The 113694-nt window shown below is 67.9% G+C and carries 97 protein-coding genes, 1 tRNA gene and 3 pseudogenes (2 of these 101 only partly in view); 45 read left to right on the top strand and 56 right to left on the bottom strand.

Annotated elements, in window-relative coordinates:
* Positions 1-304: the 5' portion of a TetR/AcrR family transcriptional regulator gene (locus tag ABSH63_RS07495; RefSeq protein ID WP_352888697.1), read on the bottom strand. 299 nt of this gene lie to the left of the window's left edge; 304 of the gene's 603 nt are visible here — the first part of the coding sequence; its start codon is at positions 302-304; the stop codon falls past the left edge of the window.
* A gap of 206 nt (positions 305-510) precedes the next feature.
* Entirely contained in the window at positions 511-1719 is a 1209-nt protein-coding gene (locus ABSH63_RS07490) for a hypothetical protein (RefSeq protein ID WP_352888695.1), read from the bottom strand.
* Positions 1720-2011: 292 nt separating this feature from the next.
* Here ABSH63_RS07490 and ABSH63_RS07485 point away from each other — a divergent pair, with 292 nt between their 5' ends.
* Genes ABSH63_RS07485 through ABSH63_RS07475 form a run of 3 tightly spaced genes read left to right on the top strand, consistent with a single transcriptional unit; the run spans position 2012 to position 4288 of the window.
* Entirely contained in the window at positions 2012-2200 is a 189-nt protein-coding gene (locus ABSH63_RS07485) for a hypothetical protein (protein WP_352888694.1), read from the top strand.
* A 4-nt stretch (positions 2201-2204) separates the two neighbouring features.
* The gene (locus ABSH63_RS07480; RefSeq protein WP_352888693.1) at positions 2205-3116 is read left to right on the top strand and encodes an alpha/beta fold hydrolase; all 912 of its coding nucleotides are present in this window, start codon (positions 2205-2207) and stop codon (positions 3114-3116) included.
* Complete coding sequence (locus ABSH63_RS07475; RefSeq protein ID WP_352888692.1) at positions 3113-4288, top strand: MFS transporter; 1176 nt, start codon at positions 3113-3115, stop codon at positions 4286-4288. Before ABSH63_RS07480 ends, ABSH63_RS07475 begins: the two co-directional genes overlap by 4 nt.
* A gap of 49 nt (positions 4289-4337) precedes the next feature.
* On the opposite strand, the gene ABSH63_RS07470 is transcribed toward ABSH63_RS07475, so the two are convergent.
* The 4 genes from ABSH63_RS07470 to ABSH63_RS07455 form a co-directional block, all read right to left on the bottom strand.
* Positions 4338-4673, bottom strand: a complete 336-nt coding sequence (locus tag ABSH63_RS07470; protein ID WP_352888690.1) for a hypothetical protein — start codon at positions 4671-4673, stop codon at positions 4338-4340.
* Positions 4674-4747: 74 nt separating this feature from the next.
* Positions 4748-5011, bottom strand: a complete 264-nt coding sequence (locus ABSH63_RS07465) for a DUF4404 family protein (protein ID WP_352888688.1) — start codon at positions 5009-5011, stop codon at positions 4748-4750.
* 86 nt (positions 5012-5097) lie between these two features.
* A complete protein-coding gene (locus ABSH63_RS07460) occupies positions 5098-5916 on the bottom strand; it encodes a dienelactone hydrolase family protein (protein WP_352888687.1) in 819 nt (272 codons plus the stop codon).
* A gap of 62 nt (positions 5917-5978) precedes the next feature.
* Positions 5979-6770: an acyl-CoA thioesterase gene (locus ABSH63_RS07455; RefSeq protein ID WP_352888686.1), complete on the bottom strand. Its 792-nt coding sequence runs from the start codon at positions 6768-6770 to the stop codon at positions 5979-5981.
* Positions 6771-6943: 173 nt separating this feature from the next.
* On the opposite strand from ABSH63_RS07455, the gene ABSH63_RS07450 reads away from it, so the two are divergent.
* The 3 genes from ABSH63_RS07450 to ABSH63_RS07440 all read left to right on the top strand — a co-directional run bounded on the left by ABSH63_RS07450 (position 6944) and on the right by ABSH63_RS07440 (position 11467).
* On the top strand, positions 6944-10132 hold the full coding sequence (locus tag ABSH63_RS07450) for a TonB-dependent receptor plug domain-containing protein (RefSeq protein WP_352888685.1): 3189 nt from the start codon (positions 6944-6946) through the stop codon (positions 10130-10132).
* An 85-nt stretch (positions 10133-10217) separates the two neighbouring features.
* Positions 10218-11177, top strand: a complete 960-nt coding sequence (locus tag ABSH63_RS07445; protein ID WP_352888684.1) for a beta-ketoacyl-ACP synthase III — start codon at positions 10218-10220, stop codon at positions 11175-11177.
* A 32-nt stretch (positions 11178-11209) separates the two neighbouring features.
* Positions 11210-11467, top strand: coding sequence for a hypothetical protein (locus ABSH63_RS07440; protein ID WP_352888682.1), 258 nt, complete (start codon positions 11210-11212; stop codon positions 11465-11467).
* Here ABSH63_RS07440 and ABSH63_RS07435 read toward each other — a convergent pair.
* The gene (locus ABSH63_RS07435) at positions 11464-12588 is read right to left on the bottom strand and encodes a peptidogalycan biosysnthesis protein (RefSeq protein ID WP_352888681.1); all 1125 of its coding nucleotides are present in this window, start codon (positions 12586-12588) and stop codon (positions 11464-11466) included. The genes ABSH63_RS07440 and ABSH63_RS07435 overlap by 4 nt on opposite strands.
* Positions 12589-12629: 41 nt before the next feature.
* Between ABSH63_RS07435 and ABSH63_RS07430 the strand changes: the two genes are divergently transcribed.
* The 4 genes from ABSH63_RS07430 to ABSH63_RS07415 all read left to right on the top strand — a co-directional run bounded on the left by ABSH63_RS07430 (position 12630) and on the right by ABSH63_RS07415 (position 16271).
* Positions 12630-13670, top strand: a complete 1041-nt coding sequence (locus ABSH63_RS07430) for a hypothetical protein (protein ID WP_352888680.1) — start codon at positions 12630-12632, stop codon at positions 13668-13670.
* A 54-nt stretch (positions 13671-13724) separates the two neighbouring features.
* Positions 13725-15068: an NfeD family protein gene (locus ABSH63_RS07425; RefSeq protein WP_352888679.1), complete on the top strand. Its 1344-nt coding sequence runs from the start codon at positions 13725-13727 to the stop codon at positions 15066-15068.
* Between the two features lie 22 nt (positions 15069-15090).
* Positions 15091-15843, top strand: coding sequence for a slipin family protein (locus tag ABSH63_RS07420; protein ID WP_352888678.1), 753 nt, complete (start codon positions 15091-15093; stop codon positions 15841-15843).
* A 215-nt stretch (positions 15844-16058) separates the two neighbouring features.
* Positions 16059-16271: a cold-shock protein gene (locus tag ABSH63_RS07415; RefSeq protein WP_352888676.1), complete on the top strand. Its 213-nt coding sequence runs from the start codon at positions 16059-16061 to the stop codon at positions 16269-16271.
* A 176-nt stretch (positions 16272-16447) separates the two neighbouring features.
* Here the strand turns inward: ABSH63_RS07415 and ABSH63_RS07410 are convergent, their stop codons facing one another.
* Positions 16448-17815: a cytochrome P450 gene (locus ABSH63_RS07410; protein ID WP_352888675.1), complete on the bottom strand. Its 1368-nt coding sequence runs from the start codon at positions 17813-17815 to the stop codon at positions 16448-16450.
* A 218-nt stretch (positions 17816-18033) separates the two neighbouring features.
* On the opposite strand from ABSH63_RS07410, the gene ABSH63_RS07405 reads away from it, so the two are divergent.
* A complete protein-coding gene (locus ABSH63_RS07405) occupies positions 18034-18888 on the top strand; it encodes a DUF3014 domain-containing protein (protein ID WP_352888673.1) in 855 nt (284 codons plus the stop codon).
* On the opposite strand, the gene ABSH63_RS07400 is transcribed toward ABSH63_RS07405, so the two are convergent.
* Positions 18875-19735, bottom strand: coding sequence for a hypothetical protein (locus ABSH63_RS07400; protein ID WP_352888671.1), 861 nt, complete (start codon positions 19733-19735; stop codon positions 18875-18877). The genes ABSH63_RS07405 and ABSH63_RS07400 overlap by 14 nt on opposite strands.
* A 41-nt stretch (positions 19736-19776) precedes the next feature.
* Between ABSH63_RS07400 and bcsD the strand changes: the two genes are divergently transcribed.
* From bcsD to ABSH63_RS07360, 8 genes are all read left to right on the top strand, one after another.
* Positions 19777-20280: a cellulose biosynthesis protein BcsD gene (gene bcsD, locus ABSH63_RS07395; protein WP_352888669.1), complete on the top strand. Its 504-nt coding sequence runs from the start codon at positions 19777-19779 to the stop codon at positions 20278-20280.
* A gap of 15 nt (positions 20281-20295) precedes the next feature.
* On the top strand, positions 20296-20778 hold the full coding sequence (locus ABSH63_RS07390; RefSeq protein WP_352888668.1) for a hypothetical protein: 483 nt from the start codon (positions 20296-20298) through the stop codon (positions 20776-20778).
* Positions 20779-20783: 5 nt separating this feature from the next.
* On the top strand, positions 20784-22946 hold the full coding sequence (gene bcsA / locus ABSH63_RS07385; RefSeq protein ID WP_352888666.1) for a UDP-forming cellulose synthase catalytic subunit: 2163 nt from the start codon (positions 20784-20786) through the stop codon (positions 22944-22946).
* 97 nt (positions 22947-23043) lie between these two features.
* Entirely contained in the window at positions 23044-25197 is a 2154-nt protein-coding gene (locus ABSH63_RS07380; protein WP_352888665.1) for a cellulose biosynthesis cyclic di-GMP-binding regulatory protein BcsB, read from the top strand.
* A gap of 6 nt (positions 25198-25203) precedes the next feature.
* The gene (gene bcsZ / locus ABSH63_RS07375; RefSeq protein ID WP_352888664.1) at positions 25204-26313 is read left to right on the top strand and encodes a cellulose synthase complex periplasmic endoglucanase BcsZ; all 1110 of its coding nucleotides are present in this window, start codon (positions 25204-25206) and stop codon (positions 26311-26313) included.
* On the top strand, positions 26301-30308 hold the full coding sequence (locus tag ABSH63_RS07370; protein ID WP_352888663.1) for a cellulose biosynthesis protein BcsC: 4008 nt from the start codon (positions 26301-26303) through the stop codon (positions 30306-30308). Before bcsZ ends, ABSH63_RS07370 begins: the two co-directional genes overlap by 13 nt.
* Positions 30305-30703 (top strand): hypothetical protein, encoded by a 399-nt coding sequence (locus ABSH63_RS07365; RefSeq protein WP_352888661.1) that lies wholly within the window; start codon positions 30305-30307, stop codon positions 30701-30703. The genes ABSH63_RS07370 and ABSH63_RS07365 overlap by 4 nt, the downstream gene beginning before the upstream one ends.
* 110 nt (positions 30704-30813) lie before the next feature.
* Complete coding sequence (locus tag ABSH63_RS07360; RefSeq protein WP_352888660.1) at positions 30814-31335, top strand: CC0125/CC1285 family lipoprotein; 522 nt, start codon at positions 30814-30816, stop codon at positions 31333-31335.
* On the opposite strand, the gene ABSH63_RS07355 is transcribed toward ABSH63_RS07360, so the two are convergent.
* The 5 genes from ABSH63_RS07355 to ABSH63_RS07335 all read right to left on the bottom strand — a co-directional run bounded on the left by ABSH63_RS07355 (position 31332) and on the right by ABSH63_RS07335 (position 37223).
* Positions 31332-31874, bottom strand: a complete 543-nt coding sequence (locus ABSH63_RS07355; RefSeq protein WP_352888659.1) for a nuclear transport factor 2 family protein — start codon at positions 31872-31874, stop codon at positions 31332-31334. The two genes, ABSH63_RS07360 and ABSH63_RS07355, sit on opposite strands and share 4 nt — an antisense overlap.
* 29 nt (positions 31875-31903) lie before the next feature.
* Positions 31904-32902, bottom strand: coding sequence for a ThuA domain-containing protein (locus ABSH63_RS07350; RefSeq protein ID WP_352888657.1), 999 nt, complete (start codon positions 32900-32902; stop codon positions 31904-31906).
* A 15-nt stretch (positions 32903-32917) separates the two neighbouring features.
* On the bottom strand, positions 32918-34624 hold the full coding sequence (locus tag ABSH63_RS07345) for a GMC family oxidoreductase (RefSeq protein WP_352888656.1): 1707 nt from the start codon (positions 34622-34624) through the stop codon (positions 32918-32920).
* A complete protein-coding gene (locus ABSH63_RS07340) occupies positions 34617-35684 on the bottom strand; it encodes a gluconate 2-dehydrogenase subunit 3 family protein (RefSeq protein ID WP_352888655.1) in 1068 nt (355 codons plus the stop codon). The genes ABSH63_RS07345 and ABSH63_RS07340 overlap by 8 nt, the downstream gene beginning before the upstream one ends.
* A 162-nt stretch (positions 35685-35846) precedes the next feature.
* Positions 35847-37223 carry a WS/DGAT/MGAT family O-acyltransferase gene (locus tag ABSH63_RS07335; protein WP_352888744.1) on the bottom strand — a complete coding sequence of 459 codons (1377 nt, stop codon included), beginning with the start codon at positions 37221-37223 and terminating at the stop codon, positions 35847-35849.
* A 145-nt stretch (positions 37224-37368) separates the two neighbouring features.
* On the opposite strand from ABSH63_RS07335, the gene ABSH63_RS07330 reads away from it, so the two are divergent.
* Together ABSH63_RS07330 and ABSH63_RS07325 are read left to right on the top strand one after the other, a co-directional pair.
* Positions 37369-39678, top strand: coding sequence for a Tex family protein (locus tag ABSH63_RS07330; RefSeq protein WP_352888654.1), 2310 nt, complete (start codon positions 37369-37371; stop codon positions 39676-39678).
* 12 nt (positions 39679-39690) lie between these two features.
* Entirely contained in the window at positions 39691-40137 is a 447-nt protein-coding gene (locus ABSH63_RS07325; RefSeq protein WP_352888652.1) for an HIT family protein, read from the top strand.
* A 4-nt stretch (positions 40138-40141) separates the two neighbouring features.
* Here the strand turns inward: ABSH63_RS07325 and ABSH63_RS07320 are convergent, their stop codons facing one another.
* Together ABSH63_RS07320 and ABSH63_RS07315 are read right to left on the bottom strand one after the other, a co-directional pair.
* Complete coding sequence (locus tag ABSH63_RS07320; protein WP_352888650.1) at positions 40142-41761, bottom strand: hypothetical protein; 1620 nt, start codon at positions 41759-41761, stop codon at positions 40142-40144.
* A 98-nt stretch (positions 41762-41859) separates the two neighbouring features.
* A complete protein-coding gene (locus tag ABSH63_RS07315) occupies positions 41860-42453 on the bottom strand; it encodes a DUF2946 family protein (protein ID WP_352888649.1) in 594 nt (197 codons plus the stop codon).
* A gap of 175 nt (positions 42454-42628) precedes the next feature.
* On the opposite strand from ABSH63_RS07315, the gene ABSH63_RS07310 reads away from it, so the two are divergent.
* Entirely contained in the window at positions 42629-42934 is a 306-nt protein-coding gene (locus tag ABSH63_RS07310; protein ID WP_352888648.1) for a hypothetical protein, read from the top strand.
* A 77-nt stretch (positions 42935-43011) separates the two neighbouring features.
* Here the strand turns inward: ABSH63_RS07310 and ABSH63_RS07305 are convergent, their stop codons facing one another.
* The 4 genes from ABSH63_RS07305 to ABSH63_RS07290 form a co-directional block, all read right to left on the bottom strand.
* Entirely contained in the window at positions 43012-43224 is a 213-nt protein-coding gene (locus tag ABSH63_RS07305; RefSeq protein WP_434223256.1) for a hypothetical protein, read from the bottom strand.
* 18 nt (positions 43225-43242) lie between these two features.
* A complete protein-coding gene (locus ABSH63_RS07300; protein WP_352888646.1) occupies positions 43243-43380 on the bottom strand; it encodes a hypothetical protein in 138 nt (45 codons plus the stop codon).
* A gap of 28 nt (positions 43381-43408) precedes the next feature.
* Positions 43409-43876: a hypothetical protein gene (locus ABSH63_RS07295; RefSeq protein ID WP_352888645.1), complete on the bottom strand. Its 468-nt coding sequence runs from the start codon at positions 43874-43876 to the stop codon at positions 43409-43411.
* A 173-nt stretch (positions 43877-44049) separates the two neighbouring features.
* Positions 44050-45192: a ribonucleotide-diphosphate reductase subunit beta gene (locus tag ABSH63_RS07290; protein WP_434223258.1), complete on the bottom strand. Its 1143-nt coding sequence runs from the start codon at positions 45190-45192 to the stop codon at positions 44050-44052.
* A gap of 558 nt (positions 45193-45750) precedes the next feature.
* Here ABSH63_RS07290 and leuS point away from each other — a divergent pair.
* The 4 genes from leuS to ABSH63_RS07270 all read left to right on the top strand — a co-directional run bounded on the left by leuS (position 45751) and on the right by ABSH63_RS07270 (position 50005).
* Entirely contained in the window at positions 45751-48348 is a 2598-nt protein-coding gene (leuS, locus tag ABSH63_RS07285; protein WP_352888644.1) for a leucine--tRNA ligase, read from the top strand.
* Between the two features lie 11 nt (positions 48349-48359).
* Positions 48360-48890, top strand: a complete 531-nt coding sequence (locus ABSH63_RS07280; RefSeq protein ID WP_352888643.1) for an LPS-assembly lipoprotein LptE — start codon at positions 48360-48362, stop codon at positions 48888-48890.
* A gap of 87 nt (positions 48891-48977) precedes the next feature.
* A complete protein-coding gene (locus tag ABSH63_RS07275) occupies positions 48978-49682 on the top strand; it encodes a DUF481 domain-containing protein (protein WP_352888642.1) in 705 nt (234 codons plus the stop codon).
* Complete coding sequence (locus ABSH63_RS07270; protein ID WP_352888641.1) at positions 49679-50005, top strand: (2Fe-2S) ferredoxin domain-containing protein; 327 nt, start codon at positions 49679-49681, stop codon at positions 50003-50005. Before ABSH63_RS07275 ends, ABSH63_RS07270 begins: the two co-directional genes overlap by 4 nt.
* Before the next feature lie 17 nt (positions 50006-50022).
* Here ABSH63_RS07270 and mltF read toward each other — a convergent pair whose 3' ends face one another.
* On the bottom strand, positions 50023-51516 hold the full coding sequence (gene mltF, locus ABSH63_RS07265) for a membrane-bound lytic murein transglycosylase MltF (protein WP_352888639.1): 1494 nt from the start codon (positions 51514-51516) through the stop codon (positions 50023-50025).
* Positions 51517-51675: 159 nt separating this feature from the next.
* Between mltF and ABSH63_RS07260 the strand changes: the two genes are divergently transcribed.
* A tRNA-Ser gene (locus tag ABSH63_RS07260) sits at positions 51676-51765 on the top strand.
* Between the two features lie 440 nt (positions 51766-52205).
* On the opposite strand, the gene ABSH63_RS07255 is transcribed toward ABSH63_RS07260, so the two are convergent.
* On the bottom strand, positions 52206-55136 hold the full coding sequence (locus ABSH63_RS07255; RefSeq protein WP_352888638.1) for a ribonucleoside-diphosphate reductase subunit alpha: 2931 nt from the start codon (positions 55134-55136) through the stop codon (positions 52206-52208).
* A gap of 415 nt (positions 55137-55551) precedes the next feature.
* Between ABSH63_RS07255 and ABSH63_RS07250 the strand changes: the two genes are divergently transcribed.
* On the top strand, positions 55552-57660 hold the full coding sequence (locus tag ABSH63_RS07250; RefSeq protein WP_352888636.1) for a site-specific recombinase: 2109 nt from the start codon (positions 55552-55554) through the stop codon (positions 57658-57660).
* Between the two features lie 62 nt (positions 57661-57722).
* On the opposite strand, the gene ABSH63_RS07245 is transcribed toward ABSH63_RS07250, so the two are convergent.
* From ABSH63_RS07245 to ABSH63_RS07225, 5 genes are all read right to left on the bottom strand, one after another.
* A complete protein-coding gene (locus tag ABSH63_RS07245) occupies positions 57723-58685 on the bottom strand; it encodes a 2-oxoadipate dioxygenase/decarboxylase family protein (protein WP_352888634.1) in 963 nt (320 codons plus the stop codon).
* Between the two features lie 110 nt (positions 58686-58795).
* Positions 58796-59986, bottom strand: a complete 1191-nt coding sequence (locus ABSH63_RS07240) for an ABC transporter permease (RefSeq protein WP_352888633.1) — start codon at positions 59984-59986, stop codon at positions 58796-58798.
* 11 nt (positions 59987-59997) lie between these two features.
* Positions 59998-61158 (bottom strand): ABC transporter permease, encoded by a 1161-nt coding sequence (locus tag ABSH63_RS07235; protein WP_352888631.1) that lies wholly within the window; start codon positions 61156-61158, stop codon positions 59998-60000.
* A complete protein-coding gene (locus ABSH63_RS07230; RefSeq protein ID WP_352888630.1) occupies positions 61155-61847 on the bottom strand; it encodes an ABC transporter ATP-binding protein in 693 nt (230 codons plus the stop codon). Before ABSH63_RS07230 ends, ABSH63_RS07235 begins: the two co-directional genes overlap by 4 nt.
* A gap of 88 nt (positions 61848-61935) precedes the next feature.
* Entirely contained in the window at positions 61936-63168 is a 1233-nt protein-coding gene (locus ABSH63_RS07225) for an efflux RND transporter periplasmic adaptor subunit (protein ID WP_352888629.1), read from the bottom strand.
* 208 nt (positions 63169-63376) lie between these two features.
* Between ABSH63_RS07225 and ABSH63_RS07220 the strand changes: the two genes are divergently transcribed.
* The 5 genes from ABSH63_RS07220 to ABSH63_RS07200 all read left to right on the top strand — a co-directional run bounded on the left by ABSH63_RS07220 (position 63377) and on the right by ABSH63_RS07200 (position 71977).
* Positions 63377-64063 carry an SDR family NAD(P)-dependent oxidoreductase gene (locus ABSH63_RS07220; protein WP_352888627.1) on the top strand — a complete coding sequence of 229 codons (687 nt, stop codon included), beginning with the start codon at positions 63377-63379 and terminating at the stop codon, positions 64061-64063.
* Between the two features lie 90 nt (positions 64064-64153).
* Positions 64154-65704 (top strand): glycerol-3-phosphate dehydrogenase/oxidase, encoded by a 1551-nt coding sequence (locus ABSH63_RS07215; RefSeq protein ID WP_352888625.1) that lies wholly within the window; start codon positions 64154-64156, stop codon positions 65702-65704.
* A gap of 193 nt (positions 65705-65897) precedes the next feature.
* The gene (locus ABSH63_RS07210) at positions 65898-68150 is read left to right on the top strand and encodes an alpha/beta hydrolase (protein ID WP_352888624.1); all 2253 of its coding nucleotides are present in this window, start codon (positions 65898-65900) and stop codon (positions 68148-68150) included.
* 13 nt (positions 68151-68163) lie between these two features.
* Positions 68164-69990 (top strand): DUF1302 domain-containing protein, encoded by a 1827-nt coding sequence (locus ABSH63_RS07205; protein WP_352888623.1) that lies wholly within the window; start codon positions 68164-68166, stop codon positions 69988-69990.
* 142 nt (positions 69991-70132) lie between these two features.
* Positions 70133-71977: a DUF885 domain-containing protein gene (locus ABSH63_RS07200; RefSeq protein WP_352888622.1), complete on the top strand. Its 1845-nt coding sequence runs from the start codon at positions 70133-70135 to the stop codon at positions 71975-71977.
* Between the two features lie 35 nt (positions 71978-72012).
* Here ABSH63_RS07200 and ABSH63_RS07195 read toward each other — a convergent pair whose 3' ends face one another.
* On the bottom strand, positions 72013-73140 hold the full coding sequence (locus tag ABSH63_RS07195; protein WP_352888620.1) for a PQQ-dependent sugar dehydrogenase: 1128 nt from the start codon (positions 73138-73140) through the stop codon (positions 72013-72015).
* Positions 73141-73213: 73 nt separating this feature from the next.
* Here ABSH63_RS07195 and ABSH63_RS07190 point away from each other — a divergent pair, with 73 nt between their 5' ends.
* From ABSH63_RS07190 to ABSH63_RS07170, 5 genes and pseudogenes are all read left to right on the top strand, one after another.
* Entirely contained in the window at positions 73214-73669 is a 456-nt protein-coding gene (locus ABSH63_RS07190; RefSeq protein ID WP_352888619.1) for a hypothetical protein, read from the top strand.
* A gap of 84 nt (positions 73670-73753) precedes the next feature.
* Complete coding sequence (locus ABSH63_RS07185; protein WP_352888618.1) at positions 73754-74029, top strand: hypothetical protein; 276 nt, start codon at positions 73754-73756, stop codon at positions 74027-74029.
* Positions 74030-74083: 54 nt separating this feature from the next.
* Positions 74084-74542: pseudogene (locus ABSH63_RS07180) on the top strand (metallophosphoesterase); the annotation flags it as partial.
* A 115-nt stretch (positions 74543-74657) separates the two neighbouring features.
* The gene (locus tag ABSH63_RS07175) at positions 74658-75116 is read left to right on the top strand and encodes a metallophosphoesterase family protein (protein WP_352888749.1); all 459 of its coding nucleotides are present in this window, start codon (positions 74658-74660) and stop codon (positions 75114-75116) included.
* A gap of 24 nt (positions 75117-75140) precedes the next feature.
* Positions 75141-76109 (top strand): glycerophosphodiester phosphodiesterase, encoded by a 969-nt coding sequence (locus ABSH63_RS07170; protein WP_352888616.1) that lies wholly within the window; start codon positions 75141-75143, stop codon positions 76107-76109.
* On the opposite strand, the gene ABSH63_RS07165 is transcribed toward ABSH63_RS07170, so the two are convergent.
* The 9 genes from ABSH63_RS07165 to ABSH63_RS07125 all read right to left on the bottom strand — a co-directional run bounded on the left by ABSH63_RS07165 (position 76110) and on the right by ABSH63_RS07125 (position 87325).
* On the bottom strand, positions 76110-78182 hold the full coding sequence (locus tag ABSH63_RS07165; RefSeq protein WP_352888615.1) for a TonB-dependent siderophore receptor: 2073 nt from the start codon (positions 78180-78182) through the stop codon (positions 76110-76112). It abuts the gene before it with no gap.
* Positions 78183-78199: 17 nt separating this feature from the next.
* The gene (locus tag ABSH63_RS07160; RefSeq protein WP_352888614.1) at positions 78200-80398 is read right to left on the bottom strand and encodes a TonB-dependent receptor; all 2199 of its coding nucleotides are present in this window, start codon (positions 80396-80398) and stop codon (positions 78200-78202) included.
* Positions 80399-80516: 118 nt separating this feature from the next.
* A complete protein-coding gene (locus tag ABSH63_RS07155; protein ID WP_352888613.1) occupies positions 80517-80807 on the bottom strand; it encodes a hypothetical protein in 291 nt (96 codons plus the stop codon).
* Complete coding sequence (locus ABSH63_RS07150; RefSeq protein WP_352888612.1) at positions 80804-82408, bottom strand: PepSY-associated TM helix domain-containing protein; 1605 nt, start codon at positions 82406-82408, stop codon at positions 80804-80806. Before ABSH63_RS07150 ends, ABSH63_RS07155 begins: the two co-directional genes overlap by 4 nt.
* Entirely contained in the window at positions 82405-82773 is a 369-nt protein-coding gene (locus tag ABSH63_RS07145; RefSeq protein ID WP_352888611.1) for a hypothetical protein, read from the bottom strand. The genes ABSH63_RS07150 and ABSH63_RS07145 overlap by 4 nt, the downstream gene beginning before the upstream one ends.
* Before the next feature lie 37 nt (positions 82774-82810).
* Positions 82811-83263, bottom strand: a complete 453-nt coding sequence (locus ABSH63_RS07140) for a TonB-dependent receptor domain-containing protein (protein ID WP_352888610.1) — start codon at positions 83261-83263, stop codon at positions 82811-82813.
* 246 nt (positions 83264-83509) lie between these two features.
* Complete coding sequence (locus ABSH63_RS07135; RefSeq protein ID WP_352888608.1) at positions 83510-84175, bottom strand: SanA/YdcF family protein; 666 nt, start codon at positions 84173-84175, stop codon at positions 83510-83512.
* A 43-nt stretch (positions 84176-84218) separates the two neighbouring features.
* A complete protein-coding gene (locus ABSH63_RS07130) occupies positions 84219-85997 on the bottom strand; it encodes a metallophosphoesterase family protein (RefSeq protein ID WP_352888607.1) in 1779 nt (592 codons plus the stop codon).
* A 149-nt stretch (positions 85998-86146) separates the two neighbouring features.
* On the bottom strand, positions 86147-87325 hold the full coding sequence (locus ABSH63_RS07125) for a vWA domain-containing protein (protein WP_352888606.1): 1179 nt from the start codon (positions 87323-87325) through the stop codon (positions 86147-86149).
* Between the two features lie 145 nt (positions 87326-87470).
* On the opposite strand from ABSH63_RS07125, the gene ABSH63_RS07120 reads away from it, so the two are divergent.
* Positions 87471-88538 (top strand): porin, encoded by a 1068-nt coding sequence (locus tag ABSH63_RS07120; protein WP_352888605.1) that lies wholly within the window; start codon positions 87471-87473, stop codon positions 88536-88538.
* Positions 88539-88598: 60 nt separating this feature from the next.
* Positions 88599-89237 carry a DNA-3-methyladenine glycosylase family protein gene (locus ABSH63_RS07115; protein WP_352888604.1) on the top strand — a complete coding sequence of 213 codons (639 nt, stop codon included), beginning with the start codon at positions 88599-88601 and terminating at the stop codon, positions 89235-89237.
* A gap of 177 nt (positions 89238-89414) precedes the next feature.
* On the opposite strand, the gene ABSH63_RS07110 is transcribed toward ABSH63_RS07115, so the two are convergent.
* The 3 genes from ABSH63_RS07110 to pilB form a co-directional block, all read right to left on the bottom strand.
* Complete coding sequence (locus tag ABSH63_RS07110) at positions 89415-90260, bottom strand: prepilin peptidase (protein WP_352888603.1); 846 nt, start codon at positions 90258-90260, stop codon at positions 89415-89417.
* A 196-nt stretch (positions 90261-90456) separates the two neighbouring features.
* Complete coding sequence (locus ABSH63_RS07105) at positions 90457-91686, bottom strand: type II secretion system F family protein (protein WP_352888602.1); 1230 nt, start codon at positions 91684-91686, stop codon at positions 90457-90459.
* A gap of 104 nt (positions 91687-91790) precedes the next feature.
* Positions 91791-93524, bottom strand: a complete 1734-nt coding sequence (pilB, locus tag ABSH63_RS07100; protein WP_352888601.1) for a type IV-A pilus assembly ATPase PilB — start codon at positions 93522-93524, stop codon at positions 91791-91793.
* 167 nt (positions 93525-93691) lie between these two features.
* Between pilB and ABSH63_RS07095 the strand changes: the two genes are divergently transcribed.
* From ABSH63_RS07095 to ABSH63_RS07080, 4 genes are read left to right on the top strand one after another with little or no spacing between them, the layout of a single operon-like run.
* Positions 93692-94552 carry a glycosyltransferase family 2 protein gene (locus ABSH63_RS07095; RefSeq protein WP_352888600.1) on the top strand — a complete coding sequence of 287 codons (861 nt, stop codon included), beginning with the start codon at positions 93692-93694 and terminating at the stop codon, positions 94550-94552.
* 2 nt (positions 94553-94554) lie between these two features.
* Positions 94555-95277, top strand: a complete 723-nt coding sequence (locus ABSH63_RS07090) for a class I SAM-dependent methyltransferase (protein ID WP_352888599.1) — start codon at positions 94555-94557, stop codon at positions 95275-95277.
* On the top strand, positions 95274-96425 hold the full coding sequence (locus ABSH63_RS07085) for a glycosyltransferase (protein WP_352888598.1): 1152 nt from the start codon (positions 95274-95276) through the stop codon (positions 96423-96425). Before ABSH63_RS07090 ends, ABSH63_RS07085 begins: the two co-directional genes overlap by 4 nt.
* Positions 96426-96444: 19 nt before the next feature.
* Complete coding sequence (locus ABSH63_RS07080) at positions 96445-97305, top strand: GNAT family N-acetyltransferase (protein WP_352888597.1); 861 nt, start codon at positions 96445-96447, stop codon at positions 97303-97305.
* On the opposite strand, the gene ABSH63_RS07075 is transcribed toward ABSH63_RS07080, so the two are convergent.
* The 12 genes and pseudogenes from ABSH63_RS07075 to ABSH63_RS07020 form a co-directional block, all read right to left on the bottom strand.
* Positions 97263-98366, bottom strand: a complete 1104-nt coding sequence (locus ABSH63_RS07075; protein ID WP_352888595.1) for an NAD(P)-binding domain-containing protein — start codon at positions 98364-98366, stop codon at positions 97263-97265. The genes ABSH63_RS07080 and ABSH63_RS07075 overlap by 43 nt on opposite strands.
* Positions 98363-99106, bottom strand: a complete 744-nt coding sequence (locus ABSH63_RS07070) for a class I SAM-dependent methyltransferase (RefSeq protein ID WP_352888593.1) — start codon at positions 99104-99106, stop codon at positions 98363-98365. Before ABSH63_RS07070 ends, ABSH63_RS07075 begins: the two co-directional genes overlap by 4 nt.
* Before the next feature lie 9 nt (positions 99107-99115).
* On the bottom strand, positions 99116-100033 hold the full coding sequence (locus tag ABSH63_RS07065; protein ID WP_352888592.1) for a hypothetical protein: 918 nt from the start codon (positions 100031-100033) through the stop codon (positions 99116-99118).
* 34 nt (positions 100034-100067) lie between these two features.
* Entirely contained in the window at positions 100068-101243 is a 1176-nt protein-coding gene (locus ABSH63_RS07060) for a DegT/DnrJ/EryC1/StrS family aminotransferase (protein ID WP_352888591.1), read from the bottom strand.
* 98 nt (positions 101244-101341) lie between these two features.
* The gene (locus ABSH63_RS07055) at positions 101342-103231 is read right to left on the bottom strand and encodes a hypothetical protein (RefSeq protein ID WP_352888590.1); all 1890 of its coding nucleotides are present in this window, start codon (positions 103229-103231) and stop codon (positions 101342-101344) included.
* A 130-nt stretch (positions 103232-103361) separates the two neighbouring features.
* The gene (locus ABSH63_RS07050; protein WP_352888588.1) at positions 103362-103826 is read right to left on the bottom strand and encodes a pilin; all 465 of its coding nucleotides are present in this window, start codon (positions 103824-103826) and stop codon (positions 103362-103364) included.
* Between the two features lie 234 nt (positions 103827-104060).
* The gene (locus tag ABSH63_RS07045) at positions 104061-104483 is read right to left on the bottom strand and encodes a pilin (RefSeq protein WP_352888742.1); all 423 of its coding nucleotides are present in this window, start codon (positions 104481-104483) and stop codon (positions 104061-104063) included.
* 209 nt (positions 104484-104692) lie between these two features.
* Positions 104693-106015: a nucleotide sugar dehydrogenase gene (locus ABSH63_RS07040; RefSeq protein WP_352888587.1), complete on the bottom strand. Its 1323-nt coding sequence runs from the start codon at positions 106013-106015 to the stop codon at positions 104693-104695.
* An 82-nt stretch (positions 106016-106097) separates the two neighbouring features.
* On the bottom strand, positions 106098-106325 hold the full coding sequence (locus tag ABSH63_RS07035; RefSeq protein WP_352888741.1) for a DUF2470 domain-containing protein: 228 nt from the start codon (positions 106323-106325) through the stop codon (positions 106098-106100).
* Between the two features lie 57 nt (positions 106326-106382).
* Positions 106383-106775, bottom strand: a pseudogene (locus ABSH63_RS07030) (HugZ family pyridoxamine 5'-phosphate oxidase); the annotation flags it as partial.
* Between the two features lie 29 nt (positions 106776-106804).
* Entirely contained in the window at positions 106805-107116 is a 312-nt protein-coding gene (locus tag ABSH63_RS07025; RefSeq protein WP_352888740.1) for an HmuY family protein, read from the bottom strand.
* Positions 107117-107405: 289 nt separating this feature from the next.
* A pseudogene (locus ABSH63_RS07020) lies at positions 107406-108035 on the bottom strand (TonB-dependent receptor plug domain-containing protein); the annotation flags it as partial.
* Between the two features lie 338 nt (positions 108036-108373).
* Between ABSH63_RS07020 and msrA the strand changes: the two are divergent.
* Positions 108374-109000 carry a peptide-methionine (S)-S-oxide reductase MsrA gene (msrA, locus tag ABSH63_RS07015; protein ID WP_352888585.1) on the top strand — a complete coding sequence of 209 codons (627 nt, stop codon included), beginning with the start codon at positions 108374-108376 and terminating at the stop codon, positions 108998-109000.
* A 77-nt stretch (positions 109001-109077) separates the two neighbouring features.
* Here the strand turns inward: msrA and modC are convergent, their stop codons facing one another.
* From modC to ABSH63_RS06995, 4 genes are all read right to left on the bottom strand, one after another.
* Positions 109078-110154, bottom strand: coding sequence for a molybdenum ABC transporter ATP-binding protein (gene modC / locus ABSH63_RS07010; protein ID WP_352888584.1), 1077 nt, complete (start codon positions 110152-110154; stop codon positions 109078-109080).
* Positions 110154-110828, bottom strand: a complete 675-nt coding sequence (gene modB, locus ABSH63_RS07005; RefSeq protein WP_352888583.1) for a molybdate ABC transporter permease subunit — start codon at positions 110826-110828, stop codon at positions 110154-110156. The genes modC and modB overlap by 1 nt, the downstream gene beginning before the upstream one ends.
* 3 nt (positions 110829-110831) lie before the next feature.
* Positions 110832-111605 (bottom strand): molybdate ABC transporter substrate-binding protein, encoded by a 774-nt coding sequence (gene modA / locus ABSH63_RS07000; RefSeq protein ID WP_352888582.1) that lies wholly within the window; start codon positions 111603-111605, stop codon positions 110832-110834.
* 71 nt (positions 111606-111676) lie between these two features.
* Positions 111677-113694: the 3' portion of a neutral/alkaline non-lysosomal ceramidase N-terminal domain-containing protein gene (locus ABSH63_RS06995; protein WP_352888581.1), read on the bottom strand. The gene runs 364 nt beyond the window's last position; only the last 2018 of its 2382 coding nucleotides appear in the window; the start codon falls outside the window, past its right edge — the gene reads right to left on this strand; the stop codon is at positions 111677-111679.

The following is a 113694-nucleotide window of genomic DNA, read 5'->3' as shown; positions in this document are numbered from 1 at the left end:
GGCGTTGTGCGAATTCGATGTAGGCGGCCGCCAGCGCGCGCAGACGCGCGAGCGGTTCGACGATGGTTTCGGCGCGGTCGCGCAGGTGGCCGTAGATCGCATCGGTGGTGCGCTCGTTGATGATCGCGAGCAGATCGTCCTGGTTCTCGAAGATCAGATAGAGCTGGCCGACGGTGTAGCCGATCGCGTCGGCGACCTTGCGCATCGACAGCCCGCCGAAGCCCTCGCGCACGAGAATCAGTTCGGCCGCGGCGATCGCCATGTCGCGCTGCTGTTCACGGGAATGCTGGTTGCGACGCCCCATGGACGGATTCTAGCGCCCGGATGAACATTGTCCATTTGTTCTCGGGCGCCCCGCTGCGGCGGTCGTGGCCTGCGTTTGCCGTGATCCCGACCCGCAGTTGCGCCCGGTGTCGAGGACGCGGCCGCGCGCGTGGCGAATGGGCCAGCGCGCGATGCCGCGAGCTGGCCCGACGCCGCGGACCGCGTGGTGATCGCAGGCAACGCCGATCAACCGCCGTCGCCGCAGAGCACCGACAGCAGCGGCAGCCCGGCGAACGGGCAGTCACCGCCGCCGGCGCCACCGCCGATGCCACCGGCCAGCGTGCCGAGCACGCTCTGGACGATGCCGAGCACCGGCCCCAGCGGATTGCCGCCGCCGCCACCGCCGATGCCGGCGAGGGCCTCGCTGAGCGGGGCGAGCAGTGCCGGCAGCAACTCGTTCTCGATCGGATCGAGCACCGGGTCGAGCGCACCACCGAGCGTATTGGCGAGCACCGGCGTGCTGACCGTGCCGACGAGCTGACCCAGCAGCGCCGCGAGCTGTGCGGCACCGCTTTCGATCGGGCCACTGATCAGGCCATGCTGACCTGCCTGCGCCTCGAAGGCGCGCACCGGCACGACCTCTGTGAGCAGATTCACCAGTGTGTGCTCCAGCAGCACCTGTACGCCGGCGCCGGTCGCGGGGCCGTCGTAGGCGAGCGCGGCATCGAGCAAGGCACTGGTGTCGTCGAGCGCCATCGACAGCGTCGTCAGCGCGGCGCCGGCAATCGGCGTCTCGTAGGCCTCGGCCGGAACCTGGGCGAGGCCGTTCTGCAGCGCGAGCTTGAGCTGTGCGACGAGCGCGGCGACGCTTGACAACTGCAGGTCCTCGCCGGCGTTGCCGCTGCCATTGACCAGCGACGCGATCTGTGCAAGCACCGGTCCGAGCGCAGCGCCCAGCGGCGCCAGCGGTGTGCCCTCTAGCGGATTCACGCCGGAGTCGATGCGCTCGAGCGCAAGAATGTCGGCGGTGCAGCCCTCGCCAAGCCCGGCCAGCGATTCGAGCAACTGCGTCAGGTTTGCCGCCAGCGAACCCAGCGCGGCGGTCAGCGCGGCCGGATTCGGATCGAGCGGCGTGCCACCGCCGCTGAGCAACGTGGCCTGCAGTTGCGCCAGCACGGTGTCGCCCAGATCGAGCACGTTGTAAGTCACGACTTCATCGGCGCAGCGGATCACCGCTTCGAGTGGGGTGCCTGCCGCCGCCTCGGCCAGTGGCGCGAAGACGCCGCTGCTGACCTGATCCTGCACCGGGTCGAGCGGACCGCCGACGCGGGCGACGACGATGTAGTCGGTATCACTGCGACTCGGCGGCGCGGCCGGCGGTGAGCCGCCGCCACCGCAGGCACCGAGCAAGAATCCGGCGCCGACGATGGCGCCGATCGTTGAAAAGCGAATCATGGTGAGCTCCTCGTGATTGCTGCGTCTTGGGGTACTGCCCCGACGAGCGGACTCTACGAAGCGCCTCGTGTAGGACGGTTGCCATCGGTCGCGAGCGGCGCCAACCGCCGCACCAGTGGTCGTTTTCGGTCGCGTCAATGCCGCCGGTCGCCGCCGGCCGTCGCTTCATCGGTCCGGTTGCCCTCGCGCCGCCGTTCACGGCCATTCGCCGCGTCAGGCAGCTCCCGACGCTGCGCTGTCCGCTGAACGCTGGCCACTTGCCGGCGGGTCGCAAGCCAGCGGGCCAGCAATCATGGATGCGTTCACGATGGTGGTGCTGATCGTGCGGATCGACTCGATCGGCGCACCGGCGTCGGCGCTGCCGAGGCTGCTGTGCGCACGACGCTCGCGGTGCCGAGCGCCGGCGGCGACTGACCCCGCCGCCAATGCGGTGCCGGTGCCGCCTGGTGCCAGAATGCGCGCCGGTTCTCCCATGGAATAAACGCATGCCCCGCGTCCAGGCCAACGGTATCGAGATCGAGGTCGAGTCCTTCGGTCGTGCCCAGGATCCGGCGATCCTGCTGATCATGGGCCTCGGTGGCCAGATGGTGCTGTGGCCGGACGATTTTTGCGCACGCCTCGCCGCGGCAGGCTATCGCGTCGTGCGCTTCGACAACCGCGACGTCGGCCTGTCGAGCAAGCTCGATCATCTGGGCAAGCCGCCGCTGCTGCGCAACGGCATCGCCCATACGCTGAGGCTACCGGTGCGCGCGCCGTACCGGCTCGATGACATGGCGCTGGACGCGGTCGGCGTGCTCGATGCGCTCGACATCGCGCGGGCGCACGTCGTCGGCGTGTCGATGGGCGGCATGATTGCGCAGATTCTCGCTGCGCGGCATGCGCCGCGCGTGGCGAGCCTGACGTCGATCATGTCGAGCAGCGGCCATCCCTGGCTGCCGGGGCCGCGGCTGGATCTGCGCTTGCACCTTCTGAAACGACCGGCGCGTCTGGATCGCGAGGGCCTGATCGCGCACGGCATGAAGACCTGGCGTCTTCTCGGCAGCCCGGGCTATCCGGAAGCCGAGGCGGACCTGCGTGACAAGGTGGTCCGCCAGATCGACCGCAACGTGCATCCGCAGGGCTTCGTGCGTCAGCTCAGCGCGATCATGGCTTCGGGCAGCCGCGCGTCCTTGCTCAGGCAGGTGCGCGCGCCGACGCTGATCATCCATGGCAAGGACGATCCGCTGGTGCCGGTCGCCGCCGCGCACGATCTGAAAAAGCGCCTGCCGCACGCGCAACTGGAGATCATCGACGGCATGGGTCACGATCTGCCACGGGCGCTGTTGCCGCGCATCGAGCGCCTGATTCTCGACCACCTCGGCGGCGTCGCGGACCCGCCGCAGCAGCGCTGCGCTTGAGCGCGACACCGTCGTCGCCGGCCTGGCGCGTCGTCGTCGCCGCCGGCGCCGGGCAACTGCTGGCCTGGGGCAGCAGCTATTACCTGCTGGCGATACTTGCGCGGCCGATGGCCGCGGATATGGACCTTGCGCCGCTGTGGGTTTACGCGAGCTTCTCCGGCGCGCTGCTGGTCGCCGCGATGCTCGGCCCTTTCGCCGGTGCGCGCATCGACCGCCATGGCGGCCGATGCGTGCTGCTCGCGTCCAACGCGCTGTTCGCGCTGGCGCTGATCGTGCTCGCGCTCGCAGAGGATCGCTGGAGTCTGCTGCTCGGCTGGCTGTTGATGGGCGCGGCGATGCCGATGGGGCTATACGACGCGGCGTTTTCGACCATGGTCGGGCTTTACGGTGCACGCGCGCGGCGGGCGATCGTCGGCATCACCCTGATCGCCGGCTTCGCCAGCACGATCAGTTGGCCGCTGACTGCGGCGATCGAGGCCGAGGCCGGCTGGCGCGCCGCCTGCGTGGTCTGGGCCGTGCTGCATCTGACGGTTGGCGCCGGCATCCACGCCTGGCTGCTGCCGCCGTCGCCACCGATGTCTGCGCATCCCGCAGTGGCGGCGGCGGCCGCCGGCGACGGCGTCGGCGTACCGCCGCCGCGGACCCTGTGGTTGCTGGCGCTGGTGTTCACCGCCAGCGGCTTCGTCTTCGCAGCGATGGCCACGCACCTGCCGCGACTGCTCGAACTCGGCGGTTGCAGCCCCGCGCAGGCGGTCGCGGCGGCGTCGCTGGTCGGCATCGCGCAGGTGGTCGGGCGCGTGGTCGAGGCCGGCTGGTTGTCGCGGCTGCATCCGCTGGCGACGGCGCGGCTGTCCAGCGTGCTGCACCCGCTGGGCGCGATGCTGTTCGCGCTGTTCGGCGGGCCGCTGGCATTCACGTTCGCGGCGCTGCACGGCGCCGGTGTGGGCATCATGACCATCGTCAAGGGCACGCTGCCGCTGGCGCTGTTCGGCACCACAGGCTTCGGTCGCCGCGCTGGCCTACTCGAAGCGCCGGCGCGGCTGGCCCAGGCCACGGCGCCCATGCTGTTCGGTGTCGCCCTCGATCACTGGGGCGCGGCGGCGCTGTGGCTGTCGATCGCCGCCGGCGCGATCGCCGTGGCCGGCGTGCTCGGCCTGCGCACGCGTGCCTGAACGAAAAAGCCGTCGCGAACGACGGCTTTGAACGTGCTGCGGACCGGCTTCAGGACGTTGGGGCAGTCTTGCTCGGTGCCTTTTTCGCGGCTCTCTTGGTCGCTTTTTTGGCCGGCGCCTTCTTCGCGGCCTTCTTCGCCGGCTTGTTCGGCTGGGCTTCGGACTTGAGCAGATCGAGCAGCTTGTCGACCGCACCGGCGACCGGCGTGCCCTTGACCGCGCGCTTGAACTGGTTGACGCGGTCTTCGTGCGACATCACCCAGTTCAGCGCCGCCTCCGCTGCCTTGGCGCGCAGCGCGGCGATCTGCTTCTTGCGCGATGCGGCAACCGAATCGAGTTTCTTGCGGAACGCCTTGAGTTGCGACTCGAAACCTTGCGTGGCCATGCGTTTGACTCCCTGAGCGGTGGAGCTACGAGCATAGGCAGATTGTGCGCGCGACGCCAGCGCCGCGCGTGGCTTTAGATCCCCATCGAGCTGAGGGTGTCGACCAAGCGGCGCAGCAAGCCGGCGGCGCGCGGATGCTCGGCTTCGAAATCGGCCACGGCCTCGCGGACGCCGCTCAGGAAAGACTCGTGCGGTTCGCTGTCGCGTTGCTCATCGAGCTGCGCGTCGATGCGTTCGACCAGCTGGCGCAGGCGCTCGCGACCCGGCGCTTGTGCTGGTAGACGTTCCAGCTCGGCGCGTAGCGCATCGAGGTGCTCTTGCAGTCGCTGGCGGTTCATCGCGCGGTACTCCGGTCGACCGGTTGCATTGTCATCGAGGGCGCCGGCGCTGTCCAAGCGTCGGCCGCGCGCACACCGGTCTTGGATCAGTCGACGCTGGCGAAGGCCTCGGCGAGAAAATCGTGCATCGTCGCGAAGGCGCGCCGGGCAATCTTGGCGTCGTACATCGCCTGGCCCGGCATGTTGGCATCGGGGTCGGTGAAGGAATGGACCGCGCCGCCGTAGCTCACCAGTTGCCAGTCGACATCGGCCGCGCGCATTTCCTTGACGAAGGCCTCGACCTGTTCGGCCGGCACGTAGGGGTCGGCGTCGCCGTGCAGCGCCAGGATGCGCGCGCGGATCGGCGCGTTCTCGATCGTGCCCGGCAGCGACAGGTTGCCGTGCAGAGATACCGCAGCGGCGATGTCGATGCCGGTGCGCGCGAGTTCGAGCACGGTGGCGCCGCCGAAGCAAAAGCCGATCGCCGCCACCTTGGATACGTCGGCCGGCACGCCGAGCGCGGGCGCCGCTTGGACCGCCGCGGCATGCGCGGCCGTAGCGCGTGCGCGCAGCAAGGCGCGGTTGCCGTAAAGCGCCTGCACCGCCTTGCCAGCGGCCTGGGGGTCGGCCGGCTGGCGCTCGGCGCCGTACATGTCGGCGACGAAGACCACGTAGCGCTGTCCGGCGATCTCGGCAGCCTGCCGGCGGTTGGTCGCGTTGGTGCCGAGCCAGTTGGGCACCAAGAGCACCAGCGCTCGCGCGGTCTTCACGGTGTCGTCGAAGTAGAAGTAACCGCGATGCGTGACGCCGTCGATCTCGTAGTCGACGGCCTTTTCGACGACGGCGGCGGGCGCCGGCAGAACGATCATCGCACCGGCGGCGAGCAGCAGCCGCGAGGCGAGACGGGCAAAGGGTTTGCGCAGCATCGGAATCTCCCAACTTGGCGGGCAAGCACTCGATCGAGGTCGCCGCGCATGCGGACGTCGCATCAGCCGAAGACGACGACCGACTGCCGGCTCAGTGCGGCGAGTCTGCCATCCGGCGTCCACAGTTGCGCGCTCTGGCCGAGATAGCCGTCCGCGCCGGCGGTCACCTCGGTATCCATGCGCCAGAACGCATCGAACGCAAACTGCGTGCGCTGATCGAACAGCTCCAGCGTCCAGGTCATCGAGCTGGCCATCGCGCGCTTGCGCAGCACCGACAGCCCCGGCGAAGGCACGGTGTCGGCGAGCGCGATCAGATGCGTCTCGTCGAGCGCCTGTGCCTCGCGGTGGCGCACATGAATGCAGGTGCGCGGCTCGCTCGCGCCCTGGAACGGAAAGCCGCCCTGCGACCAGCGCATCACGAAATGCTGCGTGAACGCCGGCGTCACGCCCTCGACGTACCGGAACTCACGTCCACCGTCGGCGGCGCGCCCAGCATCCGGCTGAGGCGGCGCGATGGCGAGTTCCGATCCCCGCGACTTGCCGAAGATCGCGACCACCAGACACAGCGTCTGCTCGCCGTCCACGATGCGGCATTCGGCGTGCACGGTGAAGCCGCCGATGCGCAGCACGCGCCCCTGCAGGCGTACCATGCCCGCCGGCACCGGCGCGACGAAGGTCGTCTGCAGCGCACGCAGGGGCAGGTCGGCGGGGACGTGATCGCGTAGCGCGCGCACGCACAGCGCCGCCTGTAGACCACCGAAGGCGGTGCGGCCCTGCAACCAATCCTCGCCGACAGCGACCTGCCACCCCTCGTCGTCGCGGCGCAGGCTGTCCAGCAGTTCACGAAAGATCATCGGAATCGGGCATCCAGACGGGCGGGGACGCATCTTACCGGCCAGCGATGCGGCGACGGAGCTTGGGGGAAAACCCGCGCGACATCAGCAACGGCTTACGTTACCGTGCGTAAAATGACGACATTGTCGGCCCTCTTCGACGGGGGTCCCAGCGTGATCGACAGGGGATGTACATGAGCAGGCAGGTTTGGGGCGGTCAGGGCGTCGCGGCGCTTTTGCTGACGATGATCATCACGGGGGCAGCGGCTCAGGAAAGCCTCGAGACGCCGCCCGAAGCGGCTGCGGAGATTCAGGCCCTGGGAGATGTCCAGCCGGTCCCTGACGCGCCGTCGCCGACCCCGGACGATGCGGAGGATGCCGATACGGCGATGATCGAGGTCGAGCCGCTGCGCGACGATACGCCGCCCGAGGAGGCCCTGGCCGCGCCCGAGGACAGCGCCCGGCTCGATACCATCGAGGTCACCGGCTCGCGCATCCGGCGCGCCGACTTCGAGACCGCACAGCCGGTCACCATCGTCAGCCGCGAGGACATCGAACGCACCGGTCTGACCAACATCGGCGACCTGCTGCAGGAACTGCCGTCAGCGGGTTCCGCGCTCAACCGCCAGTTCAACAACGGCGGCTCCGGTACCACCGAGATCGACCTGCGCAACCTCGGTTCGCAGCGCGTGCTGGTGCTCGTCGACGGCCACCGCTGGGTCGCCGGCACCAGTTTCGCGAATCTCGCCGCGGTGGACCTCAACACCATCCCGGTCTCGGTGATCGAGCGCATCGAGATCCTCAGGGACGGCGCCTCGGCGATCTACGGTTCCGACGCGATCACCGGCGTGGTCAACATCATCACCAAGAAGGACTACGACGGCGTCGAGGTGCGCGCGCAGGCCGGGGCCTTCGACGACGGTAAGGGTTTGCAGCAGGCCTACAACTTCACGGTGGGGACGTCGAACGCGCAGACGTCGATGTTCTTCGACATCAGCTTCGTGCGTCAGGACGATCTGTTCGCAGGCGACCGCGCGATCTCGCGCGAGCCCAAGTTCGGTACCGGCCTGACCCGCGGCAGTCTGTTCACGCCGCGCGGTACACTGTTGTTTGTGCCCACTCCCGCCAACGGCGCGATCCTCGGCACCGAGCTGTGCCCCAGTCTGACCGCCGACGTCGCCAACGGGGTCATCGGCGATCTGATCCCGGGTGCGCCGCCGCTGCCCGATCCGCAGCTCGGCGGCGTGCAGCTGTGCCAGATGATTCTGCGCCCGGACCTCGACTACCCGGCGATCATCGGGGATGCGTCCGAGACCACGGCGACGGTGCGGGGCTTGTACGAGCCGTACAACAACACCTCGCTCGATCCGGCCGTCAACGACGCCTACAACTTCGCGCCGATCAACTACCTGCTGACGCCATTCGAGCAGACCACGCTGTTCGGCAAGGCCAGCCACGCGTTCACCGACGGTCTGCGCTTCAACCTCCTGCTGCTCTACAACAACAGCAAGACCGAGCGCCAGCTTGCGGAGACGCCCCTGCTGTTCGGCGATCTACTGTTCCCGCCATACAACAGCATCTACATCGCTGCCGACCAGCGCTTCAACCCCTTCGATCAGGACATCGGCCGCACTGGCGAGGACGGTCTGATCGGCACCGGCATCCTCGCCCGGCGTCTGGTCGAACTCGGACCGCGCTTTCTCGGCCGCGACAAAAAGACTATCTTTGCGCGCGCCAGCGTCGACGGCCTCGTCGACATCTTGAACACCTCGGTGAACTGGGATGCCGGCTATTCACTCGGCCGCTCGGATAACACCAACGTGCACCGCGGTGACGTCAACATCGAGCGCCTGGCGCGCGCGATCGGTCCGGACGCCGACTGCGTCGCGCCCTGCGTGCCGCTCAATCTGTTCGGCGGTCCGGGCAGCATCACCCCGGAGATGGCGAACTACATCAGCTACACCGCATCGAGCTACGAGCAGGCGCAGACCGAGGATCTGTACGCCAATGCGGCCACCTTCTTCTCCGTGCCGGGACTCGCCGCGCCGCTGGGGGTCGCCGCCGGCGTGGAGTACCGCAGCGACCAGTTCACCGAACAGCCCGATCCCTTCGTCGAGGCTGGCATCAGCAGCACCAACATCCGCCGCCGCACCGAGGGCCGTTACTATGCCAGCGAGGCTTATCTCGAATTCGATCTGCCGATCCTCGCGGGCCTGCCGTACGCCGAGGAGCTGGGCCTGTCACTCGCCGGCCGTTACACCCGCTACAACACCTTCGACCCGGCGACCACCGGCAAGGTGTCGCTGCGCTACAAGCCGATCGCGAGCCTGATGCTGCGCGGCACCGTCTCGCAGGCCTTCCGGGCGCCCTCGCTCACCGATCTTTATCTCGGCGAGGCCGACAGCTACCCCGCGCTCGACGATCCCTGCGTCGATCCGCTGCCGGGGAGCAATGCCGAGGCCAACTGTGCCGAGGACGGCGTCACCGATGCGGATCAGTTGTCTTCGCAGATCCTGACCAAGTTCTCCGGCAACCGCGATCTCGATCCAGAGACGGCGGACACCATCACCGCCGGCATCGTCTGGAGCCCGGACTTCGCGCCCGATCTGGGGGTCACCGTCGACTACTTCAACATCAAGCTCGACGACTTCATCACCAACCTGGGCCCGGACTTCATCCTCGACGTCTGCTACAACGCCGAGCGCACCAGCGGGCGCCCCGAGGTCTGCGACTTCGTCGTTCGCAACAACAACGGCACCGGCAGCATCCAGTTCATCCGCGCCGCGACGTTCAACTTCTCGCGCCTGGAAACCTCCGGCGTCGATTTCAACCTCGAGTACCGGCTGCCGATCGAACGTCTGGTCGAGGGCCTGGGCACCTTCAAGCTGACGTTCGACTCGCAGTATCTGATCAACTACGACAGCTTCCTGCCGACTGTGGACGGCAGCGAGCAGAAGTTCCCTGGCGCCGGCCAGAACTTCGGTGACACGCCGCTGCCGCGGGTCAAGGCCAACCTCGGCATCGCCTGGACGCGTGACGTCTGGAGCGCGAGCTGGATAGTGCGCTACATCCGCAGCACGACAGAGTTCTGCAATGACGGTATCGAACCCTCGCTGCGCGACATCGGGGTCTGCTCGGATCCGGACCCGGATCTGTCCGACGGCAACGACGACTCGACCAACGAGCTCGGCGACGTGTTCTATCACAACGTCCAGGTCGGCCTGGAAATCCCGGATTGGCAGACGCAGCTCCTCGTCGGCGTAATCAATTTGTTCGACCAGCAGCCGCCGGTGTCCTACACGGCCTTCGCCAACAGCTATCCCGGCACGCTCTACGAGGCGCCGGGGCTGCAGCCATATTTACGCCTGAGCACGCGCTTCTGAGGCTCACTCCCGACCCCGCCGGCCGGCACGGCGGCGGGGTTTTGCCGCTCGCATCATCGCGGCCGGCTTCGGCTAAGCTTGCGCGATGGCCTACTCCAAGATCGTTGGCACCGGCAGCTATCTGCCGGAGCGTGTCGTCACCAACCAGGAACTCGAATCGCGGATCTCCACCAGCGACGAGTGGATCGTCTCGCGCACGGGCATCGAGGCGCGCCACGTCGCCGCCGACGGCGAGCTGACCAGTGACCTGGCGCTGCGCGCGGCGCAGAACGCGATGACCGCGGCCGGTGTCAGCGCCGACGAGATCGACCTGATCGTGGTCGCGACGACGACGCCGGACATGGTGTTCCCGTCCACCGCCTGCCTGCTACAGGCCAAGCTCGGCATCAAGCGCGGCGCGGCTTTCGACGTGCAGGCGGTGTGCACCGGCTTCATCTACGCGCTCGCCACCGCCGACAAGTTCGTCGCCAGCGGCGCGCACAAGTGTGCGTTGGTGGTCGGCGCCGAGGTGTTCTCGCGCCTGCTCGACTGGAACGATCGCCGCACCTGCGTGCTGTTCGGCGACGGCGCCGGCGCAGTCGTGCTCAAGCCATCCGATGCACCGGGCATCTATTCGAGCCATCTGCACGCGGACGGCAGCTACAGCCACATCCTGCGCGTCGCCGGCGGTATCGCCGAAGGGCAGATCCGTGGCAATCCCTACCTGGAGATGGACGGCCAGGCGGTGTTCAAGCTCGCGGTGCGCGTGCTCGACGAGTGTTCGCGCGAGGCGCTCGAACACAACGGCTTCAAGGGCAGCGACCTCGACTGGTTCGTGCCGCACCAGGCCAATCTGCGCATCATCAATGCCACCGCCGACAAGATGGGCGTGCCGCGCGAGCGCGTCGTCACCACGGTCGCGCGCCACGGCAACACCTCGGCGGCCTCGGTGCCGCTGGCGCTCGACAAGGCGGTGCGCGACGGCCGCATCCGGCCCGGTCATCTGGTGCTGCTCGAAGGCGTCGGCGGCGGCATGACCTGGGGTTCGGTGCTGCTGCGCTTCTGACGGTCGCGGCCGGATCGGGCATTCTGCGCGGCATGGCCCAGCTCATCACCCTCATCGTCGTACTCGGCACGCTCGCGCTCATCCTCACCCGTATCCGCGCCGGAGCGCTCCACTTTCGTTTCGGCGAATGGCCGCTGGGCCAGCAGATCGAGGCCGGGCTCGCGCTGTTGTTCGCGCTGCTCGCGGCGCTGGCCGCCGCCGCCGGCGAGTACGGCTTTGCGAGCTGGCTGGTGTCGATGGCGGCGCTGCTCGCCGCTTTCGCCGTGCTGACCTGGCCGAAGTCGGGCTAACTGCGTTCGCGATACGCGCTGTGCGTGGCTAGCGCGCGGCACTGCGCGGCGATGTGCCCGCGTTCCTCGGCATAGAAGTCCGCAATCGCGCGCGCAAAGCCGGCATGCGCGTACCAGTGGAACGACGGCACGGTGAGCGGATCGAAGCCGCGCAGCAGCTTGTGCTCGCCCTGCACGCCGGCGTCGAACACCGCGAGTCGATGGCGGATCGCGTAGTCGATGCCCTGGTAGTAGCACAGCTCGAAGTGCAGCAACTCGTCGTCGACCGCCGCGCCCCAATGACGTCCGCACAGGCGCTCGCCATCGACGAAGAAGAACGCCATCGCGCGGATCTGGTTCCCGCGGCGCGCGGTGCAGAACTGCATGCGGGCGCCGAAAGCACGGGCCCAGTCGCGCAGGACGCCGCGGGCGAGATAGGGCGCCTGTCCGCGCCGATGATAGGTGCGCGCATAAAGCGCATAGACGCATTCCCAGTCGTCGCCGGTGAGCGCATCGCCGCGCTGCCAGGCGATGTCGAAGCCTCGTTCGGCAACCAGGCGGCGTTCGCGGCGGATGTTCTTGCGCCGCTTCGATGACAGCGCGTCGACAAAGGCATCGAAGTCGGCGTAGCCGCGGTTGTGCCAGACGTAGCGGAGCTGTTCGCGCCGCAGCCAGCCCAGACCCTCGAGCACTGCGGCGTCGGCGGCCTGCGGATAGAGCACGTGCGCGCCGGAGGCGCCGCGCGTGCGCGCGGTCTCGATCAGGATTTCGGCCTGCACAGTGCGCCCGGCGTCGTCATCGGCGAGTAGACGCGGTCCCGGGACCGGCGTGTACGGCACGCAGCAGACCAGCTTGGGGTAGTAGTCGAGGCCGCGCTGCGCGTAGGCCTGCGCGATCTGGAAATCGAAGACGAACTCGCCCCAGGAATGCGTCTTCAGATACGTCGGTGCGCGCAGCTCCGGTAGCGGCGTCCAGCCGGTGCCGGTGCCGACGCTGCCGTGGCGTTCGAGGGCATCGAGATAGTCGCGGGAAGTGAACAGGTCGTGCAGCACATGCACAGCATGCCGTAAGGCGGGCCAGTGTGATCGCTTCGCCCGCGCGCCAGCGCAGTGCCCGGCGCAGTCAATGCGCGGGCGCGCCACACCCCTTATCGTGTCGCGCCATGGCCGAACCGGAGGCTCCCGTGTCGAAGACCAAGACGGCCGAGGGTGTGGCCGACGCGCTGCTCGATGCCCACGTGGCCTATCTCGTCGATGAGCTCACCGGCGAGGGTTTGCGTGAACTGATCGCACTGCAGCTCGACGGCCTGCTCGCCGACGCTGCGCGCCTCAAGCTCAAGGACGTGGTCAGTGCGCGCATGATCAAGGACACCGCGCGCACCTACGCCGCCGAGATCGAGCTCGGCGGCGGGCTGCCGGAGCTGGTCTCGGCCATCGCCCGCGCGCTGTACGCGCACAAGATCCACGACCGCACCGCGCTCAAGGACGTGGTCGCGCATGCACGCTACGAGGAGTTCGTCGACAAGCTCCTCGAACTGCGGTCCCTGCGCGAGAAGCTGCTGCGCGCGGTCGTCGGCAGTCCGATCTACATCGCCTTTGCCTCGGACCTGCTCTATCACGGCATCAAGGACTATCTGGCGCGCGGCAGCGAGCTCACGCGCAACCTCCCCGGCGCCGGTTCGGTGATGAAGCTCGGCCGCAGCGTGCTGAACAAGGCCTCGCCAGGCATCGAGCACATGCTCGATGACCAGTTGCGCCGTTACGTCGCCAAGAGCGTGGAGGCGACTTCGCGCCGCAGTGCCGAATTCGTATTGCGGCATCTGAACGAAGACGCCCTGCGCCGGATGACGCGCGAAATCTGGGACAAGCTCAAGTTCGAGCACTTCGGCGGCCTGCGCGAGGACCTCGCCGCCGACGACATCGAGGACCTGTTCGTCATCGGCTATGAGTTCTGGCGCGAGCTGCGCAAGACCGAGATCTACACCACGCTGATCGATGCCGGCATCGACGCCTTCTTCGAGTTGTACGGCAACCGCACGCTGAGCGCGCTGCTCGACGAGATCGGCGTGACCCGGCAGATGATGCTCGATGAGGCGATGCACTTCGCGCCCCACGTGCTCAAGGTGCTCAAGCGCAAAAAGCTGCTCGAGGCGATCCTGCGCCGCGGCCTGGAGGGTTTTTACCGCTCCGGTGCGGTGGAGCGGGTGCTCGCCGTCCACGGGTGAGGGGCCACCCCTGCGCCGTGTGTGGCGGCGCGCACGCGGCGTATACTGCGGGTCATGCACCGGTGGCTGGCCATCGCCGGATTTGTTGCGGCCGTATGCAGTTCGGCGGCGCAGGCTTCCTACGTCGCGCTGGTCGAGATCGACGGCGCGATTGGCCCGGCCAGCAGCGCGCATTTCGAGAAAGCCCATGCCCGCGCGGTCGATGGCGGCGCGCAGGCGCTGGTGCTGCGTATCGACACCCCGGGCGGGCTCGACAGCGCGATGCGCGACATCATCCGCGGCATCCTCGCCTCGCCGATTCCGGTGATCGGCTGGGTCGGTCCCGGTGGCGCGCGGGCGGCCAGCGCCGGCACTTACATCCTCTACGCGACGCATCTCGCGGCGATGGCGCCGGCGACGAATCTGGGGGCGGCGACGCCGGTGCCGGTCGGCGGCTCGTGGCCGCTGCCGGGCGCGCGCGACGAGCGCCGCGAGCCGGGGGAGGACGGCGACACCAAGACCGCCGAGCCGCCGCACGACGCCGGGCAGGCCAAGGTGATCAACGACGCGGTCGCCTACATCCGCGGTCTGGCCGAGCAGCGCGGGCGCAATACCGACTGGGCCGAATCCGCGGTGCGCGAGGGCGCGTCGCTTTCGGCGAGTCAGGCACAGGCGCAGAACGTGGTCGAGCTGATCGCCGCCGATGTCGCCGAGCTGTTGCAGGCGGCCGACGGCCGCCGCGTGCACACCGCAGCCGGCGAGCAGACGCTGCGCACCGCGGGTCTGCGCGTCGAGACCATCGAGGCGGACTGGCGCATTCGGCTCTTGAGCGTGCTGACCAATCCCACCGTCGCCTACGTGCTGATGCTGATCGGCATCTACGGGCTGCTGCTCGAAGGTTACAGCCCCGGCGCGCTGGTGCCCGGCATCGTCGGCGCGATCAGCCTGTTGCTGGCGCTGTACGCCTTCCAGATGTTGCCGGTGAACTACGTGGGTCTCGCGCTGATTCTGCTCGGCGTGGCGTTGATGGTGGCCGAGGCGCTGGCGCCGAGCTTGGGCGTGCTCGGCATCGGCGGTGCGGTGGCTTTCGTGTTCGGCTCGATTCTGCTGATGGACGCCGACGTGCCCGGTTACGCGGTGAACCTCGGGGTCATCGCCGGCATCGCCGTGTCGGCCGTCGCGTTGCTCGGCATCACCCTGTTCCTGCTGTGGCGCGCGCGGCGTGCGCCGGTGGTCACCGGCGACGGCGGCTTTGCCGGCCAGCATGCCGTCGCGCTCGAGGCTTTCGAGTCCGAAGGCTGGGTCGAGTTCGCCGGCGAGCGCTGGCGCGTGCGCACGACGCATCCGCTGACCAAGGGGCAGCGCGTGCGCGTCATTCGCCGCGACGGCCTGTGGCTCGAGGTCGAACCCGTGAACTGAATCCACCAACCAGGAGAACACCATGCTCGGACTGAGTGGAGCCCTCATCGCCGTCGTCATCGGCCTGATCGTCGCCGGCATCAAGATTCTCAACGAGTACGAGCGCGGCGTCGTGCTCACCTTCGGCCGCTACACGGCGACGCGCGGACCGGGCCTGATTTACGTGTTTCCGGTGATCCAGCAGATGCTGCGCGTGGACCTGCGCACCGTGGTCATGGACGTGCCGCCGCAGGACGTGATCTCGCGCGACAACGTCTCGGTCAAGGTAAATGCCGTGCTGTACTTCCGCGTCGTCGATCCGGCCAAGGCGGTGCTGCAGGTCGCGCAGTACTACGAGGCCACCAGCCAGCTCGCGCAGACGACGCTGCGCTCGGTGCTCGGCCGCCACGAGCTGGACGAGATGCTGACCGAGCGCGATGCGCTCAATCGCGACCTGCAGGAGATCCTCGACAAGGCCACCGACGCCTGGGGCGTGAAGGTCGCCAACGTCGAGATCAAGCATGTGGACCTCGACGAGAGCATGATCCGCGCGATTGCGCGCCAGGCCGAGGCCGAGCGCGTGCGCCGCGCCAAGATCATCCACGCCGAAGGCGAGTATCAAGCCGCGGTCAAGCTGCGCGAGGCGGCCAGCGAGCTGGCCAAGGAGCCGCAGGCGCTGCAACTGCGCTACCTGCAGACCCTCATCGACGTCGCCGGCGAGAAGAACTCGACGATCGTGTTTCCGCTGCCGTTGGACCTGATCACACCATGGTTGAGCAAGCGCGGCCGTGAATGACGGCGCGGGTGCGGCTTTCGCGTCGCCCGTACCAGGAATTCGACAGCGGCCTTGCTTTCGCGTAGAGTGCGCGCCGCAGTCGTTTCAAGCCATAGACACCGAGTGGTTGCGCGGCCATCGTTAGGCCGGCACGTTGCCTCCTGATGCCTTCCTTGATCGCATGCACCCTGCAGGCGGGCGAGCCTGTTCTTTACTTCAATCCAAGGAATGTATCCATGAGCAATGTTTCCACCGGCACCGTGAAGTGGTTCAACGAAGCCAAGGGCTTCGGCTTCATCACCCCCACCGGGGGTGGCGAAGATCTTTTCGCGCACTTCAAGGAGATCCAGGGCACGGGCTTCAAGACCCTTACCGAAGGCCAGCGCGTGGAGTTCAAGCCGCAGCGCGGCCCCAAGGGCATGCAGGCGACGCAGATCCGCGCGATCTAAAGTCCGCACCCGCTGCACAAGGAACCGCGGCCTCGTGCCGCGGTTTTTCGTTGCCCGACGATTGTGGCCCTCGGCGGCGAAGATCCAAGGCTGGGCGTGGCCGCAACAGGGTCCGCGACGACGCGGACGCAACCGATCCGAGTCGTCGGCCGCAGCCGTGCGGTCTGCGGCTGGCGTCAGTGACGCAGCCCCTTGACCCGCACCTTGAAGTCGTTGGCCGGCCCCGGCGTCGGTGCGGTCTTGGTCTTGAGCACGTAGTCGGGCGACTCCAACTCCATGTCGAGCTTGTGGAAGATGCGCGCCATCGAGATCGCCATCTGCACCTCGGCGAGGCTCTTACCGAGACAGGTGTGCGGGCCGCGGCCGTAGGGTGAGTAGACGCCCGGCTGCATGTGCTCGGCACGGCCCTTGGCGTAACGGTCGATGTCGAACTTCTCCGGCTCGGGCCAGTACTCGCCCATGAAATGCGGCACCGAGGTGCCGATGTAGATCATCTCGCCCGCGTAGATCTGGTGTCCTTCGAAGACGAAGTCCTTGGTCGCCGTGCGCATTTGCGCGACCGCGATCGGATACAGCCGCATGGTCTCCATGATCGCGCCGTTGAGGGCCGGCAGCTCCTTCATGAAGGTCTCTTCGTTGATCGGCCCCTTGGCGAACAGCGCGTCGACCTCGGCGAGGACGCGCGCCTTGACCTCGGGATGCTTGAGCACGCAGTAAACCACCGCGGAGATCGTGTTGGCGACGGTGTCCAGACCGGCGACGTAGGGACCCGTCAGCGAGACGATCAGATCGGACGCCGGCATCACCTCAGGGGTTTCGACGTGGGCGGCGTAGATGTCGTCGATCAGGTTGCGCTCGCCCTGCGGCACCTTGCCGTAGCGCGCCTTGGCCTGCTCGATCATCTTGTAGCCTAGCTCGAACACGCGCGCCTTGGCCTTTTTGTAGACCGGGCGCTTGAGCAGGATCTTCGGCCGCTGGCGCGTCACCAGCACGTTGAGGATGTGCAGGATGGTGATGCGGATGTCTTTGACGTACTCCAGCGGCGCGGCGCCGGTCAGGATGGTGCCGAGCTGGTCGACGACCAGGTACTGCATCGCCTGCAGAACCGGCACTTCGGTGCCGACCGGCCAGTCGCGCTGGAGCGCCTTGTCGGTGATGTCGACGAGCTCGTTGTAGCGGCCCTTGATGGACTCCTTGGAGTAGCCGTGGCGCATGATGTCGCGCAACTGCTTGTGCGCCTCGCCGTCGGAGCCGGTGAGCACGCGCGTGGCGCCGTATTCCTGCACCAGACCTTCCCAGAACTCCTTGGAGCGCAGGCACTCCTTGCCTTCGCGCGTGCCGAGGAAGTTCGCGGCCTCGACCCCGGCGATCAGCACGTAACGCTGACCCAGCACCTTGAGTCGGCACACCGGGCCGTACTTGCGATAGCACTGCAGGAAAAAGCGGGCCGGGTCCCTGGCCATGTCGAGCACGTTGCCGAGCAGCGGCAGACCGGGGACCTGCGGCGTGGGACGTAGGGGCAGCGCGGGGGCGGCGGATGTCATGCGGCGCGTCTCCGTGTGGGGCCTCGCTCGAATTTCGAGAAGGCGTTTCGATAATCGGTGCAGGTTGTAGCAGGGCGGCGCCGCGGCGGACTCACCCGTGTGGATGACGCGCGGTTTTCGCGTCGCCCCCTTATCTGTGGGAAACTGCCGCGGCAGCGCGCCTGGTGGGGTCCATAGCGGCGCGCACCAGGCATCGGCACGAGTAAGCACGGACGGACATGAGCAAAGGCACTCGCATCGCGGTGGTGATCGCGCTCTTGGCAGGGGTCGTGGGTGGCGTCTGGTACTGGTTCCGCGACCGGCCGCCGCAGCACTTCGCGCCGCCGGTTGCGACCGCGAGCCCGTCGCCGGCGGACGCGGGCACGTCGCAGGGCGCCGAGTACCCCGTTGCCGAGCCGCCGACCGCGATCGACCGCGCTGCATCCGCGCCGCAGGCGGCCGCTGCGCTGCCGCCGCTGGACGATTCCGACGCGCTGCTGCGCGCCATGCTGGAGCGCAGCTTCGGCACCGGTCCGGTCGAGGCCTTTCTGATTCCCAATCGGCTGGTGCGACACATCGTCGCCACCGTCGACAGCCTCGATCGCGAGCCGGTGCGCCTCAAGCACCGTCCGCTGGTCCACGTGCAAGGCCCGCTCGCGGTCGAGCCGCTCGGCGAGCGGCTCTACGTGCTCAGCGCGCGCAACTATGAACGCTACGACGCCTTCGTTTCCGCCCTCGATGCGGTGGACGCCGGCACCTTGGTCGACGGCTATCTGCGCTACTACCCGCTATTCCAGCGCGCGTATCGGGAGCTCGGCTATCCGCGAGGGGACTTCAACGAGCGCGTGATCGCGGTCATCGACCACCTCGTCGCCATGCCGCCGGTCGAGCCGCCGGTGCAACTGTTGCGGCCCAAGGTGCTCTACACCTTCGCCGATCCACGGCTCGAGAACCGTTCGTGGGGGCAGAAAACCCTGATCCGCATGGGGCCGGCCCATGCCGAGACGGTGCAGCGCAAACTCGCCGCGATCCGCGCCGAGATCCTCGCGCGTGGCGCCGTGGACAGCGGCAAAACCGGGTTCACCCCGGATTGAGGCGCAGCAGCGTGGCGCTGCTGGCGCTGGTGGTGACGATGACCAGCATCTCGTCGGTCCCGGCGCGGCGCAGCGTGGCGAGGCCGGATTCGAGCCGCGGCGACGGCGTGCCGCTGCACTGGATGCGCAAGGAGGCACCGTAGAGGTTGAACTTTTGGTCGATCAGCGACAGGCGCCCGCTGTAGTTGCAGCCGTCGGCATCCTGGCCGAACAGATCGCCGCCCTCGCTGATGCTGAAGCTCGCGGTCGCGGTGCCGAAGTTGTCCTCGTTGACCCAGGTGCCGGCGACCAGTGGCAGGTCGGAGCGCCGTTCGTACTGTGCCCGGGCATAACTCCAGGAGATGTTGCCGCTGTCGATGACGTCGCTTTCACCTTCGACGCTGGCGGCATAACTCATCAGGATGCGCGCCTCGGGGTCGAAGCCGCCCGTGGCAGTGATCGCGAGTCTGCGCACCGTCTCGCCCGGGGCTGGCGTGTCCCCCGGCGCCTCGCCGTCGTCGCCGGCGGGCGGTGCCTCGCGGCGCTGAAAGCCGCGAGCCTGCCAGTTCAGGTCCCGCCCACTGGTCTCGTAGCGGCCGCTCGCGATCAGCTCACCGTCTTCATCGAAGGCGAAGATGCGTTCGGGGCTGACCAGCGCGGTGACGGCGAGGGTGCGATCGTCCGCGACCGAGCTCAGCGTGCCGCCATAGATCCCCGCCGGCGCCGGACTCGGTGGGCGCACGACAGGTACGTCGAGGGCGTCGATCTGCGAGCCACAGGCACCGACCACGGCCGCCAGCGCGGCGGCGGCGCCAAGGCGCACCTGCAGCCCTCGAACACGCGGACCATCCACGAGTAATCCACACATTTCGATTACAGTTGTAGGAGAATACCGGGACGAGGAGCAGTATGCCTGAGTCGAATCGCCGCCTGAACATGGATCCCCGCAGCATTGAGTATCTGCTGCGCCGCCGCCCGGCCGAGACCGTCGAGCCGTTGGTGCGCGCCCTGTCGGCGGAGCTGCAGTCCCAGGTGCCGGAAGACCAGTTGCGGGCCTTGGCGTACATGGCGGGACGGCGTCTGGCGGCGCAGCACTCGATCGGCGAGGTGCGCACGCTGGCCGAGTTCGAAGCCTTTGCCAACGACACCCTGGAGCGGCTGGACTGGGGCTGGATGCAGGTGGAGGAAACGCCGGGGGCGGTCGATATTCTCCACGGTTGCGCCCCGTTGGAGCGCTGTTTCGGCGAGGGCGTGCAGGGCTGGGCGCCGGCGTTTTTCGAAGGTATGTATGCGGAATGGATGCGCCAGCTCGGCGCGGGTGAGCGTCTCGACGTGCGGCAGATCCTCGGGGGATCCTTGCCGTCGGAGGTGATGCGCTTCAGACTTGCCCACGAGTCGAGCTTTGCGCAGTAGTTTGGGGAGCACATCATGAGCGGACAACCCGATCCCGTGTATGACGATGTCGGCTCGCTGGTGAACCAGCTGGGCCTGTCCGGCATGCGCTACCGCGAGTTCGGACCGCGCAAGCCAGCCGTGGTGTCGTCGGCAGGCCCCGCTGCCCCGGCGGCCCCAGCATCCCCTCCAACGGGCGCGTCCGCCGCGCCGATGTCGCCGACCCCGCCGGCGCCGCCCGCGAACGGGCCGGGCGCGGCGGCCAGCACCGCGCGCGGCACGCCCGTTCCCACGGCCGTGGAGCCGCCGCGCCTGCGTAGTGTCTCGGCCGCGAGCCCCTTGAGCTTCACCTTCGAGCGCCTGCGCCGCCAGGCCATCGGCAGCGCCGTGCGTGCCCCCGCGCTGCGGCTCGACCTGCCCGGTCGTGCCCCCGCGTGTACCGCCGACGTCAGCCCCCAGCCCAAGAGCTTGCGAGAGGTTTTCGCGGCACTCGAGGCCCACGCGCCGCGCCGTAGCTGAGCCGCATGACGGCGTCGCAGCACCGACGTCCGCGGCTTTTGGACTTAAGCTGGCCGATCCTCATCGGCCTGTCTGCGGTGCCGGCCTACGTGGTCGTCACTACGCCGCTGACCCTGGAATGGCAGGCGCTGTGCGGGCTGCTGATGATCGCCGCGGCCCTGATCGCGCGCCGGTTCGAGCGCCGCTCAGTCCTGATCGGCCTGATGGTGCTCTCGCTGCTGGCGAGCAGCCGCTACCTGTACTGGCGCATCACCCAGACGCTGCCGATCGGTCCGCAGTTCGACGCCTGGGATCTGTTCCTGGCCACTGGCTTGCTCATTGCCGAGATCTACGCCTATCTCATCCTGTTGTTCGGTTTCATCCAGACCGCCTGGCCGCTGGGCCGCAAGCCGGTGCCCTTGCCGGATGATCCGGCGTTGTGGCCGACGGTGGACGTCTTCATCCCCACCTATAACGAGCCGCTCAAGGTCGTGCGTCCGACCATCCTCGCGGCGCTGGCGCTGGACTGGCCGCGCGACAAGCTGCGCATCTACGTGCTGGACGATGGGCGTCGCGAGGAGTTCCGAGCGTTTTGCGAGCGCGTCGGGGTCACCCACGTCACCCGGCCCGACAACAAGCACGCCAAGGCCGGCAACATCAACGCCGCGCTGAAGAAAACCAGCGGCGAGCTGATCGCGATCTTCGACTGCGATCACGTCCCGACGCGTTCGTTTCTGCAGTTCACCGTCGGCACCATGCTGGCCGACCCGAAAGTGTCGCTGGTACAGACGCCGCACCATTTCTTCTCGCCGGATCCCTTCGAGCGCAATCTCAATACCTTCCGCAAGGTGCCCAACGAGGGCGAGCTGTTCTATGGCCTGATCCAGGACGGCAACGATTTTTGGGATGCCTCGTTCTTCTGCGGCTCCTGCGCGGTGCTGCGCCGCACCGCGCTCGAAGAGATTGGCGGCATCGCCACCGAGACCGTGACCGAGGACGCGCACACCTCGCTGCGCATGCACGCGCGTGGCTGGAAGAGCGCCTACATCGCCATTCCGCAGGCCGCGGGCCTGGCCACCGAGTCGCTGTCGGCACATGTTGGACAGCGCATCCGCTGGGCACGCGGCATGGCGCAGATCTTCCGCATCGACAACCCCTTCCTGATGAAGGGGCTGAAGTGGGGTCAGCGCATCTGCTACGCCAATGCGATGATGCACTTCTTCTACGGCCTGCCGCGGCTGATCTTTCTGACCTCACCGCTGGGTTATCTGTTGCTGGGGGCCGACATCATCGCCGCGCAGGGCTGGATGGTGCTCGCCCATGCCGCGCCGCACGTGGTGCTGGGTACGCTCACCAACAGCCGTGTCCAGGGCCGCTTCCGTCACTCGTTCTGGTCCGAGGCCTACGAGACGGTGCTGGCGATGTTCATCCTGTGGCCGACGTTGCTCGCCTTCATCAACCCCAAACTCGGTAAGTTCAACGTCACCGCCAAGGGCGGCATCGTCGACCGCGACTACTTCGACAAGGACATCGCCAAGCCTTACTACTTTCTGTTCCTGCTCAACGTGCTGGGCCTGATCGTGGGCGCGGTGCGCTTTTTCACCGAGACCGAACACGCCGATACCGTGCTGCTCAACGTCGGCTGGACGATCTACAACCTCTTGATCATCGGCTGCGCGCTGGCCGTGGCCTCCGAGCAGCGCCAGGTGCGCCGCGCGGTGCGTGTGCGCGTGCGCCTGCCGGCGCTCTTGCGGCGCCGCGGATCGACGGCGGTCTATCCGGTCGACACGCTGGACGTGTCCGATGCGGGCGTCGCCCTCTCGCTGCCCGAGGGGTTCGCCGCTGAACCCGGGGCGCCGATGCAGGTCGTACTGATTCCGCAGCGCTCGGACGTCTGGCTCGACGGGCGTGTGCGCCGCGTCGGTCATGGCCTGCTCGCGCTGGAATGGGACGAGATGAATCTCGAACAGCAGATGTCCATGGTCAATGCCCTGTACGGCCGCGCCGATGCCTGGCTCAAGTGGCGCGATGCGCGCGCGGTCGATCGCCCGCTACTCGCCTTGCGCGACGTGGCGCGCTTCGGCGTTCTGGGCGGCTACAAGTTCCTGCGCTGGCTGGTGCAAGAGCTGCGGCGCGTGGTGTCCCCGCGGCGCGCCGCCGCAGCCGGTGCCGCCGGTGGTCACGGCTAGGCGCAAGGACGCGGACGTGCATCGGCGCACCGGTGCTCCGGCGCCGGGCATACAGACGCAAAAACCACATCACGACGGACGGACGACCCGTAACGGCATGATCAAGCTCTCCAAAGTTCTCGCCTCTGGCCTGATCGGCGCGTGCCTGGCCGGCGCGCCGCCGCTGTGGGCGCAGTCGAGCGCCGCCGAGCGCCGGGTGGAGCTGCGTTTCCGCGATCTGGGCATCGATTACCCGATCCGTCTGCGTACGGTGTTTGGCCAGGCCTCGCTGCCGCTGAACCTGCGCGCCAACGAGCTGGTGACCGCGGCTGAGCTGGAGCTGCGCATCGCGCACTCACCATCCTTGCGCTTCGACCTCAGCCATCTGAGCGTCGCGGTCAATGACCAGATCGTCTGGACGCGGCCGCTCGACGCCGCCGGCGCCTCGGGCAAGGTGGTGAAGATCCCGCTCGATCCGCTGCTGCTGGTGAGCCGCAACCAAATCCGCTTCGATTTGGTCGCCCACTACGCCAGAGAGGGCGAGTGCGAGGACCCCACGCATTCGACCCTGTGGGCCGACATCTCCAACGACAGCGTGCTGCGCTTGACGCTGCGCACGCTCGATCTGCCGCCGACGCTGGAGAAGCTGCCGGCGCCCTGGTTCGACGCGGCCGAGCGCGAACGTCTGCGCCTGAGCTTCGTGCTGCCCCCCGATCCGGGGCTGCAGACGGTACGCGCGGCCGGCATCGTCGCCGCCTGGTTCGGTGCGCAGGCGGACTACCGCGGTGCCGATTTCCCCGTGCACTTCGGGCTTGCGCCCGCCGGGCATGCCGTGCTGTTCCAGCTCGGCGGCACCGAGCCGCAACTGCGCGCGATCCGCAATCCAGGCGATGTCGACGGCCGCCTTTTGGTGTTCTCGGCCCCGGACGAGGCGGGCCTGGTGGAGCTGGCCCAGGCTTTCGCGCTCGGTCACCTGGTCATGCGCGGCGACGCCGCCAGTCTGACCCGGCTCGAGCTGCCGCCGCCGCAGCGCGCGTGGGCCTCGCCGCGCTGGCCGCTGCTCGACCAGCCGATCCCGCTCGATGCCTTTCGGCTCGGCCCGTCGACCGTCTCCGGCCTCGCGCCGGGGCCGATCACCTATGAATTCACGCTGCCGCCGGACCTGTACTTCCTCGGCCGCAGCGGCGGCTGGGTGGACCTCCACTACCGAGCCAGCCGAGCCGGCAACCCCAAGTCCTCGCTCAACGTGCTGCTCAACGGCCAGTATCTCGGCTCGACGCTGCTCGACGCCGGCGGCGCGCAGCGCGCGGAAACCGACAGTCGCGCGCTCGAGGTGGAACTGCCGCCGCAGCACTTGCGCGGCCGTAACCGCCTGGTCGCGCAGTTCGAGTTCACGCGCGACACCGCCAAGGCCTGCGAGGATTTCCGCGCCGACACGCTGCAGGGCGGCATCGATCCGCGCAGCCGGCTCAAGCTCGCGCGCCACGCCCACTATGCCGAGATGCCGGCGCTGGAGAAGCTGGTCAACGGTGGCTTTCCGTACGCGAAGTTCGCCGACCTGTCGCAGACGGCGGTGCTGCTGCCGGAGCGGCCGAGCGCGGCGGACATCTCCGCGGCGCTGATCGTGCTCGGCCACATCGGCCGCTGGACCCAGGAGGCGGCGACGCGCGTCGAGGTGCTGGGGCTGGCGCAGGTCGAGGACGCCGCCGACAAGGATCTGCTGCTGATCGCACCGGCCGAGGTCGCGACGCTGCCGACCGCCTTCGACGAGGCCGGCGTGCTGCGCCTTGGCGCGGACGGCGCCGAGCTGCGCACCGCCTCGAGTCTTGCGGCCCTGCAGGCGCGCATCGAGGGGCGGCCGCTGCGTGACGCCGAGAAGGTCGCCGCGCGCGTCTTGGTGCAGTCGCGCGGCGCGCTCGGCACGCTGCAACAATTCGAGTCGCCGCTCAAGCGCAAGCGCAGCGTGGTCGCCCTGCGCACCACCGGCGATTTCGATCCGCGCGCGGTCGCGCTCGCGCTGACCGAGCCGGGCCGCAGCCAGTTCATCGAAGGCGGACTGGCGCTGGTGACCGCCGATCAGGTCAGCGGTTATCGCCTCGGCGCGCGCTACGGCGTCGGCCGCCTGCCGTGGTGGTATGCGCTGACACGCTGGATGCAGCACCATCCGTATCTCGTGGTGCCGCTCGCCATCGCCTTTGCCTGGCTGTTCGCGCTCGTCGCCCAGCGCCTGTTGCGCCGGCACGCCGCCAGCCGCCTGCCCAAGGCGGGCTGAGGCGCGATGCGGGTGCGTCTCATCGTGCTGTTGGGCCTCTTGCTGGTACAGCCGGCCTGGGCCGAGCGCGCGCCGTGGCCGGACTGGGAGGCGTTCAAGACCGGCTTCGTCAGCGACGAGGGGCGGGTCATCGACTGGACCAGCGAGGCGCGCACGGTCTCTGAGGGTCAGGCCTATGCGCTGTTCTTCGCGCTGATCGCCAACGACCGCGAGGCCTTCGCGCGCATCCTGCACTGGACCGAGGTGAACCTCGCGGCCGGCGACCTGTCGCGTCAGTTGCCGGCCTGGCTCTGGGGCACGGCCGCGGACGGCACGCGCAAGATTCTCGATCCGAATCCGGCCACCGACGCCGATTTGTGGATCGCCTACGCCTTGCTCGAAGCGGCGCGGCTGTGGCGCAAGCCGCCGCTCGAAGCCAAGGCGTGCGCGATGCTCGCGCAGGTGCGTGCGCAGGCCATCGAGCGTCGCGCGGACGGCACGGTGCTGCTGCTGCCGGCGCCGCGGGGCTTTCGCTTCAGTGAGCGCGTGCGCTTGAATCCCTCGTACACGATGCCGGCGCAACTACTGCGTTTTACCGCGGTCGACCCCTCCGGGCCGTGGGCGGCGCTGCTCGAGCAGTTCCCGGCACAACTGGCCGAACTCTCGCCGCTGGGCCGTGTGCCGGACTGGTCGCAGTATCGCGAGCGCCGCCACGAGCTCGACGCCGACACCGGCGGCACCGGCAGCTATGACGCGATCCGCGTCTATCTCTGGGCGGGGCTGGGGCCGCAGCGGCACGAGGCCGTGCGCGCGATGCTGCGCAATGTCGCCGGCTTTGCCGTGTTGACCGCGGAAGCCGGCCGGGTGCCGGAGAAATGGTCCGCGCGCAGCACCTGGATCGAGGGCGAGGGGCCGGTGGGCTTCGATGCGGCGCTGCTGCCGTACTACCGCGCGCTCGGCGAGCAGGCGCAGCTCGCACGCGCGCGGGCGCGCGTCGCGGCCGCGCGCCAGGACGGCGTCTACGGCCGCCCGGCGCGATACTACGACCAGGTGCTCGTGCTGTTCGGCAAGGGCTACGACGACGGGTACTATCGGTTCGACGGGCAGGGGAGGCTGGTGCCGAAATGGAAGCGCTGAAGCGCGGTCTGATCGCCGCGGCCGTGGCCGTGGGCGCGGTGCTGCCGCTGGCCGTCGACGCCCTCGACGCTGCTGCACTCCAACAGCTCGTGCGACAGGCGCAGTTCTGGGAGACGCGTAACCGTCCAGACCTCGCGCGCGAGGCCTGGACCCGCGTGATCGAGGCCGATCCGGACAACGTGCAGGCCCTCGAACGCCTGATCGAGCTCGAAGCGCGCCACGGCAGCGCGCAGAAGGCGGCCGAGTACGAGGCGCGCCTGCGCCGCCTCGCGCCGGACTCACCCGTCTTTCAGCGCCGCGCGCAGGGCCTGGGCGCCGCCGACCGCGAAACCGCGCTCGCCCAGGCGCGCAGCCTGGCCCGCAGCGGGCGCAGTGCCGAGGCCATCGCCGCCTGGCGGCCGCTGCTCGATGCCCAGGGCGAGCCGCCGGCGGCGCTGGCGGTGGAGTACTACGAGACGCTGGCCGGGACCGAGGACGGCTGGGCGCGGGCGCGCGATGCGCTGGCGCGGCTGAGCACGGCACGGCCCGAGGACCGGCAGGCGGCGCTGGCCTACGCGCGCGTGCTGAGCTACCGCGCGGCCACGCGGCGCGAGGCCATCCGCCGCCTCGAGGCGCTCGGCGATGCGAGCTCGCCGGTGCGCGCCGAGGCGCGGCGCGCACTGCGCCAGGCGCTGCTGTGGCTCGACGCCGGGCTGCAGGATCGGGCGCTGTACGAGCGCTATCTGCGATCGGTCGGCGACGATGCCGAGCTGCGCGCCAAGCTCGACGGCTTGCAGGCCGCGGCGCGGGCGCGCGAGCGCGCCGCGGCCGATGCGCGCCGCGCCGAGGCCTTGCGCGCCGGCTACGAGGCGCTCGACGCCGATGCCCTCGACGCCGCCGAGCTGTTCTTCTCGAATCGGCTCAACACCTCGCCGAACGAGGCCGACTCGCTCGCCGGTCTGGGGCTGGTGCGGCTGCGCCAGCAGCGCTTCGCCGAGGCCGAAAACCTGCTCGGCCGCGCGATCGCGGCGCGGCCGTCGCTGCGCGCCTCGCTGACCGAGGCGCTCGACACCAGCCGTTACTGGCGACGCGTGAGCGAGGCGCGCGCCGCGCAACAAGCGGGGCAGTGGCGCGAGGCCGCGCGTCGCTTCGCCGCTGCCGTCGAGCTGCGCCCGGACGGCGACGCCGACGTGCGCGCCGCGACTACGCGCGCGCTGCGCAAGGCCGGCGACGCGCAACAGGCCGAGCGCATCTTGCGCGAGGGCCTGCGCCGCAAGCCCGGGGATCCGGCGCTGGTCGGCGAATACGCCGAGCTCCTGCTCGCACAGCAACGCGAAGCCGAACTCGATGCATTGCTTGCGGAGGCCGACCGCCGCGATCCGTCGATGCTGCGCGAGGTGCGCGCCGCGCTGCTGCGCACGCGCGCCGCGCGCGCGCGGGATGCGGGTGATCGCACTGCGGCCGAGAGATGGCTGCAGCAGGCGCTCGCCGCCGATCCGCAAAGCCCCTGGGTGCGTCTCGAACTGGCGCGCCTATACCGCGACATGGGCCGCAGCGTCGAGGCCGATTCCCTGCTGCAGGCGCTCAGCGAGATGCCGGTCGGCGAATCCGACGACGCCGTGCTGGTCCAGGCCTATGCGCTGGCCGATGCGCAGCGCTGGTACGAGACCCTGATCGTGCTCGAACGCCTGCCGCCGTCCAAACGCAGCGTCGATGCCGCGGATCTGCAGAAGCGAGCCTGGATCCAGTACCAGTTGCAGCGCGCCGAGCAGGCGGCGGCCCTGGGCGAACCGGGGCGCGCGGTGGAGATCCTCAACGCCGCGATCGCCGCCGCCGGTCGCGGTCCCGACCATGCCTCGGCGATCGCCAAGGGCTGGCAGGCCCTCGGCGATCCGGCGCGCGCGGTGGCCGCGCTGCGCCGCGCCTTCGCGCAGCGACCGCCGACGCCGGGGCAGTCGATCCAGTACGCGGCCTTGCTGCTCGAACTCAACCAGGACGCCGAGTTCGAGGCGGTGACCACGAGCCTGATCCAGTCCGGCAAGACCAGTTCCGCCGAGCGCCGGGAGCTTGAAGACCTGATCGTCGGTTATCGCATCAAGCTGGCCGATCGCCTGCGCGAACAGGGCGATATCGCCGCGGCCTATACGCAGTTGCGCGAGGTGGTACAGCGCTATCCGGAGCAGCCGCGCGTGCAGAGCGCGTTGGCGCGCTTGTTCACCGCCGCCGGGGATGTCGATCAAGCCCTGGCGATCGGCCGCGCACTGCTGCGCGACCAGTCCGAGGATCCGCGCGCATGGGCCGACGCCATCGATGCGGCACTGGCCGCCAACGACCGTGAAACGGCCCAGGCGTGGATCGAGCAGGCGCGCCGCCGCTACCCCGAGGATCCGGCCTTTTTGCGCGCCGCCGCGCGGCTCGCCGAACAGCAAGGCCAGCGCGCCCGCTCGCTGCGCTTGCTGCGCGAGGCCGCGGCGCTGGAGGATCGCGCGCGCGCCGAATCCGCCGCGCCCGAACTGATGCTGATCGCGGCCGACGGCAGCGCCCGCAACGGGCTGCCGCAGCCGGTGTTCGATCTGTTGCAGGAGGGCGGCGCCGAGAGCGTCGGCCCGCTGCTGCCGCGCGCCGGCGACGCCGGCCCCAGCGCCGCACCGATGCCCCTGCGCGTGCAACGCTATCGCTTGGACGGCGCGCTGGGTGCACGGGCCACCGAGACCCCCGCGCGCCCGGCTGCATCAATCAGGCGGCCGCTGCAGTTGCGGCTCGACCATGGCGATCCCGACGCAGCCGCCCGGCCATGGCCGGGCCGCAGGGCGCCGCGCAGCATCGCCCCGACGCTCGACGAGACCATGCAGCGCCTCGAAACCAGTCTCGGTCCCTGGGGCGCGGCCAGTTTCGCGAGTCGCTCGCGCCGCGGCGAGAGCGGCCTGTCGCGGCTGCTGGCGATCGAGACCCCGTTCGATCTGGCCAGCCAGGAATGGGAGCTCGGCCGTCTGGGCCTGCGCGTCAAACCGGTGGTGCTCGATGCGGGCACGGTGTCCGGTCTGCGCAACAAGCTGCGCTTTGGCACGCTGGCGCTGATCAACGGCGAGTCAGGCGATCTGGATCAGTCGGCCGACGGCATCGCCCTGTCGCTGGGCTGGCGCATCGGCGAGTTCGCCGCCGACATCGGCACCACGCCGCTGGGCTTCGACGTCGAAAGCCTGGTGGGTGGCCTGCGCTGGCAGACGCGCATCGGCCAGGCCGCGCAACTGGCATTCGAGTTCGCGAGCCGGCCGGTCACCGACAGCTTCCTGTCCTATGCCGGCGCCTACGATCCGCTGACCGGCAAGACCTGGGGCGGCGTCGTGCGCAGCGGCGGTCGTCTGGACTACGCCTACGATCTGGACCGCTACGGGCTCTACCTCAACGGCGCCTACTATGCCCTGGGCGGGCGCAACGTCGAGGAAAACTCGGTGTTGGAACTGGGCGGCGGCCTGTTCTTCCGCCTGCTGCGCGAGGCGCGTCACGGCAATCTGACCGTCGGCGTCAACGTCACCAACTTCGGCTACGACAAGAACCTGCGGCATTTCACCTTCGGCCACGGCGGCTACTTCAGCCCGCAGTTCTTCACCACGGTGGCGCTGCCGCTGACCTGGACCGGACATCGCGGCCGCCTCGACTACCGCCTGGAGGCGGCGTTCGGCCTGCAGTCTTTCCGCGAGGACGGCGCCCCGCTGTTTCCTGGGCGCGCCTCGCTGCAGCAGGAGCTCGAGGAGATCGTCGAGTTCGAGCCGATCAACGAGATTCCGCTGGGCTACGCGGCGCAGAAGAACTCGGGGCTGGCCTACAAGTTCGGCGGCGCGCTGCAGTACCGCGTCAACGCCCAGCTCAGCGTCGGCGGTCTGCTCTCGCTCGACAACGCGCGCGACTACGAGGAAAGCATCGCGCAGGTCTACCTGCGCTACGACTTCGCCGGTCGCAGCGCCGAGCCCGGCGTGCTGCTGCTGCCGGAGTTGACCCGGGGGACCCTGCCATGATCCGCGTCATGCTCGCGCTTGCCCTGCTGGCCCTCGCTGCGAGCGGCCGCGCCGATGACCAGACCACGGCCCTGCTCGAAGCCGGCTATCCGGACACCGCCCTCGCCGAGCTCGAGGCACGTCTGGGCGCCAATCCCTACGACCCCGTCGCGCTCAACAATCTCGCGGTGGCCCGTGCCCGCGGCGACGAGGTGTTTGCCGCGCTCGAGCTGCTGGATCGCGCCGCGCGGCTCGCGCCCGAGCATCCGGTCATCGCCGAGAACCGTAACCGTCTGCGCACCTGGCTGATGCGCCGGATCGAGCGCGCAGACGCGCATGGCAGCGACGACGCCGTCGCTGGCGCGAGTCGCCCGCCGGCGCTGCTGCCGGAGCCGCCGCCGCTGTGGGTGCCCTAAAGGCGCGCCGGCTCGTCCTCGTGCATCGGCGGTTCAGGCGGCGTGGTGGATGCTCGATGGGTCAGGTCTGACGGCGGGCGGCCACGCCCGCCGCCCACCCGGAGTGAGTCATGTCCCGTCTGCCTCTCGTTTTTCTGCTCTGCGCCGCCCTCGGCGCCGCTTGTGCCGGCCGCGCCACGCCCTACCAGCCGGTCACGAATGGTTACGGCTATTCCGAACAGCGGCTGGAACAGGACCGCTACCGCGTCAGCTTTTTCGGCAATGCCCGCACCGATGCCGAAACGGTCACCAACTATGTGCTCTACCGCGCCGCCGAGATCACGCTCGATCAAGGCTATGACTACTTCGTCGTGATCGACCGCTCGACCCAGGGGCAGCAGCCGGCCGGCGGCGGGCCCAGCGTCGGCGTCGGCCTCGGCGCCTTTCGCTTCGGCGGCAGTGGCGGCTTTGGCATCAGTATCGGCACCACGACGTCGGTCGGCGGCGGTGGTGGCGACGCTTACCGCGGCACGGCCGACATCCTGCTGCGCAAGGGCGACAAGCCCGCGGACGACGTGCAGGCCTTCGACGCGCGGGCGGTGAAGGCCAATCTGCAAGACCGCATCGTGCGGCCGCGTCTGAATCTGCGTTAGCGAGTCGTCGGCGATGCCGGCAGATGACGCTGCAGCATCGCGATCAGCCTGCGCTTCATCGGCACCACCCAGTTGGCCTTGAGCGTCGGCGACAGCAGGCCGGCGTCTTCGAGCTCGTCGCACAGGTGCATCTGGTGGGCGAGGTCGAACAGGTCGAGCTGCTCGGTAAACAGGCCGTCGTCGCCGACGGTGATGAAGGACACGCCCGGCGTCTGGTAGTACGAGCCGTCGGCGCGTCGCCCCGGACCGCGGTTCCACCAGTGGGTGATGATGCGGTTGCCGTGCGTGGCGTAGCGCTCGATCGGGAAGCTCCAGCCCTCCCAGCCGACCTTCATGTCGCGGCCGTAGTGGGTCGCGCGGATTTCGTCGCGCGTGCGCGCGTGCACCCGCAGCGTGCCGCCGTACTCGCAGACGTAGTCGCAGCGCTCGGCATAGAAGGCGTCGGCGATCCATTCCCATTCGTTGCGCTCGGCGGCTTCGACGAAAGCCGCTTGCAGCGCCGCTGCGCGTGCCGCGACTCGTTCGGACGTCATCGCCATGTCGTTCTCCGTCGCGGTGTACGGGCGGCTCAGGGCCCGGTGATGATTTGCGGCGGCAGATCGGGGAAGGCCGGGCCGGTGTCGCGCTCGGCGAGCGGTCCGTCCTCGCGCGGGACGCAATCGGCGTCCACGCGTCGTGCCGCGGTGAGAATGCCGTTGAGCAGGTGCTGGCGGAAGTTCGCGTCGCCGTAGATCGACACCGAATGGCCCAGCGCGGTGTACCAGGCGCGGCCACCGAGGCGATCATGGCACCAGCTCATCGGGTGGTCGTTCATCGTGCCGGTTTCGCCGATCAGCAGGCGCTCGTCGAGCAGGGCGTCGGGATCCGGCAGCCGCGTGAAGCCGCTGCTGGCGCTGGCGAACAGCTCGGCGAGCGCGGCGATGTTGGTGGTATTGGGGTCTTGGGCGTAGCTGGCCTCGTCGATGTTGAGCAGCACGCGCACCTGGCCGCGCGGATTGGTCCGGAACGAGTAGAACTCGTCGCGGATCGTCCACGGCACCGGCAGGTGCGCGACGGCGGGATGATCCGGCGCCTCGAGGTGCAATTGCGCCGACTGCACGCCGGGGCCTTGCGGATCGTTCACCGGAAACACCGGATGACTGTGGAAGTACGCGCCGACCAGTTCGCCGTAGAACGGCCAGTCGTACTCGGTGTCGGAGGCCGAGTGCACGCCGGCATAGCCGCCGCCGGCTCCGATGTACTGCTCGAAAGCGAGCTGCTGCGCCTCGTCGAGCACGTCACCGGTGGTGCTCAGCCATAGCACCACCGCATATTGCGCGAGGTTCTCCGTGCTGAACGCGGCCGGATCCTCGGTGTGGTCGACGCCGAAGCCGTGCTGGGCGCCGAGCGTGCGCACGGTGTCGACGCCGGTTTCGATCGAGGCATGGCGAAAACCGGCGGTGCGCGAGAACACCAGCACGCGGAAGGCTTCGGTGCTCGCCGCGGGCGCGTCGGCGCTGCCGCAGCCGGCAAAGAGCGGCGCCGCGAGTGCACCGGCCATGAGGTTTGCGACGAGGGTTTTGCGCATGGCGGTGTTGTGTCTTTAGGTCTTGCCCGTGCCGATCGCGCGCGCGATGCGCAGCGCGTTCGCGAAGATCGTCAGCGTCGGGTTGAAGCCGGGGAAGGTCGGGAACAGCGAGCCGTCGACCACGTGCACGTTGTCGCATTCGTGCAGCTTGCCCCAGCGGTCGCAGACGCTGGTGGCCGGATCGAGGCCGAAACGCGCGGTGCCCGCGTGATGCGCCGACAGCGTCGGCCGGTCCGATAGCAGCGGGTCTGGCAAGACGATGGCGCCGGTGGCCCCGGGCGTGGCCTGCAGCATCGCCAGCAGCAGCGGCGCGGTGTAGGCGGCGCCGGCACGTTCGTGTGCGTGCGGCGACCAGGTCACGCGCGGCACCGGCAAGCCGCGCCAGTCGCGCACCTCGGGGTCGAGATCGACACGGTTGTTCGCCTGCGGCAAATCCTCGCCGACGAACTGGATCGCCGCCAGATGCTTGCGGATGAAGCCGAGCTGCATCAGCGTTTTGTGCGCGGCGCCCGGCGGGATGCCGATGCCGGCGTACTGGTAGGCCTCGAGCAGCAGCGGCACCGAGCCGCCGACTTGGATCAGGCCGCCCTTGATGTAGGGCACACCCAGCGCCTGCACCAAAGGGCCGGTGAACGGGCCGACCAGGTCGTCGACCTCCACCGTCGTGCTCTGCGCGCGGTAGGGCTGCACGTCGTACGCGAACACCGCCCCGCCGATGGTGAAGTAATGGAACATCATGTTGCGGCCGACCTGGTCCGAGCCATTGCCCAGGCCGTGCGGATGCGCGCCGCTTGCCGACAGCAGCAGCAGGCGCGCGGTCTGCACCGGGCTCGCGGCGATCAGCACCTTGTCGGCGCTGATGCTGCGCGCGACGCCATCGCGGTCGAAATAGCGCACGTCGGTGGCGCGGCGGCCGTCGGCCGTGGTGTCGATGCGATACACCAGCGCGCGCTCGATCACGCGCACGCGGCCCGAGCGCACCGCCGGATTGAGATAGCTCACCAGTGCGTCGCCGCGCGCGTTGATCGGGCAGCCAAAAGACGAGCACAGGCCGCAGGAGTTGCACGCCGGGCGGCCGTCGAAGACCTGCGAGTTCACCGCTGCGGGGTAGGGGAAGGGTTCCCAGCCGACGTTCATCGCGCCGCGCGCGAGCAGCCGCGCCGCGTAACCGGTGGGATTCGGCGGCATCACGAACTGGCGCGCGCGCGGCGCCTGTTCGAGCGTGCGCGCCGGCATCTGGTTCACGTCGCCCTGCACGCCGATGTAATGCTCGACCTCGTCGTAGAACGGCGCCAGATCGTCGTAGGTGATGGGCCAGTCGGCGACTTGCGCGCCTTCGACCGGCCCCAGGTCCGACAACTGCGTGAAGTCCTGTCGCCAGAAGCGCGGGAACTTGGCGTTGTAGTGCAGCGAGGTGCCGCCGACCGCGGCGCCGAGCGAGACGTGCGTGCCCTGCACGCTGCGCGCGATGCCTTCGGCAGCCTCGCTCTGGCTGCGGCCAGTGATCGGTTCGAGCAAGGGGTGCGGAAAGCCGAAATGGCGCGTGGTCTTGATCTCGTCGTTCGCGTACAGCGTGCCCAGCTCGCGGCTTTCGACCTCGCCGAAGCCGGGGCGCAGGTTGCGCCCGCGTTCGAGCACGGTGACGAACCAGCCCTGGCGCGCGAGTTCGTGCGCGGCGATGCTGCCGGCCGGGCCGGAGCCGATGACGATGGCCTCAGCCATGGTGCGCGCGCCAGATCCACTCGGGTCGCACCCGCGCGGCCACGTCCAGGCGGCGGCGCAATGCGGCGAGCGAGCCCTGCGCATCGAGGATCGCCGCGGTCAGGCTCTCGCCGGCCGGAATCACCAGCGGTGCGGCCGCGCCACTGCCTCGGGGGGCGTCGCCACCCCCGTAGGGCGGTGGCAGCAGGGCGTCGAACGGCCCCGGCGGATCGCGGTGGCTCACCTGCTCAGCGGTCCAGCCGCGCGGCTGCACGTCGCCGGGCCACTCGGTCGAGGTCCAGCCGACCAGATCCCGGTTGCCGCCGTACTCGGGCGCGCCATAGGTGCCGTCGAGCGTGTCGAGAAATGCGACGTCGACCAGCGCCCGCACCTTGGCATCGCTGTCGTCGAACACGATCACGTTGCGCAGCAGCGCCGGCAGATCGGCGAAGGTCTCGGTGCCGGTGAGCGCGTTCACCAGATCGAGCACGTCTGAAAGCGGTGTGTCGGCGAGGCGTTCGCGCAGGATCTCGCCGAGCGCCGCCGGCAGTACGCCGGTGGCGAGCTCGGCCGCGCGCGCATCCAGATGCGCGAGACCCTCGCGGTAGATCGCTTGCAGGCCGATCACGGGGCCGTTGAACTCGCGTTCGGGCCGGCCTTGGGAGCCTTCGATGACCAGCCGCCACGCCAGGGTTTCGTACTCGTCCAGCGGGATGAAGCGCGCCAAGTCGTTGCGCGCAGCCCCGGCGCGGTCCGAGTACGGTCCGCCGGCGTAGATCAGCGGCGGATCGGTCAAAAAGGCGGCGAGCAAGGCGTCGATGGCGTCTTCGGCGTGTGCCGCCGCCGCGCCGGGTTCGAGGCCGGCCGGGATCAGGCGGTCGACCAGCGCGCGCAGGGTGCGCCGTTCGGCGTCGGTCAGAAAGCGCGCGTGCGGCGTCGGCCGGTCGGGCCCGCGCAGCGGATCGTCCACCCCCTGCGAGTGGCTGCAGCCGCCGAGCAGCCATGCGCTCATCAACACCGTGCCGCCGGCCTTGAGCAACACCCGCCGCTCGGGCATGCGCGGCGCTTCGCCGTCGTTCATGCGCGCTCCCCCGTGATCGATCGATGCCCACGGGCCGCTGCGCACGATCCGCTACTCGCGATCCGCTGCGCACGCCCCGTGCTGGCGATCCGTGCGCCGATGTTGCGTCCAGCAAGCGCCGCGCCGCCTCGTGCGTTCGGGTGATCGCACTGCGCCATCCGCTCAGGATGAGGCTTCGAGCTCCTCCAGCGCCGCGCGCGCATAGACGGCCAGACGCTGCAGATGCGGGACCGTGTCGCGGCAGCCGATGAAGCCGAAGTTGAGTTGGTCCACGTAGCTGACCACGGTCACGTTCAGGCCATAGCCGTGGAAGGGAATCGACAGCGGGTAATAGGCCTGCATGCACGCGCCGCGGAAGTACAGCGGCCGGGTCGGTCCGGGGACGTTGGAGACCACGAGGTTGAAGGCCGGGCGCACGCGGCCGACCGCGCCGGGGATCTGCGAGAGCAGCAGCGGCGCCATCAAAAGGGCGCTGTACTGCATGATGGCGCTGCGCGTCATGCCCGCGAGCTGCGCCTTGGCCGCGCGCGTCGAGGCGATGATGGTGCGCAGGCGCTCGCCGGGGTCGTCCACGTCGGTGGCCAGTGACGCGAGGATCGAGCCCACGGCATTGCCGCCGCCGGGATCGCCCTTGGGGCGAATGTTCACCGGCAGCATGGCCGTCAGCGGCCGCGCCGGCAGCGCGCCGAGCTCCCGCAACAGGCGGCGCAGCGCGCCCGCGCACAGCGCGAGCACCACGTCGTTGAGCGTGCCGTCGTGGCGCCGGGCCACGGCCTTGAGCTGCGCGACCGAGAACTGCTGCGTCGCAAAGCGGCGGTTGCGGCCGATGCGCCGGTTCAGGATCGAGTGCGGCGCCTGCATCGGCGCGACCAGTCCTTCGTTCTTCGCACTCAACGTCTTGGCCAGCGCCTTGATGACGTTGCGCGTGCTGCCGAACTGTTCGCGCAGCACGCCGAGCAGCGCCTCGAGCGTGGGCGCGCGCCAAGCAGCCGTCGGCGTGCGCGCTGCGGTCGCGCGCGCGAAGAACAGCGGCGTGTCGCGCGCCTCGGGCGTGTGCGCGAGGCTGTGCGACAAGAGCTGGATGCCGGTATAGCCGTCGACCAGGGCATGATGGACCTTGAAGTACATCGCGAAGCGCCCGCCTTCGAGGCCCTCGATGAAATGCACCTCCCACGGCGGCCGGTGGAAGTCGATCGCGTGGCTGTGCAGGCGCGAGACGAGGATTCCCAGCTCGCGCTCGTCACCGGGCGCCGGCAGCGCCGAGCGGCGGACGTGGTATTCGACGTCGAAGTGCGCGTCCTCGACCCAAGCTTGCCGCGGGTGCGCGATCAGTTGCGGATGGCGCAGCTTGAGGTTCCATGGCGCAAACGCGCGTGCCTCGGCGCGCACCTCGTCCATCAGGCCGCGCAGCCAATCGGCGGGCGCATCGGGCGGCATCGAGAACGGCATCAGCGCGCCGACGTGCATCATCGACTCGCGCGTCTCCGCGGCGAGAAAGGTCCAGTCCAGCGGGTTCAGGCGCTTGGTCGCGCGCATGATGGTCTCTCCTGCGCTTTTGCCCATCGTATGCAATTGTCCGCGCCGTGTCGCCAGCCACATTTTTCCGTCGCGCGCCAGATTGGCAGCGCAAGATGGCTTGGCTATCGTCGCCGCCCCTTTCCCGCCAGCCATCGCCGCATCGCGCATGTCCGAGATCGCCGCTCACATCGCCCGCACCATCGCCGCCGAGATCGCCGCCCAGCCGCGTCAGGTCGAGGCCGCCGTCGCCCTGCTCGACGCTGGTGCAACCGTGCCGTTCATCGCGCGCTACCGCAAGGAGGCGACCGGCGGACTCGACGACACGCAGTTGCGCAGGCTCGAAGAGCGCCTGGGTTATCTGCGCGAGCTGGAAGACCGCCGCACGGCGGTGATCGAATCGATCCGCAGCCAGAACAAGCTGACCGACGCGCTCGAGGCCAAGCTGCGCGCGGCCATGACCAAGGCCGAGGTCGAGGACCTGTACCTGCCATACAAGCCCAAGCGCCGCACGCGCGGCGAGATCGCGCGCGAGAACGGACTCGAACCGCTGCTCGATGCACTGCTGGGTGATCGCGCGCTGGTGCCGGCCGAGGCTGCCGCCGCATACATCAACGACAAGGTCGCCGATGCCAAGGCGGCGCTCGAAGGCGCGCGTGACATTCTGATGGAGCGGCTCGCGGAAAATGCCGAGCTGCTCGGCCGGCTGCGCGCCTATCTGCGCGCGCACGCGGTGCTGCGATCCAGGGTGTGGCCGGGCAAAGAGGCCGAGGGTGTCAAGTACGCCGACTATTTCGACCATCGCGAGCCCTGGCACAAGATCGCCGGTCATCGCGCGCTGGCGATGATGCGCGGTCGCAACGAGGAGATCCTGATGCTGGAGCTTGAAGTCGACGCCGACGACCCGGCGCCGTACAAGCCGGTGGAGCGCATGGTCGCCGAGGTCATCGGCGCGCGCGCCGATGGCGGCGCCGCCGACGCCTGGCTGATGGACGCGGCGCGCTGGACCTGGCGCGTCAAACTCAACACGACGCTCAGCGTCGACCTGATGAGCGAGCTGCGCCAGCGCGCCGAGGCCGAGGCGATCGAGGTGTTCGCGCGCAATCTCAAGGACCTGCTGCTCGCCGCACCGGCCGGCGCGCGCGTGACGATGGGCCTGGATCCCGGCATCCGCACCGGTGTCAAGGTCGCAGTGGTCGACGGTACCGGCAAGTTGCTCGACACCGCGACCATCTATCCGTTCCAGCCGCGCAACGATGTGCGCGGCGCGCAGGCCGAATTGGCGCGCCTGATCGCCCGGCACCGCGTCGAGCTGATCGCGATCGGCAATGGCACGGCGAGCCGCGAGACCGACAAGCTGGTCGCCGAGCTGCTGCCGCTGCTGCCCGAGCCGCGGCCGATCAAACTCGTCGTCAGCGAGGCCGGCGCCTCGGTGTACTCGGCGTCGCAGATCGCATCGGCCGAGTTTCCGAATCTGGATGTGTCGCTGCGCGGCGCGGTGTCGATTGCGCGGCGGCTGCAGGATCCGCTTGCGGAGCTGGTGAAGATCGATCCGAAGTCGATCGGCGTCGGTCAGTACCAGCACGATGTCGACCCGTACCGGCTGGCCAAGGCGCTGGACGCCGTCGTCGAGGACGCGGTCAACGCCGTCGGCGTCGATCTGAACACCGCATCGGCGTCGCTGCTCGCGCGCGTCTCCGGGCTCGGCGCCTCGCTCGCCGAGGCCATCGTCGCGCACCGTAACGCGCACGGTGCATTCCGCTCGCGCAAACAGTTGCTGGAGGTGAGCCGGCTCGGTCCCAAGACCTTCGAGCAGTGCGCGGGGTTTCTACGCATCCGCGACGGTGACGAGCCGCTCGACGCCTCGTCGGTGCATCCGGAGGCTTATGACCTCGCGCAGAAGATCGTCAAGGCCTGTGGCCGCGAGCTGCGCAGCCTGATGGGCGACAGCAAAACCCTGCGCGCGCTCGATCCGCGCGCCTTCGTCGACGAGCGCTTCGGCCTGCCGACGGTGCGCGACATCATCGATGAGCTGGAAAAGCCGGGGCGCGATCCGCGCCCGGCGTTCCGCACCGCGCGCTTCGCCGACGGCGTCCACGAGATCACCGATCTCAAGCCGGGCATGGTGCTTGAAGGCACGGTCACCAACGTCGCCGCCTTCGGTGCCTTCGTCGACATTGGCGTGCACCAGGACGGCCTCGTGCACGTCTCGCAGCTCGCCGACCGCTTCGTCAAGGACCCACGCGAGATCGTCAAGGCCGGCGACATCGTCAAGGTGCGCGTCGTCGAGGTCGATCCGGCTCGCAAGCGCATCGCGTTGTCGATGCGCAAGGACGATGGCGGCGCGCGGCGGGTGGGCGCTGGCAGCGACCGGCGCACGCCGGAACGCCGCGACACGCGCGGCGCGAAGAAACCGGCCGCGGCCGCACCACAGGGCGCGCTCGGCGCAGCGCTGCTGGAAGCGCTGCGCAAGCGCTGAAAGGTCGGCGCCATGACCATCTTCGACGCCATCATCGACGGCCGGCTGCCGGCGAGCTTCGTGCATCGCGACGAGCACTGCGTCGCATTCATGGACATCAATCCGATCACGCGCGGTCACGTGCTCGTGGTGCCGCGACAATCGGTGGCGACGCTCGACGAGCTCGACGCCGAACTGCGCGCGCATCTGTGGGACGTCGCGACGCGCGTGGCGCGCGCGCAGCGCGCCGCGCACGGCAGCCGGGCGCAGCATCTTTTGGTGAACGACGGCAAGGCGGCGAGCCAGACCGTGCCGCACGTGCACATCCACGTGATCCCGCGCTACGGCAAGGACACCCTGCGCACCGTCGGCCGTCTGATCTGGCACGTCGGCACGCTGATGATCCCGCGGCCCGAGACGACTGCGCGCCGCCAGCGCCTCGATGCACTGGCGGCGCGCATCGCCGCGCACCTGCGCTGACGGTCTACTGCAGCGCGCGCCAGACGCCGGTCCAGTCGAGCCGGCTGGCGGCGTCCATCGCGCGCTGCCACTCGGCGCTGCCTTCGCGACCGGCCTGCGCGGCGAGCAGCAGGGCATAGCCGGCGCGGTTGCGCCGCCAGTTGGCCTGGTCGTTGGCGCCAAAGTCGATCATGCGACCGTCCTGCTGGTAGCTCATGCTGCTCCAGATGCTACTGAAGGAATTGCTGGAGCCCGAGCTGCTGCTGTTGCTGGTGATGTCGTGCGGGTGGCGCTGGCCGAGGATGTGGCCGGTCTCGTGACTGAACAGGTATTCCCACCAGTTGAGGAATTCCTTGCCCTCACCGGCAAACACGCCGACCGGGCTTTCCGGATCGAAGGTCAGCCGGAAGATGTCATGCACCCAGCTCATGCTGATGCGCTGACCCGGGCTGTCGTCGTAGGTGCCGATGCCGATCACGCCGCCGCCGGGCACTGCGAGCAGATCGCTTTGCACCACGATCGACAGGTATTCCTCGCAGCCCGGGTGGTCGACATGGTAGCGATCGAAGTTCAGCGACAGATAAGCGCGCAGTACCTCGAAGGCGGGGAACTCGCCACGGGTCAGTGCATCGAGTACCGGATCGTCCTGCGGCAGTTGCAGGATCTTCAGGTCGAAGCTGGCGATGCCGCCGGTGAGATTCTGGAACGCCGCGGCGATGTGCTCGGCAACCAGCGCCTCCTCGACCGGTCGCAGCAGCGGCGTGGCCTGCGCGATGCTGGTCTGGCGCACGCCCATGATGCCGGTGACCGCATGGCAGGGCGCGGTGGACACCGGATAGATGCTGCCCTGGAGCATGCGGTACTCGGTCGCTTCGCGCACGAAGTTGGCCATGGTCGCGGCGTCGTCGGCGGCCAGCGGATTGGCGAAGTCTTCGCCGCTGCCGTAGGGGTCGGGGACTGCCGATGGGTCGAGAATGAGCAGTGGCTTGCGGTCGCCGAACAGGCGCACCGGTTCGATGAAGCCGGTCGTGCCCTGTACCTTCCAGCCGTGCTCGCCGACGCCGAAGGCCGCCAGATGCAGAATCACCATCGACGGTGCATCCGGGTTCAGTGCGAAGCCGTGACGGGGCAGCGCGGCGGCGAGGAAGTCCTCCATGGCGATCGCATCAAAGCGCGTGTCGCTGAGCCGGGCCGCGGCCAGGGCGGCTTCGAACTCGGCGACCAGCGCAGCCGGGGCCGGCGTCACCTGGTACAGCGCGGTCGGCAGCACCGGCAGCGTGAAGCTCTCGCCGAGCAGCGGCACCAGCACCAGCGCGCCGTCACTTTGCAGTTCGTCGATGTCCGGTGGCAGCGACTGGTTGAGGTCGCCATTGGCATGATCGACGGTGTAGGGCTGCAGCTCGGCCTGCAGCGCCGCGGCCTGTTCGGCGCTCAGGCCGAAGGTCACGACCGGCACCGGTACGTCGACCGACAGGCGCCCGTCGATCCACTCGGCGCGCTGCTTGGCGATGCCGCCGTCACCGCTACCGGGTACGGCGGGTGGCGCCGCGTCGGGAAGGTTGCTGCTGCCGCAGGCCGCGAGCAGCAGGCTGATCGAGGCGAAGAAGACGGACGCGCGCTGGCGCAGGCGGAAAGTGGCTGGCATGGTGATCCCCCGAGAATGCTGTGGCATGCTGCGCTTGGCTGCGCAGTCGTCCTACGTACTGTAGGTGTGTTCAGATGCCTGGGGGAGCGGGGCTTTCCTCAGCCGGCAGCCCCGGCCTCGGCGTCGCGCGGCTGCGGTTCGCGCACGAAGCCCAGGACCTTTGGCGCGGCGTCGAAGTCGAGCCGGCCGAGCGGCAGGGTCGTTGCCCCCAGGCGCAGCGACAGCATCGTCCGTGAGCCCGAGGGCAGCGCGAGGGTCTCGGCGAGCAGATCCTCGTCGACCGGTGTCTGCGGCCCGCGCAGGTGTTCCAGCAGCCAGTAGAGATCCTCACCTTCGAGCACCGCGGGGCCGTGCGCGGTGCGCAGCCACAGCGCGCCGTTCTCGTCGAGCCAGGCCGCCTCGGCCGTGTCGACGGCGAGCCCGGTATGCGTCAGCAGCCGGCCGCATCCGTCGCTGTGCAGCACCAGCGGTGCCGATTCCAGCGTCACGTAGCCGCGCTGCGGGCCGTTCTGGAAAAACCAGCGGCCGTGCTCGTCGGCGGCGTAGTTGGGGTTGATCGTGTCGATGATCTGCGGGCGGCTGATCAGCTCGCCGCGGATGGTCCAGCGCCCGCGCCGGTCGAGGCCGAGCCAGCCGAACAGCGCCGGCACGTTCGGCCACTTCTCCAGTGCGCGATAGACCCAGTCTTCCATCCGCATCAATCCGCAGGGAGCCGCTTCGATTCTATCGCTTGCCCCGACCGCTGCCGGCCGAATGCCGATGCGTGCTGTCGGCAAATGCCGACACGGTGTTTAAGGGGCGCCACCGAAGCCATCCGCACGAGCCGCGCGGACAATGAAACCGTCACCGAGCCCTCCGAGTCTTGCGATGCCGCAGCCCGATCTACCCGCTTCGATCCTGCCCCGGATTGCCGCGATTCCGGCGCGCCCGCCTAGCCAGTGGCCGGTCGGCGTGCGCCTGCGCTTTCGCCCGGACGCCGAGATGAGCCCGACCCACGAGGCGCTGCGCGGCAAGCCGCTGCTGGTGCTCTCGGCGCTGCGCCTGATCGGGCCGAACGATGGCCGCTGGTCGTGGCGTCAGCAGGTGCTGTCGCTGACGACCGGTCGTGTCGGCTGGGCGCGGCCCGACCAGCTCGACCTGCCGATCGACGACGACGGCTGGATGGCCTTCTGACGAGCTGTGTTCCCTGAGCAGCGCGGATCCCGGTGCTGCAACTGCCGGCCCGGTGACTCCCCCGGGCCTTTTTTTGCTCAGGCGGCCTCGGGGAGGGCGGCCTGGGCGAGCACGGCATCGACGCCGAGCATGCGATCGATTACGCGGCAGTCCTGCTCGCGACGCAGCGCATCGAACAGTTGCTCCGCCTGCGGATAGCTGCGCGACAGCGCCTTGAGCCACTGCTTGATGCGCCCCGGCGCGAAACGCGGCGCGAGCTTGGCGCGCACCTTTCGCCAATAGTCCTGCACGAACGGCAGCAGCGCGTCTCAAGCCATTGACGGGGAGCTGCGGCCGGCGGCGGTCGCGGCGAAGTGCACGTCGAGCTCGATGCCGCCGATGCGCGTGAGCACGTCGCGCATCACGTCGTCGACCAGGCCTTGCATCGGGGCGAGTTCGAGCTGCATCGTCGCTGAAGGTCAGAAGGGGGGCGGCTTAGCGCTCGCGCTGGGGGGCGTGCACGGTCGATCCGGGACCGGGTCGCGCGCCGTTGGCATCCGGGCGCCGATACGCCGCGCGCAACTGGCTGATCGTGCCGGCGCCCTCGGTGAATACGAACAACCACAGGATCGGCGGGCCGTCCCGGGCCAGAACGACCCAGGCCAGCACCAGCGCCACGTACAGCCGTCCCCAACCGTCGATCACCGCGAACAGCCCGACCGGGTGCAGCAGCCGCGCGACCACCCACACGCTGACCAGTGTGCCGGTCAGATACACGAACAGGTGATGGATCGGCTCGAACGGCGGCGCCTCGGCCGTGCCGCCGATCAGTCCATTCGCCCAGTACAGCATCTCGATGAACTTCGGCGCCAGCGGCGGCAAGGCCAGCATCAGCGTCACGGCCGAATCCACTCCGGCCCAGAAGCGGACGGTGCGCGCAGGGACATGGTCGTAACGGCTCATCGGGCGGCCCTTGCTGGACGAGGCGCCGGCAGTGTCGCCGAGTCACGCCGTGCGTGTCACCCCCGCCGACGCGCGATCGCCGCACTGGGTGCGGTTCGCGGTCAGCGCTGGGATACGGCATGGCCGCGATCCCAGCGGTCGGGCGTGCGCGCCGGCGGGGCTTGGGCGACCGCTCAGTCCCAGACCAAGGCGCCGCCGGTCTGGTATTCCGTGACCCGGGTCTCGAAGAAGTTCTTCTCCTTCTTCAGGTCGACGATCTCGCTCATCCACGGGAACGGATTGTCCGCGGCGGGGTAGAGCGCGGCGATGCCGATCTGCGCGCAACGGCGGTTGGCGATGAACTTCATGTACTCGTTGAACATGTTGGCATTCAGGCCGAGCACGCCGCGCGGCATGGTGTCGTGGGCGTAGCGGATCTCCAGCTCGGTCGCCTCGCGGATCATCGCGCTCACTTCCCGCTGGAAGTCGGCGGTCCAAAGGTGCGGGTTCTCGAGCTTGATCTGGTTGATCACGTCGATGCCGAAGTTCATGTGCATGGACTCGTCGCGCATGATGTACTGGATCTGCTCGGAGGTGCCGACCATCTTGTTGCGGCGGCCGAAGCTGAGCAGCTGCACGAAGCCCACGTAGAAGAAGATGCCCTCGAAGACGACGTAGAAAGCGATCAAGTCGCGCAGCAGCCGCCGGTCGGCCTCGGGCGTGCCGGTGCGGAAAGCCGGATCGGCCAGGCTCTGCGTGTACGGTAGGCTCCACGCGGCCTTGTCGTGGATGCTCGGGATCTCACGGTACATGTTGAACACCTCGGCCTCGTCCAGGCCCAGGCTCTCGATGCAGTACTGGTAGGCGTGGGTGTGGATGGCCTCCTCGAAGGCCTGACGCAGCAGGTACTGCCGGCACTCGGGGTTGGTCAGGTGGCGGTAGACGGCCAGCACCAGGTTGTTCGCCACCAGCGAGTCGGCGGTGGAGAAGAAGCCGAGCGAGCGCTTGATGATGGTGCGCTCGTCCGCGGTCAGACCATTGGGGTCCTGCCACAGGGCGATGTCCGCGGACATGTTGATTTCCTGCGGCATCCAGTGGTTGTTGCAGGCCGCGAGGTACTTCTCCCAAGCCCACTTGTACTTGAACGGGACGAGCTGGTTGAGGTCGGCGCGGCAGTTGATGATGCGCTTGTCGTCCACCTGGATGCGGCGGGCGCCCATCTCCAGGTTTTCCAGGCCGGTGGCGCCGGCCGCGGCGGCGTGCGCGGCCTGCTCGATCACCGCCGGGTGCACCGCCGGCCGGGTCATGGGCTTGTGCGCCGGCGCGGCGGCAGTCATCGGTTCGGGGGTGGTCTGCGGGGTATCGTCCCAGCTCAGCATCGGTGTTGCTCCTGTTCTACGTTCCCGGCCGGGGGCGGGCCCGGGCCGGTGGTGGGTCTGAGGTGTCGGCGTCGCGGTGGCGGTGGGCCTAGACGCACCGGTCCGGCGTGGGCCGATGCGGCGCTGGCCATGCAGGGTGCCTCGGGTGTCTGGCTTTTCCCCCCTTGCACTGGATGCTGCCGATGAGGATCGCGCACCGCGCCGCGGACCACGGCCCCGCGACGGCGACGGCGGGTACGGTTAGGGTGCGCCGGTCGGCGTGGCGCGTCAAGGGGGTGTACACAACTGGTTGTGATCTCGCAATGCGCGCGCCGCTACATATAGTGATGGACACAGGCAATCCCGCGCCCATGCACAGGCTTGCTCGGGGACGCACGGGCAGCTTGTCCACGCTGTTATGCACAGGGGCGTCGATCTGTCGCGCGCACCCTGCCCCTCGCGGCGCCGTCGCGAAGGACGGCGGGGGCGGGCTGGTACACTGGCCGCCATTTTTTGGTTCCCGCCGTAATCCCTCCCATGCAAGAGCAGTATTCCCCCGCGGACGTCGAGACCTCGGCGCAGTCGTTCTGGGCGCGCACGCGCGCCTTCGAGGTCCACGAGGACCCGACGCGCGAGAAGTTCTACTGCCTGTCGATGTTCCCGTACCCCAGCGGCAAGCTGCACATGGGGCACGTGCGCAATTACACGATCGGCGACGTGATCAGCCGCTATCAGCGCATGCTCGGCAAGAACGTGTTACAGCCCATGGGCTTCGATGCCTTCGGCCTGCCGGCGGAGAACGCGGCGATCGCCAACGACACGCAGCCGGCCAAGTGGACCTACGCCAACATGGACTACATGGTGAACCAGCTCAAGCGCTTGGGCTTCGCCTATGACTGGTCGCGGCGCGTCGACACCTGCCGGCCGAACTACTACCGCTGGGAGCAGTTGCTGTTCACGCGCTTGATGAAAAAGGGTCTGGTCTACCGCAAGAACGCGGTGGTGAACTGGGACCCGGTGGATCAGACCGTGCTCGCCAACGAGCAGGTGGTCGACGGGCGTGGCTGGCGTTCCGGTGCGCTGGTCGAGCGCAGGGAAATCCCGCAGTGGTTCCTCAAGATCACCGCCTACGCGCAGGAGCTGCTCGACGATCTGGATACGCTCGACGGTTGGCCGGAGGCGGTCAAGACCATGCAGCGCAACTGGATCGGCCGCTCGGAGGGCCTGGAGCTGCAGTTCGCGATCCAAGGCGAACGCGAACCGCTCACCGTCTACACCACGCGCCCGGATACGCTGATGGGCGTGACCTACCTCGCCGTCGCCGCCGAGCATCCGCTCGCGGTCAAAGCGGCGGCACACAACCCCGAACTGGCCGCCTTCATCCGGGAGGCATCGCGTTCCGGCGTCGCCGAGGCCGACATCGAGACGATGGAGAAAAAGGGCATGCCGCTCGGCATCAGCGCCGTGCACCCGATCTCCGGCGAGAAGGTGCCGGTGTGGGTCGCCAACTTCGTGCTGATGGGCTACGGCACCGGCGCGGTGATGGCGGTGCCCGGGCACGACGAGCGCGATTTCGCCTTCGCCCGCAAGTACGGCCTGCCGATCAAGCAGGTGATCGCGATCGACGGCGAGGTCTTCGATCCGCAGCGCTGGCAGGACTGGTACGCGGACAAGACCCACCCGCGGATGCGCGTCGTCAACTCCGGCGAATTCGACGGCCTGAATTACAGCCAGGCCTTCGATGCGATCGCCGCGCGCGTCGAGCGCGCCGGCACCGGTCGGCGATGCGTGAACTTCCGGCTGCGCGACTGGGGCGTGTCGCGCCAGCGCTACTGGGGCTGCCCGATTCCGGTGATCTACTGCCCGCGCTGCGACGCCGTGCCGGTGCCCGAGGACCAGTTGCCGGTGGTGCTGCCCGAGGATGTGGCCTTCACCGGGGTGCAGTCGCCGATCAAGGCCGACCCCGAATGGCGCAAGACCACCTGTCCAGAGTGCGGCGGCCCGGCCGAGCGCGAGACCGATACCTTCGACACCTTCATGGAGTCGAGCTGGTACTACGCGCGCTACGCCTGCCCGGACAACGACACGCAGATGCTGGATGCTCGCGCGAACTACTGGCTGCCGGTGGATCAATACATCGGCGGCATCGAGCACGCGATCCTGCACCTGCTCTATGCACGCTTCTTCCACAAGCTGCTGCGCGACGAGGGCCTTGTGGCCAGCGACGAGCCGTTCACCAGGCTTTTGACGCAGGGCATGGTCGTCAAAGAAACCTATTACCGCGAAGTCGACGGCAAGAAGCAGTGGATCAATCCGGCCGACGTGGAGCTCGAACTCGACGCCAAGGGCCAGCCGCTCGCCGCCAGGCTCAAGGCCGACGGCGCGCCGGTGGTCATCGGCGGCGTCGAGAAGATGTCCAAGTCCAAGAACAATGGGGTCGACCCGCAGGCGATGATCGACGCCTACGGCGCCGACACGGTGCGTCTGTTCGCGATGTTCGCCGCGCCGCCCGAGGCTTCGCTGGAATGGCGCGACGACGGTGTCGAGGGCGCTTCGCGTTTCTTGCGTCGGCTCTGGCGCGGCGTCTACCAACACGTCTCGGCCGGTCCGGCGCCGACGCTCGACAAGAGCGGCTTGAGCGCCGAGCACAAGGCGCTGCGGCGCAAGCTGCACGAGACCATCGCCAAGGTCAGCGACGACTACGGCCGCCGCCAGACCTTCAACACCGCGATCGCCGCGGTCATGGAGCTGATCAACGAAGCCGCACGTCTGCCGGACGACGCCGCGCAGTCGCGCGCCGTGCTGCAGGAAGTCTGGGAGGCGGTGACGCTGATGCTGCAGCCCATCGTGCCGCATATCTGCCACGCGCTCTGGCAGGCGCTGCGCGGCCGCGACGACCTGCTCGACCAGCGCTGGCCGTCGGTGGATGCGTCCGCGCTGGAGAAGGACGAGCTGGCCATCGTCGTGCAGGTCAACGGCAAGCTGCGCGCCAACATCCGTGTGCCGGCGACGGCGGGCAAGGATGAGATCCTGGCATTGGCGCTGGCCGACGCCAACGTGCAGCGCTTCATTGCCGGGCAGACGATCAGAAAGCAGGTCGTGGTGCCGGGCAAACTGGTCAATTTCGTGGTGTAGGCTGGCCGTCCATGACGCATCGCCGCCTCGTCTGGACCGTCACGGTCGCGCTCGCACTGCTGCTGACCGCCTGCGGGTTTCGCCTCGCCGGCACGCGGCCGTTGCCGCAGCCCTTGCAGCGCGTCTACATCCAAGTGATCGCGCCGTATCGGGTGGTACAGCCGCCGCTGGAATCCGCGCTGCGCGCGATCCTGCAGCGGCGCGGCGCCGACGTGCGCGGCGAGACCGAGCGGGGAACGACGGTGATCCGATTGTCGGATCTGGTGGAAAAGCGCGAGGTGCTGTCGGTCGGCATCGACGGCAAGGCACTGGAGTTCCGCCTCGTCACCAGTGTGCAGTATCAGGTGATCCGCGACGGCGCCCTACTCGCTGGTCCCGATGCGCTGCGGCTGACGCGCGATTACAGCTTCCAGCCGGAACAGGTGCTGGCGAAAGAGGCCGAGGAGGCGCGGCTGCGCGCGTTCATCCAGACCGAGATCGCCGAGCTGATGTTGCTGCGCCTGGAAGCGCAGCTCGCAGAGCACGAGCCGAGCGCGCCATGACGCCTTTTCGTGCCACGCGAACGGACGCGCTTGTCCTTCGTGCGTGCGTGAGCCCCCTTCGTGTCTCCATTCGACTCGGGAGTCGTGATGTTCCGTTGCTGCTTCGTCCTGCTCGCCGTTCTTGTCTTTTCCCCAGCGTCTGCGCAATGGGCGGGTGAGGTCGGTCTGGGCTATCTCGGCACCTCGGGCAACACCCGAACGGAGTCGCTCAATGGCAAGCTCGCGCTCGACTACACGCGCGGGGGCTGGAAAAACGGCTTCAAGGCGCAGAGCACTTACAGCACCGATCAGGACGAAACCACCGCCGAACGCTATGCGCTGTCCGACAAGCTCGACTGGAGCTTCAGCGAGCGCAATTACCTGTTCGTGTCGCTGGACTGGGAGAAGGATCTGTTCGGCGGCATCCGCGAGCGCACCTCGGAGACCGTCGGCTACGGCCGCAAGCTCTTGGTCGGTCCGACGCACTTTCTCGAAGCGGCGATCGGCGCCGGTGCGCGCCAGTCCAAGGAAAACGTCACCGGGTTGCGCGATGAGGACCTGATCTACCGCGGCTCGGCCCTCTACACCTGGAAGCTGTCCGAGACCAGCGCATTCAGCGAGGGGGTGAAAGTCGAGTCGGGAGAATCGAACACCTTCGCCGAGTCGCTCGCCGAGCTGAAGGTGTCCATCGTCGGCAATCTGTTCGTCTCGATCTCGTATACGGTGCGCTACAACTCCGACGTGCCGGATGGCAGCGACCAGACCGATACCTTCACCGCGATCAACCTGTCCTACGCCTTCGGTGCGCAATGAGCGAGAAGGCCAGCTTCTACCGGCACCACGTCTTTTTCTGCTGCAACCAGCGGCCGCCGGGCGAGCGCGTCTGCTGCAACGACAAGGGCGCCAGCGAGCTGCGCGACTACGCCAAGCAGCGCGTCAAGCAGCTGGGTCTGGCGGCGCCGGGCAAGGTCCGCATCAACCAGGCCGGCTGTCTCGACCGCTGCGAGCAAGGGCCTTGCATCGTCGTCTATCCGGATGCGGTCTGGTACACCTACGTCGACGAAGAAGACATCGACGAGATCATCGACGAGCATCTGGTCAAGGGCAAGATCGTCGAGCGCCTGCGTATCCGCTGACAGTCCGTGACGCGGGCTCACAGGATCGGCGAGTCGATGTCCAGGGGATCCTTGTCGCGCCGCTCCGGCTCCGGGGTCGGCGCCGGCTCGGGCGGCGGCTCGGTGGGTGTCGCGGGTACGCCGGTCATCCACACCAGCATGTCGTAATAGGTGCGCACGTTGCCGACATAGGTGAGCGCCTCATGGCCGCGCGCGTAGCCGTATTTGGTCTGGCTGTGCCATTTGTGCTGCGTCAACAGCAGCAGGCGTTCGCGCACGTCGAGCCAGCGGTTCGGATCGCCGCCCTGCCGTGCGGTGAGATCGCGCACGTCGAGCAGATGGCCATAACCGATGTTGTAGGCGACCAGCGCCAGCCAGGTGCGGTCCGGTTCGGTGATCTCGGGCGGCAGTTGATCGAGCAGCAGACGCAGATAGCGCGAGCCGCCGAGAATGCTTTGTCCGGGGTCTTCGCGATCGGCGACGTTCATGCGCTGCGCGGTCGCCGCCGTGAGCTGCATGATGCCGCGCACGCCGGTGGGGCTGACTGCGCTCGGATCCCAGTGCGATTCCTGGTAGCCGATGGCGGCGAGCAACCGCCAGTCGATGCCCGTCTCCGCGCCGGCCTGCTCGAACAGCTTGCGGTATCTCGGCAGGCGGGTCTGCACGTGCGTCGCCAGCGTCAGCGCGCCAAAGGTATCCACCTGCTGCACATGGCCGAAGTAGCGATCACGCAGCCGCGAAAGCTCGGCTTCGCCGAGCTCGTCGAAGTAGCGCTCGGCTGCACGCAGCAGGCTGCGGTCGCGTTGGGCCGAAAATGCCCAGGCCAGCGTCTGGCGCTCGGCGAGCGCGAATGCCGTCCGCAGATCCGGATAGTAGCGGCGGTTGATCGCGAGCAGATCGGAATTGGCGATGGTGTAATCGAGTTCGCCGTTGGCGACCGCCAGCAACAGCTCCTCGGTTTCGACATCCGCCACTTCTTCCCAGCGCAGGCCGGGGTACTCGGTGTCGCGCAACTCGCGCAGACGCTCGGCGTGTGCGCCGCCGGCCACCACGCGCAGGCTGCCGTCGAGGTCCGCCAGGCTCTCGGGTTTGCGCCGGCCTTTGCGATAGACCAGCAGCGGCACCACCGACTGCACCGGGCGCGTGAAGCGCAGCCCGCGCTCGCGCGCCTCGGTCACGCCGATGCCGGCGGCAGCCAGGTGCACGATCCCGTCGCGCGCCATCTGCGCCGCCTCCGGCGGGTTTGCCGCCAGCTCGATCTCCAAGCGCACCCCCAGCGTCTGCGCGAAGCCCAGCGCGAGGTCGTACTCGAAACCCACCGGGTCCCCCCCGGGGCCGATGTAGTAGGTCGTCGGACTGTTGACCGTCGCAACCCGCAGCACGCCGAGCGCTTGCACCTCCTCGAGCAGGCTTTGCCGGGGCGAGCAGGTGATCGCAAGGCCCAGCAGCGCCGTCGCGCACAGCAGCACGCCCCCCCGCCAGAGGCGGCGCGGCGATAGAACGCGGGCGATGGGCTTTAGGATCAGCTTCATTTAGAATATCGGGCCTGCTCGACGCGGCTTGGCCGTGCGCCCCCTCGGGGCGCCCGCTAAGACCGCACGCTAGCACACCGGGTTTCCCCGGCCGGCCAGAGGAAAACGGGACCGGCGGTATCACAGACCGCCCGCCGGCACCGATGAGCAAACCGTCACGGAGAGGTGGCAGAGTGGTCGAATGTACCTGACTCGAAATCAGGCGTACGTGCAAGCGTACCGTGGGTTCGAATCCCACCCTCTCCGCCACACAAATACAAAAGCCCCTTGAATGGGGCTTTTGTATTTGTGCGAAGTGGAAGGCGAGGGTGGGATTCGAAGGGCAGGCCATGGATGGCCTGCCCCGGCGAGCGCGTCGAGGCCAGGATGGCCGAGCCGACGCGAGGTTCCCACCCTCTCCGCCACACAAATACAAAAGCCCCTTGAATGGGGCTTTTGTATTTGTGCGAAGTGGAAGGCGAGGGTAGGATTGCGCGGCCCATCCATGGGCCGCGGCCCGGCTTCTCGATACGCCTGCTGCGCAGACTACCCGAAGCGAGCGGCGTCGGCTGCGGGCTGCGGTGCAGGTGGTGTTTTCACTCGGCTCGTCCCGTTCGGGTCGAGTCGCAGCAGGTGCCGCGGATCAAGAGCGTAGGCGCACCAAACAAGAACCCCCGCACGGGGCGGGGGTTCGGATGCCGCAGGGGCAACTACTGACAGGCCTCGCAGTCCGGGTCGAGGATCGAGCAGACCTTGGCGCCGCCGACGTCGCTGGCGGCGGCCGGCGCCGCCGGGGAGGGTGCCGCGACCGGCTGCGCGGATTTGACGTTGCCGCCGACGGCGTTGAGGCGGCCGTCGCTGATCGTGGTCTTCTCCGCATGCGTCGCGCCCATCGTGCGCAGGTAGTACGTGGTCTTCAGGCCCGAGATCCAGGCGTGCTTGTACAGTTCGTCGAGCTTCTTGCCGCTGGGCTCGCGCATGTACAGGTTCAGCGACTGCGCCTGGTCGATCCACTTCTGGCGGCGGCTGGCGGCGTCGACCAGACGCTTGGGGTCGATCTCGAAGGCGCACTTGTAGAGTGCCTTGAGCTCGGGCGGGATGCGGTCGATGTGCTGCACGCTGCCGTCGAAGTACTTGAGGTCGTGCGCCATGACCTCGTCCCAGAGGCCCAGCTTCTTGAGGTCGTTGACCAGATACTCGTTGACCACGGTGAACTCGCCCGAGAGGTTTGATTTCACGTAGAGGTTCTGGTACGTGGGCTCGATCGACTGCGACACGCCGGTGATGTTGGCGATGGTCGCCGTCGGCGCGATGGCCATGCAGTTGGAGTTGCGCATGCCAACGGTCTTGATGCGCTCACGCAGGCCGTCCCAGTCGAACTTGCCGGAGACGCTGGTGTCCTGCTTGACGAAGTCGGCTCCCCGTTCCCGGGCGAGGATCTGGATGGAGTCGATCGGCAGGATGCCGCGGCTCCACAGCGAGCCTTCGAAGCTGGAGTAGCGTCCGCGCTCGGCTGCAAGGTCCGTGCTCGCCTTGATCGCGTAGTAGCTGATCGCCTCCATCGATACGTCGGCGAACTCGATCGCCTTGTCCGAATCGTAGGGCAGGCGCAGCTTGTACAGCGCGTCGTGGAAGCCCATCACGCCCAGACCCACCGGGCGGTGGCGCAGGTTGGAGTTGCGCGCGGTGGCGACCGAGTAGTAGTTGTACTCGATGACGTTGTCGAGCATGCGCATCGCCGTGCTGATCGTGCGTTCCAGCTTGGCGGTGTCGAGTTGGCCGTCTTCGGTGACGTGCGCCGGCAGATTGACGGACCCGAGGTTGCAGACCGCGATCTCCTGGCCGGCCTTGGTGTTGAGCGTGATCTCGGTGCACAGGTTGGAGCTGTGCACGACGCCGACATGCTGCTGCGGCGAGCGCAGGTTGCACGGATCCTTGAACGTGATCCAGGGGTGCCCGGTTTCGAACAGCATCGACAGCATCTTGCGCCACAGACTGACGGCCGGCATGCGCTTGAAGTTCTTGATGCGGCCTTCGTCGGCGAGCCGCTCGTACTCGACGTAACGCTTCTCGAAGGCGGCACCGACCAGATCGTGCAGGTCCGGCGTTTCGTCCGGCGAGAACAGTGTCCACTGGCCCTCCTGAATCACGCGCTTCATGAACAGGTCCGGGACCCAGTTGGCGGTGTTCATGTCGTGGGTACGGCGGCGCTCGTCGCCGGTGTTCTTGCGCAGTTCCAGGAACTCCTCGATGTCGCGGTGCCAGGTTTCCAGGTAGGCGCAGACCGCCCCCTTGCGCTTGCCGCCCTGGTTGACGGCGACGGCGGTGTCGTTGGCGACCTTCATGAACGGTACGACGCCATTGGACTTGCCGTTGGTGCCCTTGATATAGCCGCCCATGCCGCGCACCGGCGTCCAGTCGTTGCCCAGCCCGCCGGCAAACTTCGAAAGCAGGGCGTTGTCCTTGATGGCGCCGAAGATGCCGTCGAGGTCGTCGGGCACCTGCGTCAGATAGCAGCTCGACAGCTGCGGGCGCAGCGTGCCGGAATTGAACAGCGTGGGCGTGCTCGACATGAAGTCGAAGCTCGACAGCAACTGGTAGAACTCGATGGCCCGCGCTTCGCGGTCGATCTCGTTGATGGCCAGGCCCATCGCCACACGCATGAAGAACGCCTGCGGTAGCTCGAAGCGGGTGCCGTTGCTGTGGATGAAGTAGCGGTCGTACAGGGTCTGCAGGCCCAGGTAATCGAACTTGGCGTCGCGTTCGGCGAGCAGGGCGCGGCCCAGCGTATCGAGGTCATAGAGCGCGAGCTTGGGGTCGAGCAGCTCCAGCGACACGGCTTTGTGGATGTACTCGCGGAAGTAGTCCGGGTACAGGGTCTTCATTTCCTCGAAGGTCGGACGCGTCTCGCTCATGCCGAGGAACTTCAGTGCCTCGTGGCGCAGCGCGTCGAGCAACAGGCGCGCCGACACGTAGGTGTAGTTCGGCTCCTTTTCGATGCGCGCGCGTGCGGCCAGCGTCAGTGCCTGCGACAGTTCGGCTTCGGGCATGCCGTCGTAGAGGTCGCGCAGCGCGGCGCCGACCACTTCGTCGACGTCGACGCCGGACAGTCTCGCGCAGGCCTCGGTGACGAGGCGGCGCATGCGCGCCTCGTCGAGCGGCACTACCGAGCCGTCGTCGCGGGTGATCGACAAGGCCGGCCGGTCCATCGTCGGGCCGGCCGCCGCCTCGGCGGCCCGTTCGCGCGCCCGTTCTTCGCGATAAAGCACGTAGGCGCGGGCAACCTTGTGCTCGCCGGCGCGCATCAAAGCCAGCTCGACCTGGTCCTGGATGTCCTCGATGTGTAGGGTGCCGCCGCCGGAAAGATGGCGGGTGAGGGCCTGGACCACCTGCGCACTGAGCGTCTCCACCTTCTGGCGAACCGCCGCCGATGCGGCCGCTGCGCTTCCTTCGACCGCGAGGAAGGCCTTGGTCATCGCGATCTGGATCTTGGACGCATCGAACGCGGTGACCTTGCCGTTGCGGCGGATGACTTTGATCGCGCCCGGAGCGGTGGCCGCGAGCTCGGCGGGGCTCGCGGCGGGGATCGTCGGCGTCGGGCGGCGGGACTCGGGCGCAGCGATCGAGGTGTGGGTCTGCATGGTGGAACTCCCCGTGTACGCAAACGGCAGGCGGAAGATGCTGGGCGGCGCACCGCCCGGGTGCAGGGCGGCGCAGCGTGTCGAATAACCATATCTTGTGGTTCGAGAACCCGTCAACCGCTAGCAGTTGTGCTCAAAGCAGTGAGCGGGCGGTGCGCAGGCTGTGGACAAGTCGCGCCTGGATCGGCGGCTCGCCAGCGATTTCCGCGACTTACGGCGGCCCTGCGTCAGCGCGCGCAGGCCTTGCCCACGTTCTGGCTGGCCGGCTTGTGTCGCCCGGCGCGGTCCGGACAATAAGGGCCCCTGCCACGCGGTCCGCACCGCGGTCGTCCATCATGCCCATGCGTTCCCGTTCATCCTTTGCGCGCGAGTGCAAGCGTCGCCGTCTTCGCCGAGCCCGGCCCCGGAGCCGACCGTGCTGAAGCGCTGGTTCGGCCCGCAGCGGCACGTCGAGCGCGCGTTGCAACGGCTCGACGCGGCGATCGAGCGGCTGCACGCCGCCGATGACGCGCAGCGCCTTGCGGCGCTGGCCGCGCTGGTGCACTGGCTGCGTCCGCGTCGCGTTCGTGACGCCGAGGCCGCGCAGTCGCGAATGCAGTTGCTGATCGAGCGCATGCGCAGCGATGCCGCCGCGCGTGCGGTGGTGCGCAACGCCCTGCTGTGGCTGGTCACCGAAACACAGCCGCTGCGCCTGATGAGCGATTCCGGGATTCTGAGCGGGCAGGGCTTCCTCGGTGGCCTGTGGCGACGCTTCATCCACGGCCTGCTGCCGGACGAGCTCGATCCGGCGCAGCTGCGCGACGCCGTCAACCTCCTGTTCTCGCGTCGCGACGATTACGTCTGGATCGAGGCGATCCCGGACGCCGACTGGGTCGGCTTTCTCGATGCGCTCGATTTCGGCGCCGCCGGCCGCGAGCACGGCCGCCGCCTGCCGTTCCAGATCCTCGAAGCCCTGCAGGTCGTGTCCTACCGTATCGCTGCGCTCGGGCTCGAGCCGGAACTGGTGCGCAACCATCCAGCCATCGAGCGCTACGAGTCGCCGTTTCTGACGCAGAACGTCGAGATGCGCCAGTTCATCGACGAGCACCAGGCGGCGATCGCCGAAAAGCGTGAGCCGAGGCTCGACGACAAGCACCTGCTGGTGCTGCTCGGCCAGTGCGAGCAGATCATCGGCAAAGTGCGCAAGCAGGCCGCGCAGACCGGCGCCAGTGTCAGCCTCACCGTGCTGCTGGCGCGCCTGCAGCAGAACATCGCGCGGCTCAAGCTGCTGCTGGAGTTGCTCGAAAAGCGCCCGGTGCACGAGCTCAACGAGTTGCGCGTGCGCTTCTTCAAGCAAATCGTGCGTGCCGAGAACACGCGCCACAGCGTGCGCGAGCTCTGGCGGCAGCACGTCGAGCTCTTGGCCACGCGCATCACCGACAACGCCAGCAAGACGGGCGAGCACTACGTCACCGCGACGCGCGCCGAGTACTGGCAGATGCTGCGCTCGGCACTGGGGGCCGGTTGCATCGTGCCGCTGATGGCGATGATCAAGGTCGCACTCTCGGCCGAGCCGCATGCGCCGCTGGCCGGTGCGGTGCTGTACAGCCTCAACTACGGGCTGGGCTTCGTGCTCATCTATCTGCTGCGATTCACCATCGCCACCAAGCAGCCGGCGATGACCGCCTCGTATCTCGCCGCCACGCTGGCCGCGGCGCAGAACCGCAAGGAGCGCATCGCCGTCGGCGCCGATCTGGTCGTGCGCACCATGCGCAGCCAGTTCATCGCCATCGTCGGCAACGTGCTGCCGGCCTTCCTGCTGCCGGTCGCGATTGCCTACGCGATCCTGCTCAACACCGGCGAGCACTACCTCGACGCCCAGACCGCGCAGTACCTCTTGGTCGAGCAGCATCCGCTGCAGAGCCTGGCCTGGCTGCATGCCGGCGTCGCCGGCGTCTGCCTGTTTCTCGCCGGCCTGATTTCCGGCTATTTCGACAACAAGGCGGTGTACAACCGCATCCCGCAGCGCATCCTGCAACTGCGCTGGCTCCGTCGCCTGCTCGGCAAGGCGCGCGCCGAGCGCTTCTCCGCTTATATCGAGGACAACCTCGGCGCGTTGGCCGGCAACTTCTTCTTCGGCTGCATGCTCGGCAGTGCCGGCACCATCGGATTCATCCTCGGCCTGCCGCTGGACATCCGCCACATCACCTTCTCGACGGCGTACTTCGGTTACGCGATGGTCGCGCTCGACTGGCAAGTCGCGCGACCGATGATCGTCATGGTCGCCATCGGTGTCGCCGGCATCGGCCTGATCAACCTATTGGTCAGCTTCAGCCTCGCGCTGTTCGTCGCGTTGCGCGCGCAGCGCGTGCCGATCGGCGACCGTCGCGAGCTGATGCGCGAGTTCTGCCGCCGCGCGCTGCGCCGTCCGCAGGACCTGCTGTGGCCGCCGCGCGATCCGCCACCCGAGCACGAGCCGGCAGCGGACAGCGATGCGCCGCCCCCCAGGGCGGCAAGCCGTGCCGGCGAGGCCGAAGCGGCGTAGAGTTCGCGCGTCGGCCCGCGCGCAGAGGTCATCTGTGCGGCGATCGACAGTAAGGAGGCGCTTCAGGCGCGCACGCGGATCGCCCCGGCGCGCGTCGACGCCGCGTCGAAGATCTTCTCGGCGTTGGCGGCGAGGAAGTTGCGGAAGATCAGCGGACGGCCATCCTGCTGCCACAGCGGATGGCCGTCGGCGTCGACCGCCTGATTGCGCTCGATGATCTCGACGAATTGCTTTTCCGTGGGCGCAACGCCGAGCGTGCCGTCGGTCTCCACGACCGGCGTGTCCTGTGTGGCCGCCATCGTCGCGGTCTGGCGCAGCTTCGTGCCACGGGCGCCCTGGATCTCGGGCAGCATGCGAAAGCCGGCCTGCTGCATCGCCGCTGCCATCGCCTCGATGTCGTCGAAGGCCGCGGCGCGCACGTCGATCGTCACGTGATTGAAGTCGGGTCCGAGCGCAAGCGCGCTGGCGGCCTCCCCGGACAAGTGCGCGACGGCTTCGAGCGTGCTGCGCTCGAGTGGCGGGCCGTTGCGCGCCATCAGGCGGTCGACGAAGTGCTCGACGAAGGCCTCGGCTTCGGCCTCGCTCAATCCGCCGCGGCGTTCGAAGCGCTCGATCAGGGCGACGAACGGGCCGTGGTCCACGGCCCGCGCCTGCCGAGCGCAATCGTCGCGGATCAGCGCCGCGATTTCGTCGGGAAACGCGCCCAGGTCCACCTGCGAGACGAAAATCTTGAACTGCGAGGCGTCCTCGCCGATGACCTGCAGATCGCAGGACACGAGCCTTTTTGCCGGAAACCGATAGTCCAGCTCGCGGCGCAGGCCGAGCACCTGCGCGGCGCGCAGGAACAGCGCCGTCACCGCGGGATCGGCGCTGCGGATCGCGCCGTGGTCGTTGCGAAAGGTCCCGCCGTTGTCGGCGACCAGCTTCTGCAGCGCAACGAAGTCCGGCACGTTGCGCGCGAACTTCGCCGTGGCGCGTTCAACGAACAACGTGCGCAGTGCGGCAGCGTGGAGTGTGATGGTCATCGGTGCGTCTCCGCGTCGCGACACCCGGATCGCATCTTGCCCGCGCGGCCGCGTGCCGGGTAGCGGAGAATCAACCAGTGCTGGCGCGAAATCAGCGCCAGTGTCGTGGTTCAGCCGGCCCTCAGCGCATCGACGATCGGCAGGCGTGCCGCGCGCACTGCCGGAAACAGGCCGCCGATCAGGCCCATCACCAGCGCCCAGACGATGCCCTGCTGGATCAGCTCGGGCGTGACCTTGAACGCAAAGGCGACCTGGCTGAAGGTCTGGAAGTTGAGCGTGTTGACGGTGAAGCCGTTGAAGAACAGGTAGGCGATGAGCGCGCCGACCAGGCCGCCGGCGAGCGCCAAAAGCAGCGACTCGATCAGCACCGAGATCACCACCGGCAGACCGCCGAAGCCGAGGGCGCGCAGGGTCGCGATCTCGACGGTGCGCGTGGCGACGGCGGCGTACATCACGTTGAGCGCACCGAACACCGCGCCGATGCCCATGATCACGGCCACGGTGTAGCCGAGGATGCGGATCAACAGGTGCAACTGCTCGGAGCGCGAGGCGTAGTAATCGCTCTGCCGCTGCGGGTTGACGACCATGCGCGGGTCGGTGGTCAGCGCGTCCTTGAATGTGGCGAAGGCCTCGGCGCTTTCGAGCTGTAGGGTCACGGAGTTGTACGCGCTGCGCCGCGACGCGGTCTCGAGCGCGCCGGCATCGACCCACAGCTCCGACTCGTGCACATCGCCGCCGGTTGCGAAGATGCCGACGATGTTCCAGGCGCCGTCGCGCACGTCGACCGTGCCGCCGAGCCTGAGCGTCTCGAACTGCTTCGCGGCGCCGGTGCCGACGATGACTTCGCGCACGCCGGATTCGAACATGCGTCCTTCGACGATGCGGAACTCGGGGCGCACGCGCGCGACATCGGTCTGCGTGCCGCGCACGACGACGTTGTTCGGCGAGGTCGAGCCGGGCTTGGCGACGTCGGTGAGCAGGTAGAACTCGGCGACCATCACCGGCTTGCCGTCGGCGTCGCGGGCGACGCCGGGGGCGTCGCCGATGATCTGCGACTGCTCGCGCGTGATCACGCTGGAGAGCTCGTCCACCGAGCCGCCGCGCAGCACGATCGTGCGCTCGGGCGTGCCGGTGCTGCCCAGCGTCGCGGCGAAGCCGGCGCCCATCGACAGCAGCGCCACCAGCACGCCGACCACGCCGGCGATGCCGATGACGATGACCATCGAGGTGCCGAGCCGCGACGGAATCGAGCGCAGGTTGAGCGCGGTCACGGCGGCGATCTGGTTCAGGGTGTTGGCCATGGCCGTCTCCTTCAGTGCGCCGCCAGCGCGTCCACGATCTTCAGGCGCATCGCGCGCAGCGCCGGCGGCAGGCCGACGATGAGCGCGAGCAGCACGGCGAGGCCCAGCGCCGCGGCGAACGCGGCGGGTGTCAGCGCCATGCCCGAGAAGCCCGGCAGCTTCGCGGCGATGCCCGGCAGGATGAGCCCGGCGAGACCGATGCCGATCAGCGCGGCGAGCACGCACAGCAAAAGCGACTCGGCCAGCACCAGCGCGAGCACGCCGAGGTCGGAGTAGCCCAGCGTCTTGAGCACGGCGAGTTCGGGAATGCGCTCGCGTACCGACTGCATCATCGTGTTGCCGGTCAGGAACAGCAGCGTGAAGAACACCGCGCCGATGATCGACGACATGATCAGGCCGATGTCGCCCATCTGCTTGACGAAGGCCTGATTGAAGGCGCGCTCGGTCTGGGTGCGTGTCTCGTTGGGCGAGTTGGCGAACAAGGCATCGACCGCTTTGACGACTTCCTCGTTGCGGTCCGGGTTCTCGGTCTTGATCACGATCCAGCCGATGGTGCCCTTGCCGAACTGGCGCGCCTCGTCGAAGTACTCGTGATGGAACAGCATCATCTCGAACATGGAGCGGTCTTTCGGATTCTTCGTGTCGAAGATGCCGACGAGGTCGAACTCCCAGTTGTTGGAGCCGTCCGCCAGCGGCCAGATGCCGGCGATGATGGGGATGCGGTCGCCGATCGAAAAGCCGAAGCGATCGGCCAGCGTCTTGGCGATGATCGCGCCGGTGCGCGTGTTGAGCATCGCCTGCTTCTGGTCTTCCGGCAGCACGATCTCCGGATACATCTCCAGATAAGGCTCGATCTGTGTCGGAAACTGCGGAAAGAAATTGCTTTCCTTCTGGTAGTAGCCGCCGAACCAGGACTGGCCGGCAACGCTGGCGACGCCCGGCACGCTGCGCACCTGCTGCAGATGGCCGAACGGCAGCACCTGGGTCAGCGAGTAGCGTCCGGTGGTGATCAGCCGGTCGGCGCCGGCGACCTCGACGCCGGTGTTGAACGCGGCGTTGCCCGCGGTCAGCAGCGCGTACAGCAAAAAGGCGACGACGATAGACAGCATCGTGAAGATCGTGCGCGGCTTGCGCCGCCACAATGCGGCCCAAACGAGTGGAAGGTACTTCATGACAGCGCCGTCGCTTCGACCAGGCGACCCTTGTCCAGATGCAGTGTGTGCGTGGCGAACTCGGCGGCCTTGGGGTCGTGCGTGACCATGACGATGGTCTTGCCGTGTTCGCGATTGAGGATCTGCAGCAGACCCAGAATCTCGTCCGCGGTCTTGCGGTCGAGATCGCCGGTGGGTTCGTCGCAGACCAGCAGCGTCGGATCGGCGACGATCGCGCGGGCGATGGCGACGCGCTGGGCCTGGCCGCCGGACAGCTCGCCCGGCTTGTGCTTGGCGCGCTCGGCGAGGCCGACGACGCCGAGCGCAATCTGCACGCGCTTTCTGCGTTCGGCGGCCGACAGCGAGGTGAGCAAGAGCGGTAGCTCGACGTTGCGCTCGGCCGACAGCACCGGCAACAGGTTGTAGAACTGGAACACGAAGCCGACGTGGTTGGCGCGCCACCGGGTGAGCTGCGACGAGGACATCTGGTCGAGTCGCGCGTCGCCGACGCGCAGTTCGCCGCGGGTGGGGGTGTCGAGTCCGCCGATCAGATTCAGCAGGGTGGTCTTGCCGGAACCCGACGGCCCCATCAGCGCGAGGAAGTCGCCCCGGGCGATATCCAGATCGAGGCTTTGCAGCACCTCGACGCTCTGTTTGCCGCGGGTGTAGCGCTTGCTGACGCCTCTGAGGCTGACGATCGCTTCGCTCATCTCGTGCTCGCTTGCCCGGTGCATCCGGGCCGTTATAAAAAAATATTCAAGAAACTACATTTTTGCAAATCGAAAGTCACATCGTGCGCTACGGCTTCAGTTTGACCGCCATGCCATCGCGGAACTGGCTGAGATCCCCCAGCGCGAGGACGTCGCCGGCGGTCAGACCGCTGACCACGCGCACCTCGCCGCCGGACCTGCCGGCGATGCGCACCGCGCGCCGTTCCAGGGTTTGGTCGCGCACGACGAACACCACGCCGGTGTCGCCGTCGATCTGCACCGCGGCGGCATCGACCAGCACGCCACCGGGGCGCCGTTGCTCGGCCTGCTGCGGCGGCTGCGCTTCGCGAAAGGCCACACGCACCCCCATCTCCGGCAGGATGCGCGGGTCCTTCTGCTTGAAGCCGACACGCACGGTGACGGTCGCCTTCGAGCGGTCGGCGGTGGGAATCACCGCGATGACCTCGGCCGGAATCTCCCAGTCGGGATAGGCGTTGAGCCGCGCAATGGCCGGCTGACCCGGTGTCACGCGGTTGATGAAGTTTTCGTTGACGTCGACCTCGATTTCCAGCGAGTCCATGTCGACCAGGGTGCCGATGCCAGTGCGCGTGCCGTCGCCGCCGGCCGACAGCGGCGAGATCATCTCGCCCGGCTGCGCGTTCTTGACCGTGATCACGCCGGCGAACGGCGCGCGTACCACGGTGTCTTCGAGATAGCGCTGCTGCACGCGCACGGCGCGTTCGGCGACGACGACCTGCGCTTGGGTGCTGGCGAGTCGCGCCTCCAGGGCATCGACCTCGGCCTGTGCGGTGTCGAGCGCGGCCTCGCTGACGAGCTTGCGCTCGGCGAGGCTGCGCGTGCGCCGCAACTGCCGGTGCGCCTCGTCGCGCTGCACGCGTACCTCGGCGAGCTGCGCGCGCGCGGCGTCGAGCCGCGATTGCGCGAGGGCCAGCTCGGCGCGCGCGTTGATGTCGTCGATGCGCGCGAGGATCTGGTTTTCCTCGACGCGCATGCCTTCCTCGACCAGCACCTCGACCACCTTGCCGGTGAGCTTGGACGAGACCGTCGCCCGGCGGCGCGCGACGACGTAACCCGAGGCATCGAGCACCGAGGCCGACGCGCTGCCCCCGGCGGGCGCCGCGCGCGCCGTGGTGGTCGCGATCACGGGCGTGCCTTCGCGCAAGAACAGCAGCCAGATTGTCGCGGCGGCCGCGACCACGGCGAGGGCGAGCAGCGCCCAGCGGCCGGCGCCGGGTCCGCGCGACTGGCGTGCGCTCGGGTCGATTCTCAGTTGCCCCAACAGGTTCGACGTATCGTTCATGGGTCCGAAACCGGCAGCCTCCCCGCGGCGCGCGCAGTGTGCCGGCTTTTAGCCGCACCCGCTACCAAGGGTATCCGACGACCGTGGTGCCGGCATGTCGGTGCCGGCATCGCGCGGCGTGCGCGGTGTGCGAACATGACGCCGGCTTGCCTATCATCCGCCCGGCGCCGGTCGTCGCGCCGCGGCCGCAACGAGGACCTTGCACACCATGAGTCGCACCCAGACCTCGCCTTCCGCGCTCGGCGCCTGTCTGATCGTCGGCGCCGGCCCTGGTATCGGTCAGGCCGTCGCCGCGGCGTTCGCGCACGAGGGTTATGACGTGGCGCTCTTGGCGCGCCAGCCGCAGCGCCTGGCGGAGATCTGCGCGGAGCTCGGCAAGCGCACGGGCCGGCGCGTTTTCAGCTACGCGGCCGACGCCGCCGCGCAGGATTCGCTACAGCAGGGCATCGCCGCCGCGTCCGCCGATCTGGGCGAGCCCGAGGTGCTGATCTACAACGTCGCCCAGCACGCGCCGGGACGGCCGATGACGGTGCCGCTCGACGAACTGGTGGCCAACTTCCGCACCAACGTCGTCGGCGCCCTGGTCGCCGCGCGTGCGGTGGCGCCGGCGATGATCGCGCGTGGCCGCGGCAGCATCCTGTTCACCGGCGGTGGCTTCGCCACCGCGCCGGCGGTCGACTACTGCTCGCTGTCGATGGACAAGGCGGCGCTGCGCTCGCTGACCTTCACGCTGGCGCAGGAACTGGGGGCGCACGGGGTGCACGTCGCCACCGTCACCGTGCACGGCTTCGTGCAGACCGGCACGCAGTACGATCCCGGCCGTATCGCGCGTGCCTTCGTGCAGTTGCATCACCAGCCCAAGGGGCATTTCGAGACGGAGATCGTCTGTAAGTAGTGCCCAGTCGGCAGTTTTCGGTTTCTAAAGACCAGCAAGGCTGCGACTGGAAACTGGAAACTGGAAACTGGAAACTGGAAACTGCGCGGCGTGAGCCCCTTTCCCCTGATTCGCAACATCGCCGCGCTGCGCCGCGGCCGTTTCGACGTCCTCGTCATCGGCGGCGGCATCTACGGCGCCTGGACGGCGTATGACGCGGCGAGCCGCGGCCTGTCGGTGGCGCTGATCGAAAAGACCGACTGGGGCGCCGGAACCTCGTCGGCATCGAGCAAGCTGATCCACGGCGGCCTGCGCTACCTCGAACACTACGAGTTCCGGCTGGTGCGTCATGCGCTCAAGGAACGGCGCACCCTGTCGCGCATCGCGCCGCATCTGGTGCGGCCGCTGAACTTCGTGCTGCCGATGTGGAAGGGACCGCGCGCCAGTCCGCTGATGGTGTCCGCCGGTTTGCACCTGTATGACCTGCTCGCGCTCGGCGGCCAGCCGGTGTCGCGCCACAAGTTCCATCGGCCGCGCGAACTGCTCGCGCGCTATCCCTTCGTCGATCCGGCGCGCCTGCTCGGCGGCTTTCGCTACGGTGACTGCCAGGAGGACGACGCGCGCATGACCCTGGTCGTGACCGCCGCGGCGCAGGCGTTCGGCGCGGTCTGTGCGAACCGCGTGCGCGCGGCGTCGCTGATCGAGCAGCGGGGCAGGGTGTGCGGCGCGCGCCTGGTCGACGAGCGCAGCGGCGAGCACTTCGAGCTCTACGCCGGCGCCGTCGTCAACGCCGCGGGGCCGTGGGCGCGCGAGCTGCTCGGTGCGGATGCGCCGCCGGTCAAGCTGGTCAAGGGCACGCACCTGATCCTGCCGGCGATTCCTGGCTGCAACGAGGCTTTCCTGCTGACCGCGGCCGACGGCCGCGTGTTTTTCGTGATTCCGTGGTACGCGCGCACCCTGGTCGGCACCACCGAGTCGACCGTGCGGCATCCGTCCGAAGCGCAGCCGACGGTGGAGGAAACCCGCTATCTCTTGGACGGTGTGCGACGCGGCCTGCCGGGCCTCGGCTGGACCGAGCGCGACGTCATCGGCGCCTTCTCCGGCGTGCGCATGCTACAGGCGCAGGACGGCAAGTCGCTGGCGGCGGTGTCGCGCGAGTTCGAGGTGCATACGCCCAAGCCCGGGCTGGTGATGCACGTCGGCGGCAAGTACACCACCGCGCGCAGCGACAGCATCGAGATCGTCGACGCGGTGTTTGCGGCGCTCAAGCGCAAGCCGCCGCCGGCGGTCACGCACGCGCACGCGCTGCCGGGCGCGCCCGCGGGCGAGTTCGAGACCTGGCAGGCGCAGACCATCGCACGCCTGGCCGCTGCCGGTGTCGATCTCGATGCCGCACGCTGGCTGAGCTTGCGCCATGGCACCGGCGTCGAGGCCATCCTCGACCTCATCGCCGAGCAGCCGCAACGCGCCGCGCGCATCGACGAGCAGGCGCCGTTCATCGTCGCCGAGGCGGTGCATGCGATCCGCAACGAGATGGCCTTCGAGGTCGATGATCTCGCGCGCCGGCGCATGCCGCTGTCGTTGCTGGTGCACGGCGAGGCCTGGCGGCCGAAGCTGCAGGCCGTACTGGACGCCGAACGCACGGCGAGCGCCGACGCCTGAGCGAGTGCACCCGCATGCGGCGCCGCCGCATTCCGACGAGCGGTGCAATCTGGCGGAAATTTCCGACTGTCGCGCCGTTGCGATGCGTACATACTGTGTGGCGCGGGAGTCGGCGATCGCGGTCGACGCAGCCGAATCAACATGACTCATGGAAGGTTGCTCGCCTTCCGGTGCGAGAAAAAGGAGAAGCGCGATGAGGGTACTTCGATGGATGCCCGTCTACCTGCTGGCCTTCGCTATGGCGGCCTGCAGCTCGGACGATGGGGGTGATGGCGGGCTCGCGGACAGTCCGCGCAAGCTGATCTCGCTGTTCGATCCGGTGGCCGCGAGCGCGGTCATCCCGTTTCCCAACGACGGGCTGTTCGGCACGCCGGCGGACGGCACGCTGAACATCCCCAACAGCACCAACGCGCCCTTCGTCGACGCCGCCAACCGGCTCGACGGGTTTTCCACCGTCGCCTCCGCGTTCACCGACCTGATCGGCGCGGTCGATCTCGACTCGGCCAACGCGCCGGGCAGCATCGTCATCATCAACACGCGCAGCTTCCAGACCTTGGCGCCGGGAGTCGATTACCGCGTGCAACTCTCGACCGCGGTCGATCCGGTCACCGGGCGACCGCTCGATGCGCTGCGCTCGCGCCTTTTGATCGAGTGGCTCAAGCCGCTGGCACCGGCGACCACCTACCTGGTCGTCGTCACCCGCGCGCTGCAGTCGGTCGAAGGCGTCGCCGCCGAGCCGGCCGACCTGTTCCGCGTGTTGCTGCGCGCGCAGAGCGTCGACGAGCAACTGGTCGCCGGTGTCGAGCCGGCGCTCAAACTCCTGTCGAGCGCCCAGCGCGCCAGCCTCGAAGGCATCCGCCAGCTCTACCAGACGCGCATCCTGCCGCCGCTGGCGCAGGCCGGTCTGCCGGCCGAGCGCATCGTTGTCGCCTGGCCGTTCACGACCCAGTCGATCGGCGCGACGCTAACGCGGCTGCAGGCGAATGTGCAGCCGCAGGCGCTGACCCTGGTCGCGACCGGCCTGACCACGCAGGACGTGATTCCGGCGCTGCCGCCGGTTGCGGATCTGTACGTCGGCAGCATCTCGCTGCCGTACTACCTCGCCGATGCGACGGCCAGCGCCGACGATGCCGACGAGCGTTTCTTCGTCGGCGGCGCGCCGGACAATCCGCTGAACACGTTCTGGCGTGCCGATCCCGAGGTGGTGGGCGCCGGCAACGCGCCGATCGGCGCACCCTGCGCGGCCTTGCAGCCGAGCGAGAGCACGACGGCCTGCTTCCCGCAGCCGCTGGCACGCGCGAGTCAGCGCGTGCCGGTGCTGGCGACGATCCCGAACGCCAACAGCGGGCGCACGGCGCCCGAAGGCGGCTGGCCGGTCGTGATCTTCCAGCACGGCATCACCGGCAACCGTTCGCAGATGCTGGCACTCGCGCCGGCGCTCGCCGCGGCCGGCTTTGCCGTCGTCGCCATCGACCTGCCGCTGCACGGCCTGCCGCCCGGCGATGCGCTGCGCGCGGCCACCGAGCAGTTCCCGGCACCGCTGCGCCCGGTCGAGCGCACCTTCGATCTCGATCTGGTCGACAACGCCACCGGCGCGCCGCCGGCCGACGGCACGCCCGATGGCTCGGGCACGCACTTCATCAATCTGTCGAGCCTGTTGACCAGCCGCGACAACCTGCGCCAGGCCGAGGCCGACCTGATCACGCTGTCGGCCTCGGTCGGTGGTGCCGTGATCCTTGGCGGCGACCTGCAGCCCGCGGGCATCACCTTCAATGGCGAGCACGTGCGCCACGTCGGCCACTCGCTGGGCGGCATCGTCGTCGCGACCTTGCTCGGCGTGAATCCGGGCAGCGCGCCGGGCGTCATCGCGATGCCGGGTGGCGGTATCGCCAAGCTGCTCGACGGCTCGCTGTCGTTTGGTCCGCGCATCGCCGCCGGCCTCGAAGCGGCGAGCGGCGGCAGCATCAAGCAGGGCAACGACACCTACGAAACCTTCCTGCGTTTCGCGCAGACGGTGGTCGACGACGGCGACCCGCTCAACTATGCGGCCGCGGCGTCGGCGAATCGACCGCTGCTGATGTTCGTCGTGCGCGGCGACGCGGTGGTGCCCAACTGCACCGTGGCCGGCGATGCGAACTGCCCGGCCACCGACACGATTCCAATCAGTTCCTTCCTCGGCGGCAGCAACCCGCTGGCACGTGCGCTAGGCCTTCCCCCGGTCCCCGGACCATCGCTCAACGACGGCTTCGACGTGCCGATCGCCGTGCAGACGATCACCGATGCCACCGGCATCGACGCCGTCGTGCGTTTCAACCAGGGCGATCACGGATCGATCCTGAGTCCGGCGGCGAACGCGCTGGTGACCTGCGAGATGCAGAGCCAGGCCGCCGCCTTCCTCGCATCCGATGGGCGCCAGTTGCCGATCGGCACCTGTGCGGGCAACTGAGGAGAACAGAACAATGAATCGACATCTCATCGCGCTCGCCATCCTCTCGCTGGGTGGCGCCAGCGGTTCCGCCTTCGCCCTGAGCACCCAGCTCGCGGGGCTGGACGTGCAGCTCGACAACAAGCTCTCGCTCGGTGCCGCCTGGCGCGTCGAGTCGCGCGACCCGCAGTTGGTCGGCCGCGGCAATGGCGGCCTGGCCTTCTCGACCAATGGCGATGACGGCAATCTCGCCTTCGACACCGGCGACGTGGTGGCGACCGCCGCCAAGATCACCTCTGACCTGACGCTGAGCAAAGGGAGCTTCGGCGTGTTCCTGCGCGGTAGCTATCTGTTCGACGCGCGCCTCTACGACCACGACTTCTTCAACCCGAACAATTACTACACGCCGACGCCGGGCGCGCCGGACGTCGGTGTCGGCCTGACGCCGACCGGGCGGCCGTCGGAAGTCCCGATCGCGGTGTTCGAGCAGCGCACCGATGCTTCGCGCGACTACCTGGGCAACAACGCCGACCTGCTCGATGCCTATGTATTCGGCAGCGTCGCCGTCGGTGAGCAGTTGCTGGCGTTCAAGATCGGCCGCCAGGTGCTCAACTGGGGCGAGTCCACCTTCGTGCTGCACGGCATCAACAGCCTGCTGACCTTCGATCAGAACAAGCAGCGCGTGCCCGGCTTCGAGATCGAGGAGCTGCTACTGCCGACGGCGATGGTCTGGGCCTCGATGAGCGTGGCCAGCGGCGTCTCGGTCGAGGCCTTCTATCAGCTCGACTGGGACAACACCCAGATCGACGCCGCCGGCTCGTTCTGGTCGACCAACGACTTCGCCGGCATCGGCGGCCAGCGCGCCAACCTCACCTTCGGCCTGCCGCCGGAGAACTTCCCCAACACGACGATTCCGCGCGCGCCGGACCGCGAGCCCCGCGACAGCGGGCAGTTCGGCGGCCGCCTCAGCATGTTGCTGCCGTATTTGGACGAGATCGACCTGTCGCTGTATGCGATGAACTACCACAGCCGGCTGCCGCTGATCAGCGGGACGTCCAAGGCCAGCTTCGCGGCGCCGGCGTCCACCGGCAACTACTTCGTCGAGTATCCCGAGGACATCCAGCTCTACGGCGTCTCCTTCAACACCGTGATCAAGGGCTGGTCGGTGCAGGGCGAGTACAGCCTCAAGGTCGATCAGCCGCTGCAGCTCGAGGACGTCGAGGTGCTGCTCGCCGGCGTCGGCCTGCCGAGCCAGCTCGTCGACGAACCGGCCTTCGGTGGCGCGCTCGGCGGCAAGTATCTGCGCGGCTATCGCCGCCACGACGTCAGTCAGTGGGATCTGGGAGTGACCTACGCCTTCGGCCCCTCGGCGTTGATGGGCTGGGACCAGGTGCTGTTCATCGGCGAGGTCGGCGGTGTCTACGTGCACGACCTGCCGCCCGAGAGCGAGCTGCGCTACGAAGGACCTGGCACCTACACGCCGGGCGATGCCTCGGTGGCGGCGCTGGTCTCCGCGTCCACCCTGCCGGCATTCGGCTCGGCGGTGCCGCAGGAAACCGACGGCTGGGCCACGGCGATCTCCTGGGGCTACAAGATGGTCGCGCGCGCGCAGTACAACAACGTCCTCGGCAGCTTCCGCATCGAGCCGACGCTGCGCTTCGACCACGACGTGCGCGGCGTGACGCCGACGCCGATCACCAACTTCGTCGAGGACCGCCGGCAGATCTCGGCGAGCATCGCCGCGTTCTACCTGCAGACCTGGTCGGTCGAAGCCGGTTACACGCGCTACTTCGGCGGCGGTCGCTACAATCTGCTCAGCGATCGCGACTTCATGAGTCTGGTGGCGAAGTACGCGTTCTGAACCCGGAGGCGGGTGAGCGCCGAAGGTGCGTCACCCGCCGGGTTCTGCTGCCCACCGCGTGCGGCAACCCGGGAAATCCACCGGGCGCCGCGGCGCGGGTTTGCGCTAGGCTCGGACCCTCGACATTCCGGGAGTTCTGACCATGCGTGTAGTCCTCGCGGCCAGCCTTGGCGCCGTCCTCGTGGCCGGCTGCGCCCTCGCGCCGCCGTCCACCGAACCCACCCCAGCGACCGCCGAGGCGATCGCTGCCGAGACCGAGCGCATCAATGCCTGGTTCGAGGCGCGCTACGAGGAACAACTGCGGTTCAGTCCGATCACGCTGACCTTCCTCGGCCGCAAGGAGCTGTACGACCAGCTCGACGATCTGTCGATCGCCGCCGAGGACGAGCAGCTCGCCTGGCACAAGGCCAGCGTCGAGCAGATGCAGGCCGAGTTCGACTACGCGCTGCTGTCGGACGAGGCCAAGCGCTCCTACGACATCTGGAAGCAGCAGTACGAGCGCGCCGCCGCGGGCGTGCCGTTTCGCGCGAACCAGTACGTGTTCCAGCAGATGAACGGCATGCAGGCCTTCCTGCCGACCTTCCTGATCAACTTCCACCGCGTCGATACCGAGGCCGACGTCGAGGCCTACATCGCCCGCATCGGCGAGGTACAGCGTGTGTTCGAGCAGTTGCTGGTGCGCGCGCAGGGCTCGGCGCGCCTGGGCATCCGCCCGCCGCGCTTCGCCTACGAGGGCGTGATCGAGCAGGCGCGCAAGGTCATCACCGGCGCACCGTTCACCCAAGGGGATGACAGTGCGATCTGGGCCGACCTCAAGGCAAAGATCGATGCCCTGGCCGGCAAGAAGCTGATCGACGCACAGCGCGCGCAGGCGCTCAAGGAGCAAGGGCGGGCGCAATTGCTGGCGCGCTTTGAGCCGGCCTACGAGAAGCTGATCGCGTGGATCGAGTCGGACCTGCCGAACGCGGCGGTCAATCCGGTCGGGGTGAGCACGCATCCGAACGGCAAGGCCTATTACGACTACCGCCTCAAGCTGATGACGACGACGGATCTCACCGCCGACCAGATTCATGAACTCGGGCTCGCGGAAGTCGCGCGCCTGCGTGGCGAGATGATCGCGCTCAAGCAGCGCGTCGGCTTCGACGGCGATCTACAAGCCTTCTTCGAATTCATCAGCACCGATCCGCGCTTCAAGTTCCCGAACACCGATGAGGGCCGCCAGGCCTACATCGATGCCGCGACCGCGGCGATCGACAACATCAAGAAGGAGTTGCCGAACTGGTTCGGCCTGTTGCCGAAGGCGGATCTGGTGGTCAAGCGCGTCGAGGCCTTCCGCGAGCAGGACGGCGCCGCGCAGCACTACTACCCCGGCACGCCGGACGGCTCGCGCCCCGGCATCTACTATGCGCACCTGTCCGACATGAACGCGATGCCGATTCCGGAGCTCGAAGTCATCGCCTATCACGAGGGACTGCCCGGCCATCACATGCAGATCTCGATCGCGCAGGAACTCCAGGGTGTGCCGAAGTTCCGCACCCAGGCGGACTTCACCGCCTACATCGAGGGTTGGGCGCTGTACGCGGAATGGCTCGCCCGGCAGATGCCCGGCACTTATCAGGACCCGTACTCCGACTACGGCCGCCTGAGTTCGGAAATGTGGCGCGCGGTGCGTCTGGTGGTCGATACCGGTTTGCATGCCAAGGGCTGGACCGAGCAGCAGGCGATCGAGTACTTCGCCGCCAACACCGCGATTCCGGCGGCGGCGCAGTCCGAGGTGCGCCGCTATCTGGTGATTCCGGGACAGGCCACGGCGTACAAGATCGGCATGATCAAGATCCAGGAACTGCGCGCGCGCGCCGAAGCCGAACTCGGCGAGCGCTTCGACATCCGCGGTTTCCACGACGCCGTGCTCGGTGGCGGTGCCCTGCCTCTGAATCTGCTCGAACAGCGCATCGAGCAGTGGATCGCCGAGCGCAAGGCCGCGTGACGGCGACCGGCGCGCCGGTCGGGCCGCGCGCCAGCCTATGACCCCGGGGAAACGCGCAGCACGCGGCCTTCGGCGCTGTCGGTGAGCAGGTAGAGCGCGCCGTCCGGGCCGGCGCGCACGTCGCGGATGCGTTCGCCGAGTTCGCGGAACAGCACTTCTTGTTCGCCGGGCACGCCGCTTTGCATCGGCACCCGGCGCACGCTTTTCTCGGCGAGCGCGGAGACGAACAGGCTGTGGCGCCAGGCCGGGAACAGCGTGCCGTCATACCAGCACATGCCGGACGGCGCGATCGACGGCGTCCACTGCGTCAGCGGCGGTGTCACGCCGGGCCACTCGCTGTAGGGCGTGATGCGCGCGCCGGTGTAGTCGACGCCGTGCGTCGTGATCGGCCAGCCGTAGTTGGCGCCTGGTGTGATGCGGTTGAGTTCGTCGCCGCCGCGCGCGCCATGCTCGTTGGAATAGAGCGCGCCGTGCGTCGCGACATAGACCAGCGCCTGCGGATTGCGATGGCCGTAACTGAGAATCTCGGCGCGAACGGCGTCGCCGCCGTGTGCACGATCGACAAAGGGATTGTCGTCGGGCACACGACCGTCGCGGTGGATGCGCAGGATCTTGCCCAGATGCGTGTGCAGTCGTAGCGCGTCGGTGCGATCGAGATTGCCGTCGCCCATGCCGACCACCAGCGTGCCGTCGCCGAGCAGGGCCATGCGTCCGCCCAGATGCTGAGTATGCGACTTCGCCGGCCGTGTCGTCAGGATCGGCGTCGGCTCGTGCAGACGCTCGCCGTCGAAGCGCGCGCGCACGATGCGCAGGTGATTCGCCTCGAACGTGCCGTGCGCGAACGACAAATACAGCACGCCGTTGTCGGCAAAGTCGGGATCGAGCATCACGTCGAACAGCCCGGCCTGGCCGCTCGCCAGCACCGGCGGCACGCCGGCGATCGGCGTCGCACGCAGTGTGGGCCGGCCATCGGCGTTCCGTTCGATCACGCGCAGGCGGCCCGGACGCTCGGTGACGAGCATGCGGCCGTCGGGCAGGAAGGCCAGCGACCACGGGAATTCCAGACCGTCGACGACGGTGTCGACGCGATAGTCGGCGGCCTGCGCGCTGGCCGGCAGCGCGCAGGCGATCAGGAATCGGCACAGCAGCGGTTTGAGTCGCATCGGTATGGGCAGCTCCACGGCGGCGCCGCGTCTGCGGCATGATCGGCGCCATGATGATGCCGGAATCTCACCGATGACGATGTCCACCTCGCCGCGCTGGCCACGGCGGCTCCTCGCCTTCGTCGGCGCGCTGCTGATCGCCGCGGCCTGGGGTGCGATCGTGCAGACCCAGTTCAACCTGCAGCAACTGCTGCCTTTCGTCGACATTCCGCTGCGCGTGCGCCTGCAGACGACGCTGCACGACCTCGCCGCCTTCGGTTCGCTGTACGCGCTGATGCTGCTGGTCGCCTGGCTGCCGGCCTTCGTCGTGGCGATGTGGCTCGCGCGGCGCTGGCCGGGTGTGCGCACGCCCCTGTATGCGCTGGCCGCGGGCGTTGCCGTCGTCGTCGCCATCCGCGCCACCGATGCCGCGGTGCCGCCGCCGGTGCTGATCGACGCCACGCGCAGCCTCGCCGGCCTTCTGGCGATGGCCGCGGGCTGCGTGATCGGTGGCGCGCTGTTCGCGCACTGGACGCGGCCAGCGGACTGAGTGTTCCGGTCACGACGACAGCGTCATCGCCGTTTCACCGGCGGCTCCTATGCTCGGATGCATTTCGCACAGAGCGAACCGCTGATGAATCGACGCAAGTTCCTGCAGGCCGGCTCCGGTCTGGTGTTGCCCGCCTGGCTGGCCGCTTGTTCCGGGGGTGACGGCGCGTCGCCGCCGACGGCCCGCTCAGGTCCGCGCGGCGTTCACGCGAGCTGGAGCGGCGACGCGCATACGACGCGCGCCATCACCTGGTTCACCGACGGTCTCGCGGCGCCGGAGGGCGTTGTCGAATACGGCAACAATGATCTCAGCCGCAGCGCCGTGGCGACGCAGCAGCAGGCCTACGACAGCGCGGTGTGAACGCACCGCGCGCAGTTGACCGACTTCGATCCGGCGCTGCCGCTGCGCTATCGCGTGCGCAATGGCGATGCAGTCTCGCCGACCTTTACGCTGCGACCGCAGCCACGCGGCGCATCCCGCTTCGCCCATTTCGGCGATCACGGCCGCACCGCGTACTCGCGCGCGGTGCGCGACGGCATCTTGCAGCGCGACTGCGACTTCGTGCTCATCGCCGGCGATCTGTCCTCTGCCAACGGTGAACAGTCGGTCTGGGACGACTGGTTCAACCAGGCCGAGCATCTGATGGCGCAGGTGCCGACGCTGTGCTGCCCGGGCAACCACGAGGACAAGGACGGCACCGGCGCCGCCTACCGCACGCGCTTGACCCATCCTGGCCGCGGCGAGACGTACTACAGCTTCGACTACAACCACGTGCACTTCATGGTCTCGACCGGTGGTGTGCTGATCAACGACGGCGTGCTGCCGGCGGAGCTGGTCAAGATCGAGACCGATCTGGCGCAGGCCGCGCTGCGTCGCGCGCGCGGCGAGATCGACTACATCGTGTTCCTGCAGCACTTTACGATCTGGACCGACGAGCAGGGGGCGCAGTCCGGCCAACCCGACGCTGGTGCTCCTCGAAGAGAACATCATGCTGCGCTATGGCGTCGATCTGCTGCTGGTCGGTCACGACCACGGCTACCAGCGCAGCAAGCCGATGGGGCTGGGCCGGCCGATGCCGTTCGGCTACACCCAGGTTTGCGCCGGCGGTGGCGGCGTGGGCATGCGCCGCTTCGACGGCTTCAGCGCCTGGAGCGCGGCACAGCATCGGCGCTACGGCTTCGTCGAATACGCCGTGGACGGCGCCACGCTCAAATGCACCGCCTGGGCGGTCGACACCGCCGAAGACGGCGAACCGACGCAGGCGATCAGCGTCATCGACGAGTTCGACCTGCCGGCACGTCCGGGCATCGCGCGCTTCGATGCGATCAAGCCGGTGCGCGATTTTCCGACCATCCTCGCCGATGCCGGCGCAACCTGGCGCTACGTCGAGGCGCACACCAAGCTGCGCAACGCGCGGCATCTGCACGAGGTCGCCTGGAGTGTGTGATCGGCAACGGGGAGATCGCGAACGATGCGTCGCATGCTGTGCGGTTGGGTAAGTCTGGGGCTGGCGGCCTGCGCCAGCTCGGACGGTCTCGTCGGCGCGGACGGCGCGGTGCCGCTGGCGTCGTTCGTCGCCGTACCCTTCGTCTGCGCGCATCGCGGCGGTGCCGCCTACGCGCCGGAGAACACGATGCTGGCCTTCGAGAACGCCGCGCGCCTGGGCGTCGACGACTTCGAGGCCGACATGCTGGCGACGGCGGATGAGGTGCTGGTGCTGATCCACGACGACACGCTCGACCGCACCACTGACTGCAGCGGCCGCGTCGCCGACAAGACGTACGCCGAGATCCGCGAATGCGACGCCGCATACTGGTTCTCGCCGGGCCAGCCGACGACCAGCCCAAACGAGGATCTGCCGCATCCGCTGCGCGGACACGGCGTGCGCGTGCCGACCGCAACGGAGCTGTTCGACTTCGCTGCGCAGTTCAAGGGTGCCTATGCGCCGACGGTCACGATCGAGATCAAGATCGGCCTCGACAGCCTCGACGGCTTGACCGCGGCCGGGCTGCGCGCCGCGCAATTGCTGGTGGCGCAGATTCAGGCCAGCGGCATCCCGGAGCGCATCATCGTGCAGTCCTTCAATCCGCTGGCCATCGACGCGTTCAAGTCGCTCGATCCGACGATCAAGACCTTGTATCTGACCCCGAGTGGAGCGCTGCCGAACCTGAGCTACGCCGCGTTGCGCGGACACGAGTACGTGGCGCCGCAGTTTGCATCGCCCGATCTCAACGCCGGCTTCGTCGAAATCGCGCATGCGCTCGGCAAGCAGGTGGTGCCGTGGACCGCGGATCGCGAGGCCGATATCCGCGGTCTGATCGACATCGGTGTCGACGGCATCATCACCAACTTTCCGGCCTGCCTGCTGCGAATCCAGAATCGTCTGCACACGACCCGGCTGACCCCGAGCGGCGCGGGCGAAGCGCCGGCCTGCCCTTGATCAGAACCGGTAACCGACACTGCCGACGACGTTGCCGCGGTTGCCGTAGAAGCAGTCGCCGCGCGCAAGGCAACTCGTGACGTAGGTTTGGTCTTCGATATTGGTCGCGTTGACGGCCACGCGCCAGCGCTCGACGTCGTAAGCCAGCATCGCGTCGAACAGCAGCACCGCCGGCAGGCGCAGCGTGCCGCCGTCGTCGGTGGTCGAGCCGAGATAGCGGGTGCCCGCACCGATCTTCAAGCCGCGCCAGTCATACGTTGCCCACAGCGAGGCCAGATGCCGCGGCTGTACCGCGAAATACTGGCGGCGCTTGGCGATGTCGATGTACGTGTAGCTCGCCGTCAGATCGAGATCGCCGAGGCGGGTGATGCCTTCGAACTCGACGCCGCGCGAGTCGACGTCAGATACCGACGGCACGAAGCTCGCGAGGTCGTAGAACACGCGATTCTCCTCGGTGAGGTCGAACCAGGTCAGCGTCAGCAGCGTGTCGCCGCCATCGGGCTGGTACTTCAGACCAATCTCGATCTGCTTGCCGGCGAGCGGATCGAAGACCTCGCCGGAGTCCGGGTCTACGTCGGTGTTCGGCTGGAACGAGGTCGCGTAGCTGAGATAAGGCGCGAGTCCGAAATCCGTCTCATACATCAGGCCGGCGCGCCCCGTGGTCTCGTTCTCCCTGGCCTCTTCGCCGCCCTGCGGCTCGACGCCGCTGCGGTCGTGGCGCAGGCCGCCGAGCGCGATCCAGTTGCCGATGCGCATCTGGTTCTGCGCGTAGACGCCGGTGTAGCGCGCCCGCGTCGTGAACGGATCGGACAGCTCGGGCATTTCGACCGGAGTCCCGTAGGCCGGATCGAACAGATCGAAAGGCGCGTCCAGATACGCGCTGCCCGATCGGCGCGTGAAGCGCGAATACGCATGGTCCACGCCGACCAGAAGCTGGTGCGCGACCGCGCCGGTCGCAAAGCGTGCGACCGCACGATGGTCGGCGGTCCAGTCCCGCTGATCGCGCAGCTCGGCGTAGACGAAACGCGCGACCGTGCGGCGGGTGTCGTCCAGGAACGGGTCTTGCGGATTGCTGAACACGTCCGGGTAGAGCGTGTAGTACGGGTTGTCGTTGACGGCAAAGCGCAGCGACTGGTGCAGCGACCAGGTGTCCGCGATCTGCCAGTCGATGAACGAGCTGGCCGCATGGCGCGTCGCTTCGAAGCGGTCGAAATCCGGCTCGCTGGTGAAGCGGCTGACCGGGATGCGGCCGTTGGGGTTGTCCAGCAAGGTGCCGGAATGCGGCAGAAAGCTGATCGCGTTGCGGCTGTCGTCGCGCTGGTAGTGGGTGAGCAGGGTCCAGGTGAAGCGGTCGGTCGGCACCCAGCTCAGCGAGGGCGAGAGCATCTCGCGATCGTAGAATGCGTAGTCGACCTGCGAGTCCGAGCGCTGTAGCACGCCCACGGTGCGATAGCGCCACTCGCCGTCGCCGTCGATCGGTCCGGTCGAGTCCACGTTGATGCGGCGGCGATCGAAGCGCCCGTACTCGGCGATCAGTTCGTGCGCAGCCTCCGCGCGCGGACGCTTGCTGACCAGCGCGACGATGCCGGCGCTCGGCCCCTGGCCGTAGAGCACCGAGGCGGGCCCGCGCAGGATCTCGATGCGCTCGAAGGCGTACACGTCCGGGCGCGTCGTGTTGTAGTAGTTGAACTGATCGCGCATGCCGTCGACCACGCTCTGGAACTCGGTGCCTCGCAGGATCGCCGAGTCGGTGCGGTTGTCCAGGCCATAGGCGTCCGACATGATCCCCGCGGAGTAGCGCAGCGCATCCTGCAGCGTCAGCGCGCCGCGATCGCGCAGCGCTTCGGCGGTGATCACCGATACCGATGCCGGCGTCTCGAGTATCGGCGTGCCGGTCTTGGTCGCCGTGCTCGCCTCCTCGGCGAGATACGGCGGCTCGTCGTCGCGCTCGCCGGTGACCTCGACAGGGGCGAGCGTGGTCGCAACTTCGGTCGGCTCGTCCTGTGCCGCCGACGGTGCACTGAGAATCAGCGCGGCCGCGCAGGCGGCCACACGCATCGCATGGTTCTGCATGATGACTCCGTGGGGTTTCAGAGAGAAAGGTCGACGCCGATACCAATGCGGCGCGCGCGCAGCAATGCCGCGACGTCGTCGTCGGGTGTGCTCACGTCGCCGGGTTCGATGAGCACCGGCTCGTCGGCATCGAGAAGATTGGTGGCATAGGCGAACACGCGGACGTTCGGCACGATGCGGTAGCCGGCCTGCGCGTTGACCAACCAGTAGGCGTCCACCTCATCCTGCGCCTGATTGCGCACGTCAGAGTAGTACGCCGACGAGTAACGCACGTCGGCGCCGAGTTCGAAGCCGGACCCGTGACGCCAGGTGAAGCCGGCGTTGGCGGTGACATCCGGTGCCCGCGCCAGTTCATTGCCTTCGAGGCTCTGGCCTTGCTCGTTCGGATAGCGGCGGATCTCGGTGCGTTGCACGCCGACGTCGCCGAACAGCTCGAGGCCCGGCAGGGCCAGCCAGCGCGCGCCGAACTCGGCGCCGCTGACACGTGCACGCTCGGCGTTGCGGATCACTACCGACCAGATCTGCGGATCGGGATTCAGGTCGAACGGCAGTTGCAGGTCCTCGTAGTCGGCGACGAAGGCGTTGGCCTGCAGCGTGACGCGGCGATCGAGCAACGCGGCGCGCGCGAACACTTCGTAGTTCCAGACGTATTCGGCGTCGTAGGCGTAGCTGGTGAACGGCTCGTCGTAGGTGAAGCCGGCGCCGCCGCCGTTGTAGCCGCGCGCCACCGTGGCGCCGAGCGTCCACTGCCCGCTGGCCTGCCACGACAGGCCGAGCTTGGGCAGGAACTCGGAGTAGGTTTCGTCGAAGTCGAGCACGAAGACATTGGCGCTGCCGCTGCGTTCGCGTTTCTCCTGCTCGTAGCGGCCGCCGGCAATCAGATCGAGCGCCGGTGTCAGCGCATAGGTGAGCTCGCCGAAGACTGCCGCCGTGGTGGTCAGGTCCTCGAAATCGCTGCCGCCGATGATGTCGCCGATTTCATCCTGGTCGGCGCGGAACAGGTACAGCGCGCCGAAGCCGGACAGTCGGCCGTCGAGCGCGCCGAAGGCCAGACGCGGTTCGAGGAACAGCTCGCGGATGTCGGTGATCACGTTGCCATTGCCCGGCTGCGCGCGGCGCTCGATCCGCACGTCGGTGTAGGCGAGCTTGTTCTCGAAGTGCCGGCCACCGGAAAGATTCCAGCGGGTATCGATGATCGCCCCGGTCGAACGCGGATTGAAGGTCGGGTCGGTGCTGAAATTGTCCGGGTCCTGATACGGACTTTCGCGATCTGCGAACGGGCGTCGCGCAAACTCGACCTGCGGCGCGGTGTGATCGGCATGGTTGATGGTCAGCAGCGTCGACAGGCCCTCGACCGACGCCGATTCGAACAGCAGCTTGCCGCGCAGCGTCGTTGCTTCGAGTTCGGCAGGGTCGGGCACGCGCTCGTAGCCGAGCATGTCGATGTCGCTGCTCCCCGTCAGGCGCTCGACGGCGAGGCGGTAGGCGACGCGGCGGTCGACGATCGGGCCGCTGATCATCGCGGCGGCCTGGCGCAGCTCATGATTGCCGGCGACGAGGCGGCCGGCGCTCTCGAAGTCCCAGCTCGGGTCTTTCGTCCTCACGACGATCGCGCCGCCGATCGCGTTGCGGCCCTGCAGAGTGCTCTGCGGGCCGCGGAACACCTCGATCTGCTCGACGTCCCAGACCGAGGCATCGCCGAAGGTGATTTCGTTGTAGCTGGCCGGCCGGCCGTCGATGAAGAGCGCGACGCGCGAGCGCGTGCCGCCGAGCGCGGCGTCGGCGCCCTGCGCCGGTCCGGTGCCGTCGATCGCGCGGATCGCCGGCGCGAAGTTGCTGCCTTCGGTCAGCGTGACGTTGGCGATGCGCGCGAGCACCTCGTTGACCGTGGCCAGACCGGCGCGGCGCTCCAGGTCGGTTGCGTCGATCACGACGACGCTGCTCGCCGTGTCCTGCAGCGAGCGCTCGGTCTTCTCGCCGTGCACGGTGATGGTCGGCAGCGTGCTGCTGCTGGATTCTTCGGCGGACCGTGCGGCGGCGGCGCCGGCGTGCACGGCGACACTGCTCGTCGTGTGCTCTGCCTCGCGCGTGACCAGTTCGCCGCTGACGATGACCGGCGAGAGTGTCGTCGCCACTTCGGTGGCTTCTTCGGCGAGGGCGGGCTTGCCCGCGAGCAGCAGCGCGGCCAGCGCCAAGCGGGAATCAAGTACACGCATGCAGCAGCTCCTTGGAACGATACGGACCTGCGGTCCGGGACGGGACGCGGCTGGCGTGCGGCTGGCAGCGGTGGTTGAATCTCGACCGGCCCTGCCGGTGGTACGGATCAGTTTCGAATCAGCTTGGTGTGGCGCCGTTGTCGCCCGAGCGCGCGAGCCACAGCACGATCAGCCAGCCGCCGGTGGCGATGCCGCCCAGCCAGATCAGGAAGGCCGGCCATGCGCCGAGCGCGGCGAGCACCAGCCCCGGCAGCAGGCTCGCCAGTGCGAGCGCGCGGCGTTCGCCGGGCTTGGCGCCGCGTTGCGCGGCGCGGTGGCTGCGCAGGCGCTTGGGGTCGCGCAGCGCGAGGACGAGTAACGGCGGCAGCGTCATGCCGATCGCGATCGCCGCGAAGACATCGGTCGTCATACGCCTGCGGCCTCCTCGAGCGCGTCGGAGTCCGCGGTCTTTTGCATCGCGGAGTGCGGCGCGCGCCGCAGCGTCCCGAGGCAGCACGCACCGCCGATCACCAAGCCGATGTCGAAGGCGATGATCGTGTGCAGGCCGGCATCGAAGGCGCCGGGCCAGGTGGGGCCGCCACAGAGCATGCGCACGACCGGTAGCCCGATCAGCGCGATGCCGCTTGCGCCGAGCAGCGCGCGCCGCGCGGTCGCGAACTCGGTGACGCGCCAGGCCAGCACGCAGGCCAGCGCCAGCGTCAGCAGGAATACCGTCATCATCGCGCCGTGCACATCGGCGCCGGCCGCGCGCGCCGGAAAATACGCCCAGCCGGCGAGCACCAGGCCCAGCGGCAGGCCGTAGCCGGTGGCATGGGTTGCCGCGGCGAGATGCCGCCAGCCGCGCTGCGCCTGCCGGCGCGTGGTCCACAGCAAAAGGCCGGTGATCGTGACGTAGGCGCTGGCAAAGCCGAGCGCGAACCACACGGCCTTGGACCACACGCCGGCAAAGTGGCCGAAGTGCAGCGGCGCCATCAGGTCGAACAGCGCGCCGCCGGTCGATGGCGTGAGACCCAGTGCCGGTTTGGCGTAGCGAAACATGCCGTCCGCCCCGCCATAGACGTAGGACAGCGTCGACAGCTCGCCGTCACGATACCGCGGAAACACCGTGACCAGTGCGTCGGCGCGGCCCCAGTGCTGCACCTGCACGAAGCTCAGCTCGGCGCCGCTGCGGGCGCGGGCGTCGGCGATCATCGCATCGAGATCCGCCATCGGCGCCGCCGTCTCGTCGACCGCCGGCGGATGGCCGACCACGGTCTCGATCATCTTCTCCTGATCGCCGCCGAAGGCGACCATCGCCATCGCCGGAATCGCGAACGCGCTGCCGAAACTGAAGTAGCTGCCGGTGAACGCGAGGATGAACGCGAACGGCAGGTTCCAGGTGCCGGCGATGACGTGCGTGTCGCGTGCGCTCAGCAGGCGGTCGCCGCGGCGGCGCAGCGTGAACAGTTCGCGGATCAGATGCCGGTGCACGACGAAGCCGGTGACCGCGGCGACCAGCATCGCGAGCCCGAGGATGCCGGTCAGCAGCAAGCCCCAGGGGTTGGGCAGGTGCAGGCGCACGTGCAGATCGACCATGAAATGCGCCAGCGCGTTGGCCTCGTCGCGCGCCTCGATGGCCTCGTCGGTGCCTTCGACGCGCTGGATGATCGCGCCCGTGCGCGGATCGAACTCCGCGGCGACGCCGCGCTCGCGCGGCTTGCCGTCCTCGTCGGTCTCGTGTTTGTGGAAGAACGCCCACAGGCGGCCACCGGCGCGCGGGAAGAAGAACAGCTCCTCGTGGAATTCGGGGTCGACGGTTGCGGCGAGGCCGCGGATCATGCGGTCGGTGCCGGCGGGGAAGGGATCCTCGACCTTGCCGGACAGCGGGCTCGACCAGTCGCCGATCTCGGTCGCGAACACCGAGGCAACGCCGGTGAGAATCACCGCGTACAGCAGCAGGCCGAGAAACACGGCCGACCAGCCGTGAATCGCGAGCAGGGTCTTGGTGCGTTCCTGGCTCAGACGGATCATGCGGCGGCTCCGGACGTCATCAGATGCGTCGCGATCAGCGCGAGGTGCGCGACGCTCAGCCCGCCGACCACGCCCCAGGCGCGGCCGAGGCGGCGGTCGAGGCAGGCATAGAAGAACAATGCCGCCCAGATCGCCGGAAACAGCACGATCGGCACGACGAGGTTGTCGATCTGCGCCGCGCCCTTGGGCAGCCACAGCGCGCCGCCGCACATCACCAGCGCCGCGCAGACGAAGACCACCGGGCCGGCGAGGACGACGCGTGACCAGAACGCGCGGCGGCTGGGGGCGGACGGCGAGGGCTCGGCGGCAGACACGGCGGACTCGATGCGGAAAATCGCGCAAGTGTAGATGAGAACCATTTGCATGGGAACCCGGGTTGCGCCAATCCTCTGCGCCGGCGTTTCAGTCCAAGTGGAACTCGACGCCGCCGATCAGCGTGCGCGGCTCGCCGGCCATGAAGGTGCCGAAGGCGCGCTGTGTCAGGTAGAAGCGGTCGGCGAGATTGCGCCCGATCACGTACAGCTCGAAGTGGCGGAAGCGCCAGCCGGCGCGGCCGTTGATCAGTGTATAGGCGTCGGAGGTCTGTTCGGGATCGTTGTCCGCGCGGCGGAAGCTCGCATCCACGTAGTTGGCGTCGACCTGCACATACGGACCCATGCCGCCGTACTCCCACAGCAGGCCGGCGCCGCCCTGCCAGCGCGGCGCGCTCGGAAACTCGTTGCCACTGAAATCGCCGCCGCTGCTGTCGAACGCCAGGAACTCCGCGCCCGCGAGCACGGCGATGCGCGTCGATCCGGGAATCAGCGCCAGCGCGGCGATGCGTGGCTGCGTGAGGATGTTGCGGAAGCTGTCCACCGGAACCGTGCGTACGCGGCATCGTCCGGCTGCGGCGGCGCTTCTTCCGCCGCCCGGGCAGCCCCTGCCCACGCCGTGGCCCAGGCCAATGCGGCGATGGTCAACAAACGCATGTATTTCGCCAAGGCCTGCACGCCGTCTCCGCAGCGCAGACGGCAGATCAATCACACTTGAGGCAAACGATAACGATTATCAGAACTGATCGCAATGCAGCATGCCGCCGCCGGGCCATGCCGCTGCACGCATTCAGGCCGGTTCGGCCTCGGGGGCGAGCTGGATCGGCTGCGGATCACCGAGAAAACGCGGCTCGGTACGCAGCAGGAAGATGTCGAGCACCGCCTTGGTCCGCGCGAAGATCTCGCGCAGCGGGTGGCGGTTGCCGGGACCGCCGTCGCTGGTTGCGGGCGCAAGGTAGGCGACGACGTTGAGGTTCATCTTGCGGCCGATGAACACCGCGCGATAGCTGTGGTACTTCTGCGTGATGACGGTAAAGCGGTCGAGCCCGAACACCGCGCGTGCGCGGACCACCGAATCGAAGGTGCGAAATCCGGCGAAGTCCATCGTGATCGCCGACGCCGGCACGCCCTGGGCCACCAGCTCGCGATACATCTGGCGCGGCTCGTTGTAGGTCTCGTCCGGATTGGCGCCGCTGACGATCAGGTGCTTGACCTTGCCGTTCTTGTACAGCTCGGCGGCGGCGGCCACGCGCCAGCGGAACTCGGGGCTGGGCTTGCCGCTCTGCAGGTACTTGCTGGTGCCGAGCACGACGCCGACCTCGTTGAACGGCAGCAGCGCCCAGTCCTTGTAGATGTACGAGTCGGTGCTGTTGATCACCCAGCGGTTGGCACCGAGAACGGCGAGCACGAAGATCAAGACGCCGAGGCTCAGCCAGCGTCTCAGGAACCGCCGCATCGATGGTTTCAAGCCTCGGGACTCCGCTGCATCCAAGGTGATTCTAACGACCGGGCATGCGGAACATCAGCTCGACGTTGCGATCGGCCGGCGTGCCCGGACGCACACCGCCCTGCCGGCACAGTGCATCGAGGTTCGCTTCGCTGATCGCGGCGGCGACCGCGGCCGGATCGCTCAGATACAGCGCGCAGCGATCATCGGCCTCGGCCAACGCCTTTGCTCGATCGAACTGGTGCTGCAGCACCGAGGCGCGGATCGTACCGGTGCCGTCGCCGTTGTCGAGAATCTCGATCAGGCGTTGCTCCTGCGGGTGGTCGATCAGCGATGCGGTCTCGATCTGCCAGAAGCCGACACAGGGTCCCGGCCCTTTGCACTCGACCGCGGCCTCGATCTCGCCGTTGCTGCCGATGCCGTCGCTCACCTTGAACGCGCGGATGCGGTGCTGGTGCGTGTGACCAGCGACCCAGGCGATCAGGTGCGGCCAGCTCGCGAGTTCGGCATCGAGTTCCGCGGCGGTGACCTCGATCGGCACCAGCGCGCCGAACATGCCGTACTCGGCAAACGTCAGGTCCGGATGATGCGAGAACACCAGCGCGAGCTGCCCGCGCGTTGCGGAGGCGGCCAGCTCGGCCTTGAGCCAGTCGAACTGCGCGCGGTCGAGCGAGCCGTCGGACAGGGCGAAGGGATTGCGCAGCACATCGAGCGGGATGCGCGGGTCGACGCCGTCGATGATGGTGTTGAGCACGATGATGCGCACGCGGCCGCCGGCGGCGTCGGTCGCGTAATAGCCGTCGTTGCGGCTGTCGCCGTCCATGCGCCGGGAAAGGTCGGCGAAGTTGAAGCCGTGGCCGAGCGGGCCGGGCGTCGGCTGCGTGAAGTAGAACTCGTCGATGAACTCGTGCGCATCGAGCATGTAGTGGCGCCCGGTGAGCTGCGAGAGCTCGTTGACGCCGAGCGTCAGCGCGACGGTGCCGCGCACATAGCCGTCGTGATTGCCGAAGGCGACGTACCACGGCATGGCGAGCCGTGCGTTCGCACAGCCCGCTCCGGCGTCGCAGCGCAGCACTTGCGGCAAGCCCGGCGAACGTGTCGCGGTCTGTCGCGACGGGTCGGTCGACCCGTCGGCCGCGCGGCCCGAGAGCGCTGCCTCTTCGGTCGCGAGCAACTGACGCACCATGCGCGTGAGAATCAACTGGAAGCTCGGATCGTCTGGATCGGGGTCCGGCGCCTGCGTGTCGGCGACGCCGCGGCCGGTGAAGCGGGTGCATTGCAGCGCGATCTCTTCGGCCGAGGCACCGTCGCCGAGGCGCTCGACACAGGCCGTCTCGAACGCGCTCATCTGATCGAAGCGGCCGTCGAGGTTGTCGATGAAGCGCCGCGTCTCGGCCACCGTGGTCAGATCGGCGATGTCGCCGGTGACGATCATGAATTCCGCCGGATGGCGCGCGTGGCAGTCGTTGACGCGCAAGATCATGTCATTGAGCACCTCGTCGGCGTACTCCTCCTGCAGACGCTGCGCCGACTCGAAGCTGGGGTGCAGCGGATCGAGCGCGGAGGCGCCGTTGATGGCCTGGCCGTCGTCGTCGATGATGTGGTCATCGGTGGAGTGCACGAAGCGCAGCAGCAATTGCGCGCTGTCCTTGCGCGCGCCGTCGATCAGATCGTTGCGGGTGACGTAGTCCTCGCTCGCGATCGCCGTGCAGTCCGCCAGCCCGGTCGAGGCCGGCGGCGGCGCGGCGCCGCCGCGCCCGTTGCCGTTGCCGCCGCAGGCGACGATGCCGAATGCGGTCAGCAGCACGGGAATGCAGTGTGTGGCTTTCATCCTCGTCTCCTCCAGCCTCGTTCGCATCGAGTCGCGCCTCCACGAAGCGTATCCAGAGGCAGCCGCCTATCCGCGGTCTCGATACACCGCGCCTGACGCCGCGGCACTCGGCCCGAACGGGCTCGGGGGTCTGCACGCCGGCCGTCGTCTCAGCGTGTCAACCTCCGCATCGCCTGTTCCAGCCCGGCCAGCGTCATTGGAAACATGCGCTCCGGGCCCAGTAGCTCGTTGGTCAGTTGCACCGACGGCGTGTACTCCCAGTGCGATGGTGGCTCGGGGTTCAGCCAGACCAGCTTGGGAAACACGTTCATCACGCGCTTGAACCACACCGCGCCGGCTTCCTCGTTCCAGTGCTCGACGCTGCCGCCCGGATGCACGATCTCGTAGGGGCTCATCGTCGCATCGCCGACGAAGATGACCTTGTAGTCCGGTGTGTATTTGTGAAGGATGTCGAATACTGGAATCTTCTCGCTGTGGCGCCGCGCGTTGTCCTTCCACACCGCCTCGTAGAGGAAGTTGTGGAAGTAGAAGTATTCCAGGTGCTTGAACTCGGTCTTGCAGGCGCTGAACAGTTCTTCGCAGACGCGCACGTGCGGATCCATCGAGCCGCCGACGTCGAGGAACAGCAGCACCTTCACCGCATTGTGCCGCTCCGGCACCATCTTGATGTCCAGGTAACCCGCGTTGCGCGCCGTGCTGGCGATGGTGTCGTCCATGTCCAGCACCTCCGGTGCACCCTCGCGGGCGAAGCGGCGCAACCGGCGCAGCGCGAGTTTGATGTTGCGCGTGCCCAGTTCGATGCTGTCGTCGAGGTTGCGGTACTCGCGCTTCTCCCAGATCTTGACTGCGGACTTGCCGCCGCCCGGACCGCCGATGCGGATGCCCTCGGGGTTGTAGCCGCCGTGCCCGAATGGCGAGGTGCCGCCGGTGCCGATCCACTTGTTGCCGCCCTGGTGACGGCCCTTCTGCTCCTCGAGCCGCTGCTTGAGCGTTTCGATCAGCTTGTCGAGCCCGCCGAGTGCCTGGATCTTGGCCTTCTCCTCCTCGGTGAAATGACGCGCCGCCATCTTGCGCAGCCATTCCTCGGGAATTTCGCCGAACAGCTCGCCGGTCACCGCCTCCACGCCCTTGAAATAGGCCGCGAACGCGCGATCGAAACGGTCGAACTGGGTCTCGTCCTTGACCAGCGCCGCACGCGACAGGTGGTAGAAATCCTCCAGCGAGAAGATCGCGACGTGCTTGGCCAGCGCTTCGAGCAGCGTGAGAAACTCGCTCAAAGACGGCTTGAGCCCGGCGGCACGCAAGGTGAAGAAGAAGCTGAACAACACGGCTGGCTCCGGCGTGAATGGTCATTCTAGTCCCTGGCCACGCCCGCGGGCTCGGGGCCTACGCCGGGACATTCACCGTCAGAGCGGCTAATATCGGACCTGCTTGCGTCATCGGACCCCACCGCAAACCAGAAGGAGAACGTCGATGCAGATGGTCATTCGTCGCAGCGCTCTCGCCGTTGCTATGGCGAGCTGCGCACTCGGTGCCCAGGCCGCCACGCTGGAAGGCCAGCTCTACGGTGATCTGCGCTACGCCTACACCCATTACGACGCCGACGGCAGCCCGCGGCGCAACGTGTTCGACAGCACCAACTCGCACGCCGGGGTGATGATCACCACCCGCGACGGCGGGTATGCGGCGACCCTGGTCTACGAACGCGGCCTCGACGCCGACGACGACGCCACGGTCGACGACGACACGGTGCGCCAGTCCTACCTGAGCGTGAGCAGCCCCTACGGCACGGCGCTGTACGGACGCGCGCCCACGGCCTACAAGCTCGCAGGCCAGAAGCTCGATCCCTTCTACAACACCGCGATCGGCACCATCAGCGGCGCCGCTTTCGGCGGCTCACCGGCGGCCGTGCGCGGACCCAGCTACGGCCTGTCCGCCCTGACCAGCGACCTCAGCGGCAACGGCTTCATCGCCAACCAGCTCGCCTACGTCTCGCCGGAATTCATGGGCGTGCGCGTCAATGCGGCGTTCTTCATGAACGAGAACGATCGTCCCGACGACGACCACGACTACGGCGTGGGCGCCGAGTGGAACGGCGATCTGCTGTCCGGCCGGCTCCAAGCCGGAGCGCAGTATCTGGACATTCGTTCCAACACCAACTTCCAGGCGATCGGTATCCCCGGCAGCGGCGCAGTCAAGGCGACGCGCGTCCACGCCGCGTACAGCCGCGAATCCTGGGGCGTCGGCGCATCGTGGGAGCCGCTGGATCTGCGCGATGGCGAGAATCGTGACTACTACTTCGCCTCCGGCTGGTTGCGCGTGGCGCCCAAGACCCGCGTGGCGGCCGCCTATGGCAACACCGAGGCGACGCCGTTCGAGGGCAACGGGTACTCGCTGGGGCTGTTCCACGAGGTGCTGCAAGGACTCGAGGTGTACGCGGCGGCGCGGCACACCGACCGCGATGTCGCGCCGGACAAGTCCAACGACCTGGCTGCCGGCGTCACCTATCGCTTCCGGCTGAGCGGCCAGCAGACGCTGTAAGGTCCTGCGCAGCGGCGCCCCGGCAAAGGCCGGGGCGCTGCCGTCGCTCGGGGAACCCGCATGTCCTCGATCGAGGCGCGTTTGCGCGAGGCCGAGCGGCACCTCGCCGACCGCGACCCAGTGATGCGCACGCTGATCGAGCGCTATGGTCCCTGCGGTCTCGCCGCGAAGCGGCGCGAGCCCTTCCAGGTGCTATGCGCCTCGATCATCAGCCAGCAGATTTCCAGCCGCGCGGCCGACACCATCCAGGCCCGTATCGTCGCCGCCTTCGGCGAACGCGGTCGCATCTCTGCCGAGCGTCTGGCGACGGCCCAGATCGGCGCGCTGCGCGCCTGCGGCCTGTCACAATCCAAGGCCAAGTGGCTGCAGTTCCTCGGTGCGCAGACGGCGAGCGGTGCGCTCGACTTCGCGCGTCTCAAGCGCCTGGACGACGAGGCGGCGATCGAGCTGCTCGATGCGCTGCCCGGCATCGGGCGCTGGACCGCGGAGATGTTCCTGATCTTCGCGCTGCACCGGCTCGACCTGTTCGCGATGGACGACGTCGGCCTGCGCCGCGGCGTCGACCAGCTCTACGGCAAGGGTCGCAAGCTTTCCGACCGCAGAACGCTGAGTATCACCCGCCAGTGGGCGCCTTACCGCTCCGTGGCGAGCTGGTATCTGTGGCGCCACGCCGATCCGGTGACGCAGACCTGGGCTTAGGAGCCGTGCTTTGGCGATGCCTTGAATGGCATCGTCTATGGCTCCGAGCGCCCGTCCGCGGATGGCCGGGCAAGCGATCAACCACGGCGGTGTCGTTGCGCCAGGTCCGGCTTGAGCAATGCTCGCCAGAGCAGCGTCAGGCGCATCACGCTGGCCCTACAACCCCACGCTGCTCAATTACATCCCCTCAAGCGCATCTGCGTACATCATCCCCAGCCAGCCCGCCGCGGCGAGATAAGGCCCGAACGGGATCGGCACGCGCCGGTCGTGGCGCATGAACGCGATCATGCCAATGCCGATCACCGCGCCGACCAAAGACGAGAGCAGAATCACCATCGGCAACGCCGAGGCGCCGAGCCAGGCGCCGATCGCCGCGAGCAGTTTGAAGTCGCCATAGCCCATGCCCTCCTTGCCGGTGACGAGCTTGAACAACTGGAACACGCTCCACAGGCTCAGATAGCCGGCGGCGGCGCCGATGATCGCGGCCTCGGGCGTCGCGAACACCGGCAGCAGGCTGAGCAGAAGGCCCAGCCACAACAGCGGCAGTGTCAGATCATCCGGCAGCAGGCTCGTGCGCAGGTCGATCACCGCCAGCGCCAGCAGCACCCACGAAAACACCAGCGCCGCCGCGAGCTGCACGCTCCAGCCGAACTCGAGCGCGCACAAGCCCGCGAGCACGCCGGAGGCCAGCTCCACCAGCGGATACTGCACCGAGATCTGCGCCCGACAATTCGCGCAGCGGCCGCGCAGCCACAGCCAGCCGAGAATCGGCACGTTGTGCCACGGTTTGATCGCCACCCCGCATTGCGGGCAAGTGGACGCCGGCTTGAGCAGCGACAGCGGCGGCTCATCCGCCGCCGGCAATGCCAGCAGCTCCCGCGCCTCGCGACGCCAGGCCATTTCCATCATCCGCGGCAGACGCAGGATCACCACGTTGAGAAAGCTGCCGACGATCAGGCCGAGCAGCACACACGTGAATATCAACAGGCCGGGGTGGGTGCGCAGCGCATCGATCAAGGTCATGAGATTCGAAGTCCTCTCGCAGCGCCTCGGCGGCGCGCACACCGCGTCCAGGCCGACGGTAGCCGCACATTGCGCCCGCGGATGCAGCGTCGCTTCGAAGTCGGAGCCGGGCAGACACCGGCAGCGCCCCTGCCGGCCCGCCGTGCGCCGGCGCTCGTGCTTACGGCCGACACGGGTTCGCGGAGCGTCGCCGCGCTCAAATGGCCTGACCGAGCTTGAAGATCGGCAGATACATGGCCACGACGAGGCCGCCCACCAGCACGCCGAGGATGGACATGATCATCGGTTCCAGCAGACTGGACAGCGCATCGACCAGGTTGTCCACCTCCGCCTCGTAGAAATCCGCGACCTTGGCGCACATCGCATCGAGCGAACCCGACTCCTCGCCGATGGCGATCATCTGCGTGGCCATGTTCGGAAACAGGCCGGACTGCTGCATCGCGAGCTGCAATTGCTGACCGGTTGCGACCTGGTCGCGCATCGTCATCACCGCGTCTTGGAACACGATGTTGCCGGTTGCCTTGGCGACCGGAGGCATGGCCTCGACCAGAGGCACGCCGGCGGCGAACATCGTGGACAGCGTGCGGGCGTAGCGGGCGACGGCCGACTTGTAGAGGATGTCGCCCAACACCGGGACCTTGAGCAAGACCCGATCCTTGAACTTGCGGAAACGTGCCGAACGCCGGTTGGCCTCGAACAGTGCGAAGCCCGTGCCGCCGATGATGCCCAGCATGAGCCACCACTTGGCCTGTACGAACTTGGACAGATTGATGACCATGATCGTGAACGCCGGCAGGTCGGCGCCGAAGCCTTGGAACAGCTCCTGGAACTGCGGCACGACGAAGTACAACAAGATGCCCGTCACGATGAAGGCGACGACGATCACCGCGGTGGGATAGGTCAGGGCCTTCTTGACTTTCTTTTTGATGGCCTCGGTCTTTTCCTTGTACGTCGCCACCTTGTCCAGCAGGGTTTCCAGCGTACCCGACTTTTCGCCGGCATCGACCAGGTTGACGACCAGGTCGTCGAAGTGCAGGGGGAACTGGCCCAGCGCCGACGCAAAAGAATTGCCCGCCTCGATGTGGGCCTTGATGCCCATGATCATCTCGCCGACGCTCGGGTTGTCGTGGCCGCGGCCGACGATCTCCAGCGACTGCACCAGCGGCACGCCCGCGCTCATCATCGTCGCCATCTGGCGCAGAAAGATTGCGATGTCGCCCGCCGTGACCTTTTTCTTGCGCGGCCCCAGCAGGGCCGACTGCTTGCGCACCGACACCGGCACGATGCCCTGCCTGCGCAACTGCTGCTTGATGAAGTTGTCCGACGGCCCCTGAGACTGGCCTTTGACGCGATTGCCCTTACGGTCCAGGCCTTCCCAGCGGTAAATCGCTTCCTTGACCGTCTTGGTCGCCACTGCCTGCGCCATCGTCGCTCCCTGCTAGCTGGACGTGTTCACCGTCGGAATCATAAGCCGGACGCGCGCGCGGTGCCGCGCAGGCGCAGGCGGCTCGGTGGCCCATCCGTCACCCATCAATCACCCACGGTGCAGGCATTGGCCTGCACGAGGTCGATCACGCCGTTGCGCACCTTGATCAGCGCCGACTGCCGCAGATCCTTGATGCCCTCCTTCTGCGCCTGATCGGCAATGTCGATCGCATTGCCGCCCTCCATGATGATGCGCCCCATCGCCTCGGAGAACGGCATCACCTGGTAGATGCCGGTGCGTCCCTTGTAGCCGCTATTCTCGCACTGGTCGCAGCCCACGGCGCGGTACACCTGAAAGCCCGGCGCGTCGATCTCCGCCTCGGTGAAGCCCTGACGGATCAATTCCGCGCGCGGGATGTCCGCCGGCTGCTTGCAGTAATTGCACAGCCGCCGCGCCAGACGCTGGGCGATGATCAGGGTCAGCGTGGAGGCGAGGTTGTAGGCCGGCACGCCCATGTTCATCAGGCGCACGATGGTCTGCGGGGCGTCGTTGGTGTGCAGCGTGGACAGCACCAGGTGGCCGGTCTGCGCCGCCTTGATCGCGATCTCGGCCGTCTCCAGGTCGCGGATCTCGCCCACCATGATCACGTCCGGATCCTGGCGCAGAAAGGCCTTGAGCGCCGCGGCGAAGGTCAGCCCCACCTTGGGGTTGACGTTCACCTGGTTGATGCCCGGCAGATTGATTTCCGCGGGATCCTCGGCGGTGGAGATGTTGATGTCGTCCGTATTGAGAATGTTCAGGCCCGTATACAGCGACACTGTCTTGCCCGAGCCGGTGGGGCCGGTCACCAGAATCATGCCCTGTGGCTGCTGCAGGGCCTTGAGATAAGCCTCCTTCTGTTCCGGTTCATAGCCCAGCGCGTCGATGCCGAGTTTTGCGCTGGACGGATCGAGGATGCGGCAGACGATCTTTTCGCCGAACAGGGTGGGGCAGGTGCTCACGCGAAAGTCGATCGCTTTGGTCTTGGACAGGTGCAACTTGATGCGCCCGTCCTGCGGGATGCGGCGCTCGGCCAGATCCAGACGCGACATCACCTTGACGCGGGCGGCGATGCGCATCGCCTGCGAAATCGGTGGCTGTGCCACGGTCTTGAGCTCGCCGTCGCGGCGATAGCGGATCCGATAGTTTTTTTCGTAGGGCTCGAAGTGGATGTCCGAGGCGCCCTGGTTGATCGCATCGACCAGAATCTTGTTGACGTAGCGGATGATGGGTGCGTCTTCGGGATCGGCCTTGGACACATCGTGTCCCTGCCCCTCGTCGCCGCCCTCGACTTGCAGATCCTCCAGGCCTTCGTCGCCGAGATTCATCTGGACTTCGCTTTGCGCCTGGATCGCAGCCTCCAAAAGTTTGGCGAGCTTGTCCTCCTCGACGACGATCGCCTCCGTCTGCTGGCCGGTGGCGAACTTGATCTCGTCCAGTGCCGCGAGATTGGTCGGGTCCGAGACCGCGACATACGTCTTCTTGCCGCGCTTGAACAGCGGCACGGCGTGCGCCTTGCGCAGGACTTTCTCGCTGATCTCCTTGGCCGCCGACAAATCGACTTCGACGGCGGACAGATCCAGTAGCGGTACCCCAAACTCCAGGCTGGCCGCTTGGGCGATCGCGGCTGGCTTCACGGCTTTCGCCTCAACGAGCACTGAAACCAGCAGGCGTCCTTCCTTCTGGGCCTTGTGCTGATACGTCCGTGCGGCGTCCTCACCCAGAAGGCCCTCGGCGACGAGCCGGCGCGCCAGGCCGCTGAGGTAGATGCTGGGTTGGGTCTGCTGGGCGGTGGTCATGCAGCAGGTCTGAAGGCAATGACTCGGCCCACTATAGGAGCTCACGTGGACGAGTCAATCGGTCGGGGGACGGCCGCGGCGATACGGGCCGCAGGCGGTCGGGGCGCGCGCGCGCGGGACACACTACACTTGCCGGCGCCCCTTGCGCCATGCGCCGAGTTCGCAACGTGTCCACCCTCAGCATCATCCTGCCCGCGAAGAACGAAGCCCCGGCCCTGACCGCGCTGCTGCCCAAGCTGCGCGCGCTGCACCCCGAGGCCGAGATCATCGTCGTCGACGACGGTTCCACCGACGACACCGCCGCGGTGTGCGCGCGTCACGGCGTCCGGCGCCTCGCGACGCCGTACTCGATGGGCAACGGCGCGGCCATCAAACGTGGGGCGCGCGCCGCCAGCGGCGAGCGCCTGGTCTTCATGGACGCCGACGGCCAGCACGATCCCGCGCTGATCCAAAGACTGCTGGACCGGCTCGACGAAGGCTTCGACATGGTCGTCGGCGCCCGCGGCCGCGACGGCCAGGCCAGCGTGCAGCGCGGCCTCGCCAACGCGTTCTACAACTGGCTCGCGAGCTGGATGACCGGCTTTGCCATCCGTGACCTCACGTCCGGCTTTCGCGTGGTGCGCGCCGACAAGTTCCGTGAGTTCCTGTACCTGCTGCCGAACGGATTCTCGTATCCGACGACGATCACCATGGCGTTTCTGCGCAACGCCTATCCCGTGGCCTACGAGCCGATCCCCGTCTACCGGCGCGTGGGCAGCGCGAGCCACGTGCGCCCTTTACGCGACGGCCTGCGCTTTCTCTTGATCATCTTCAAGATCGCCACCCTCTACAGCCCGATCAAGCTCTTCGCACCCGTGGCCAGCGCCTTCTTCGCGCTCGGGCTCGGGTATTACGGATACACCTACTTCACCGCGGGCCGGTTCACCAACATGAGCGTGCTGCTGTTCAGCGCCGCGGTGATCGTCTTTCTGATCGGCCTGGTGTCGGAGCAGATCACGGCTTTGGTCTATAGCGAATCGAGGAACTGAGCGTGCTGCCGCACGTCCTGCGCAGATATCTGGGCGCCCTGCGCCGGACGCCGCTGCATCCGCAGTGGTTGCTGGCAGGAGCCGGACCGGAGCTCGTTTTACTGCGCGAGTTGCCGCCGTGCCGGCTTCTTGACATCGGCTGCGCAGACCGGTGGGTCGAGCACGCCCTTGCTCCGGGGGTTCAGTACCTGGGCTTGGACTACCCGCCCACCGGAGAGGCGCTCTATCACGCGCGCCCCTGCGTGTTCGCCGATGCGGCCCGTCTGCCGTTTGCCAGCTCGAGCGTGGATGTGGTGACCTTGTTCGAGGTGGTCGAGCACTTGCGGTTCCCGCGCGAGGCCTTGAGCGAGGCGGGGCGTGTGCTCAGGCCCGGCGGATGCCTTTTGCTGACGATCCCGTTCCTGTACCCCATTCACGATGCCCCCCATGATTACCAGCGCTACACGGCGCATGGGCTGCGGCGCGACCTAGAGGCGTGCGGCTTCCTGGTAGAGCGCTTGGAGCCGCGACTGGGCTCCGCAGAGACCGCAGGCTTGCTGGCCTGCCTGGCGCTCGGAGGCATGGCGATCGAGGCACTGCGTCGCCGTAGCCCGGCGGTGGTATTCGTGCCGGCGATCGCCGTCGCGGTGCCGCTCCTCAACATTGGAGCGTGGTTGGCGGGGCGCTTCCTCCCGGCCTGGCCGGCCGTCACGGCCGGTTACTTCGTCAGGGCGACCAAGCGATGAGCGGTGATCGGGCGCTGGTGATCGTCACCACATCCTTTCCCCTCACGGGAGACGGGAGCGAAGCGGCCGGTTCGTTCGTTTCCGATCTGGCGGAAGAGCTCTCCCGGCATGTGCCCGTGCGGGTCGTGGCCCCGGGGAAGTCGGATGCGCGCGAGATGTGGGGAGATGGCGTGGACGTGTTCCGCTATGCCGCACCCGCACAGCCACTGTCCACGCTCAAGCTCGGGAAACCAGCAGATCTGCTTGCCATCGCCGGCGTCATGGCGGCAGGTCTTCGGGCAACGCGAACCGCCGTGCGCGCCGGGCCGACCGCCCATATCCTCGCGCTCTGGGCATTGCCCTCGGGCCACTGGGCCAGGCGCATCGCGCTCGAGACCGGCTTGCCTTACTCGGTGTGGACTTTGGGCAGTGACATCTGGACGCTCGGGCGCATTCCCGTGGTTCGTGGATACTTAAGACGCGTACTCCACGCCGCGCAAAGGTGCTATTCCGACGGACTCGCGCTGGCCGAAGATACCCGCCGCATAGCAGGGCGCGAGGTGGAGTTCCTGCCCAGTACCCGGCGCATCGAACGCACGCGCACCGCGCCGCTCAAGTCCGCCCCGCCGTACCGCCTGCTGTTCCTCGGCCGTTGGCACCCCAACAAGGGCGTGGATCTGCTGATCGACGCATTGAAGCTGCTCTCCCGCGAAGACTGGCAGCGAATCGAGGGCGTCGAAATCTGTGGCGGCGGCCCGCTGGAAGGGCTGGTGAAACAAGGCGTCGCCGAGCTGCGCGCCGCGGGTCGCCCGGTCGAGCTGCGCGGCTATCTCAACAAAGCCGCAGCCGAGGAGGCCATCCTGCGTGCTGATTACTTGATCATCCCTTCTCGCATCGAGAGTATCCCGGTGGTGTTCTCGGATGCAGTCAAGCTCGGATGTCCGGTAGTTGCGAGCCCTGTAGGCGATCTGCCAGCGCTGTTGCAGAAAGAACCTACTGGGGGCGTCTTGGCAAAGGAGGCCAGCGCGGTGGAGATCAAGGCAGCCATCGGCGTTGCATGCAGTGAAGGGGCGCCCCGTTTCGCTGCCGGAGTCCGGCAGTTGGCTCACGCGTTCTCCATTACTGCCATTGTCGACAGGCTGCTCGTGTTGCGCTCAAGCGCCAAGTAGGGTGGGAGCACAGTGCGCCATGCTTGATCTTGCGAGCAGAGCCTGGATCGATCTGATCGAATCGACGCTCTCTGCTCGGGTCTATCCGCTTGACGAGGGTTTTCAGCTAACCGTCTTTAGACGAGGGCCTTGGCGTATCGGCTACCTGAATTTCGTCGCAGGCTGCGAGGCCTTGCAGCCGATGTCGATCGCCCGGCTGAGGACAATAGCGCGCGAGATGGGCGTGCATGCCTTGCGCGTTCAGGCGAACGAACCAGTCTCCGATAGCCTCTCTTTCGCTCGTTACCCGCTTTCTGCATGTCGCATCAGGGATCTGCAGCGCTGGCATGTCCGGCAGTTCGACAAGGGGCGCCGGACCGAGAATCGGTTGAGCCGGACAGCTCTGAATCTCCGCCCTGCAGTCGCTGGTGATGGCGCGGCCATGCACCGCTTGTATCAATCGACGGTTCAACGCAAGGGCGGCACCGCCCACTACACGAGAGCCTATTTCGAAGCGTTGGCACCGCTGGCGGGATACGTCGCAGAGAAGGACGGTGTTGTGGTGGGGTTTGTCTGCAGTGCGCGCTATGGAGACCGGGGGCTATACCTGCACGGTGCACATGCGGACTCGGCGCGCAGCTTGTACGCATCGGACCTGCTTTTTCTGCGAATGCTGGAAGCCGCCCGTGCCGCCGGGCTGCGGTCGTTCGACTTCCTGCACTCCCCGCATCCCAGCCTCCTGCGGTACAAGCAGATGTGGGGCGGGGAGGCAATGACGGACTGGGTTTCCGACTTGGCACTGAACTGGCGCGGGACAGCATTCGCTGCGCTGTACTCGCTACGCCATCGAATCCGTGGTCAGCGTAGCGAACCCGTCCGCGATAAGGCCGAGGCCGAGTAGCGAAGATAGAGTAGCCGGGCCAGGCGGCGCGCATCGAGACGGATGCCTCGCAGGTAGCGGCTGCGATGATCGTAGAGATTGTCATAGCCGAGCAGATACACGCCCGGAGCACACATGGATTCGTAATCCCCTACGGTACGAAAGCGCCCATCGGGCTGCAGGTCGACGACGTTCGAAAATGGGCACACGGCCGGAGCGTATCCGGTGGCAAGGACGACGGCTCCGACCGGGAGCTGTGAGCCATCGTGGAACTGAACAACGCCATCGCGCAAAGTGCGCGGCACGCCGAACTTCGGAATCCGGCCAGACTCGATGAGTCGCCGAAGTCGCCCCCCTTCCATCGGGGGATAGGAATTGCGACGTAATCGCGGATGGCGCCAAGCTTCGAGTTCTTCCCACACGTAGTAGGCCATCTCACGCAGCCACGCCACCATTCCGGAGCGCCTGTACTCGGTCGCGGAGCGCAGGCTGATCGCGGTCGGGATGTTCCGTTCTGTGAGGGCGATCAATATCTGCCCAGCGGTGACCCGACGTCCGACCACCAGCACAGGCCCCTTGGAGCCGGGCTCATCGACGAGCGACAACAAACTTCCGTAGTCGCGGAGTTCTGCGGCGTGAAGGACGGGTCTGCTGCCATCATGCGAAAAGTCCGGGCACGGCGGCTTGGGATTGGAGAAGTACCCAGTTGCGATGACTACCGCGTCGTATGTTCCTAAGTGCCGTCCTTCTTGATCCAGCAAGCTCCAGCGCCCGTCACCTTCGGTCATGATTCGGGTTACTGCAGTATTCTCTACGACCGATCCTCGGAGGTCGCGGGCCAGCTCCTCGAGATGGCTGGCATACAAGCGTGCAGGCACTTTCCTCAGCGGCCAATGCTTGAGAAGGGACCGGGCCGACAGGATGTTGGTCCACCAAGGGCTGAGAACAGTCAGTTCGGGCGGCGCCCGCTTCCAGGTCGAAGCAAGGTCTCTAGCCTCAAACAAAGTCCACGGCATTCCCAGTCGGTCAAGGTTCCTTCCGAGCGCTATTCCCGCCGGGCCGCCGCCGATGATCGCGATCATGCGCGGGCGTCGAACAGCACTTCGGCGTAGTCCCACGGCAGAACCCCGCACGTCTTTCCGGTCAGGGCTTCCAGTCGACGGATGAAGGGCCAGAATCGCTTCGGGATGAGGCCTTGCCGGATCAAGGGGATCATCGGAAAGCGGCCATGGCGAAGTACGCGCGGGGATACATCGATAAAGCCGGCCACCTCCAGCAGTCGAGTCCACTCATGCACCGAGCGATGGATCTTGCGGCCTTGCTCGACAAGTGCGCGTCGACTGCGAACCTGTTCCAGGATAAGCATCGGCGCCTGTGGACGAAGTGCGTTGCGCAACTGCCGCAGCAAGTCGATTACGGTCGCATCGTCCGTGACATAGCTGAGAACCACGTAGCAGATCGCGGCGTCGAAAGCCCGGTCGCGCAGGGGCAGTCGCCGTCCATCGATCTGTACCCATAGCGCCGAGTCGTGCCGGTGCCGTGCTTTCGCGTGTGTCAGGAGAGCGTTGGCGATATCAAGCCCGACAACGCGATGGCCGTGTCGCAGCAGGGGGATCGACGAGCTGCCGGTGCCGCAGCCGAAATCCAGAACATCACCACGATATACCCCATGCCGCGCCAGCCCAATTCGGAAGGCTTCGTCGCGTAGGTCCGAGATATACCTCGACTTGAGCCCCTTAGTGTCCGCTGGGTCAATGACAGCGATGTCCGGATCGAGAGCTCCCAGCTGGTTCCAGTACTGCTGGCCGTGGTCGCCCGTCATGTCGTCGCGTTATTTCCGGCTGATACGTAACCAAACCGCGGCGGCGCTCGCCACGAGCAATTCAGCGACGATCGATAGCAGACGCAGTGTAACCGCCAGAACCACCAGCTCCGTGGCAGACAGAGCCGACTGCGCCGGGCTAGCAACGAAAAGTGCTTCACGAACAGCGAGACCGGCCGGCACGACCACGGCGAACATCGAAAGCAGCGACGCGCATGCATACCAGGTTCCTGTGAAAATAACTGCCCAAAGAGGGCAGCGGTCGCCGACAAGCACGAAGAACATCAGAAAGTAGAAGAACCATTCCGAGGCGAGCATCGCTGTCCCGGACCAGCGGATGGGTGCTGCCGGTCCCGGCGTACCTGCTGCCCCGAGTGCTGGCAGCCATCGCGCGGTAGTCCGCGCTAACGTTGCCCACAGGCCTGGGGCACGATGTAGCCACTCAGGCGCCAGCAGCCCCGCCAGCAGCAGAAGGAGCAATGCGGGGTGTGCTAGTACGCTCCCCGCCAGCGCGAGGATGAGGAACGCAGCCATCACGTTGGTCGTCAACGTCTGGACGAAGTTGGCCGTGATGATGATGCTGGGCGCATGGCGGTTAGCCATCTGCCCGCTTTGGTACACCAGTCCCCAGACCTTTCCCGGAAGGTAACGCACCAGCTGGGCTTGGAGATAAACGGCGATGACACGAGGACGGTCGAAAGTATGCGGGTCGAGACTGTGCACGATACTCGCGTGATAGCTGGCTTTCAGCCAATACATCGGCAGCGATGCGATTACGGCGATGAGTAGCACCTGAGGCGGAAAATGGCTGAGAAGTTCGCCGGTAGTGGGGTCCCCCGCGATTCGTGTGCCGAGGAAAGCGAGCGATAGCCCGATGGCTGTGATAGCCAGAACGGTTCGAGTACTCGACTTGCCGAGAATGGTCATGGTCAGCTGGTGCGCGTTGCGCCTGGGGCCACGGTCAACCGCCGGTCGCGATCAGATCTCGCACGGCAGTGGAGACGCGACCCAGCTCATCGTCCTGTAGCTTCGCAGAGAGCGGCAAACTCACAGTCTGTTGCCCGATTCGCCGGGCAGTTGGCCACTGCTCCGGCTTCCAGCCGAAGCGCTGTTGATAGTAGGGATGTTCCGGTATCGAGAGGTAATGCACGCCGGTGCCGATGCGTGCCGCGTTCATCCGGTCCAGGAAGGTGTCGCGTGTGATCCCGCAGCGATCCTCGTCGATCAGGATGGTGTACAGGTGATAGGCGTGACGGGTGTCGGCTTGCGGTTCGGCGGGGCGCGTGATCGGCAGGTCTGCCAGTGCGTTCTGGTAAAAGGACCATGCTGCTCGGCGGCGGAGCCAGTTCTGCTCCACGCGCGCCAGTTGATGGATGCCCAAGGCCGCTTGCAGGTCCATCATGTTGTACTTGAAGCCGCATTCCACGACTTGATAGTGCTTGTACCCCTTGTCGCCGAACCGGTGCCAGGCATCCTTGCTCATGCCATGTAACGCCAGCACCTTGGCGCGCGCGATATGCGCCTCGCTGCGGCCGATGATCATGCCACCCTCGCCGGTCACCACGTTCTTCGTGACGTAAAAACTGAAGCAGCCGAAATCCCCGAAGGTACCGGCCTTACGGCCGCGATACTCCGTTTCGATGGCGTGCGCGCAGTCTTCGATGACCACCAGAGCGTGCTTGTCCGCGATGGCCATGATCGCGTCCATGTCGCAGGGGCGGCCGGCGAAGTGGACCGGCAGGATCGCCTGCGTGCGTGGCGTGATCGCCGCTTCGATGGCTGCCGGAGAAATGCACTGGGTCACTGGGTCGACATCGGCCAGCACGGGTGTGAGGCCGGCGTGAATGATGGCATTGACGGTGGCGCAGAAGGTCAGGGGCGTGGTGATCACTTCCGCGCCAGGGTCGAGGCCGGCCGCGATCATGCTGACATGCAAGGCCGCGGTGCATGAGTTGACTGCCGCCACGCGGCTGGCCGGCAGGTCCTTGTAGGCGGCGAAGTCAGCCTCGAAGCGTGCGACTCTGGGGCCCGTGCCGAGCCATCCGGAGCGCAGGCACGCTACGACTTCCGCGACTTCATCGTCTGCGATCGAGGGGCTGCCGAAGACGAGCATCGGGTAATCCGTTTCCTGACTCATTGCCGACTTCGGTCGTTACTTTGGGGCCCGTGCAGCACGATTGTTTCCGATTGTCGGCTCGGTGGACGACCAAAAGCGCAATCCGCCTGTCGTGCGCCTCAGCGCGCCGTGGTTGGAAACACACTCGACGCCGGAACATCGACCGCGCATTCGTCGATCGGCATCGATGCGCGGAATTTTTCGTATACAGGAATCATGCGCTTTCTGGTGACCAGGTTCCACGATTCGGGAGGATGGTCGATGGTGTTCTGAAGGAACACCAGCGCTTCGCAATCGCGTTCGGCATTGCGCAGTGCGACGACCAGGTCGAGCCCGATCTCAGGCTGCGGATCGATCAGATAGGCTTGATTGATGGCGTCCACGATGCGGCCCGAATCCTCGGGGTGCCGATAGAGGCGGCTGAGGGTGAGCAGCATTGAAACTTGGGATGTCGGCCACGAATAGGCTGGATTCGCTCTGAGGCGCTCGATCATCTCGATCAGATCGTCTGTGGTCAGCGAGCAGCGCGCGTCGGCCACGAGCTCGTGCAGGCTGTCCAGTCCCGACAGCACGGCGGAGCTGAACTGCCCTTCCGACAGTAGTTTTGCCATCCGATCGTCGGCGAGTAAATCTCGGATGTCCCGTCCGGCGGCGCATCGCATCTGTATCCGCTGCAGGGCCAGCGCGGTGTTCCGGTTGGTTTGCTGGAAGGTGCGATCAATGATTTTGTACGCCCCGGCATGATCGCCCTCGGCCGCGTAGAAGCGCGCCAGATGCTGAGCCGCTCGGGTCGAACGGGGGTTGGCTTCGTACCAGATCTCAGCGGCCACGCGCGGTCTTCCCCAGAGGTCCGCGACCGCGTAGAGCACCAAAACCTGCAGGGCGGTGAAGGCCGCCACCGCAAACCAAGCCAGACGCTGCCAGGCACGGGGCAGCTGCGCCAACCCGATGAACAGCGCCAGGCAAGGGCCCATCATCGGCACGTAGTTGCGGTGCTCGAAGTAAAGCTCGAGCGGCAAGACGGTGGACTCGAGCGCGTGCCCACCCAAGTACCAGCCGATCGCGAACGCGGGGAGCACGCTGCGCTTGCGCGTCAATATCGCGACGGCGATTGCCGCCGCCCACAGCAAGCCGGCGACGATGACCGCAGTGTTCGCCCAGGACGAAACGGCCTGCCGGCCGTCATGGAAAGGGTGGAACGCGTTCGGCGAGGGCAAGAGGACGTGCCGCCAATACTCCCAGAGGATGACGAGTTGCGAGGCCACCCGCTGCGAGGTGTCGTAATCTCGGATCACCGAAGGCGGATCGGTGACTCGATAGAGTAGATATGCGGCGATCGCGGCGACGGGCGCGCCGATCCCGATCGCGCACGCTGCCTTATATGTGCGGTGCTGCGGCCTCGGCAGCACCATCAGCAGCAGACCAGCGTACAACGGCAGCAGGGCGCCATTCTCTTTGCACAACACAGCGAGAACCGTCCCTGCGCCCAGGCTGCATAGGCATAGCAGTACACCCGATAGCGGCTCGCGGCGGGCCAGATTGGTGCCATATACGAAGCCGATCAGGCCAAGCAGGGTGAACGTCGCGGCCAACGACGTCATACGCTGGATCACCATCAGCGAGGTCGACGCCAGCAGGGGCAGGCTGCCCCATAACGCGGCCACACCGAGCGCCAGCCATACTGCCCGCTGACGAACGATGGGTGCCGCATGAACCGACATCACGGCCCAACTGAGCCACGCCAAGAGGCTCACATTGATCAGGTGAATGAAGACATTGACCTGAATCAGTGCGCCGACGTCTGCGGGCCAGGCAGAGGATTGAGGCAGAAAACTGGCCAGCGCCAGCGGTCGGCCCACAGGCCCGGCTCTGCCCGACAGTACGAAGCCGGCCGCATCGAGCGGCGTTTCGACCTTGTCGAGGCCGTTGAGGTTCGGCCAGTCGTCAAAGTGAGGAGAGCCCGTGATGCCCGGCGCGTAAGCCCAGTACAAAACGAGCAGGGTCAGCAAAAGCAGGCCGGCAGCGGCCCATCGGCGACGCGGCGCGCCGGAATGGCTTGAAGTCACGATGCTTATCGATCCGGGATCATCCAGGAGACGGACCGGCGTGCCTGCGGGCCCGACTGGGCCGGAGACGGCGTCAGCGGCACGCCCCCGGGAGATAACGCGCTTCGACGTCAGTGGTGTTGACGCCACTGACCGTCATCCCTGCGGGAGCCGGCGCGTACCCACATATCCAGCTGATGTCGTTGGCCTCGTTGATGGCCGGCCGAATGCTGAGAACTCGTCCGGCAAGATGCGCGCTGGCGCGATTGCCGTACTCGATGTTCACCACGCCATTGTCGATCGAGACGCGCGTGACGTATGCACCGGTGACACTACTCGACATGGCGACGTCGGCGATATTGGCGGGCAGCACGCCACGCTCGGCCCGATAGTCACCGACCGCCGTCTTCAGCCCCGAAGCCAGCGAGATGCCCTCGGCGACCTGTGTTCGCACCAGGTACAGCTGGTACGCCGGAATGGCCACCGCGGCGAGGACGCCGATGATGGCCATCACGATCATCATTTCGATCAATGTGAAGCCTTCGTCCCCGTTGCCCATTTGGGTAGGTCTCCACAGTTGGCCTGAAGCGGACCCGGCGGGTCGATGACACGGACCTGCCGGGTCCTGTCCTTGGCGCTGCAAACACGGTCAGGCATTCCTAGGACTCACGGCGCCGCCGCGAGTCCGTGCGGCAACGTGATCGACGAGGCATCCGTTCGACCACTCCAAACGGATGCACTCGATCAGGTCGTGCAGACTGTCCTCACCGGTGCTCGGCGCTGCCCGTCTCGCTCAGCGGCAGGCGTTCGGGCGCCACTTGGTGGCAAACGAGCAGGTGCAGTCCCACTCCACACTGCCGCCGGCGTCCGTCGGCGTCATGGTGCAGGTGCCGCCGGCAATCTTGGTGTTGACCTCATTGCCGTAGGTTGCCGTGATGACCCCACTGGCGCCAACCGCCACCTGCGTCACGTACTTGCCGGTGATGCTGGCCGCTTGGGACAGGCCGGCTGACGCATTGCTGCCAGGGAAGGTACCGCTGTCCTGGAAGACTTCGGCGACCGCGGTCTTGGCGCCGGCGGCAAGGTTGATGCCCTCCGACACCTGTGCACGGATGGTGTAGTCCTGATACGCCGGAATCGCAATGGCGGCCAGGATGCCGATGATCGCAACGACGATCATCAGTTCGATCAGCGTAAAGCCCTGTTGCTTTTTCATGACATCTCCAATTGGATGGTGGATGCACCGGAACGTCTCCCGGTGCGTCGTGTTGCCGAGCACGGGTCATGCCAGCGCGCATGTTGCACCGCACATCTCGATTCTTCCGTGATTTGCGCCGCGGGGTGGATTTTTTCTACTGCCGGCTGTGGGCAGGTTTTGTCGGTATGTGACGCAGTTTGTCAGTTGCGGTGCAGGCCGGCCCGCTTTCAGGCGTGAACGACGTTGGGGTGGCCCCCCCGATACTGGCCCCGCGTATCGATGATGAGCGCGGCGTGTCGGGCGATGAGGTCGTAGTCCACGGCCGAGTGGTTAGTGGCGATCAGCACGAGGTCGGATGCCCCAACGGCCTGCGCGGTCAGCGGAATGCTGCGATGGTCGTAGCGGCCGCGACGGATCGGCGGAATATGCGGGATGTGCGGATCGTGGTAGTCGACGTGGGCGCCGCGTTCTTCGAGCAGGTCCAGCAGCTCCAGGGCCGGTGATTCGCGCAGGTCGTCCACGTCTTTTTTGTAGGCGATGCCGATGATCAGCACGCGCGCGCCGCGAATGGCCTTGCCGACATTGTTGAGGGCTTCGGCCAGCTTGTGCAGCACCCAGAGCGGCATGCCGCGGTTGATCTCGCCGGCGAGTTCGATGAAGCGCGTGTGCACGCCGTATTCGCGGGCCTTCCAGGTGAGGTAGAACGGGTCGATGGGGATGCAGTGCCCGCCCAGACCCGGGCCCGGGTAGTAGGGCACGAAGCCGAAGGGCTTGGTCGCGGCGGCGTCGATGACTTCGAAGATGTCGATGCCCATGCGGTCGGCGACGATCTTCATTTCGTTGACCAGGCCGATGTTGACCGCGCGGTGGATGTTCTCCAGCAGCTTGGCGAGTTCCGCGACCTTGGGCGAGCTGACGGGCACGACCTGGCTCACCGCCAGGCCGTAGAGCCGCTGGCCGAGTTCGAGGCAGGCCGGCGTGCAGCCGCCCACGATCTTGGGGATGTTGTGCGGGCCATAGCGCGTGTTGCCCGGGTCTTGGCGCTCCGGCGAGAACACTAAAAAAACGTCCTCGCCGACCGTCAGGCCCGTGCGCTCGAGCCGCGGCCTGAGTTCTTCGTCGGTGGTGCCGGGGTAGGTGGTGCTCTCCAGCGACACGAGCTGGCCGGCGCGCAGGTGGCGGGCGATCTGGTCCGCGGTGCGAGTCACGTAACCGAGGTCCGGTTCACGGTGGCGGTTGAGCGGCGTGGGCACGCAGACGATGAGTGCGTCCGGCTCGCCCAAGCGGTCGAAGTCGCTGGTGACCTGCAGGCGACGGCCGACCGCGGCCGCGATCGTGGCCGCGGGCAGGTAATTGATGTAGCTCTGCCCGGCACGCAGCCGCTCGATCTTGGTGGCGTCGATGTCAAAACCAAGCACCCTCAGGCCGCTGGCTTCGAACTGCAAGGCCAGCGGCAGGCCGACATAGCCCAGGCCGATGACGCCGACGGTTGCGCTGCGGTCGTCGAGCTTACGGGCGAGCTGTTGCGCGGCGGCAGGCTTTGCGGACATGACGAGCGGTCAGCGTGGTGGGGCCGTACGCTAACCGATTCGTGATGCGGATTGGCAGGTGGCGTGGGCGCCTCGGAGCGGGTCAGGTGCGACCGCGCCGGGCGAGATCGACCAGGGCCTTGCGCACGGCATCGCTCGTCGTCGCCGGTGTGTCGAAGCGGATGCGCAGCAGGCGCTTGCCGAGCATGAGGTCGGCCCCGTCCGCGTCGACCGCGCTCATGCGCGGCTGGGTGTCACCGGGGTCTACACCATACAGGCGGCAGTAGTCGCGCATCGCATCGCCATGGTCGGCGTTCATGTGCGCGATCATGCGCGCTTCCTGCGCGGCATCGAAGGGATTGCGGCGGCAGACGGCATCGGGTTCGAGCCAGTGGATGCGGCCGAAGCCGCCGATGTAGCGCAGGCGGCGCGGGCGGATGCGCCAGAACGCGAAGTCGTGGGTGCGGTGGTAGTCGGCGGCCTCGGGAAAGCGCGCGTAATAGCGCGCGGCCACGTCCTCGATGGCATCACGCACGGGCTCGGCGTCGCCGATCAACGTCAGCCGGCCCAGGGCCTGGACATCGTCGCCAGGTTCGGTGACGACGAGTGAGCAGCGTGCGTCGGCTTCGAGGTTGCGCGTGTGCTCGGCGATGCTGCTGATCAGCAAGATCGGCAGGCCGCTGCGGTCGAGCGCAAAGCTGACGACCGAACCGAACGGATAGCCGGCGACTTCCCGCGACAGCGTCGACAGGATGCCGTGGTGGCGGGCGGCGTAGAGGGCGTGGGCGGCGCTGTGGGCGCGGGTGTCGGTCATGGCGTCACGGGTGCATATTCGAAGATGGGAAAGCCGGACTCGCCGGTGTCGGCATCGTAGTAGCTGAGGATGCGCAGCTTCCAAGTGCTGCCGTCGTTCGCGCGCAGCAGGTAGACGACATCGCGCGGCGAGATGTGGTGGTTGCCGTTGCCCTTGTCGCAGAAGCCGGCGTAGTCGTGCCCGCCGTAGTCGCCGTCGACGCCGAAGGTACATACGCCGCTGACCACGCGGCGGTGCGGTGAGCAGGGCGTAACCGTCCGCGGCGTCGGTGTGCCATTCAGCGTTCGCCGGTACCGCGGTGCGTGCATCCCAGTCGTCGCGCCGCTCATCGTGCACGGCGACGTTGCCGCTGCCGGAGACCCCGCCGCTAAGCTGGATGTCGGTGCGCTTCCGGGCGAGGTCCCAGACCATGGGGTCGTTCGCCGGGTCGGCGGGGACGACCTGCGTGGCGCTGACCAGGTCCCGAGTGACCCAGGCATCCTCGTCGCTGGCGTCGACCTCGCCGCGGGTATCGCCGTCGCCACCCCAAGTGGCCATGCCGCCCAGCTCCACGCCGCCTTTGCGCGTGATCACGTTGACCCCGCTGGCGAACGCATCGGCGCCGTCGAGCGCGGACGCCGGACCTTTGATGATCTCCACGCGCTCGATGTCGGGGACGGCGAGGCGCGTCACATCCACCGCGCCGTTGACGAGGCCGATCATGCGGCGACCGTCGATGAGCATCAGCACCTGCTCGGACGACAAGCCCTGAATCTCGATGCGCGTGCCGCGCGCTGTCTGGCGCGTCACGGTGACGCGGCCCTCGCGTTCGAGCAGCTCGTCCAGATTGCGCGCACCGCTGTTGCGAATCTCGCGCTCGGTGATGAGCTGGACATCGACCGGCGCATCCGCGAGCCGTTGCTTGGTGTGCGTGCCGGTGACGACGATGGGGTCCAGCCGCTGCGGCGATGCCGCCGACGGGCGGTGTCCGTCATCCGGCCATGCCGCCGCCTCGACGGCGATCGTCGTTCGCGGCGCGTCCTGAGCCTCCACGTCGTGCCACGACAGGCCGGCCGCGAGCAGCGCAGCCGAGGTCACGGTCCAGCGAGGCGGCCGCAGCAGGTGCCGACCGCTGAAGGCGCGTGCACCGAGGTCGACGAGCCCGATCGCGGCCAGGCTTAAGCCCCAGTGCGCGAGCCCGTCCGCGCCGCGCTCGTCGAGCCAGATCAGCAGCGCGATCGCCGCCATCGGCACGGCGAGCAAGCGCCATTCGAGGGCATGATCCGCACGCCAGCGCTGCAACAGCGGCAGCAGCCAGCAGACTGCGGCGGCCAGCATGCTCGTCCTGGCGAATCCTTCCAAGGTTTTCCCCGCAAACGCCGCGTCGGGTGACCGGGCGACATGAACAAACGAGATGTCCGATGATAGTCGTTCTCATTTTCATGCTCAATCTGGGGGTAGTGCCCGCCGACCGCCCGGCGTCCGGCGTTCGCGCGTCGCGCGGCACTGCGTCGCGGGATGCACCCGGCGACAGTCATCGCCAGGCGGGTCAGAATGATGGCGGCCTTTTTGCACGGAGTCGCCCAATGTCACTCGTCTCGTCCTCGCGCGGCAGCGCCCATCCACTGACGCCGGCCGAGTTTCCCGACCCCGACCAGGACATCGGCCCCGAGGCCGGCGCGCGGCAGTCGGCGGTGCTCGCCGGCGGCTGCTTTTGGTGCGTCGAAGCGGTTTATCGTCAGCTCGACGGCGTGCTCGACGTGGTGTCCGGCTACGCCGGCGACAGCGCCGCGACCGCCGATTACCAGACCGTCTGCAGCGGTACGACCAACCATGCGGAAGTGGTGCGCATCGACTTCGACGCGAGGAAGATCAGCTTCGGCACCCTGCTCAAGGTGTTCTTCTCGGTCGCGCACGACCCCACGCAGCTCAACCGGCAGGGCAACGACGTGGGCCGCCAGTACCGCTCGGCCGTGTTCTACGCTAACGAGGCGCAGCGCGTCGTCGCCGAACGCTACATCGCCAGGCTCGACGCGGCGAAGGTCTATCCCGACAAGATCGTCACCACGCTGGAAAAGCTCGACGCCTTCCACCCGGCCGAGGCCTATCACCAGGACTACGCGGCGCGTCATCCGACGCAGCCCTACATCGCCGCGGTCGCCGCGCCCAAGGTGGAGAAGCTCAGACGCTATTACGCGGATCGGTTGAAGTGATGCCTTGACCGGAGGCCCGGTCCGTGCTGGCCGATGCCGTCCGCCGCTGCGCACGCTCCGGCGCCGCCGCGTCGCGCTTAGCCGAGCAGCGCTGCCGCCTTCACTTGCGCCCACACCGCTCGTCCGGGTTCGAGTCCGAGCTGGCGCCACGAGCGCGCGGTGATACGTGCGAGCAGCGGCGTGCCGCCGGCGTCGACGCGCACCAGACACTGGGCGCCGCCGGGCAGGTCGAGCCGCTCGACGACGACGGCGGCGATGACGTTGAGGATGCTCGTGGCCTGCGGCGGCTGCGTCGTCAGGCTGACGTCGCGCGCATGCACGCGGCAGCGCAGCGTCGCGCCGACCGGCTCGCGGCGCAGCGGCACGTCGAGCGTGCCGCCGGCAAAGCGCAGCCGCGTCAGATGATCGGCGGCGTCGTGCGCTTCGACGCGGGCGTCGAAGACCACGGCCGCGGCGTCGCCGAAGCCGCCGGCGATGTCGAGCCGCGCGGCCACCTCGGGCAGCGGCCCGGCGGCGCGCACGCGGCCGTGTTCGAGCACGACCAGATGGTCGGCCAGGCGCGCGACCTCGTCGAAGGCGTGGCTGACGTAGATCGCCGGAATCGCCAGCGTCGCGTGCAGGCCTTCGAGGTAGGGCAGCACCTCCTCTTTGCGCGCGGCATCGAGCGCGGACAGCGGCTCGTCCATCAGCAGCAACTGCGGATCGGCGAGCAGCGCGCGGGCGATGGCCACACGCTGGCGCTCGCCGCCGGACAGTGTGTCCGGCCGGCGCTCGAGCAGATGGCCGATGCCGAGCAGCGCGACGATGTCGTCGAGGCGCACTGACTGTGGGCGGCCGCGGCGGCGCCAGCCGTAGTCGAGATTTGCGCGCACGCCAAGGTGCGGGAACAGCACCGCCTGCTGGCTGACGTAGCCGATGCGCCGCCGCTCGACCGGCACGAACACGTCGGCGTCGCTGTCCTGCCAGCACGCGCCGTTCACCCAGACGCTGGCGGTCGGCAAGCGGTCGAGTCCGGCGAGTGCGCGCAAGCAGCTCGTCTTGCCGGAGCCGGAGGGGCCGAACAGCGCGCTGACGCCGCGTCCGGGCAGGGTGAGCGCCACGTCGAGCGTGAAGCCGGGGCGGACCTGGATCAGGCGAGCGCGGATACCGTCCATCAGACGCTGCGCAGCCGCGGGTTGAGGGTGTACAGCAGCAGCAACGCACCGAACGACAGCGCCAGCAGCAATGCGGACAGACCATGCGCCTGGGCGTAGTCGAAGGCCTCGACGTGATCGTAGATCTGCACCGAGACCACGCGCGTTTCGCCGGGAATGCTGCCGCCGATCATCAAGACCACGCCGAACTCGCCGATGGTGTGGACGAAGCCGAGTACGCCGCCGGCCGCGATCCCGTGCCGGGACAGCGGCAGCACGACGGAGAAGAAACGGTCCAGGGCGCCGGCGCCGAGCGCCGCCGCCTCCTCGAGCGTGGCCTCGTCGATGCCTTCGAAGGCGGCGCGCAGCGGCTGCACGACGAAGGGCAACGAGTAGATCAGCGAGGCGACGACCAGACCCGGAAACGTGAAGGGCAAAAGGCCGAGGCCCAGTGCCTCAGTGATCCGGCCGAGCGGGCCCTCGGGCCCGAGCGCGACCAGCAGATAGAAGCCGAGCACCGTCGGCGGGAGCACCAGCGGCAGCGCGACCAGCGCAGCGACCGGCCGGCTCCACCACGAGCGCGTGCGGGCAAGCCACCAGGCCAGCGGCGTCGCCAGGACCAAGAGCAGCAGGGTGACGATGGCCGCGAGTTGCAGCGTCAGGCGCAGCGCGATCCAGTCAGCCTCGGAGAACATCCGCTACTCGAGCGCTGCGGGCGGCACGGTGTAGCCGTGGCGCTCGATGATGCGCCGCGCCGCGACAGTCGCGAGCAGCGCGGTGAACCTCGCCGCCGCCGGTCGATCCGCTGCGCGCCGCATGACCACATAGCCCTGATCCAGCGGCGCATGGAGCGCATCGTCGATCAGGGCGTAGCTGCCGCGCTGCGCCAGTTCCGGTTCGCGTGCCTGCGACAGCGCGATGATGCCGACCTGCGCATTGCCGCTGTGCACGAACTGCGCGGTCTGGCCGATGTTCTCGCCATAGACCAGCCGCGGCTGCACGAGGGTCCAGACGCCGGCCGCCGTGAGCGCCTCGACCGCGCGCGCGCCGTAGGGCGCGTGGCGCGGATTGGCGATGGCGATGCGCGTGAAGCGCGGATCGGCGAGGTCCGCGAGCGCCAGCGACGCGGCATCTCCGGCCGCGCGCCAGATCACCAGACGGCCGCGCGCATAGACGCGCACCGGCGCCGCCGCGAGGCCTTCTTGGACCAGCTCCTGCGGCGTTTGCATGTCGGCGGCGAAGAACAGGTCGAAAGGCGCGCCTTTGCGGATCTGCGCGGCCAGCTTGCCGGTGGACGCATAGACCGGCTCGATGCTGACGTCGGGGTGCTGCGCGCGGAAGGCCGCGGCGAGTTCTTCCATCGCCGGCTTGAAGTTCGCAGCGGTGGCCAGCAGCAAACGGTCGTTTGCGCTCGCCGGTACGAGCGCGACGATCAGCAGCAGTGCGCAGAAACGGCGGACGGGTAGGGTCATCGCTGGGATAGGGCGGTGCGGGTGAGCGTAATATCCGCGAAGGTCTGATGCGCGCCAGCGGCAGGCCGTGCTCAGATGTGGCACCGATCCGCCGCCCCGGTGACGACGAAGGGGCTCGATATGCCTTCGTAGTCCTGGGCCGGCAGCGGCAGCGTCTGCGCCCGGCCCTGGATGCGCAGGCGATAGGTGCCGGGCTCGGTGTTGCGCGGGATGGTCCACACCGCTTCGACCGTCGACGGGCCGATCGGCGCGGTGTCGATCGGCAGCGGCGAGGGAATCAGCGGCTTCCAGACGAAGCGCAGCTCGGGGTCGCGGTCCTGAGCGACGACCTGCCATTCGTCCGCACCGACCAGGCGCTCGGCGTAGACATAGCTGGACTGCAGCTTGAGGTCGTTGCGCGGATGTCCGCCCTGGATCTCGAAGCGGACGACCTCGCCGGGTGCCGCGGTCGCGGGCACGTCGGTGATGACGTCACCGAAGTCCGCCGTCGCGCCTGGTAGATCCGAGGGCACATACGGCGGGCGGCGCAGCAGCGGCACGCGATCGACATACGCCGGCCCTTCTGGCGCCGGCGTGCCCGCAGCGAGGGTCTGGGCGAGGCGCCGGGATTCCTGCTGCACCGCGGCGAGCGTCCACGGGCCATACAGCGTCGAGGCGCCCTCGTACTGCTGCACGGCGTACTCCTCGCGCGTGGTGAGGTAGTGCGCGAACTCGTTGACCAGGCCGGCGACGACGATGGTGTCGATGCCGACCGGCGCGAGCACTTCGAACAGCGTCTTCTGCAGCCGCCGCGCCGCCATCGTGGTCACTTCCCAGGGCACGCCGAGGATCGCGAGATTGCCGATGCGCAAGATCTGGAACGGCACGATGTTCGGCTCCACCGAGGCCGGCGGTCCGACCGGAATCAGGATCGGTTTTTCGGCGTGACAGGAAAGATCGAGCAGCGGCAGCGCATCGATGTTGCAGAACACCGCCTGCGACAGCAGCTCGCCGGGGATGTGGCCGCCGAGCGCATCGACGATGTCGGCCTGCGCCGCGTCGAGCAGCGCCGGATCGTCACCGCAGTTCAGGCCCTCGACGGTGAAGCCGGGTCCGTCCTCGGCGCCCGCGGCGAACGAGGGGCCGAGCACGCCCAGGCAGGTGCGCTTGATCGCAGCATCGAGCTCGGGCGGATGCGCAAGGCTCGCGAGCACCGCCGGGTCGGTGACCTCGATCGCGTCCATCTGCACGTGCATCAACCGGTAGTCGACCGGGCCGCGCAGCGGTGTGCCGCCCTGCGTGTACAGCTCCAGACTCTTGGCGAGCTGTTTGGCTGCGGCGATGCTGCTCGACTCGTAGGGATCGGCGCCGCCGCCGCGCGTCGGGTCCGGATGCGGGCGTTCGAGGATGAAGAGGTTGGGTGAGGCATCGCCCTCGTCGGTCTGCGCGAACGCGGCGACGAAGTTGTCGGCGCCGGGCTCGGCGTCGTAATCGGTGCGCATGATGCGTTCGAAGCCGAGCGAGGCCTCGCCCTTGTGGTCCGCGCCGACCAGATCCAGCTCCGGGCCAAGGATGGTCGGGTGCACGCCGAACCAGTTGATCACGCCGACGCCGCTGCCGTTCTCGCGCACCAGGTTGAGCTGCACGAAGCGCTTGTTGGTGTCGACGATCTCGCCGCGCGTGTCGGTGAACTCCAGGCGCTCGGCCTCGGGGTTCTGCTCGAAGGCGATCCGCGAGCGATTGATGTTGGTGTTGAGCAGCTCGCCGATCGCCAGCTCGATCGGCGCCGTCTGCGGATGCGCTTCGAGGTTCGCATGGGCGAGGCGGATCGCGCCGACGATGCCATCGACGATGGTGTCGAGCACGAGCGGATCGAAACCGAAGTGCAGGAAGTTGAAGGCCTCGTAATGCGAGTAGCCGGCCGGGCCCTGGTGCGTGTGCGTCGCCGACAGCATCAGATTGTCTGGCCCGTAGTGCGGCGCCAATGCTGGATCGGCGGCGATCTGGTCGAGCACGCCCAGGCGCACGGCACCGAACATCTGCCCGGTGTCGGTCGACACGAACAGCACGCGCTTGCCGTTGCACGGCGAGGCGATCGCGAAGGCGCGCG

Source organism: Sinimarinibacterium thermocellulolyticum, from assembly GCF_040327995.1.
GTDB lineage: Bacteria > Pseudomonadota > Gammaproteobacteria > Nevskiales > Nevskiaceae > Solimonas > Solimonas thermocellulolyticum.
Note: the sequence above shows the minus strand (reverse complement) of the source record. Positions and strands in the feature narration are given on the sequence as shown.

Excerpts from the sequence above, each read along its gene's own strand:
- msrA (WP_352888585.1), top strand. The coding sequence starts at position 108,374 with ATGTCACTCGTCTCGTCCTCGCGCGGCAGCGCCCATCCACTGACGCCG.
- ABSH63_RS07120 (WP_352888605.1), top strand. The coding sequence starts at position 87,471 with ATGCAGATGGTCATTCGTCGCAGCGCTCTCGCCGTTGCTATGGCGAGC.
- modC (WP_352888584.1), bottom strand. The coding sequence starts at position 110,154 with ATGGACGGTATCCGCGCTCGCCTGATCCAGGTCCGCCCCGGCTTCACG.
- ABSH63_RS07155 (WP_352888613.1), bottom strand. The coding sequence starts at position 80,807 with ATGACGACCGATGTCTTCGCGGCGATCGCGATCGGCATGACGCTGCCG.
- ABSH63_RS07400 (WP_352888671.1), bottom strand. The coding sequence starts at position 19,735 with ATGTGTGGATTACTCGTGGATGGTCCGCGTGTTCGAGGGCTGCAGGTG.
- ABSH63_RS07410 (WP_352888675.1), bottom strand. The coding sequence starts at position 17,815 with ATGACATCCGCCGCCCCCGCGCTGCCCCTACGTCCCACGCCGCAGGTC.
- ABSH63_RS07445 (WP_352888684.1), top strand. The coding sequence starts at position 10,218 with ATGGCCTACTCCAAGATCGTTGGCACCGGCAGCTATCTGCCGGAGCGT.
- ABSH63_RS07070 (WP_352888593.1), bottom strand. The coding sequence starts at position 99,106 with ATGACGGGCGACCACGGCCAGCAGTACTGGAACCAGCTGGGAGCTCTC.
- ABSH63_RS07455 (WP_352888686.1), bottom strand. The coding sequence starts at position 6,770 with ATGATCTTTCGTGAACTGCTGGACAGCCTGCGCCGCGACGACGAGGGG.
- bcsD (WP_352888669.1), top strand. The coding sequence starts at position 19,777 with ATGCCTGAGTCGAATCGCCGCCTGAACATGGATCCCCGCAGCATTGAG.
- ABSH63_RS07210 (WP_352888624.1), top strand. The coding sequence starts at position 65,898 with ATGAGGGTACTTCGATGGATGCCCGTCTACCTGCTGGCCTTCGCTATG.
- bcsA (WP_352888666.1), top strand. The coding sequence starts at position 20,784 with ATGACGGCGTCGCAGCACCGACGTCCGCGGCTTTTGGACTTAAGCTGG.
- modB (WP_352888583.1), bottom strand. The coding sequence starts at position 110,828 with ATGTTCTCCGAGGCTGACTGGATCGCGCTGCGCCTGACGCTGCAACTC.
- ABSH63_RS07045 (WP_352888742.1), bottom strand. The coding sequence starts at position 104,483 with ATGAAAAAGCAACAGGGCTTTACGCTGATCGAACTGATGATCGTCGTT.
- ABSH63_RS07290 (WP_434223258.1), bottom strand. The coding sequence starts at position 45,192 with ATGACTGCCGCCGCGCCGGCGCACAAGCCCATGACCCGGCCGGCGGTG.
- ABSH63_RS07440 (WP_352888682.1), top strand. The coding sequence starts at position 11,210 with ATGGCCCAGCTCATCACCCTCATCGTCGTACTCGGCACGCTCGCGCTC.
- ABSH63_RS07345 (WP_352888656.1), bottom strand. The coding sequence starts at position 34,624 with ATGGCTGAGGCCATCGTCATCGGCTCCGGCCCGGCCGGCAGCATCGCC.
- ABSH63_RS07330 (WP_352888654.1), top strand. The coding sequence starts at position 37,369 with ATGTCCGAGATCGCCGCTCACATCGCCCGCACCATCGCCGCCGAGATC.
- ABSH63_RS07220 (WP_352888627.1), top strand. The coding sequence starts at position 63,377 with ATGAGTCGCACCCAGACCTCGCCTTCCGCGCTCGGCGCCTGTCTGATC.
- ABSH63_RS07170 (WP_352888616.1), top strand. The coding sequence starts at position 75,141 with ATGCGTCGCATGCTGTGCGGTTGGGTAAGTCTGGGGCTGGCGGCCTGC.
- ABSH63_RS07080 (WP_352888597.1), top strand. The coding sequence starts at position 96,445 with ATGCTTGATCTTGCGAGCAGAGCCTGGATCGATCTGATCGAATCGACG.
- ABSH63_RS07470 (WP_352888690.1), bottom strand. The coding sequence starts at position 4,673 with ATGGCCACGCAAGGTTTCGAGTCGCAACTCAAGGCGTTCCGCAAGAAA.
- ABSH63_RS07420 (WP_352888678.1), top strand. The coding sequence starts at position 15,091 with ATGCTCGGACTGAGTGGAGCCCTCATCGCCGTCGTCATCGGCCTGATC.
- ABSH63_RS07460 (WP_352888687.1), bottom strand. The coding sequence starts at position 5,916 with ATGCTGCGCAAACCCTTTGCCCGTCTCGCCTCGCGGCTGCTGCTCGCC.
- ABSH63_RS07415 (WP_352888676.1), top strand. The coding sequence starts at position 16,059 with ATGAGCAATGTTTCCACCGGCACCGTGAAGTGGTTCAACGAAGCCAAG.
- leuS (WP_352888644.1), top strand. The coding sequence starts at position 45,751 with ATGCAAGAGCAGTATTCCCCCGCGGACGTCGAGACCTCGGCGCAGTCG.
- ABSH63_RS07040 (WP_352888587.1), bottom strand. The coding sequence starts at position 106,015 with ATGTCCGCAAAGCCTGCCGCCGCGCAACAGCTCGCCCGTAAGCTCGAC.
- ABSH63_RS07230 (WP_352888630.1), bottom strand. The coding sequence starts at position 61,847 with ATGAGCGAAGCGATCGTCAGCCTCAGAGGCGTCAGCAAGCGCTACACC.
- ABSH63_RS07190 (WP_352888619.1), top strand. The coding sequence starts at position 73,214 with ATGACGATGTCCACCTCGCCGCGCTGGCCACGGCGGCTCCTCGCCTTC.
- ABSH63_RS07360 (WP_352888660.1), top strand. The coding sequence starts at position 30,814 with ATGTCCCGTCTGCCTCTCGTTTTTCTGCTCTGCGCCGCCCTCGGCGCC.
- ABSH63_RS07160 (WP_352888614.1), bottom strand. The coding sequence starts at position 80,398 with ATGCGTGTACTTGATTCCCGCTTGGCGCTGGCCGCGCTGCTGCTCGCG.
- ABSH63_RS07240 (WP_352888633.1), bottom strand. The coding sequence starts at position 59,986 with ATGGCCAACACCCTGAACCAGATCGCCGCCGTGACCGCGCTCAACCTG.
- modA (WP_352888582.1), bottom strand. The coding sequence starts at position 111,605 with ATGACCCTACCCGTCCGCCGTTTCTGCGCACTGCTGCTGATCGTCGCG.
- ABSH63_RS07425 (WP_352888679.1), top strand. The coding sequence starts at position 13,725 with ATGCACCGGTGGCTGGCCATCGCCGGATTTGTTGCGGCCGTATGCAGT.
- ABSH63_RS07150 (WP_352888612.1), bottom strand. The coding sequence starts at position 82,408 with ATGATCCGTCTGAGCCAGGAACGCACCAAGACCCTGCTCGCGATTCAC.
- ABSH63_RS07075 (WP_352888595.1), bottom strand. The coding sequence starts at position 98,366 with ATGATCGCGATCATCGGCGGCGGCCCGGCGGGAATAGCGCTCGGAAGG.
- ABSH63_RS07315 (WP_352888649.1), bottom strand. The coding sequence starts at position 42,453 with ATGGAAGACTGGGTCTATCGCGCACTGGAGAAGTGGCCGAACGTGCCG.
- ABSH63_RS07105 (WP_352888602.1), bottom strand. The coding sequence starts at position 91,686 with ATGGCGCAGGCAGTGGCGACCAAGACGGTCAAGGAAGCGATTTACCGC.
- ABSH63_RS07490 (WP_352888695.1), bottom strand. The coding sequence starts at position 1,719 with ATGATTCGCTTTTCAACGATCGGCGCCATCGTCGGCGCCGGATTCTTG.
- ABSH63_RS07145 (WP_352888611.1), bottom strand. The coding sequence starts at position 82,773 with ATGCAAATGGTTCTCATCTACACTTGCGCGATTTTCCGCATCGAGTCC.
- ABSH63_RS07175 (WP_352888749.1), top strand. The coding sequence starts at position 74,658 with ATGCTGCGCTATGGCGTCGATCTGCTGCTGGTCGGTCACGACCACGGC.
- ABSH63_RS07255 (WP_352888638.1), bottom strand. The coding sequence starts at position 55,136 with ATGCAGACCCACACCTCGATCGCTGCGCCCGAGTCCCGCCGCCCGACG.
- ABSH63_RS07195 (WP_352888620.1), bottom strand. The coding sequence starts at position 73,140 with ATGCGACTCAAACCGCTGCTGTGCCGATTCCTGATCGCCTGCGCGCTG.
- ABSH63_RS07245 (WP_352888634.1), bottom strand. The coding sequence starts at position 58,685 with ATGACCATCACACTCCACGCTGCCGCACTGCGCACGTTGTTCGTTGAA.
- ABSH63_RS07235 (WP_352888631.1), bottom strand. The coding sequence starts at position 61,158 with ATGAAGTACCTTCCACTCGTTTGGGCCGCATTGTGGCGGCGCAAGCCG.
- ABSH63_RS07370 (WP_352888663.1), top strand. The coding sequence starts at position 26,301 with ATGGAAGCGCTGAAGCGCGGTCTGATCGCCGCGGCCGTGGCCGTGGGC.
- ABSH63_RS07480 (WP_352888693.1), top strand. The coding sequence starts at position 2,205 with ATGCCCCGCGTCCAGGCCAACGGTATCGAGATCGAGGTCGAGTCCTTC.
- ABSH63_RS07340 (WP_352888655.1), bottom strand. The coding sequence starts at position 35,684 with ATGAACGACGGCGAAGCGCCGCGCATGCCCGAGCGGCGGGTGTTGCTC.
- pilB (WP_352888601.1), bottom strand. The coding sequence starts at position 93,524 with ATGACCACCGCCCAGCAGACCCAACCCAGCATCTACCTCAGCGGCCTG.
- ABSH63_RS07205 (WP_352888623.1), top strand. The coding sequence starts at position 68,164 with ATGAATCGACATCTCATCGCGCTCGCCATCCTCTCGCTGGGTGGCGCC.
- ABSH63_RS07300 (WP_352888646.1), bottom strand. The coding sequence starts at position 43,380 with ATGCAGCTCGAACTCGCCCCGATGCAAGGCCTGGTCGACGACGTGATG.
- ABSH63_RS07225 (WP_352888629.1), bottom strand. The coding sequence starts at position 63,168 with ATGAACGATACGTCGAACCTGTTGGGGCAACTGAGAATCGACCCGAGC.
- ABSH63_RS07270 (WP_352888641.1), top strand. The coding sequence starts at position 49,679 with ATGAGCGAGAAGGCCAGCTTCTACCGGCACCACGTCTTTTTCTGCTGC.
- ABSH63_RS07405 (WP_352888673.1), top strand. The coding sequence starts at position 18,034 with ATGAGCAAAGGCACTCGCATCGCGGTGGTGATCGCGCTCTTGGCAGGG.
- ABSH63_RS07295 (WP_352888645.1), bottom strand. The coding sequence starts at position 43,876 with ATGAGCCGTTACGACCATGTCCCTGCGCGCACCGTCCGCTTCTGGGCC.
- ABSH63_RS07110 (WP_352888603.1), bottom strand. The coding sequence starts at position 90,260 with ATGACCTTGATCGATGCGCTGCGCACCCACCCCGGCCTGTTGATATTC.
- ABSH63_RS07115 (WP_352888604.1), top strand. The coding sequence starts at position 88,599 with ATGTCCTCGATCGAGGCGCGTTTGCGCGAGGCCGAGCGGCACCTCGCC.
- ABSH63_RS07365 (WP_352888661.1), top strand. The coding sequence starts at position 30,305 with ATGATCCGCGTCATGCTCGCGCTTGCCCTGCTGGCCCTCGCTGCGAGC.
- ABSH63_RS07465 (WP_352888688.1), bottom strand. The coding sequence starts at position 5,011 with ATGAACCGCCAGCGACTGCAAGAGCACCTCGATGCGCTACGCGCCGAG.
- ABSH63_RS07085 (WP_352888598.1), top strand. The coding sequence starts at position 95,274 with ATGAGCGGTGATCGGGCGCTGGTGATCGTCACCACATCCTTTCCCCTC.
- ABSH63_RS07165 (WP_352888615.1), bottom strand. The coding sequence starts at position 78,182 with ATGCAGAACCATGCGATGCGTGTGGCCGCCTGCGCGGCCGCGCTGATT.
- ABSH63_RS07060 (WP_352888591.1), bottom strand. The coding sequence starts at position 101,243 with ATGAGTCAGGAAACGGATTACCCGATGCTCGTCTTCGGCAGCCCCTCG.
- mltF (WP_352888639.1), bottom strand. The coding sequence starts at position 51,516 with ATGAAGCTGATCCTAAAGCCCATCGCCCGCGTTCTATCGCCGCGCCGC.
- ABSH63_RS07310 (WP_352888648.1), top strand. The coding sequence starts at position 42,629 with ATGCCGCAGCCCGATCTACCCGCTTCGATCCTGCCCCGGATTGCCGCG.
- bcsZ (WP_352888664.1), top strand. The coding sequence starts at position 25,204 with ATGCGGGTGCGTCTCATCGTGCTGTTGGGCCTCTTGCTGGTACAGCCG.
- ABSH63_RS07485 (WP_352888694.1), top strand. The coding sequence starts at position 2,012 with ATGGATGCGTTCACGATGGTGGTGCTGATCGTGCGGATCGACTCGATC.
- ABSH63_RS07130 (WP_352888607.1), bottom strand. The coding sequence starts at position 85,997 with ATGAAAGCCACACACTGCATTCCCGTGCTGCTGACCGCATTCGGCATC.
- ABSH63_RS07320 (WP_352888650.1), bottom strand. The coding sequence starts at position 41,761 with ATGCCAGCCACTTTCCGCCTGCGCCAGCGCGCGTCCGTCTTCTTCGCC.
- ABSH63_RS07390 (WP_352888668.1), top strand. The coding sequence starts at position 20,296 with ATGAGCGGACAACCCGATCCCGTGTATGACGATGTCGGCTCGCTGGTG.
- ABSH63_RS07280 (WP_352888643.1), top strand. The coding sequence starts at position 48,360 with ATGACGCATCGCCGCCTCGTCTGGACCGTCACGGTCGCGCTCGCACTG.
- ABSH63_RS07275 (WP_352888642.1), top strand. The coding sequence starts at position 48,978 with ATGTTCCGTTGCTGCTTCGTCCTGCTCGCCGTTCTTGTCTTTTCCCCA.
- ABSH63_RS07325 (WP_352888652.1), top strand. The coding sequence starts at position 39,691 with ATGACCATCTTCGACGCCATCATCGACGGCCGGCTGCCGGCGAGCTTC.
- ABSH63_RS07380 (WP_352888665.1), top strand. The coding sequence starts at position 23,044 with ATGATCAAGCTCTCCAAAGTTCTCGCCTCTGGCCTGATCGGCGCGTGC.
- ABSH63_RS07050 (WP_352888588.1), bottom strand. The coding sequence starts at position 103,826 with ATGGGCAACGGGGACGAAGGCTTCACATTGATCGAAATGATGATCGTG.
- ABSH63_RS07450 (WP_352888685.1), top strand. The coding sequence starts at position 6,944 with ATGAGCAGGCAGGTTTGGGGCGGTCAGGGCGTCGCGGCGCTTTTGCTG.
- ABSH63_RS07035 (WP_352888741.1), bottom strand. The coding sequence starts at position 106,325 with ATGATCGCGCACATGAACGCCGACCATGGCGATGCGATGCGCGACTAC.
- ABSH63_RS07355 (WP_352888659.1), bottom strand. The coding sequence starts at position 31,874 with ATGGCGATGACGTCCGAACGAGTCGCGGCACGCGCAGCGGCGCTGCAA.
- ABSH63_RS07200 (WP_352888622.1), top strand. The coding sequence starts at position 70,133 with ATGCGTGTAGTCCTCGCGGCCAGCCTTGGCGCCGTCCTCGTGGCCGGC.
- ABSH63_RS07065 (WP_352888592.1), bottom strand. The coding sequence starts at position 100,033 with ATGACCATTCTCGGCAAGTCGAGTACTCGAACCGTTCTGGCTATCACA.
- ABSH63_RS07185 (WP_352888618.1), top strand. The coding sequence starts at position 73,754 with ATGAATCGACGCAAGTTCCTGCAGGCCGGCTCCGGTCTGGTGTTGCCC.
- ABSH63_RS07025 (WP_352888740.1), bottom strand. The coding sequence starts at position 107,116 with ATGCACGCACCGCGGTACCGGCGAACGCTGAATGGCACACCGACGCCG.
- ABSH63_RS07350 (WP_352888657.1), bottom strand. The coding sequence starts at position 32,902 with ATGCGCAAAACCCTCGTCGCAAACCTCATGGCCGGTGCACTCGCGGCG.
- ABSH63_RS07135 (WP_352888608.1), bottom strand. The coding sequence starts at position 84,175 with ATGCGGCGGTTCCTGAGACGCTGGCTGAGCCTCGGCGTCTTGATCTTC.